Source organism: Bradyrhizobium sp. USDA 4451, from assembly GCF_054822585.1.
The window spans coordinates 1,990,092-2,102,970 of the sequence record NZ_JBTRCH010000001.1; the positions used below are offsets into that span (position 1 = coordinate 1,990,092).

At 64.7% G+C, this 112,879-nt stretch carries 95 protein-coding genes, 1 tRNA gene, 5 pseudogenes and 1 riboswitch (2 of these 102 only partly in view); of the genes and pseudogenes, 66 read left to right on the plus strand and 35 right to left on the minus strand.

What is annotated here, in order from left to right; genetic code table 11:
* Positions 1 to 460: pseudogene (locus tag ACVMB0_RS09170) on the plus strand (threonine ammonia-lyase); it begins 765 nt to the left of the window's first position.
* Between the two features lie 91 nt (positions 461 to 551).
* On the opposite strand, the gene ACVMB0_RS09175 reads toward ACVMB0_RS09170, so the two are convergent.
* The 3 genes from ACVMB0_RS09175 to ACVMB0_RS09185 are packed head-to-tail and all read right to left on the minus strand — an operon-like array spanning position 552 to position 2,083.
* Complete coding sequence (locus tag ACVMB0_RS09175; RefSeq protein WP_461345998.1) at positions 552 to 1,067, minus strand: DUF1697 domain-containing protein; 516 nt, start codon at positions 1,065 to 1,067, stop codon at positions 552 to 554.
* A gap of 7 nt (positions 1,068 to 1,074) precedes the next feature.
* Positions 1,075 to 1,716 carry a glutathione S-transferase family protein gene (locus ACVMB0_RS09180; RefSeq protein WP_461345999.1) on the minus strand — a complete coding sequence of 214 codons (642 nt, stop codon included), beginning with the start codon at positions 1,714 to 1,716 and terminating at the stop codon, positions 1,075 to 1,077.
* A gap of 22 nt (positions 1,717 to 1,738) precedes the next feature.
* Positions 1,739 to 2,083, minus strand: a complete 345-nt coding sequence (locus tag ACVMB0_RS09185; RefSeq protein ID WP_461346000.1) for a hypothetical protein — start codon at positions 2,081 to 2,083, stop codon at positions 1,739 to 1,741.
* Positions 2,084 to 2,325: 242 nt separating this feature from the next.
* On the opposite strand from ACVMB0_RS09185, the gene ACVMB0_RS09190 reads away from it, so the two are divergent.
* On the plus strand, positions 2,326 to 3,093 hold the full coding sequence (locus tag ACVMB0_RS09190) for a dienelactone hydrolase family protein (RefSeq protein WP_461346001.1): 768 nt from the start codon (positions 2,326 to 2,328) through the stop codon (positions 3,091 to 3,093).
* Between the two features lie 89 nt (positions 3,094 to 3,182).
* Here ACVMB0_RS09190 and ACVMB0_RS09195 read toward each other — a convergent pair whose 3' ends face one another.
* Together ACVMB0_RS09195 and ACVMB0_RS09200 are read right to left on the minus strand one after the other, a co-directional pair.
* The gene (locus ACVMB0_RS09195; RefSeq protein ID WP_461346002.1) at positions 3,183 to 4,295 is read right to left on the minus strand and encodes a helix-turn-helix transcriptional regulator; all 1,113 of its coding nucleotides are present in this window, start codon (positions 4,293 to 4,295) and stop codon (positions 3,183 to 3,185) included.
* Positions 4,296 to 4,722: 427 nt separating this feature from the next.
* Complete coding sequence (locus tag ACVMB0_RS09200; protein WP_456751099.1) at positions 4,723 to 5,022, minus strand: hypothetical protein; 300 nt, start codon at positions 5,020 to 5,022, stop codon at positions 4,723 to 4,725.
* Positions 5,023 to 5,311: 289 nt separating this feature from the next.
* On the opposite strand from ACVMB0_RS09200, the gene ACVMB0_RS09205 reads away from it, so the two are divergent.
* The 6 genes and pseudogenes from ACVMB0_RS09205 (at position 5,312) to ACVMB0_RS09230 (ending at position 14,447) form a co-directional block, all read left to right on the plus strand.
* Positions 5,312 to 6,496 carry a hypothetical protein gene (locus ACVMB0_RS09205; protein WP_461346003.1) on the plus strand — a complete coding sequence of 395 codons (1,185 nt, stop codon included), beginning with the start codon at positions 5,312 to 5,314 and terminating at the stop codon, positions 6,494 to 6,496.
* Between the two features lie 274 nt (positions 6,497 to 6,770).
* Positions 6,771 to 7,904, plus strand: a complete 1,134-nt coding sequence (locus ACVMB0_RS09210) for a hypothetical protein (RefSeq protein WP_461346004.1) — start codon at positions 6,771 to 6,773, stop codon at positions 7,902 to 7,904.
* A gap of 297 nt (positions 7,905 to 8,201) precedes the next feature.
* Positions 8,202 to 9,419: an efflux RND transporter periplasmic adaptor subunit gene (locus ACVMB0_RS09215; protein ID WP_456751096.1), complete on the plus strand. Its 1,218-nt coding sequence runs from the start codon at positions 8,202 to 8,204 to the stop codon at positions 9,417 to 9,419.
* The gene (locus tag ACVMB0_RS09220) at positions 9,416 to 12,562 is read left to right on the plus strand and encodes an efflux RND transporter permease subunit (protein WP_461346005.1); all 3,147 of its coding nucleotides are present in this window, start codon (positions 9,416 to 9,418) and stop codon (positions 12,560 to 12,562) included. Before ACVMB0_RS09215 ends, ACVMB0_RS09220 begins: the two co-directional genes overlap by 4 nt.
* A 79-nt stretch (positions 12,563 to 12,641) precedes the next feature.
* A pseudogene (greA, locus tag ACVMB0_RS09225) lies at positions 12,642 to 13,125 on the plus strand (transcription elongation factor GreA).
* Positions 13,126 to 13,507: 382 nt separating this feature from the next.
* Positions 13,508 to 14,447, plus strand: a protein-coding gene (locus ACVMB0_RS09230) for an IS630 family transposase (protein WP_461345637.1) whose coding sequence is annotated in 2 segments (ribosomal slippage) — positions 13,508 to 13,843 and positions 13,845 to 14,447 — 939 coding nt in all. Because the reading frame shifts where the segments join, the coding sequence is not laid out codon by codon here.
* A gap of 45 nt (positions 14,448 to 14,492) precedes the next feature.
* Here the strand turns inward: ACVMB0_RS09230 and ACVMB0_RS09235 are convergent.
* Both ACVMB0_RS09235 and ACVMB0_RS09240 read right to left on the minus strand, forming a co-directional pair.
* Complete coding sequence (locus tag ACVMB0_RS09235) at positions 14,493 to 15,896, minus strand: 5'-methylthioadenosine/S-adenosylhomocysteine nucleosidase family protein (protein WP_461346006.1); 1,404 nt, start codon at positions 15,894 to 15,896, stop codon at positions 14,493 to 14,495.
* 135 nt (positions 15,897 to 16,031) lie between these two features.
* The gene (locus tag ACVMB0_RS09240; protein ID WP_461346007.1) at positions 16,032 to 16,670 is read right to left on the minus strand and encodes a GntR family transcriptional regulator; all 639 of its coding nucleotides are present in this window, start codon (positions 16,668 to 16,670) and stop codon (positions 16,032 to 16,034) included.
* Positions 16,671 to 16,794: 124 nt separating this feature from the next.
* Between ACVMB0_RS09240 and bioB the strand changes: the two genes are divergently transcribed.
* The 4 genes from bioB (at position 16,795) to ACVMB0_RS09260 (ending at position 20,896) form a co-directional block, all read left to right on the plus strand.
* Positions 16,795 to 17,790: a biotin synthase BioB gene (bioB, locus tag ACVMB0_RS09245; RefSeq protein WP_461346008.1), complete on the plus strand. Its 996-nt coding sequence runs from the start codon at positions 16,795 to 16,797 to the stop codon at positions 17,788 to 17,790.
* A 63-nt stretch (positions 17,791 to 17,853) separates the two neighbouring features.
* On the plus strand, positions 17,854 to 19,008 hold the full coding sequence (locus ACVMB0_RS09250; RefSeq protein ID WP_461346009.1) for an 8-amino-7-oxononanoate synthase: 1,155 nt from the start codon (positions 17,854 to 17,856) through the stop codon (positions 19,006 to 19,008).
* Positions 19,005 to 19,637, plus strand: a complete 633-nt coding sequence (bioD, locus tag ACVMB0_RS09255; RefSeq protein ID WP_461346010.1) for a dethiobiotin synthase — start codon at positions 19,005 to 19,007, stop codon at positions 19,635 to 19,637. The genes ACVMB0_RS09250 and bioD overlap by 4 nt, the downstream gene beginning before the upstream one ends.
* Entirely contained in the window at positions 19,634 to 20,896 is a 1,263-nt protein-coding gene (locus tag ACVMB0_RS09260; protein ID WP_461346011.1) for an adenosylmethionine--8-amino-7-oxononanoate transaminase, read from the plus strand. Before bioD ends, ACVMB0_RS09260 begins: the two co-directional genes overlap by 4 nt.
* A gap of 117 nt (positions 20,897 to 21,013) precedes the next feature.
* On the opposite strand, the gene ACVMB0_RS09265 is transcribed toward ACVMB0_RS09260, so the two are convergent.
* Positions 21,014 to 22,306, minus strand: coding sequence for a YXWGXW repeat-containing protein (locus ACVMB0_RS09265; RefSeq protein ID WP_461346012.1), 1,293 nt, complete (start codon positions 22,304 to 22,306; stop codon positions 21,014 to 21,016).
* Between the two features lie 449 nt (positions 22,307 to 22,755).
* On the opposite strand from ACVMB0_RS09265, the gene ACVMB0_RS09270 reads away from it, so the two are divergent.
* From ACVMB0_RS09270 to ACVMB0_RS09315, 10 genes are all read left to right on the plus strand, one after another.
* Positions 22,756 to 24,204, plus strand: a complete 1,449-nt coding sequence (locus ACVMB0_RS09270) for a sensor histidine kinase (RefSeq protein ID WP_461346013.1) — start codon at positions 22,756 to 22,758, stop codon at positions 24,202 to 24,204.
* Positions 24,189 to 25,517 (plus strand): sigma-54-dependent transcriptional regulator, encoded by a 1,329-nt coding sequence (locus tag ACVMB0_RS09275; RefSeq protein ID WP_461346014.1) that lies wholly within the window; start codon positions 24,189 to 24,191, stop codon positions 25,515 to 25,517. Before ACVMB0_RS09270 ends, ACVMB0_RS09275 begins: the two co-directional genes overlap by 16 nt.
* Before the next feature lie 157 nt (positions 25,518 to 25,674).
* Positions 25,675 to 26,382 carry a hypothetical protein gene (locus ACVMB0_RS09280; protein WP_461349624.1) on the plus strand — a complete coding sequence of 236 codons (708 nt, stop codon included), beginning with the start codon at positions 25,675 to 25,677 and terminating at the stop codon, positions 26,380 to 26,382.
* A gap of 49 nt (positions 26,383 to 26,431) precedes the next feature.
* A complete protein-coding gene (locus tag ACVMB0_RS09285) occupies positions 26,432 to 27,052 on the plus strand; it encodes a hypothetical protein (protein WP_461346015.1) in 621 nt (206 codons plus the stop codon).
* A 53-nt stretch (positions 27,053 to 27,105) separates the two neighbouring features.
* Positions 27,106 to 28,392 (plus strand): MFS transporter, encoded by a 1,287-nt coding sequence (locus ACVMB0_RS09290; RefSeq protein WP_461346016.1) that lies wholly within the window; start codon positions 27,106 to 27,108, stop codon positions 28,390 to 28,392.
* Positions 28,393 to 28,429: 37 nt separating this feature from the next.
* Positions 28,430 to 29,677, plus strand: coding sequence for an arsenic transporter (locus ACVMB0_RS09295; protein WP_461346017.1), 1,248 nt, complete (start codon positions 28,430 to 28,432; stop codon positions 29,675 to 29,677).
* Between the two features lie 372 nt (positions 29,678 to 30,049).
* A riboswitch (SAM-I-IV-variant riboswitch) is annotated at positions 30,050 to 30,159 on the plus strand.
* A 45-nt stretch (positions 30,160 to 30,204) separates the two neighbouring features.
* Positions 30,205 to 30,675, plus strand: coding sequence for a GNAT family N-acetyltransferase (locus ACVMB0_RS09300; protein WP_461346018.1), 471 nt, complete (start codon positions 30,205 to 30,207; stop codon positions 30,673 to 30,675).
* A 203-nt stretch (positions 30,676 to 30,878) separates the two neighbouring features.
* A complete protein-coding gene (locus ACVMB0_RS09305; protein ID WP_461346019.1) occupies positions 30,879 to 31,436 on the plus strand; it encodes an RBBP9/YdeN family alpha/beta hydrolase in 558 nt (185 codons plus the stop codon).
* 485 nt (positions 31,437 to 31,921) lie between these two features.
* Positions 31,922 to 32,233 carry a hypothetical protein gene (locus ACVMB0_RS09310; RefSeq protein ID WP_461346020.1) on the plus strand — a complete coding sequence of 104 codons (312 nt, stop codon included), beginning with the start codon at positions 31,922 to 31,924 and terminating at the stop codon, positions 32,231 to 32,233.
* Positions 32,234 to 32,246: 13 nt separating this feature from the next.
* Entirely contained in the window at positions 32,247 to 33,761 is a 1,515-nt protein-coding gene (locus ACVMB0_RS09315) for a recombinase family protein (RefSeq protein WP_461346021.1), read from the plus strand.
* Here ACVMB0_RS09315 and ACVMB0_RS09320 read toward each other — a convergent pair.
* A tRNA-Arg gene (locus ACVMB0_RS09320) sits at positions 33,732 to 33,808 on the minus strand. The two genes, ACVMB0_RS09315 and ACVMB0_RS09320, sit on opposite strands and share 30 nt — an antisense overlap.
* A 129-nt stretch (positions 33,809 to 33,937) precedes the next feature.
* Here ACVMB0_RS09320 and ACVMB0_RS09325 point away from each other — a divergent pair.
* The 3 genes from ACVMB0_RS09325 (at position 33,938) to ACVMB0_RS09335 (ending at position 36,562) form a co-directional block, all read left to right on the plus strand.
* Positions 33,938 to 35,017, plus strand: a complete 1,080-nt coding sequence (locus ACVMB0_RS09325) for an LLM class flavin-dependent oxidoreductase (protein ID WP_461346022.1) — start codon at positions 33,938 to 33,940, stop codon at positions 35,015 to 35,017.
* A gap of 93 nt (positions 35,018 to 35,110) precedes the next feature.
* Positions 35,111 to 36,094 carry an alpha/beta hydrolase gene (locus ACVMB0_RS09330; RefSeq protein ID WP_461346023.1) on the plus strand — a complete coding sequence of 328 codons (984 nt, stop codon included), beginning with the start codon at positions 35,111 to 35,113 and terminating at the stop codon, positions 36,092 to 36,094.
* Between the two features lie 210 nt (positions 36,095 to 36,304).
* Entirely contained in the window at positions 36,305 to 36,562 is a 258-nt protein-coding gene (locus tag ACVMB0_RS09335; RefSeq protein ID WP_456751081.1) for a GCG_CRPN prefix-to-repeats domain-containing protein, read from the plus strand.
* Between the two features lie 15 nt (positions 36,563 to 36,577).
* Here the strand turns inward: ACVMB0_RS09335 and ACVMB0_RS09340 are convergent, their stop codons facing one another.
* Complete coding sequence (locus tag ACVMB0_RS09340) at positions 36,578 to 36,982, minus strand: YccF domain-containing protein (protein ID WP_461346024.1); 405 nt, start codon at positions 36,980 to 36,982, stop codon at positions 36,578 to 36,580.
* 119 nt (positions 36,983 to 37,101) lie between these two features.
* On the opposite strand from ACVMB0_RS09340, the gene ACVMB0_RS09345 reads away from it, so the two are divergent.
* A complete protein-coding gene (locus ACVMB0_RS09345) occupies positions 37,102 to 37,752 on the plus strand; it encodes a carboxymuconolactone decarboxylase family protein (RefSeq protein WP_461346025.1) in 651 nt (216 codons plus the stop codon).
* Positions 37,753 to 37,906: 154 nt separating this feature from the next.
* On the opposite strand, the gene ACVMB0_RS09350 is transcribed toward ACVMB0_RS09345, so the two are convergent.
* A complete protein-coding gene (locus tag ACVMB0_RS09350; protein WP_456751078.1) occupies positions 37,907 to 39,679 on the minus strand; it encodes a putative bifunctional diguanylate cyclase/phosphodiesterase in 1,773 nt (590 codons plus the stop codon).
* A gap of 203 nt (positions 39,680 to 39,882) precedes the next feature.
* Positions 39,883 to 40,845: a sensor histidine kinase gene (locus ACVMB0_RS09355; protein ID WP_461346026.1), complete on the minus strand. Its 963-nt coding sequence runs from the start codon at positions 40,843 to 40,845 to the stop codon at positions 39,883 to 39,885.
* 178 nt (positions 40,846 to 41,023) lie between these two features.
* On the opposite strand from ACVMB0_RS09355, the gene ACVMB0_RS09360 reads away from it, so the two are divergent.
* Complete coding sequence (locus ACVMB0_RS09360) at positions 41,024 to 41,866, plus strand: SDR family NAD(P)-dependent oxidoreductase (RefSeq protein ID WP_461346027.1); 843 nt, start codon at positions 41,024 to 41,026, stop codon at positions 41,864 to 41,866.
* On the opposite strand, the gene ACVMB0_RS09365 is transcribed toward ACVMB0_RS09360, so the two are convergent.
* Entirely contained in the window at positions 41,851 to 42,426 is a 576-nt protein-coding gene (locus ACVMB0_RS09365; RefSeq protein WP_461346028.1) for a hypothetical protein, read from the minus strand. The two genes, ACVMB0_RS09360 and ACVMB0_RS09365, sit on opposite strands and share 16 nt — an antisense overlap.
* A gap of 64 nt (positions 42,427 to 42,490) precedes the next feature.
* Here ACVMB0_RS09365 and ACVMB0_RS09370 point away from each other — a divergent pair, with 64 nt between their 5' ends.
* Positions 42,491 to 42,910, plus strand: a complete 420-nt coding sequence (locus ACVMB0_RS09370; RefSeq protein ID WP_461346029.1) for an adenylate/guanylate cyclase domain-containing protein — start codon at positions 42,491 to 42,493, stop codon at positions 42,908 to 42,910.
* An 806-nt stretch (positions 42,911 to 43,716) separates the two neighbouring features.
* Positions 43,717 to 44,703 (plus strand): annotated as a pseudogene (locus tag ACVMB0_RS09375) (IS30 family transposase); the annotation flags it as partial.
* 80 nt (positions 44,704 to 44,783) lie between these two features.
* Here ACVMB0_RS09375 and ACVMB0_RS09380 read toward each other — a convergent pair.
* Positions 44,784 to 46,025 (minus strand): LLM class flavin-dependent oxidoreductase, encoded by a 1,242-nt coding sequence (locus tag ACVMB0_RS09380; protein WP_461346030.1) that lies wholly within the window; start codon positions 46,023 to 46,025, stop codon positions 44,784 to 44,786.
* 289 nt (positions 46,026 to 46,314) lie between these two features.
* On the opposite strand from ACVMB0_RS09380, the gene ACVMB0_RS09385 reads away from it, so the two are divergent.
* Both ACVMB0_RS09385 and ACVMB0_RS09390 read left to right on the plus strand, forming a co-directional pair.
* Complete coding sequence (locus tag ACVMB0_RS09385; protein ID WP_461346031.1) at positions 46,315 to 47,721, plus strand: MFS transporter; 1,407 nt, start codon at positions 46,315 to 46,317, stop codon at positions 47,719 to 47,721.
* Between the two features lie 209 nt (positions 47,722 to 47,930).
* Positions 47,931 to 49,100 (plus strand): extracellular catalytic domain type 1 short-chain-length polyhydroxyalkanoate depolymerase, encoded by a 1,170-nt coding sequence (locus ACVMB0_RS09390; RefSeq protein WP_461346032.1) that lies wholly within the window; start codon positions 47,931 to 47,933, stop codon positions 49,098 to 49,100.
* 15 nt (positions 49,101 to 49,115) lie between these two features.
* Here the strand turns inward: ACVMB0_RS09390 and ACVMB0_RS09395 are convergent, their stop codons facing one another.
* Entirely contained in the window at positions 49,116 to 49,784 is a 669-nt protein-coding gene (locus ACVMB0_RS09395) for an MBL fold metallo-hydrolase (protein WP_461346033.1), read from the minus strand.
* Between the two features lie 168 nt (positions 49,785 to 49,952).
* Here ACVMB0_RS09395 and ACVMB0_RS09400 point away from each other — a divergent pair, with 168 nt between their 5' ends.
* Both ACVMB0_RS09400 and ACVMB0_RS09405 read left to right on the plus strand, forming a co-directional pair.
* Positions 49,953 to 50,765, plus strand: a complete 813-nt coding sequence (locus tag ACVMB0_RS09400; protein WP_456751070.1) for an RMD1 family protein — start codon at positions 49,953 to 49,955, stop codon at positions 50,763 to 50,765.
* 109 nt (positions 50,766 to 50,874) lie between these two features.
* The gene (locus tag ACVMB0_RS09405; RefSeq protein WP_461346034.1) at positions 50,875 to 52,482 is read left to right on the plus strand and encodes an alpha-amylase family glycosyl hydrolase; all 1,608 of its coding nucleotides are present in this window, start codon (positions 50,875 to 50,877) and stop codon (positions 52,480 to 52,482) included.
* Here the strand turns inward: ACVMB0_RS09405 and ACVMB0_RS09410 are convergent.
* Positions 52,479 to 54,170 carry an alpha-amylase family protein gene (locus ACVMB0_RS09410; protein ID WP_461346035.1) on the minus strand — a complete coding sequence of 564 codons (1,692 nt, stop codon included), beginning with the start codon at positions 54,168 to 54,170 and terminating at the stop codon, positions 52,479 to 52,481. The genes ACVMB0_RS09405 and ACVMB0_RS09410 overlap by 4 nt on opposite strands.
* A 306-nt stretch (positions 54,171 to 54,476) precedes the next feature.
* On the opposite strand from ACVMB0_RS09410, the gene ACVMB0_RS09415 reads away from it, so the two are divergent.
* The gene (locus ACVMB0_RS09415) at positions 54,477 to 54,959 is read left to right on the plus strand and encodes an MmcB family DNA repair protein (protein ID WP_461346036.1); all 483 of its coding nucleotides are present in this window, start codon (positions 54,477 to 54,479) and stop codon (positions 54,957 to 54,959) included.
* Positions 54,960 to 55,235: 276 nt separating this feature from the next.
* Here ACVMB0_RS09415 and ACVMB0_RS09420 read toward each other — a convergent pair whose 3' ends face one another.
* Complete coding sequence (locus ACVMB0_RS09420; RefSeq protein ID WP_021077587.1) at positions 55,236 to 55,790, minus strand: ActR/PrrA/RegA family redox response regulator transcription factor; 555 nt, start codon at positions 55,788 to 55,790, stop codon at positions 55,236 to 55,238.
* A 119-nt stretch (positions 55,791 to 55,909) separates the two neighbouring features.
* Complete coding sequence (locus ACVMB0_RS09425) at positions 55,910 to 57,229, minus strand: ActS/PrrB/RegB family redox-sensitive histidine kinase (RefSeq protein WP_461346037.1); 1,320 nt, start codon at positions 57,227 to 57,229, stop codon at positions 55,910 to 55,912.
* A 105-nt stretch (positions 57,230 to 57,334) separates the two neighbouring features.
* Between ACVMB0_RS09425 and ACVMB0_RS09430 the strand changes: the two genes are divergently transcribed.
* From ACVMB0_RS09430 to ACVMB0_RS09445, 4 genes and pseudogenes are all read left to right on the plus strand, one after another.
* Positions 57,335 to 58,141: an ABC transporter ATP-binding protein gene (locus ACVMB0_RS09430; RefSeq protein WP_461346038.1), complete on the plus strand. Its 807-nt coding sequence runs from the start codon at positions 57,335 to 57,337 to the stop codon at positions 58,139 to 58,141.
* Positions 58,138 to 58,963 (plus strand): annotated as a pseudogene (locus ACVMB0_RS09435) (ABC transporter permease). Before ACVMB0_RS09430 ends, ACVMB0_RS09435 begins: the two are co-directional and overlap by 4 nt.
* A 128-nt stretch (positions 58,964 to 59,091) precedes the next feature.
* Positions 59,092 to 60,420 carry a polyhydroxyalkanoate depolymerase gene (locus tag ACVMB0_RS09440; protein ID WP_456751062.1) on the plus strand — a complete coding sequence of 443 codons (1,329 nt, stop codon included), beginning with the start codon at positions 59,092 to 59,094 and terminating at the stop codon, positions 60,418 to 60,420.
* Between the two features lie 198 nt (positions 60,421 to 60,618).
* Positions 60,619 to 61,458, plus strand: coding sequence for a M48 family metallopeptidase (locus tag ACVMB0_RS09445; protein WP_461346039.1), 840 nt, complete (start codon positions 60,619 to 60,621; stop codon positions 61,456 to 61,458).
* A gap of 186 nt (positions 61,459 to 61,644) precedes the next feature.
* Here ACVMB0_RS09445 and ACVMB0_RS09450 read toward each other — a convergent pair whose 3' ends face one another.
* A complete protein-coding gene (locus ACVMB0_RS09450; RefSeq protein ID WP_461346040.1) occupies positions 61,645 to 63,903 on the minus strand; it encodes a transglycosylase domain-containing protein in 2,259 nt (752 codons plus the stop codon).
* A 139-nt stretch (positions 63,904 to 64,042) separates the two neighbouring features.
* Here ACVMB0_RS09450 and ACVMB0_RS09455 point away from each other — a divergent pair, with 139 nt between their 5' ends.
* Positions 64,043 to 64,468 carry a DUF1330 domain-containing protein gene (locus ACVMB0_RS09455; protein ID WP_456751059.1) on the plus strand — a complete coding sequence of 142 codons (426 nt, stop codon included), beginning with the start codon at positions 64,043 to 64,045 and terminating at the stop codon, positions 64,466 to 64,468.
* A gap of 203 nt (positions 64,469 to 64,671) precedes the next feature.
* Here ACVMB0_RS09455 and ACVMB0_RS09460 read toward each other — a convergent pair whose 3' ends face one another.
* Positions 64,672 to 65,898 carry an ABC transporter substrate-binding protein gene (locus ACVMB0_RS09460; RefSeq protein ID WP_456751058.1) on the minus strand — a complete coding sequence of 409 codons (1,227 nt, stop codon included), beginning with the start codon at positions 65,896 to 65,898 and terminating at the stop codon, positions 64,672 to 64,674.
* 410 nt (positions 65,899 to 66,308) lie between these two features.
* Positions 66,309 to 67,529 (minus strand): ABC transporter substrate-binding protein, encoded by a 1,221-nt coding sequence (locus ACVMB0_RS09465; protein WP_461346041.1) that lies wholly within the window; start codon positions 67,527 to 67,529, stop codon positions 66,309 to 66,311.
* 200 nt (positions 67,530 to 67,729) lie between these two features.
* Here ACVMB0_RS09465 and ACVMB0_RS09470 point away from each other — a divergent pair, with 200 nt between their 5' ends.
* Positions 67,730 to 68,254, plus strand: a complete 525-nt coding sequence (locus tag ACVMB0_RS09470) for a methylated-DNA--[protein]-cysteine S-methyltransferase (protein ID WP_456751056.1) — start codon at positions 67,730 to 67,732, stop codon at positions 68,252 to 68,254.
* Between the two features lie 170 nt (positions 68,255 to 68,424).
* On the opposite strand, the gene ACVMB0_RS09475 is transcribed toward ACVMB0_RS09470, so the two are convergent.
* The 5 genes from ACVMB0_RS09475 to ACVMB0_RS09495 all read right to left on the minus strand — a co-directional run bounded on the left by ACVMB0_RS09475 (position 68,425) and on the right by ACVMB0_RS09495 (position 71,854).
* Positions 68,425 to 68,619 carry a hypothetical protein gene (locus tag ACVMB0_RS09475; protein WP_456751055.1) on the minus strand — a complete coding sequence of 65 codons (195 nt, stop codon included), beginning with the start codon at positions 68,617 to 68,619 and terminating at the stop codon, positions 68,425 to 68,427.
* Positions 68,616 to 68,792: a hypothetical protein gene (locus ACVMB0_RS09480; protein WP_456751054.1), complete on the minus strand. Its 177-nt coding sequence runs from the start codon at positions 68,790 to 68,792 to the stop codon at positions 68,616 to 68,618. Before ACVMB0_RS09480 ends, ACVMB0_RS09475 begins: the two co-directional genes overlap by 4 nt.
* A gap of 168 nt (positions 68,793 to 68,960) precedes the next feature.
* Positions 68,961 to 69,350, minus strand: a complete 390-nt coding sequence (locus ACVMB0_RS09485; RefSeq protein ID WP_456751053.1) for a response regulator transcription factor — start codon at positions 69,348 to 69,350, stop codon at positions 68,961 to 68,963.
* A gap of 90 nt (positions 69,351 to 69,440) precedes the next feature.
* Entirely contained in the window at positions 69,441 to 70,109 is a 669-nt protein-coding gene (locus ACVMB0_RS09490; protein WP_456751052.1) for a response regulator transcription factor, read from the minus strand.
* The gene (locus ACVMB0_RS09495; protein WP_461346042.1) at positions 70,103 to 71,854 is read right to left on the minus strand and encodes a PAS domain-containing sensor histidine kinase; all 1,752 of its coding nucleotides are present in this window, start codon (positions 71,852 to 71,854) and stop codon (positions 70,103 to 70,105) included. Before ACVMB0_RS09495 ends, ACVMB0_RS09490 begins: the two co-directional genes overlap by 7 nt.
* Positions 71,855 to 72,268: 414 nt before the next feature.
* Here ACVMB0_RS09495 and ACVMB0_RS09500 point away from each other — a divergent pair, with 414 nt between their 5' ends.
* The 3 genes from ACVMB0_RS09500 to ACVMB0_RS09510 all read left to right on the plus strand — a co-directional run bounded on the left by ACVMB0_RS09500 (position 72,269) and on the right by ACVMB0_RS09510 (position 76,188).
* Complete coding sequence (locus ACVMB0_RS09500; RefSeq protein ID WP_461346043.1) at positions 72,269 to 72,526, plus strand: hypothetical protein; 258 nt, start codon at positions 72,269 to 72,271, stop codon at positions 72,524 to 72,526.
* A 360-nt stretch (positions 72,527 to 72,886) separates the two neighbouring features.
* Positions 72,887 to 74,245, plus strand: a complete 1,359-nt coding sequence (locus ACVMB0_RS09505) for an HlyD family secretion protein (RefSeq protein ID WP_461346044.1) — start codon at positions 72,887 to 72,889, stop codon at positions 74,243 to 74,245.
* Positions 74,242 to 76,188 (plus strand): glycosyltransferase, encoded by a 1,947-nt coding sequence (locus ACVMB0_RS09510; RefSeq protein ID WP_461346045.1) that lies wholly within the window; start codon positions 74,242 to 74,244, stop codon positions 76,186 to 76,188. The genes ACVMB0_RS09505 and ACVMB0_RS09510 overlap by 4 nt, the downstream gene beginning before the upstream one ends.
* 137 nt (positions 76,189 to 76,325) lie before the next feature.
* Here ACVMB0_RS09510 and ACVMB0_RS09515 read toward each other — a convergent pair whose 3' ends face one another.
* On the minus strand, positions 76,326 to 79,118 hold the full coding sequence (locus ACVMB0_RS09515) for a [protein-PII] uridylyltransferase (RefSeq protein WP_461346046.1): 2,793 nt from the start codon (positions 79,116 to 79,118) through the stop codon (positions 76,326 to 76,328).
* Between the two features lie 198 nt (positions 79,119 to 79,316).
* Here ACVMB0_RS09515 and ACVMB0_RS09520 point away from each other — a divergent pair, with 198 nt between their 5' ends.
* From ACVMB0_RS09520 to ACVMB0_RS09540, 5 genes are all read left to right on the plus strand, one after another.
* Positions 79,317 to 80,291 carry an aliphatic sulfonate ABC transporter substrate-binding protein gene (locus tag ACVMB0_RS09520; RefSeq protein ID WP_461346047.1) on the plus strand — a complete coding sequence of 325 codons (975 nt, stop codon included), beginning with the start codon at positions 79,317 to 79,319 and terminating at the stop codon, positions 80,289 to 80,291.
* 207 nt (positions 80,292 to 80,498) lie between these two features.
* Positions 80,499 to 81,335, plus strand: coding sequence for an ABC transporter permease (locus ACVMB0_RS09525; protein ID WP_461349625.1), 837 nt, complete (start codon positions 80,499 to 80,501; stop codon positions 81,333 to 81,335).
* Positions 81,335 to 82,120 carry an ABC transporter ATP-binding protein gene (locus ACVMB0_RS09530; protein WP_461346048.1) on the plus strand — a complete coding sequence of 262 codons (786 nt, stop codon included), beginning with the start codon at positions 81,335 to 81,337 and terminating at the stop codon, positions 82,118 to 82,120. Before ACVMB0_RS09525 ends, ACVMB0_RS09530 begins: the two co-directional genes overlap by 1 nt.
* Positions 82,121 to 82,271: 151 nt before the next feature.
* On the plus strand, positions 82,272 to 82,781 hold the full coding sequence (locus ACVMB0_RS09535; protein WP_461346049.1) for an OsmC family protein: 510 nt from the start codon (positions 82,272 to 82,274) through the stop codon (positions 82,779 to 82,781).
* 149 nt (positions 82,782 to 82,930) lie between these two features.
* The gene (locus ACVMB0_RS09540; RefSeq protein WP_461346050.1) at positions 82,931 to 83,737 is read left to right on the plus strand and encodes a hypothetical protein; all 807 of its coding nucleotides are present in this window, start codon (positions 82,931 to 82,933) and stop codon (positions 83,735 to 83,737) included.
* Between the two features lie 194 nt (positions 83,738 to 83,931).
* Here the strand turns inward: ACVMB0_RS09540 and mutS are convergent.
* Positions 83,932 to 86,662: pseudogene (gene mutS, locus ACVMB0_RS09545) on the minus strand (DNA mismatch repair protein MutS).
* A 292-nt stretch (positions 86,663 to 86,954) separates the two neighbouring features.
* Here mutS and pcaF point away from each other — a divergent pair.
* The 7 genes from pcaF (at position 86,955) to ACVMB0_RS09580 (ending at position 92,588) form a co-directional block, all read left to right on the plus strand.
* Positions 86,955 to 88,163, plus strand: coding sequence for a 3-oxoadipyl-CoA thiolase (gene pcaF / locus ACVMB0_RS09550; RefSeq protein WP_461346051.1), 1,209 nt, complete (start codon positions 86,955 to 86,957; stop codon positions 88,161 to 88,163).
* A gap of 105 nt (positions 88,164 to 88,268) precedes the next feature.
* On the plus strand, positions 88,269 to 88,970 hold the full coding sequence (pcaH, locus tag ACVMB0_RS09555) for a protocatechuate 3,4-dioxygenase subunit beta (protein WP_461346052.1): 702 nt from the start codon (positions 88,269 to 88,271) through the stop codon (positions 88,968 to 88,970).
* Positions 88,971 to 89,570: a protocatechuate 3,4-dioxygenase subunit alpha gene (gene pcaG / locus ACVMB0_RS09560; protein WP_461346053.1), complete on the plus strand. Its 600-nt coding sequence runs from the start codon at positions 88,971 to 88,973 to the stop codon at positions 89,568 to 89,570.
* 159 nt (positions 89,571 to 89,729) lie between these two features.
* A complete protein-coding gene (locus ACVMB0_RS09565) occupies positions 89,730 to 90,053 on the plus strand; it encodes an ArsR/SmtB family transcription factor (RefSeq protein WP_461346054.1) in 324 nt (107 codons plus the stop codon).
* A gap of 11 nt (positions 90,054 to 90,064) precedes the next feature.
* Positions 90,065 to 90,529, plus strand: coding sequence for an SRPBCC domain-containing protein (locus tag ACVMB0_RS09570; protein WP_461346055.1), 465 nt, complete (start codon positions 90,065 to 90,067; stop codon positions 90,527 to 90,529).
* 21 nt (positions 90,530 to 90,550) lie between these two features.
* Positions 90,551 to 91,402, plus strand: a complete 852-nt coding sequence (locus ACVMB0_RS09575) for a shikimate dehydrogenase (protein ID WP_461346056.1) — start codon at positions 90,551 to 90,553, stop codon at positions 91,400 to 91,402.
* A 16-nt stretch (positions 91,403 to 91,418) separates the two neighbouring features.
* On the plus strand, positions 91,419 to 92,588 hold the full coding sequence (locus tag ACVMB0_RS09580) for a Gfo/Idh/MocA family protein (RefSeq protein WP_461346057.1): 1,170 nt from the start codon (positions 91,419 to 91,421) through the stop codon (positions 92,586 to 92,588).
* A gap of 190 nt (positions 92,589 to 92,778) precedes the next feature.
* Here ACVMB0_RS09580 and ACVMB0_RS09585 read toward each other — a convergent pair whose 3' ends face one another.
* The 4 genes from ACVMB0_RS09585 to ACVMB0_RS09600 form a co-directional block, all read right to left on the minus strand.
* Entirely contained in the window at positions 92,779 to 94,089 is a 1,311-nt protein-coding gene (locus ACVMB0_RS09585; protein WP_461346058.1) for an ABC transporter substrate-binding protein, read from the minus strand.
* Between the two features lie 291 nt (positions 94,090 to 94,380).
* Entirely contained in the window at positions 94,381 to 95,937 is a 1,557-nt protein-coding gene (locus tag ACVMB0_RS09590) for an MDR family MFS transporter (RefSeq protein ID WP_456751035.1), read from the minus strand.
* Positions 95,938 to 95,944: 7 nt separating this feature from the next.
* Entirely contained in the window at positions 95,945 to 97,120 is a 1,176-nt protein-coding gene (locus ACVMB0_RS09595; protein WP_456751034.1) for an HlyD family secretion protein, read from the minus strand.
* Entirely contained in the window at positions 97,113 to 97,592 is a 480-nt protein-coding gene (locus tag ACVMB0_RS09600) for a MarR family winged helix-turn-helix transcriptional regulator (protein ID WP_456751033.1), read from the minus strand. The genes ACVMB0_RS09595 and ACVMB0_RS09600 overlap by 8 nt, the downstream gene beginning before the upstream one ends.
* Positions 97,593 to 97,754: 162 nt before the next feature.
* Here ACVMB0_RS09600 and ACVMB0_RS09605 point away from each other — a divergent pair, with 162 nt between their 5' ends.
* Together ACVMB0_RS09605 and ACVMB0_RS09610 are read left to right on the plus strand one after the other, a co-directional pair.
* Complete coding sequence (locus ACVMB0_RS09605) at positions 97,755 to 98,240, plus strand: Fur family transcriptional regulator (RefSeq protein ID WP_212021650.1); 486 nt, start codon at positions 97,755 to 97,757, stop codon at positions 98,238 to 98,240.
* 235 nt (positions 98,241 to 98,475) lie between these two features.
* Complete coding sequence (locus ACVMB0_RS09610; RefSeq protein WP_461349626.1) at positions 98,476 to 99,351, plus strand: DMT family transporter; 876 nt, start codon at positions 98,476 to 98,478, stop codon at positions 99,349 to 99,351.
* Positions 99,352 to 99,517: 166 nt separating this feature from the next.
* Here the strand turns inward: ACVMB0_RS09610 and ACVMB0_RS09615 are convergent, their stop codons facing one another.
* A complete protein-coding gene (locus ACVMB0_RS09615; RefSeq protein WP_461346059.1) occupies positions 99,518 to 100,393 on the minus strand; it encodes a sulfurtransferase in 876 nt (291 codons plus the stop codon).
* 258 nt (positions 100,394 to 100,651) lie between these two features.
* Here ACVMB0_RS09615 and ispG point away from each other — a divergent pair, with 258 nt between their 5' ends.
* The 7 genes from ispG to ACVMB0_RS09650 all read left to right on the plus strand — a co-directional run bounded on the left by ispG (position 100,652) and on the right by ACVMB0_RS09650 (position 109,900).
* Positions 100,652 to 101,941, plus strand: a complete 1,290-nt coding sequence (gene ispG, locus ACVMB0_RS09620; RefSeq protein ID WP_461346060.1) for a flavodoxin-dependent (E)-4-hydroxy-3-methylbut-2-enyl-diphosphate synthase — start codon at positions 100,652 to 100,654, stop codon at positions 101,939 to 101,941.
* A gap of 135 nt (positions 101,942 to 102,076) precedes the next feature.
* Entirely contained in the window at positions 102,077 to 102,970 is an 894-nt protein-coding gene (locus ACVMB0_RS09625) for a TauD/TfdA dioxygenase family protein (protein WP_456751030.1), read from the plus strand.
* A gap of 135 nt (positions 102,971 to 103,105) precedes the next feature.
* On the plus strand, positions 103,106 to 106,012 hold the full coding sequence (locus ACVMB0_RS09630) for a hypothetical protein (RefSeq protein WP_461346061.1): 2,907 nt from the start codon (positions 103,106 to 103,108) through the stop codon (positions 106,010 to 106,012).
* Between the two features lie 58 nt (positions 106,013 to 106,070).
* Positions 106,071 to 107,117, plus strand: coding sequence for a TAXI family TRAP transporter solute-binding subunit (locus ACVMB0_RS09635; protein WP_461346062.1), 1,047 nt, complete (start codon positions 106,071 to 106,073; stop codon positions 107,115 to 107,117).
* On the plus strand, positions 107,114 to 107,746 hold the full coding sequence (locus ACVMB0_RS09640) for a hypothetical protein (protein WP_461346063.1): 633 nt from the start codon (positions 107,114 to 107,116) through the stop codon (positions 107,744 to 107,746). Before ACVMB0_RS09635 ends, ACVMB0_RS09640 begins: the two co-directional genes overlap by 4 nt.
* A 54-nt stretch (positions 107,747 to 107,800) precedes the next feature.
* Positions 107,801 to 108,400 carry a DsrE family protein gene (locus tag ACVMB0_RS09645; protein WP_461346064.1) on the plus strand — a complete coding sequence of 200 codons (600 nt, stop codon included), beginning with the start codon at positions 107,801 to 107,803 and terminating at the stop codon, positions 108,398 to 108,400.
* A gap of 159 nt (positions 108,401 to 108,559) precedes the next feature.
* Positions 108,560 to 109,900 carry a Rieske 2Fe-2S domain-containing protein gene (locus ACVMB0_RS09650; RefSeq protein ID WP_461346065.1) on the plus strand — a complete coding sequence of 447 codons (1,341 nt, stop codon included), beginning with the start codon at positions 108,560 to 108,562 and terminating at the stop codon, positions 109,898 to 109,900.
* A 74-nt stretch (positions 109,901 to 109,974) separates the two neighbouring features.
* Here the strand turns inward: ACVMB0_RS09650 and ACVMB0_RS09655 are convergent, their stop codons facing one another.
* Together ACVMB0_RS09655 and ACVMB0_RS09660 are read right to left on the minus strand one after the other, a co-directional pair.
* Positions 109,975 to 111,582 carry a Na+/H+ antiporter gene (locus tag ACVMB0_RS09655; RefSeq protein WP_461346066.1) on the minus strand — a complete coding sequence of 536 codons (1,608 nt, stop codon included), beginning with the start codon at positions 111,580 to 111,582 and terminating at the stop codon, positions 109,975 to 109,977.
* Positions 111,583 to 111,691: 109 nt separating this feature from the next.
* Complete coding sequence (locus tag ACVMB0_RS09660) at positions 111,692 to 112,066, minus strand: nuclear transport factor 2 family protein (protein WP_016847513.1); 375 nt, start codon at positions 112,064 to 112,066, stop codon at positions 111,692 to 111,694.
* A 99-nt stretch (positions 112,067 to 112,165) separates the two neighbouring features.
* Here ACVMB0_RS09660 and ACVMB0_RS09665 point away from each other — a divergent pair, with 99 nt between their 5' ends.
* Both ACVMB0_RS09665 and ACVMB0_RS09670 read left to right on the plus strand, forming a co-directional pair.
* Positions 112,166 to 112,612, plus strand: a complete 447-nt coding sequence (locus ACVMB0_RS09665) for a GFA family protein (protein ID WP_461346067.1) — start codon at positions 112,166 to 112,168, stop codon at positions 112,610 to 112,612.
* A 245-nt stretch (positions 112,613 to 112,857) separates the two neighbouring features.
* Positions 112,858 to 112,879, plus strand: partial view of a caspase family protein gene (locus ACVMB0_RS09670; protein WP_461346068.1) — the beginning only. The gene runs 1,871 nt beyond the window's last position; only the first 22 of its 1,893 coding nucleotides appear in the window; its start codon is at positions 112,858 to 112,860; its stop codon lies off the right edge, out of view.

Genomic DNA, 112,879 nt, shown 5'->3' on the forward strand with positions numbered 1-112,879 from the left:
CGATATCGTGCTGGTCAGCGAGGACCAGATCGAGCGCGCGGTCGCGACCCTGATCTCGATCGAGAAGACGGTGGTCGAGGGCGCCGGCGCTGCCGGCCTTGCCGCAGTGCTCGCGGCGCCCGAGCGGTTTGCCGGCCGCAATGTCGGCCTCGTGCTGACCGGCGGCAATATCGACACCAGACTGATCGCCTCGGTGCTGACCCGCGAGCTCGCGCGCGAGGGACGGCTGACCCAACTGGCGCTCGATATCGTCGACCGGCCCGGACAGCTCGCGGCGGTGTCGATCCTGCTCGCGGATGCCGGCGCCAACATCATCGAGGTGTCGCACCAGCGCACCTTCTCGGACCTGCCGGCGAAGGCGACGCTGCTCGAGCTCGTGATCGAGACCCGCGACCGCGCCCATCTGGAGGACGTGCTGACGAGACTCAATGCCGAAGGATTCGCGGTGCGGGAAACGTAGCAGCGTAATCCGCCCTTGAACCGTCATCCTGAGGAGCCGCGCGCAAGGGCGCGCTCCTCAGGATGACGGGTCTTAGGTTTTCCGACTGGGCTTACTCTTCGTCCGTCGCCAGCTCGGCGAGCTTCGCGATCGTGTTGATATTGCGCGCGGTGCCGCGGGCGGCGGCGGGGATCTTCAGCTTCGAACGGCCCATGCCGCTGCCATAGGCGACATAGATCTCGCGCTTGCCGAGCCGGATCTGCTCGTCCTGCTGGCCCTTGACGTCCTTCAGCGCATCCTTGGGCGGCGGCTCGTCGAGGAAGATCGCGACCGTGAAGTTCGGCGGCGCCTTCGGAAACGGATTGGCCTTCAGCACCGCGGCGATCTCGTCGGCGCTCCGCACCGCGACGCCGACCGGCTTGCCGGCATAGGCCTGCAACCGCTGCTCCAGCGCGGCCTTGACCTTGGCCGCGCCGAGCTTCGAGGAGAACACCACATTGCCGCTGGCGATATAGGTCTGCACGTCGTCGAATCCCGCGTCGACGCACATCGCCTTCAGCTCGGTCATCGGCAGCTTGCCGGTGCCGCCGACATTGACCGCGCGCAGCAGAGCGACGTAACGCGGCATCACGACCTCACGTCAGCAGCAGTGCCATCCCCGGATCGCCCTTCTGCATCGCGCGCTGATAGGCCGGGCGCGCCGCGATGCGGCCGAGATAGGCCCTGATGCTCGGGCAGCGGCCAAGGTCGTAAGGCAGGAAATAGCGCATCGTCGTCAGCGAGAAGCCAATCATGATGTCGGCGGTCGTGAACGTGTCGCCAGCAAGATATTGGACGTCGCGCAGCCGCGCCTCGATCAGGTCGAACGAGAGGTCGACCCGCGCCTTGGTCGCCACCAGCATGGGATTGTCGGCCGCGAGGTTGAGCCGGTGCAGGATCATGCTGCGGCCCATCTGCGCCTGCAGCGTGCCGTTGGCGAAGTGAAACCAGTACAGGAACTGGGCGAAATCAGGATGATCCGGCTGCAGCGTCAGCCGTCCATCGCCGTATCTGGCGACGATGTATTCGACGACCGCGCCGGATTCGGCCAGCACCAGCTCGCCGTCGGTGATGACGGGCGCGGCACCGGCCGGGTGCAGCGCCTTGTAGTCGGCCGGCGCCAGCATCGTGACGGGATCGCGCGTGGTGCACTTCAGCTCGTAGGGGATCGCAAGCTCCTCGCACAGCCAGACGATCCGCTCCGATTGCGATTTGCCGAGATGGTGAACGGTGAGCATGCGGGGCTGCCTCTCAGGCGTCCTATTTCTTCTTCGCCGGCTTCTTCTCGGATTGCTTGTCGGGCTTCTGCTCGGATTTCTTCTGGGGGTCCTTTGCCGGCGGCGGCTCTTCCATCGCCTTCTTCATGGCGCGGGCATAGGCGTCGGCGGCATTCTCCGCCGAATTCTGCAACCGCTTGGCGGTCGCGGTGGCGTTCAGGATGGTGCTCTTGGCGAGGTGGCGGAAGCGCGCCTTGGTGTCCTTGTCCGTGGCCTTGGCGGCGCGCGCGACCCAGACGGCCTGGCGCTTCCTGGCGGCCGCCATCACGGCCTTGGTCTGCGCTCTTGCGGTTTGCCGGATGACGGCGTCGAGGTCGGCTTCGGCCATTCAGATACACTCATTATGACGGGACATGCGCCGGCTGGCGCAGGGAGGGGAGCTATCACTAGCGCAACCCGTGCGATTTGAACATGCGATCCTTTTGCGATCGCCCCGAGAGCCGGCATTGTCGGTCGGGCCCCCGTCGCTGGGTGGACCGGCGGATGCTTGCGCGATCTATCGGGCATGCGCTTCAGCATGATATAGCAGCGCGGACCGGCCGCCGGCCGCGCGATCCAATCGAGGTTTCGATGCCAGCCATCAGCCGACGGAGCCTGCTTGGCAGCCTTGCGCTGCTGGCGGCATCGCCCGCGCTTGCGGCGGCGGCGGCCGAGACGCTCAGCGTCGATGCCAGCGAAGGCCGCATCACGCTCAATCGCTACGCCGCCGGGCGCTCCGGCAAGCGGCCGGCCGTGTTGGTCCTGCACGGCTTGCGTGGTTTCGATCTCAGGCCGCAGGCCTATCAGCGCTATGCCAATGCGCTGACCGCAGACGGCATCGACGCCTACTTCGTGCGTTACTACACGCCGGCCGACGAGCAGGCGCTTGCGACGATGCATACGAGCGAGAGCCGCGCGCCCTATGAAGCCGGGCGGTTCGACGCCTGGGCCGGGCGCGTCTCGTCCGTGCTGACCTCGGTGCTGGCAAGTGCGGACAGTTCCGGGCGGATCGGGCTGCTCGGCTTCTCGCTCGGCGGCTACGTTGCCGCGACCGCGGCGGCCCGCGACGCGCGGGTGTCGGCGCTGGCCGTGCTGTATGGCGGCATGCCCGACCAGATCGCGCCGGAGGTCAGGCACCTGCCGCCGCTGCTCGAGCTGCATGGCGAGGCCGACCGCAACGTGCCGCTCTCTAGCGGTGAGAAGCTCGTCAGGCTCGGCAAGTCGGTCGGCGCCGCGGCGGAGATCGTCAAATATCCGGGCAAGGCGCACGGGTTCGATTTCGCGGACGATGATCCAATGACCGCCGACGCGGTCAGCCGAGTTGCCGGATTCCTCAAGGCTCGTCTGAACGCAGCCTGAGCGCCGCGCTATGTTTGAGCATGATCTCGGCGCAAACGTTCCGCGTTTGTCGCGAGGGAAAACCGCTTCGCAGTTTTCCGGATCATGCCTTATTCCGCGGACGAACCCGGCGGCACCTTCGTGCCGGCCAGCAGGCCGGCAAGCTCCACCTGGCGGCCGAGCCCGGTCTTCGCCAGCACGGCCTTGAGCTGGTTGCGCACCGTTTCGCGGGAGATGCCGAAGGCGATGGCGATTGCGTCAACGGTGCGGCCCTCGCCGATGCCGCGCGCGACGCGGGCTTCCGCCGGCGTCAGGTCGAACAGGCCTTGCAGCACTTCCGCATTCGGCACTTCGGCCGGCACCACCGGCGTCACGATCACGATCGCCAGCGCGCGGTCGAACAGGTCGCGCGCGGTGCCGTGGATCGGGACCAGATGCACGATCAACGGCGGACGATCGTCCTGCGCTGCGATCGGCACCGAGCGGACCTCCGTGCTGATCAGCCCTTGCTCGAGTGCGGCCAGCGCCTGGGCGAACAGCACGTCGGCGGTGGCCGTCGCCAGCGTCAGCCGCTCGGCGCGATCCTGCATCACGTCGGGCACCAGGCGGTCGAACAGCGTGTTGGCGGCCATCAGGCGGCCGCCACGCCGCAGCACCGCTGCGGGCAGGCCGAGCATCGCCAGCGATTCGGTTGCCGCCCTCGCGCGCTCCATTCCGAGCCGCGCCGACAGCAGCGCCGCACGCGCCAGATGCGGGCGCAGCGCATCGAGCTGCTCGATGGCTTCCCGCTCGATCGGCCCATGCTGATATTCGCGCTCGACGCTGTAGATCAGCACGTCGCCGCTCGGCACTGGGATCGCGGTGCCGGCGCCCCATCCGAGCCCGCGCGGGCGGAAGAACTCGCGGATCTGGTAGTCCTGCTGCACCTCTTCGGGCGTCGCGAACACGTCGACGTCGCGCAGGAAGCCGGCATGGTTGGCCGCGAGCAGGCGCGGCAGCCGCCCGTTGCGCTCGTGCCAGCCGCCCTCGACATAGGCCACGGTGTCGTCGTGCATGTCGGGCGATGCGACCCAGCGGACGTCGTGCGGGGCCGCCGTCAGCAGCACGATACCGCGCGCTTTCGCGATCCCGCCGACCTGGTGCAGCACGTTCGGCCACAGTTCGGGAACGACCGCGGCCTCATAGGCCAGTTCGATCAGATGCTCGTGCAGGTCGTTCGCCATCGGTCATTCCAAAAAACATTGCCCAACAGATAACCCCATCGACCTCGGAAATATTGCGTAGAGCAATTCAACCCGAGCCACGAGTCCGGACTATTCCGGGGCACTCATGATGAATGATGGACGTTCGTTGGTCCTCCCGGGCATCCGGCGTGTCGCGACATGGCGCCGGTCGAGCCGAAATGTCGCGGAGAGGAATTTGGCGGAGGGGCGCGCTGACGCCATGGCCTGCCTTGCAGGGCAATCACGACCTGTCGTGGGATGTCTGGAACGTCGGCGTCCGACGATCGTCGTGACGCGATCCGGAGTCGTGGAAGGGCGAGGCTGCCTGGATGATGGGTGAGTGAGTGGATCGTGTGGCGAGGTGGATGCAAGCGGTCTCGCCCGAAGTTGTCGGGAGGGCACCTCGGTGCCCTCCCGACAAGTGCACTTAGTTGCAGCCGCAGCCGTGCGAACGACCGCCGCCGAGGATGCCGGACAGGATGTTGGTGTTCTTGAGGCTGATCGGCAGGATGGCCGAGACGTTGGTCTTGTTGCCATTCAGGACGTTGACGCCGCCGCCGAGCACGTTGACGTTGTTGAGCGCGTTGACGTTGAGCGCGGAGACCGCGGTCGTGATCGGAGCGATCACGGAACCGATCAGGGCGCCGCCACCACCACGGGGGCCACCGGCGAAGGCCGGCGAGGCGACGAGCGAGGCGAGAGCGACGGCGACGATATACTTCTTCATGACTTCCTCCGTTGTTATCGAGCCCAAGACCATTGGCTTGGTCGCCGCCACTATCCACGTCTCGAATTCATCCACAACTTGAAGTGGTTTTTTACTCTAATACTTAGCGTTAACCATGTTATCAGAATCCTTGATGCCCTCATTGATGCTGATGATGCTATCAAATCGCGCGCGATGCGCATCAGGTCGAAAGGCCAAAATCAACCAGAAATTGCGGATTTAACGGCCGATTAACCATGATTTCCGACCCTGTATGTGGAGGGTCGCGTGCATGATTCGGCGTGCGTTGTTGGCGGCAGTTGTTGTTGCTTCGCAGCTTGGCGTCTCCGCAGGTCTGGCGCAGACCGCTCCGGCGGAGACGGTGTCCGTGAACGCCGGCTCGATCGGCCTGCGCACGGGCTATGATTCCAACCCGACCGACACCCTGGGTGCGCGCGGCAGCATGTTCGCGACGCAGACGATCAACTACGATTACCTGCGCGGCTCGCTTCAGGACGGCATCGTCGGACTCAACGTCAAGTTTGCCGACACGCAATACGACCCCGGCGTCGCAGCCCCCAGCACCACTGCGATCATCACCGCCGCCGGCGCCATCGAGCTTGCACCGAAGCTCGCGTTGCGCACCACGTTGACGACGACGGTCGACGACAATTGGGCGCGCCGCTCGCATGGCGTGCAGCTGCGCAACCGTCTCGAATACGACACCACGGATTTCAGGCTGTTCGCCAATGTCGACACCGGCATCAACGCGCTCAACGAGCGAAACATCTTCACGCTGGGCGATTTCCTGCCGCAGGACGAGAACTTCGTGACGCGCACCTTCATGCCCGGCTTCGCCTACAAGCTCGGGACCGGCGAGATCGGCACCTCGGTGGTGCTGTCGCGGGTCGCCTATCTCGCGACCGATATTTTCGGGCTCGATCGCAGCCACAACATCGTGCAGCCGAACGCCTTCTTCACGGTGAAGAGCAGCGGCGTCGAGGTGGAAGGATCGGTGTCGCCGTATTTCGCCAGATACGACACCACCGATTTCGACGACGTCAAGCAGCTGCTCTACACCGCCAAGGCCAAGTATCAGACGGGTGCGTGGACATTCGGGGTCGGATCGTCGCGAACGATCTCGGATACCACGCTCTCGTTCGCCTCGCTCGACGTCGGGCAGGCGAGCGAAGCCTCGCTCAGCTACAAGTTCGATGACAAGAACGCGGTCAGCCTCTTGGCGCGCTATCGCCGCGACGACTATCTCAACACCGATCTGTGGAGCACGACGTTCCTCACCGGGCTCGATTTCGCGCATGATTTCGGTGACGGATATATCGGCACGGCCGGAGCCTCGGTCCGGCAGGTGCGGCGGCCCGACGAGGTTCAGCCCTGGGCACTGAACGTGCAGATCGGCTTCCAGAAGAAACTCGATTTCGGCGATCCGCCGAAGGCCGCCGATGCCAAGGTCACCGAGATCAAGCCCAAAACTTGATCATTGAGACCCGATGATTGGAACCTGACGCCGACCTGACGATCATCGCCGCGTGTGGCGAAATTGAATCGGCGCGACGATCAGACACATTTCCGAAGCGTCCCGAAACGTATTCGGCATCGGTGGCCGCTGCACTGGTTCTGCCAGAGTCACTCGTTTGCAACGCTGCTTGCGATCCTTCGATCATGGACATCCTTTAATTTGTATCCGCGCAATTCGCGGCGACAGTGACCTCCGTCAGTCAGCCGAGCCAGCGTGGGCTCGAGAGGAACCGATGATCAGCCGCAGGGCGCTGTCCGGATTTTTGATGACGCTGGTTGGACCCGCATCGGTCGCCGGCAACACGCTGGCGCTGAGTCACTGCCAGGGGTCGTGCGCGAACGTCGATCTGCCGGCGCTTGGCTACGATACGTTCTGCCGCTCGTTCTTCGATATCGCGGCAAGCGGAAAGCTGCGCGCGGTCGCGACCGGGTCGGAAATTCGCCGCGAGATGCGGTCGCTGCTCCGGGGACGGCGGCTTTACCGCCCGTCCGGCGACGAGATCCGGATTCTCTGGCGCGGCACGGCGGACCGATTCTCGGTGGTGAAGGTCGAGTTCGATCTGGAATGCGGCGTGCCGGTGCGCGGTTGTCTCGGGATACCCGACGGCGCGTTCAGGGGACTGATCCTGCTCGGTCACGGCATGGCAAGCACGCCGGAGCGCTGCTTCGACGATGCCGACCAGGACTACATGAACGCGATCGGCAAGCAGCTGTGCCAGGACGGCTATGTCGTCTGGTGTCCCTACATCGTCCAGATCGGAAATCAGGAAAGCCAGAACAACATCGCCGCGATGCTGGCGTCCCACGGCGTCTCCGCGCACAACGTGTCGTGCGCATCGATCGACGCCGGCGAAACCGTCTGCCGCAAGCTGACCGGGGCCTCCGGTCTGAATGTCGGCGTCTATGGAGTGTCCTCGGGCGCCTTTCTCGCGCTGCATCTCGAAGCCGCGACGGGGCGGATGCGGCCGACCGTGGTCTCCGGCTATATGCGCGACGAGAAGAAGTTTCTGATGTCGTCCACGATCAGCAAGAATCTCGGCATCGAACTGGCGGCCTATATTCATTTCGCCAACAGCCGCGCCAAATACGCCGGGACAGAGCTGGCGTACCTGCTCTGTCCGTGTCCGCTGTTCGTCGAGATCGGCAGCCGCGACGGCGCCAACGCGATCGAACTCGGACGTGAGGAGAAGTTCGCGGAAATGCAATCGGTTTACGCGTTGTCGGGCCACCCGCATTCGATCGACATGGCCATCTTCGACGGCGTGCACGAGGCCAGCGGCCAGCGCGCGCGGCCATGGCTGTCCGAGCATCTGGCGTCGCCCGCCTATCAAGCGACGTCGCGCTTGAAGAATGCCATCGCGTTGTGAGCGGCCCGGGCCGCTGCCCCTTTTGCCTGCATCACATTGACGGGAGCCGTCGACATCCGCGGCCGCGCCAAGCCAGCGGTGCGGATGCGATTGCGCGGGCATTGCAGGGCCGCGCCGCTTCCCGGAGATAGCGCTCCTCGCTGACGCCTGGTCCCCGTGCAATCACGTTACAGGATTGTCGGATTAGGTGCGTTATGATCTCCTGACCATCCCGGTCTTGGGGAACCCGACGTCATATCCGTCTCGTAGAGCCTGTTGGTAGCCGAGGGGTTGGACAGCATGAGTGGTGCGGAACGAATGCTCGGTGGATTGGCAGGACTTCTGGTATCGGCGGGACTGGCGGTGATCGGGATCCAGGCGGCGCATGCCCAGGCGGGGCCCCCCGGGCCTCCTGCGGTCGGCGTGTTCGAGGCGGTGAAGCGGCCGATCACCGAAACCAATGAGTTTCTCGGACGCATCGAAGCGCCCAACCGCGTCAACGTGGTGGCGCGCGTCACCGCGTTCCTGGAGAAGCGGAACTTCGTCGAGGGCGCCGAGGTCAAGGCCGGCGACCTGTTGTATCAACTCGAGCGCGGCCCGTTCGAGGCCGACCTGGCATCGAAGAAGGCGCAGGTCGCCCAGCTGCAGGCCACGCTGGTCAACGCCAAGTTGACCACCGATCGCGCCAAGGCCCTGATGGGTGGGCCGGCCGGGCAGCAATCGAACGTCGATGCGGCGGTCGCCAACCAGCAGAGCCTCGAGGCGCAGGTGCAGGCGGCGCAGGCGCAGGTCGACCTGTCCCAGATCAATCTCGACTACACCGAGATCCACTCGCCGATCGACGGCAGGATCGGACGCACCTCGGTTACCGAAGGCAATGTCGTGACGCCGAGCTCGGGAACCCTGACGACCATCGTCAGCCAGGACCCGATGTATGTCACATTCCCCGTGTCGGTGCGCGAGGCGCTCGATCTGCGCGACCGCTATGCGACGCGCGGCGGCTTCAAGGCGGTCGTGATCCGGCTGCGCCTGCCGGACGGCCGGCTCTACGAGAAGACCGGTGAATTGAATTTCGTCAACAACACGATCGCGCAGAATACCGACACCATCTCCTTGCGCGGCACCATCCCGAACCCGTCGACCTACACCTCGGTTGCAGCCGGCGGCGCGGTCCGCGAGCTCACCGACAATGAGTTCGTGACCGTGCTGCTGGAAGGCGTGCAGCCGGTCGAGGTGCTGGCGATCCCGCGTTCGGCGGTGCTGTCGGACCAGCAGGGTGAATATGTCTACGTCGTCGGCGCGGACAACAAGGCGGAGCAAAAACGGATCCAGCTTGGGCAATCGACCTCGACGATTGCGGCGGTGACGAGCGGCATCGCGCTCGGCGACAAGGTGATCGTCGAGGGATTGCAGAAGGTCAGGCCGGGCGAGGTGGTCGCGCCCGGACCGGCCAGCGCGCTGATCCAGTCGAGCATGAAGGTGTCGGCCGATAGCGGCGCCGGCAGCACGCCGAAGTCGACGGGCAATAACCCATGATCTCCGCCATCTTCGTCGATCGTCCGCGGCTTGCGATCGTCATCGCGTTCGTGATCACGATCGCCGGTGCGCTGGCGCTGATGCAAATCCCGGTCGCCCAGTTCCCGGACATCGTGCCGCCGCAGGTCACGGTCTCGGCCGTGTTCCCCGGCGCGTCCGCCGAAGTGGTCGAATCCAGCGTCGCCCAGCCGCTGGAAGCGCAGGTCGTCGGCGTCGACAAGATGCTCTACATGAAGTCGACCAGCGGCAATGACGGCAGCTATACGCTGACGGTCTCGTTCGCGCTCGGTACCGATCCCGATATCAACACCGTCAACGTCAACAACCGGGTGCAGAGCGCGCTCGCGCAATTGCCGACCGAGGTGCAGGCGCAGGGCCTGACCGTGCAGAAGAAATCCTCGGCCGTGCTGCAGTTCATCGTGCTGTACAGCAAGAGCGCCGAACAGGATCCGCTGTTCATCACCAACTACGCCATCATCAACGTGCTGGACGCGATCTCGCGCACGCCCGGCGTCGGGCAGGCGTCGCTGTTCGCCAAGCTGAATTATTCGATGCGGATCTGGTTCGACACCCAGCGCCTGACCAGCCTCAACCTGGCGCCGTCGGACGTGATCGCTGCGATCCGGGCCCAGAGCGTGCAGGCGCCGGTCGGCCGCATCGGCGCGCGTCCGATCAGCAATGACCAGCAGTTCCAGTTCAACGTCCAGACCCAGGGCCGCCTGACCACATCCAAGCAGTTCGGCGACATCGTGCTGCGGGCCAATCCCGACGGCTCGGTGCTGCGGATCAGGGACGTCGCAACCGTCGAGATCGGCGCGCAGAACTCGGACTCGGAATCGCGGATCGACGGCAATCCCGGCGTGCCGATGGGCATCTATCTGGCGCCCGGCGCCAATGCCGTGACGACGGCCAAGGCCGTGCAGGCGACGCTTGCCCGGCTGTCGGAGCGGTTTCCGCCGGGGCTGACCTATCTCGTGCAGTACGACTCCACGACCTTCGTCTCCGATACGATCAAGGAGGTGATGAAGACCCTCGGCGAGGCTTTCGTGCTCGTCGTGATCGTGGTGTTCCTGTTCCTCGGCAATCTGCGCGCCACGGTGATCCCTGCGGTCGCGGTGCCGGTCAGTCTGATCGGCGCTTTCGCGGTGCTGCTCGCGATGGGCTATTCCGCCAACACGGTCTCGCTGCTGGCGATGGTGCTGGCGATCGGTATCGTGGTCGACGACGCCATCGTCGTCGTCGAGAACGTCGAACGCGTCATGGAGGAGGAGCCGGAGCTTTCGCCGGCCGATGCCACCAAGAAGGCGATGGCGCAGATCACCGCGCCGATCATCGCGATCTCGCTGGTGCTGCTGTCGGTGTTCGTGCCGATCGCGTTCATTCCCGGCATTTCCGGCACGCTGTTCCGCCAGTTCGCCGTGACGATCAGCGCGGCGATGGTGATCTCGGCGCTCAATGCGCTGACCTTGTCGCCGGCGCTATGCGCCGTGTTCCTGCGCCATGGCGGGCCGCGCCGCGGCATCATGGGACGGGTGCTCGGCGGCATCGACTGGGTGCGCGACCGCTATGCCGGCGTGGTGCAGCGGCTGCTCCGCCTGGCGGTGCTGTCGCTGGTCGCGGTGCTGGTGTTCGCCGGCGCGGTGTTCGGCGTATCGAAGATCACGCCGACCGGCTTCCTGCCCGAAGAAGACCAGGGCGCCTTCTTCATCGCGGTGCAATTGCCCGACGGCGCCTCGGTGGCGCGCACCAGCGAGGTCACCAAGCAGGTCGAGGCGCTGTTGAAGAAGAACCCGGCGGTCGATCACGTGCTGTCGATCATCGGCTTCTCGCTGCTCGACGGCGCCAGCGAGCCGAACTCCGCCTTCATGGTGGCGCGCATGAAAGCGTTCGCCGACCGCAAGGCGGTCACCGACTCGGTGCAGGCCGCGATCGGGCAGACCTTCGTCGGGGGATCGCAGATCCGGCAGGCCTCGGTGCTGCCGTTCAACCTGCCGCCGATCATCGGGCTCTCGACCTCGGGCGGTTTCGAATATCAGCTCGAGGCGCTCGAAGGCCAGGATCCGGCTTCGCTCAGCAGCGTGATGGGCGGGCTGATCGGCGCTGCGAACCGCAATCCAAATCTGGCCCGCGTGTTCTCGACCTTCACCGCGACCAACCCGTCGGTCTATCTCGACATCGACCGCGCCAAGGCGCAGGCGCTCGGCCTCAACATGGCCGACGTCTTCACCGCGCTGCAGGCTACGCTCGGCGGCATCTACGTCAATAACTTCAACCTGTTCGGCCGCACCTGGCAGGTCAACGTGCAGGGCGATGCGGCCGACCGCCGCGACATCCCCGACATCTGGCAGATCTATGTGCGCAACACCGGCGGCGAGATGGTGCCGATCCGCTCGATCGCGTCCTTGCGCATCGTGACCGGCCCGCAGGTGATCACGCGCTACAACAATTATCGCTCGGTCACGGTGAACGGCAGCCCGGCGGCGGGCGTGTCGTCGGGCACTGCGATCGCGACGATGGCCGACCTCTCCAAATCGACGCTGCCTTCGGGCTATTCCTACGAATGGACCGGCACCGCCTATCAGGAGCAGGCGGCGTCGGGACAGACCGGCATCATCCTCGCGCTCGCGGTGCTGTTTGCCTATCTGTTCCTGGTGGCGCTGTATGAAAGCTGGACGATCCCGATTCCGGTGCTGCTGTCGGTCACGGTCGGCGTGTTCGGCTCGTATCTTGCGATCAAGCTCGCGGGGCTGAACCTCGACCTCTACGGCCAGATCGGCCTCGTGGTGCTGATCGCGCTCGCCGCCAAGAACGGCATCCTGATCGTCGAGTTCGCCAAGGAGCAGCGCGAGGCCGGCAAGCCACTTGCGGAGGCCGCGACGATGGGCGCGCAAATGCGCTTCCGCGCCGTCATGATGACCTCGATTGCCTTCATCCTCGGCCTGGTTCCGCTGGTGGTCGCGACCGGTGCCGCGGAAATCAGCCGCCGTGCGGTCGGCACCGCGGTGTTCGGCGGCATGCTCGCCGCCAGCTCGATCGGCATCTTCCTGGTGCCGATGCTGTTCGTCACCTTCCAGGGCTGGCGCGAGAGCGTGAAGAACCGCTTCGGTCGGCGAGGCAAGGCGGAACAGCCGGCGTCGCATTAGACCCGGCCTAATCCCATCGCGCATTAGCGGGTCGCGTGCGGCGGCGCTATACTGCTCGCCCCATCGATGGAGTTCCGGATTGAGCGTTGCGTTCACCAAGGAAGAAAGTGCCGAGACCGCGTCGGAGACGCTGTTGCCGGACCGCCCCATATCGCCGCATCCCAATCTGGTGACGGAAGCAGGACGGAAGGCGCTGGAGCTTCAGCTCCAGCAGGCGCGCGAGGCCTACGAGGGCCGCGCAGCAGCTGGACGACGTCAACGAGCGGCGCCGGCAGTCGGCAGTCCCGCTGCGCGACGCGCGCTATCTCACGGAACGGCTCCGCACCGCGCAGGTCGTCGCCGATCCTGTCTCGACCGAAACCGTTGCCTTCGGCAGCACCGTGACCTTCAGCCGCGCCGACGGGCGCGTGCAGACCTATCGCATCGTCGGCGAGGATGAGGCCGATCCGAAGGCCGGCTCGATCTCCTATGTCTCGCCCGTGGCGCGGTCGCTGATGGGCAAAGGCGTGGGCGACGTCGTGGGCGCGCGCGAGCAGGAGTTGGAGATCGTCGCGATCGCTTAGTTGCCTCGTGCGCCGCGAAACCAATTTTGTCCCAATCCGTCTTCTCAAATTGTGATCTACGTCAATTGTGGTATCCCAAGACTGCCGTATATTCTTTCTTGCCCGTTCGTTCTTCCTGGCTTGGCGTTTGTTTCGGTTCTGCCAAGCTTCAGCAGGTAAGCCATGACCAGCGGCGTTTTTCCAATACTACTTGATCACGACTTTCGTGTTCGTGCCGCTCGTTCTTTGTGAGAAGCCGGTTCGTGTTTGTTCTGTGTTGGGGTACCTCGAGAAATGTTGGATAGGCACCTAGAGCGGGATGGGGTTAGGTTGAATCGATTTGGGATTCCCAAATCAGTGTGTTTCTGATTCACCATGCTGGCTGGATAGGAGGCCAGCATGGATGGGGAAGCCGTATTCTCTGGATCTCCGCAAGCGTGTTGTTTCCGCGATCGAGGGCGGGATGTCGCGCAATCGGGCCGCCAAGCAGTTTGGGGTAGCGATCAGCACGGCGATCGGTTGGATGAAGCGGGTCGATGAGACCGGCAGCGTCGAGCCTGGCCAGATCGGCGGCTACAAGCCGAAGGCAATTTCGGGCGAGCACGCGGTCTGGCTGTCACAACGGATCAAGGACGGCGATTTTACGATACGCGGTCTCGTTGCCGAGCTTGCCGACCGTGGCCTGAAGGTCGACTACCACTCGGTGTGGGACTTCGTGCATGCCGAGAAGCTCAGCTTCAAAAAAAAGCGTGGCGGCTGGCGAACGCGATCGTCCCGAGGTGGCGCGGCGGCGAGCCCAGTGGGCAAAGTATCAAGGTCGCGTCGAAGCTGAACGGCTGGTCTTCATCGACGAGACCTGGACCAGGACCGATATGGCGCCCTTGCGCGGATGGGCGCCGCGCGGGAGCAGACTTCACGCCAAGGTTCCCCACGGCCGCTGGAAGACCATGACCTTTCTGGCAGCCCTGCGCCATGACCGGATCGATGCGCCATGGTTCATCGAGGGGCCGATCGATGGCGTGAGCTTCCGCACCTATGTCGAGAAGGTCCTCCTGCCGACCCTTCAGCCCGGTGACATCGTCGTGTTGGATAACCTCGGCAGCCACAGGAGCAAAGCGGTTCGCCAGCTTATCCGTTCGGTCGGCGCCAAACTCTTCTTCCTGCCAAAATACTCGCCCGACCTGAACCCGATCGAACAAGTCTTTGCCAAGCTTAAGCACTTGGTCCGTAAAGCTGCCGCGCGAACCGCCGACGCCGTCTGTGCCGCAATCGGCCATGCACTCGATGCCTTCACCTCACAGGAGTGCGCCAACTACCTCAAAAATTCAGGCTATCGAACTTAATCTCATCGCGCTTTAGATCAAGTGTACCGAAACCACGGAGTAAGCCTAGATATCTTGGCCAGAAGAGGCGGACTCGCAGCAGGAGAGTGTCTGGCTATAATTGAAGGTCGCGAATGCACGATCACGAAGGTCGTCGAATTCGAAGCCGGCTAATACCTTGAAATCTGATTTGGGACGAGCGATGGCGCTGCCGTCGATTACTATCGGGATTGGTTGTTTGCCTCCCAGTTCTGCGGTGAGTAGATCGTTCGCCAAAACCCACGGCAGACTGTTATCAGGATAATTGCGATTGAGCCTCAATAAGGCAAAAGTTCTCGTTTGGAGGGCTTCGCGTATTTCGACCGGGTCTGGGCGCGATGAAAGCGACAAGCCAAGCTCGACTTGCCGCATCCTGGGAGTGGGCAAGCGATAGCCACGCTGTTGAAGTTTGAAGTCGGGAGACAGTTCCCGCAGCTGCTCATCAATGTGATGACCAATCTCGGTCAGAGCAGTCACAAGGTCTCGCTCGTTGCTTTGGGTCTTTGAAGTCTCAGCGTGGAGCGGAGTCAATTGAGAGTGTGAAGCTCTTGCGCGATCGATAATGCGAAGGAAGTTTTGATTCGAGAATTGCAGCTGCAGGAAAGTCGCCGCATTCATGGCTGCCAGCTTCCTAACCCTACCTCCGGTGGCTTCCTCTAGGCGCGATTTTCCTGCATTGGCATGATCAGAAATGCCACGGATTGTAACAGCGGGTACAGCGCGGCGGCGGCATTCTTCAAAGACGCCGCCGGATTCGGTTTCGACCGCAAGCACCTTGCGATCGATGTTTCGGAGCTTCTGGTTATATATTTCACTCTTGCTCACGGCGGCGCATACGACAAGGCCGTCGGCCGATGCGGGATAGTTTGCATTTTCCAGAGCCGGGAGGCTAGACAGGTCGAGTTGCTTAGCGGCGTCTCGCTGCTTCTCCTGCCAAGCCTTATAGGCTGGCTGCAGCTCAGGAAGGATTCGAGAGAAATTCAGAGCGGCGACAATTTCGCGAGGCGTATGAAAGTACGTAAGTGATAGCGCGATATCGAGCTGGCCTGCATCGTTATCTACGGCCCTTGCGTTGTCTAAAACGTCTGCAACGCTGCTACTATAGCAAACGTCGCCAAGCCGCAGATCGGTGGTCAAGCTGCCGGCTATGCCAATACATACAACAAGCCCCGCATCGAACTCGGCTAGCGTTTCTGAGACAGCTCTTGCCGCGTGCGTGCGTCCCATACCTTCTTGCTGTACGACCAAAACTCTTAGGTCTGGATGGCCAACACCTAATTCGTGACGGAATGTGCTAGGGGTCGATCGATTTACGGTTGGAGAGAATACTTCCATTAAAGTAAGTAGCTCTTCCTCCAGCGGGACGACGATGACGATGTCGAACCATTCCTTCACAGCGGTCGGTAGAATAGCAGTGTTGCCGTTTGACATATCGCCTTCTGATAATCAAAATTTGCCAATGAATTGTGCGGTTGTAAGATATGATGACATATAGCTATTTCTTCACAACCGCAACGAGTGGACGATAGAAGAAAGTAGAAGGACGCATAGCGATCGTCCTCCCAATCACGCCGCCGGCAGTGCAAGCCGCTCGATGGTCTGAATATGCCGGGCGAGCAGGCCGCAGGCCTGCTCGATGTTGCGCGCGCGCAGCGTCTGCAGGATCACGCGATGATCCTGGCTCGGCCGCGGCCGCCAGCCGGCGTTGCGCGCCATCGCGAACACCAGTCGCGAATTCGCCAGCTGCAGGCCGTCGAGGCTGGCGAGCAGCCGCGGCATCGCGCACGGCGCCACCAGCGCGTGGTGGAAGGCGCGATTGGCCATCTCGAAATCCTGCACCGTTTCGGCGTTGTCGCCTTCGATCATGGCGACCTCGATCCGCGCCAAATGGGCCGAGGTGAATTTCGGCGCAGCGTTGCGCAGCGCCACCACCTCGAGCGCAGCCCGCATCTCGGCGATCTCCTTCACCGACTTGGTGTCGAGCGGTGCGACCCGCACGCCGCGGCGCGGCACCGCAACGACGAGGTGCTGCGCCTCCAATTGCCTGAACGCCTCGCGCACCGGGACATGACTGGAATGGAATTCCCGCGCGATGTGATCCTGCCGCAGCGGGGCATCCGGCGGCAACGCGCCGCTGATGATGCCCTCAGCGAGCACCTCGGCAATGCGCCCGGCGGTCGTCGTGTTCTCACCTTCATCTATCATAGATTATCTATCATAAAAACGAGTGCACTGCCGCACAGCCTCGGCTAGCATCATTATAAGAGCCATGATCATAGATAATATATCTGATTATCTATGATCGATCGCAAACGAGAAGGCAAGCCCGATGGTTGATGTCGTTGAGATCGAACGGACCGAGCGCCGCAACAGCGCACCGCCCCGCAAGGTTTGGGAGCGGACGGAGGCCGAGGCACTCTACAATCTGCCGTTCGCGGACTTGATGTTCCAGGCGCAGGGCATCCACCGCGCCAACTTCAATCCGAACCACGTCGAAACCGCGAGCCTGCTCAGCATCAAGACCGGCGGCTGCCCGGAAGACTGCGGCTACTGCTCCCAGAGCGCGCATTACGACACCGGCCTGAAGGCCACCCGCCTGATGCCGCGGGACGAAGTGGTCGCCGTCGCGCAGCGCGCCAAGGATGCCGGCGCAACCCGCTTCTGCATGGCGGCGGCATGGCGCAGTCCGAAGGACCGCGACCTCGACCAGGTCTGCGACATGGTCAGCGCGGTGAAGGGCCTGGGGATGGAGACCTGCGTCACGCTCGGCATGCTGACGCCCAAGCAGGCCGAACGTCTCTCCGACGCCGGGCTCGATTTCTACAACCATAATGTCGACACCTCGCCCGAGTTCTACGACAAGATCATCACCACCCGCACGCTGCAAGATCGCATCGATACGCTGGCGCATGTCCGCGACGCCGGCATCAAGGTGTGCTGCGGCGGCATCATCGGCATGGGCGAGATGGTCGAGGATCGGCTCGGCATGCTGGTGCTGCTCGCCAATCTCCCCAGCGCTCCGGAAAGCGTGCCGATCAACCTGTGGAACGAGGTCAAGGGCGTGCCGGTCAACGACACCGCCGAGCGTCCCGATCCGATCGCGCTGGCGCGGCTGGTCGCAACGGCGCGGATCCTGATGCCGACCAGCGTGGTGCGCTTATCGGCCGGGCGGCAATACATGACCGATGAATTGCAGGCGCTGTGCTTCCTCGCCGGCGCGAACTCGATCTTCATCGGCAACGTGCTGTTGACCACCAAGAACCCGCAGCGCGATCGCGACGCCGATCTGCTGGATCGGCTCGGCATCACCTCCCGTCTCGCCTGAGCTAAACCTTCGGCACGCGCGCGGCGCCCGCCGCGCGACCAACGACAAACCTGTGAGAGAAGCATGAGCGCAATCCATGCGGCCGCGGCCGCTGATTACGCCGCGGCCTTGCACGCCCTGAGCAAGGACGATCGGCTGCGCGGCCTCACGCCGCGCGCGGGCATCGATTTCGTCTCGAACGACTATCTGGCGTTCGCCAACGCGCCGCGCATCAAGCAAGCGGTTGCGGCTGCGCTCGCGGCCGGCACGCCGATCGGTGCCGGCGGGTCGCGGCTGCTGCGCGGCAATTGCGCGGAGCACGAGCGGCTGGAGTCTGAGGCCGCCGAGTTCTTCCACGCCGAGACCGCGCTGTTGTTCGGCGGCGGCTATGTCGCCAATTTCGCGGTGCTGACCACGCTGCCGCAGCGCGGCGACCTGCTGGTGCTGGATGCGCTGGTGCACGCCAGCATCCATGAAGGCGCGCGAGCCGGTCGGGCCGAGTTCCGGTTCAGCGCGCATAATGATCCGCAGGCGATCGAGGATGCCATTCGCGGCTGGCGCGCTGAGGGCGGCAAGGGCCGGGTCTGGATCGTGGTCGAAAGCGTCTACAGCATGGACGGCGACGTCGCGCCGCTCGACGACCTCGTCGCGATCGCCGACCGGCACGACGCGTTCCTGATGGTCGACGAGGCGCATGGCACCGGCGTCTATGGCGAGCACGGGCGCGGGCTGACGGCCTCCTATGAAGGCCGCGAAAACCTCGTGATCGTGCACACCTGCGGCAAGGCGCTGGGTGCTGCGGGTGCGCTGGTCACGGCCTCCACGGTGCTGCGCGACTTCATGGTCAATCGCTGCCGCCCGTTCATCTTCGCCACGGCGCCGTCGCCGCTTGTGGCCGTTGCGGTGCGTGAGGCCCTGCTGATGCTGCGAGAGGAACCCGAGCATCAGCAGCGCCTCGCCAAACTGGTCGCGTTCACGCATCACGAACTCGATCGACGCGGCTGGCGCAGTCCGTCGCGATCGCAGATCGTGCCCTATACCGTCGGCGACAATGCGCGCGCGATGCAGCTTGCATCCAGCTTGCAGGAGCGCGGCTTCGACGTCAGGGGCATCCGGCCCCCGACCGTGCCGGCCGGCACCGCGCGGCTGCGCATCGCGCTGACCCTCAATGTCAGCGAGGACGACGTGCGGGCGCTGCTCGATGCGCTGGTCGAGGAGACCAAGGGCTGGTCGCGATGAGCGGCCGGATCGTGGTGACCGGCACCGATACCGGGATCGGCAAGACGGTGTTCTCCGCCGGCCTCGCCGGCTTCCTCGGCGCGAGCTACTGGAAGCCGGTTCAGTCGGGCCTCGATGAGGAGACCGATGCACAACGGGTGGCGCGGCTTGCGGGACTCCCGGCCGATCGCATCGTGCCGGAACGCTACCGCCTGCGAACGCCGGCCTCGCCGCATCAGTCCGCCGCGATCGACGGCGTACGCATCGATCCTGAGGCGCTCGCCGTGCCGGCAACCTCTGACCGGCCGCTGGTGATCGAAGGCGCCGGCGGGCTCATGGTGCCGCTCAACGACGACATGCTCTATATCGACATCTTCGAGCGATGGCGGCTTCCGGTCGTGCTCTGCGCCCGCACCGCGCTCGGCACCATCAATCACTCGCTGCTGTCGGTCGAGGCGCTGCGCAATCGCAAGATCGACATTCTCGGCATCGCGTTCATCGGCGAGAGCAATCCCGAAAGCGAGCGCGCCATCTGCCAGATCGGGCAGGTGCGCCGGCTGGGCCGGTTGCCATGGCTGTCCTCACTCGCAGCAGACACGTTGCAGGCGGCGTTCAAGGCGTCGTTCCGGCGCGGAGATTTCGAGGCATGACGTCGCCCAGGAGGTCTCCGATCTGGCATCCGTTCACCCAGCACGCGCTGCACGGCGAGATGACGAGGATCGTGCGCGGGGAGGGCGCCTATCTCTACACCGCGGACGACCGCCGCATCATCGACGCCATCGCATCCTGGTGGGTCTTGACCCATGGCCATTGCCATCCGCATATCGTGCGCGCGATCCAGCAGCAGGCGGAGCAGCTCAACCAGATCATCTTCGCCGGCCACACCCATGATCCGGCCGAAGTCGTTGCCGCGCAGCTATTGAAGCTGGCACCTCGCGGCCTCGACTACGTGTTCTTCTCCGATAGCGGATCGACCAGCGTCGAAGTGGCGCTGAAGATGGCGCTCGGCTACTGGCACAATATCGGCGTGCCGCGCACGCGGATCATCGTGATGCAGCACTCCTACCATGGCGACACCGTCGGCACGATGTCGGTCGGCGCGCGCGGGGTGTTCAACAGGGCCTACGCGCCGCTATTGTTCGACGTCGCGACGATTCCGTTTCCCGCCACAGGCCACGAGCAGGCGACGCTCGATGCGCTCGATGCGGCGTGCAAGGAGCCGGCCGCGGCGGCGTTCATCGTCGAGCCGCTGATCCTGGGCGCGGGCGGGATGCTGATGTATCCGCCTTGGGTGCTGAAGGAGATGAAGCGCGTCTGCGAAGCCCATGGCGTGCTGTTCATCGCCGACGAGGTGATGACCGGCTGGGGCCGCACCGGCACCTTGTTCGCGTGCGAGCAGGCCGAAATCGCGCCCGATATCGCGTGCTATTCAAAGGGCCTCACCGGCGGGTCGCTGCCGCTCGCGGTGACGCTGTGCCGCGCCGAGATCTACGACGCGCATTATTCCAGCGACCGTTCGCGCACCTTCTTCCATTCCAGTTCCTACACGGCGAACCCGGTCGCCTGCGCCGCCGCAAGGGCCAACCTCGAGCTCTGGCACCATGGTGCCGGCGAGCGCGTTGCTTCCGTCGCCGCGATGCAGGAGCGCCTGATCGCGCCGTTCCACACGGATGCGCGTTTCGAAAACGTCCGTCGCACCGGAACCATCACCGCGCTCGATCTGAAGGCCGGCGACGCCGGCTATCTCGCCGGCATCGGATCGAAACTGCAGGCCTTCTTCGCACGTCGCGACCTGCTGCTGCGACCGCTCGGCAACACGATCTACGTCATGCCGCCCTATTGCGTCACCGAGGCCGACCTCGGTGAGATTTATTCCGCGATCGCGGATGCAGCCGACGAACTGGCCTGACGGTACACCCTGCGCGCCGCAAATTCCGTGACTGACGATTTGCATCGCGTGCCGTTTTGCACGCGATGGCACTCATGTGAAATCGGCGTACTCTTGCGGGCACGCCGATCAGCCGGGTCAGGCGTGCTTGTGTGGCGCTGGCCTCGCGGCGGGATGTTGCGGCCGTGGCGCGGGATGGGGGCGCGGTGCCGGTCGTGACACATGCGGCGCGGGCCGGGGCGGCGGCGCACGGTGCACGGCCGCCTGCGCGACGTGGGGCGCCGGCGGATGCGCGGCCGGACGTGGCGCAGGTCGAGCAGGGGCATGCTGTGCGGCTTGCGGCCTCGGCGCATGCACGGCTCGCGCTGCGGCGACATGCGGCGCCGGCGCGGGATGTTCGCCTGCGGCGGGCGCAGCATGAGCTGTCGGCAGGGCGTGTTCCGACGGCTGTGCGTGCGCAGCAGGCAAAGCGTTCCCCGCGGGCAAGGCGTGTCCTGTTGGCGCTGCGTGCTGTGGCGGCAGGGCGTTTCCAGTGGGCAGCGCGTGCCCCGTCGTTTGAGCGTGCTCAGTCGGCGCGGGGTGCGTCGCCGGCAACGCGTTGCCGCTCGGCAGGGTATGCCCGGGCGGCACGGCATTCCCCGTCGGCACCGCGTGCTCGGCCGTCGGTTGCGCATGCCGGGGCGGCGGCGCCGCGATCGGCTTGCCCGGGCGCGCGGCGATCACGCCGGCGCCGCTGAACTGCGCGGCGTGTGCAGTCGCGGCAACCGCCGGATGACCATGGTTGTTGGCGAGCGTCAGCGCCGGATTCTTCATCGCCGCTTCCGCATGCCGGGTCTGCTCGGCGGTCGGCGCCACGTGGTGCTCGTTGGCGGCCGCGGCCTGCTGCGGCGTCGGCCGCACCGTGGTGCCGCCGGCGCCGCCATTGTAGCTGACGTTGGTCGTGTTGTTGATGACAGTCTTGTTGTAGACGTTGGTGACCGAGACGTTCGAGATGTTGTTGACGGACCTGTTGTAGAAGAAGCTGCCGCCGCGCCAGTAGCCGCCTTCATAGCCGACGCCGGTGTAGCCGAAGCCGTAGGAGATGCCGCCGTAGAAGCCGACGGTCGCGCCCCAATATCCGGCGTGGAAAGCGTAGACGCCGTCGTTCCAGCCCCAGTAGCCGGGCGTCCACAGCAGGTCGGGCGCGGGCGGAAGCACCCATGTGCCGGGCACCCAGTAATAGCCGGTATCGTCGTCCCAGGCCCAATAGCCCGGAGTCCAGATGTAGCCGACCGCGGGCATCGGCGGCTGCACATAGACCGGCAGCGGCGGCGGCGCCGCATCCACGGTGATGCCGATGCCGATGGCGAGCTGCGCGTGCGCAGCGTTGGGCGGTGAGAGGCAGCAGAGGCTGAGAGCAAGAGCGAAAGGCAGTCCGGCGATGCGACGCATGGCACATACTCCAATCTTATTCCCCCAGCGTTGGAGTCGAATAGTGGCGGCGACATGAACCCGTTGTGAATGTTTGTGCTGACACCGTGGTTTCGAGATCGCGCGACGATGGAATCGTTAACGGCAGCAGACGACAGTCAGCTTGATGTCAGGATGGAACGCGAGGTTGTCTGCGTACGCCAGATGAAGGCACGCGCGGTGGGCCAACCGGCGCGTTCTGTGCCGGACGAACGCCAGCGCTTCGGGCATATGGGAGTGCCTCGCCATTCAACTCGTGCGCGCCGATCGCGCGGAGCTTAGAGATCGCGGGTCGTGGGAGGCGATGGTCCGCGCGCGGTCCCGAAACCTCAGCATCGCAACAAGCGGCGATTTTTGCAGAATCGGCCCAATAGCGCTGTCTTCAGATTCGTATAAGCTCACAAGCTATTTCACTCGCGTGAGAAGTTTCGATGCGGTCTCTCTGGTCGCGGCTGCTAGCACTCTGGATCATGCTGGTCTTGTCAGGAGCTGCGACCGGGTACCTCCTGTTCGAGTCCTTTCAGCAGACCGCGAACGCACGCGTTGCCCGGTCTGAGGAGCTGGTAGCACGCGCCTGCCGGGATATTGCCGACCGCTACCAATTCTTCGTCTCCGGTTGGACGGGCGGGCCCGTTGACGCCCGGCTGAAGCAGGAGCTCAACGCGCTGGTTCAGGTCGCACTTTCCGGTGCCACCGGCGTCGAGGGAGGCGTCTGGCAGGCCGATGCGGGTTCGCTCGCCTACGCCTTCCCTTCCTATGAAGGTACGGGTCCGAAGACCGATCTTCCTGCCGCGGAACTGGGCACGATCCGCGAAGTCAATGGCGAAGCCCTGCGTTCGGGGCGGCCGGCAGGTTTGCGGCAGCCGGCGCGCTCGCAGGTACTGCTGGTGCACGCCTGCCCGTTGCGCGGACCGCTGCAGGGCACGACGGCCTGGACGATGACGCGCGCCTTCACCGCGGAAGGTCCGGCATACACCCAATTGCTGACTGGATTGGTTGTGCTTGCAGTCACCATCTTCGGCTCCGCGATATGGCTCGCGCGCGTGCTGTTCTCATGGTCGCGCAAGATCGCGGTCCTGGAGAAAGCGCTGGGGAAAAATGAAGACATCAATCTTCCAAGGCTTCCCCCTACCGGCGAGCCGGAGCTCGACCGGCTGGTCGATGCGCTAAACCAGACCGGCGAACGGCTCGCGCAGGAGCAGCGCCGCGCGAGTACAGCCGAGCGCCTTGCCGCCGTCGGGCGGCTGTCGGCGGGGCTCGCGCACGAGATACGCAACCCCATCGCTGCGATGCGGCTCAAGGCGGAAAACGCGCTTGCCGCCGGCGATGACGCCCGCAAGAAGACTGCGCTGGAAGCGATTCTGAAGCAGGTTGCACGGCTGGACACGCTGCTCCGCAATCTCTTGCAGATGACCCAGGCCGGCGAACCCAAGCCGATGGATGTCGAGCTTGCGTCGTTCCTGCACAGCACGATCGAGCCCCACCAGGAATTGGCGGCGGCCAACGGCTTGTCGTTGGAAACAGGAACGACGGCGCCGAACGATCCGTTGCCGCGCTTTGACCCTTCCCAGATGCAGCGCGCGCTCGACAATCTGATTCTCAATGCCATTCAGAACACGCCTGCCGGCGGGCGCATCATTGTGGACGCCCTGCGGGAACAGGATAAGCTGTTGCTATCCGTGACCGACAGCGGAGCGGGCGTGAGCGAGGAGATGCGTGACCGGCTCTTCGAGCCCTTTGCAACCGCGCGCTCCGAGGGAACCGGACTCGGGCTTGCCATCGTGCGGGAAATCGCGCGTGCTCACGGCGGAGAAGCTCGCCTCGCGCATACCGCGCGCGGTGCGCGGTTCGAGATCGAGGTGCCATGGCAAACGTCCTGATTATCGATGATGACCCGGATTTGCGTGAAGGTCTTGCGGAGGCGCTGAGCGATCTCGGCCACACACCGCAAACGGCCTCATCGGGGCGCGAAGGTCTCGCCGCGCTGTCCGAGACGGTGGACGCGGTGCTGCTCGATCTCAAGATGCCGGGTATGGATGGCATCGAGGTGCTGCGGCGCATCAGGTCGCAGGAAAGCCCGCCTGCCGTGGTGGTGTTGACCGCGTTTGCCAGCGCGGAAAATACCATCGAAGCGATGAGGCTCGGCGCCTTCGACCACCTTACCAAGCCGATCGGGCGCGACGAACTGAAAATCCTCATGGGACGTTTGCCGTCTCGGCAGCGGCCCATCGCCATGACAAGCAAAGGCAGCCTCGATACCCTGATCGGATCGAGCGAGGCCATGCGGCGCGTGCAGAAGGCGATCGGGCTTGCCGCCGACAGCCAATCGACGGTTCTTATCCAGGGCGAGACCGGGACTGGCAAGGAGCTGGTGGCGCGCGCGCTGCACATGCATGGCCAGCACAAAGACGGCCCGTTCATCGCGGTCAATTGCGCGGCGATCCCGCCGGACCTGCTTGAGAGCGAGCTCTTCGGACATGTGAAGGGGTCATTCACAGGCGCGACGAGCGACCGCATCGGCGCCTTCCGCGACGCTGACAATGGCACTTTGTTTCTCGACGAGATCGGTGACATGCCGCTTGCGATGCAGGCCAAGATCCTGCGGGTATTGCAGGAGCGGGTGATCACGCCGGTTGGCGGCAAACCGGTCCAGACCACGGCGCGGGTCGTCACCGCAACCCACCGCGACCTGCCAAGGCTCGTGGCGGCCGGCGGGTTTCGGGAAGACCTCTACTATCGTCTCAATGTCGTTCCCATTGCGGTACCGCCGCTGCGCGAGCGGCCGTCCGATATCGTGCCCCTTGCCGAGCATTTCCTTGCGCTTGCGGTCAGTTCCGGACAGCCGCTGAAACAGCTCGACAGCGGCGCGATCGATAAGCTCGCGCGTTACGGCTGGCCCGGCAATGTCAGGCAATTGCGCAACGTTATCGAACGGGCTTGCCTTCTCACCAGAGGCCATACCATCGCCGCGGACGATATCGACATCAGCGCCGCGGAGCATCACCCAGCTCACACGGCGCTTCCGGAGGGCGATCTGCCGGCGGCGGTGGCGCAGCTTGAAGAAGCGATGATCCGCAAGGCGCTGGACGCCTGCGGCGGCAACCGCACCGAAGCCGCGCGGCGCCTCAACATCAACCGCCAGCTTCTCTACACCAAGATGCAGCGTTACGGCCTGACCGGCGGAGATGCGTAAGAAAATCTGACGCCCGCCGTCAGAAAAGCCGACGACTGACCAGCCGAACACTCCCAAAAACTCTTCACAAACAAGCACTTCAGCTTTGGCACGCCCATTGCTGAACCTTTCGCACTGGCGACCCGCTCGCCATTTCTGAAGGAGCTTGATCATGAAGATGACAACGACGCGAATACGAGCGCTTGCGTGCGCGTTCCTCGCGGCGACAGCCATCGGAGCCGGCACGAGAGCCCATTCGCAAGCCGCCGGCGCCGTCTGGGATTCGTCGCAACTGCCGGAGTCGCGCGGCCGGGTGAAGCACTACACGTTGACGCCCCGCGGCGACGTTGACGGGCTGATCCTTGCCGACGGCACGGAAGTGAAGCTGCCGCCGCACCTCTCCGCCCAGATCGTCTATACGATCAGGCCGGGCGACGAGGTTTCGATCCGCGGTCTTCGTGCGCGAGCCATTCCGCTCGTCGATGCGACTTCAGTCAGCAATGTCGCAACCGGCAGAACTGTCACCGACGAGGGGCCGACGCGCGGCCCCGACAACGGCGGCGCGCAGCAGGCGTTCAGCGGCCGGATCGCCGCGGCGCTGCACGGCAAGCGCGGCGAGGTGAATGGCGCCATGCTCGACGACGGCACCCAGCTTCGCATGCCCCCGCCTGAAGCCGAGCGCTTTGCCGACTGGTTGCAACCTGGGCAGATGGTTTCCGTGCGCGGAGAAACGCTGGACACCGCGCTCGGCAGAGTGGTGGACGTGCAAGCGATCGGCGCCTCGCCCGGTCAGATGACCGAACTCGACGGTCCACGTCCGCTGCGTGGTCGCAAGGGTGGCCCCGACCGTTTCGGGCCGCCACCTCCACCGCCGCCGCGCGGCTGACGCCAGCCGCATATTTCCGAAGCAACACACAACAGAGGAGAACAACACCATGCACTGGATTGATCCCGATTGCCTGCCCGAAGTGAAAGGCACCGTCGAACGCTTCCTGCTGAACCAGCACGGCGAGATCGACGGCTTCGTCATGAATGGCGATGGGCCGGCGCCGGTCCTCGTTCATACGCCGCCGCACATGGAGACCGGACTCACCCGCCACGTAAAGGCCGGCGACGCGGTCGGCGTCCGCGGCGTCCGTCCGCGCAAGAGCCACCTCATCGCGGCGGTCGCGGTCACGGCGGCGGATGGGGCGCATATCGTAGACCAAGGACCGGACCACGATCGCAAACATCCGAAGCTCGAAAGGAGGAAGATGTCGGCCGAGGGAACCGTGCGGCTGTCGTTGTTCGGCCCGAAGGGCGAACTCCGCGGGGCGCTGCTCGCCGACGGCACGGTGATCCGAATCGGGCCCAAGGAGGCTGAACAGCTTGCCGGTCTTCTTGCACCGAACGCGATGGTCGCGGTGAGAGGAGACGGTGTCGAAACCAGACACGGTCGCGTCGTCGATGCCAAGGAGATCGGCACCAGCAGCCGTGATCTCCGCGCGATCAAGGCTGCAAAGCCGAAGCCCAAGCACGAAGAAAAGCCCAAACACGATCGTTCCGCACACGCCTGAGGTCGATCGCCAAGAGGAAATTGGCGGAATAACGTCGTGGGTCGAGGCCGGATATGTCCACTGATTCAAGATCGAGACAACGCGCCAACCGCGCTCTCGACGCCGCCAATTTTTTCCTCGCCGATGTGCGCGACGGGCTCGGGCCCTATCTCGCCATCTATCTGCTGACCGTACAAAAATGGGATGAAGCCAGCATTGGCGTCGTGATGTCGATCGCCGGCTTTGCCGGCATCGTTGCGCAGACGCCGGCTGGCGCGCTGGTCGATGCGACAAGGGCAAAGCGCCTGGTGACGGTCATCGCTGCGCTGATCGTCACCTGTGCCTCGCTGGCTTTGCCTCTTTGCGCAGGCTTCTGGCCGGTTGTTCTGTCGCAAAGCATCGCGCATGCGGCCGGTGTGATCCTTCCCCCGATGCTGGCGGCCGTTTCCCTTGGCGTCGCGGGCCATCGAGCCTTTGCGGCCCGCATCGGCCGCAACGAAGGCTTCAACCACGCCGGCAATGCCGCGGCCGCCACGATTGCAGGCGGCACGGCTTATTTTTTCGGTCCGCAGACCGTGTTCTACGTGCTTGGCGGCATGACTGTCGCAAGCCTCATCAGCGTGTTGGCGATCCCCGAAGAGGCGATCGATCATGACCTGGCGCGCGGACTGCACGAACATGCCGGGAATCCGGACGGCGATCGCGAGCGGCCGTCAGGGCTTGGCATTCTCCTGACGTGCCGCCCGCTTCTGGTCTTTGCGGTTTGCGTAACGCTGTTTCACCTCTCCAATGCGGCGATGCTGCCGCTGGTCGGACAAAAACTCGCGCTGCAGGACAAGAATCTCGGCACCAGCATGATGGCTGCGTGCATCCTCGCGGCCCAAATCGTCATGGTGCCGATGGCGATGCTCGTTGGGGCGCGGGCCGATCGCTGGGGCCACAAACGCTTCTTCCTTGCCGCGCTCCTGATCCTGCCCCTTCGCGGGGCGCTCTATACGCTGTCCGACAACGAGGCCTGGCTCGTCGGCGTGCAACTTCTCGATGGAGTCGGCGCGGGCATCCTTGGCGCGATCTTTCCAGTGATCGTCGCCGACCTCATGCGCAGCACCGGGCGCTTCAACGTCGCGCAAGGCGCAATCATCACGGCGCAAAGCATTGGCGCGGCACTCTCGACGACGCTCGCAGGTCTTGTCGTTGTGAAGGCAGGCTATAGCGCAGCCTTTCTTGCGCTCGGCGCGATCGCGGCGATCGGCTTTGGGGTTTGCTGGTTCGCACTGCCCGAGACCCGCACGCATTCCGGTACGAATGCCGGCCGGATGGAGCATGCCGAGCCGGCAGCCTCCGGTATCGCTGCGAGGTGATCTTGAGTGTTCTTTTGGAGGTGGCGGAATGGTGCCCATGTACGAATCGCTCCTGACCTGGGGTATCATTGCTCCGGCAACGGCTGGCGTCATCATCAGGCCATTTCGTCTGCCTGAAGCGATCTGGGCGATCGCGGGTGCCGCCGCGCTGGTGACTTGCAACGTCCTGACTGCAAGCGAAGCGCTGCACGGTGTTGCCAAAGGCCTTGATGTCTATCTGTTCCTGATCGGCATGATGCTTGCTGCTGAACTTGCGCGGAACGAAGGGCTGTTCGACTATCTGGCCGCAATGGCGGTCGAGCATGCGCGCGGTTCGCCACAGCGTCTGCTTCTTCTGACCTATGCCGTCGGCATCGTTGTTACCGCGCTGCTCTCCAATGATGCCACTGCCATCGTATTGACGCCGGCCGTCTGCGCCGCGACCCGTGCCGCCGGAGCGAAGCCGCTGCCCTATCTGTTCGCCTGCGCCTTCATCGCCAATGCCGCGAGCTTTGTGCTGCCGATCTCAAATCCGGCCAATCTCGTGATGTTCGGCGAGCGTATGCCGCATCTGTCCGAATGGTTGCGCCAGTTCGCGCTGCCATCGGTTGTCGCGATTGTCGTGACCTTTGTCGTGCTCCGAATTACCCTGCGCCGCGCGCTCGCCGAAGAGAGCATCGAGCGCGCCGTGCAGCATCCCAAGCTCGGCCGCGGCGGCAGGCTCACCGCAGCCGGGATCGCCGCGCTCGGCATCGTCCTGTTGACGGCATCGGCGCTCGACATGTCGTTGGGGTTGCCGACGTTCATTTGCGGCATTGTCACGGCTGCGGCGGTGCTGGTTCTCAGCCGGCAGTCGCCGTGGCCGGTGACAAGAGGCATTTCGTGGAGCGTGTTGCCCTTGGTCGCGGGGTTATTCGTGATGGTGGAAGCGCTGGTGAAAACCGGCGCGATCGGCCAACTCAGCGGGCTCCTTCAGGCCGCGATCGAGAGATCGCCGACCCAGGCTGCCTGGGGCACCGGAATCGCTGCCGCGGTGGCCGACAACATCGTCAACAACCTTCCCGTTGGCTTGGTCGCGAGTTCGGTCGCGGCCAGCGGCCAGCTCCCTGCGCCGGTCCTCGGCGCGATGCTGATCGGCGTTGATCTCGGGCCCAATCTATCGGTGACCGGCTCCCTCGCAACAATCCTGTGGCTGGTGGCGCTGCGGCGCGAAAAGATCGACGTCACCGCGTGGCGCTTCCTGAAAATCGGTTTGCTGGTGACGCCACCCGCGTTGCTGGCGGCGCTCGCAGCCGCGATCCGGTGACGATCTTGTCCAGATCGCTTGCTCGCTCGACGAGAAAGACCTGGAGCTTTCATCTCGCGCGATGGCACCGCGCCGCAAGCGTAGAGGAACTGGCGCGCCACGGCCGATGAAGATGGGCACTACTGCTTCGCCGTGGTGCTATGATGCTGCGGCCCACCACACGACCCAATAGCCAAATCCACGATGGTCTGCGATCTTGCGCTACGTACCATGGGCGGCCGCCTTCACGATTTCGCAGGGTGGTCCGATTACCCTTCGATCGCGGCCCTCTCGATCAATCCCTGGCTCGACGCGATGGGCCAGGAGCGGCCACGCGTTGTTTCTCAAACTGGGGGCGTGCTTGCCAAGCTCGATATTGCCCGCTATCGTCAACTCCAACATCAAGAGTTGGGCCGACGCCCAGCGCCAACCTGCTCCCCGAGCAAGGTGGCTTTCTTCCTTCGGAAGAAGATGTGGCCGGTCCGGCAACTAAACGGGACAAGCCACCACGGCGTCATGCGCTCCTCTCTTCGAAGAAGGGGACGAGAATGACTGTCGATCGAATCGAAATTGAGCTGGCCGATGCAAGGTCCTCGGACCTGATTAACCTCGTAACCGCGCTGGACGATTTCTTAAACAAGGTCTGCGGGGTGGAAAGGAATCACGGTTCTCCAATTGATCGGCTAGCGCACGACGACACGCAAATGTTTATCGCGCGGATTGCCGGACAAGCCGTTGGCTGTGCAGGGCTGCAGGTGTTCGAGGATGGTACCGGGGAGGTGAAGCGCATGTATGTCGTCACCGAGGTTCGGACAACTGGAATAGGCAGCAGGCTCCTGACGCGCGTTGTGGAAGCGGCCTTGACCGCCAAGCTGTCGGTTCTGCGGCTGGAAACCACGGAATTTCTTCCCGACGCGCAGAGGCTCTATCGGGCGAAGGGGTTCGTACCTTGTCCAGCGTATGGCCCTTACGTTTCCAACCCGATCAATTTGTACTTCGAGAAATGGCTGACGAAATGATGGCCGAGGGCGATGTGTCGACAATAGTTGATCAAGTCTACCCTCGCGTGACTTGGCACTGTCTGATAGCCGCTCAGGCCAGTCGATGCCCAACATGGATTGGCTTAACTAGGACTGGAGTTGCCGCGTAACTTAGGATTTACGCGACAACCAAAACCTATCGAATAGGTCTGCTAAAGTGCTACCAGGGATTTCGTTTATCAATGCATGACTTTCGGATTCTCTTGATTCCCGGTGGAGGAAATTCCGGTCCCGACCACTGGCAAACGAAGTGGGAGTCTGAGCACGACTCTATGGAGAGGGTCGTTCAAGCGGACTGGACGGGCGGCACACGAGAGCAATGGGTGGCGACGCTCGATCGCTACGTGCAGTCTTCTAAACGGCCCACTATGCTTGTCGCGCATTCGTTGGGAAATATTGTCGTGTGTCACTGGGCCTTGGCTCACGCCGGAAATGTGATTGGCGCACTATTAGTTGCGCCAGCCGATGTCGAAGCCGATTGGCCGTCGGAAGAAAGCTTATACCAGAAATTTCGACCGATTCCGATGCAACGGTTGCCGTTTGCCTCGATATTAGTTCAGAGTACGAATGATCCGTACCTGACGATGGACCGCGCGCACGCGCTGGCGTCAGCTTGGGGCTCGCGGTTGCACGTGGCCGGCCCGCTCGGGCATATCGGTTCCGCCAGTCACCTTGGACACTGGCCGGATGGCTTGCAGCTCTTGCATGATATCGCACCATTTCAGCCGCGTACGTTCTGAGAATCTGCTCTCTCGCAAATCAAGCGACATCAGGATGCTGTTTGGGTCAGGCAAATAGTCCCCGAAGGTCGCACACTCGACGAACGGTACTCGTGCCACGTCGCCGCCGACTAAGACGGCAAGATAAAAGCGACGGTGTCGCTCTGTGCCGTTGGGGGTCGTAAGCCTTTGCCTGCACATTGTTTTGGATGGCACCGCAGCGGCACCGTTTGAAGTGGCCTGGTGCCGCTTGAACCGAGAAATCATTCAAAATCAACGTTCCGAGCGCCATCGTTCGCAGCGTAGCGTCTTGTTGCGCGTGCTCGGCGGGATGTCTGGCCATGATCGCATGGAAGGCCGCTGCCGGACCAACGGTGCGCCGTCAAGGCTCGCGCTTTGCGCGACCGGCTCCGCCGGCTCGCGGCCTTGACTGCGCTCCGTTGGTCCGGCTTTTGCTGCCATGCGATCATGGCTTGCTCTGCGCGATTGCGCTCAGGCGGCAGACGATGCGCGAGGTCGGAGCACCGCAGCGTGATGTGGCGCGCACTTCGGCTGTTCAGTGGATCGGCCAAGCTTGCCACAATGGTGCCATGGCTCGCTCTCAAGAATCGCAGCGGCGCGTGTCGACCAACGCGCAATGCGACGATCTCTATCACTATGCCGTGGCACCCGCGCGTCGGCGACGAGCGAAGCGCGCTTCGGTGACATGGACGGTGACGGATGACTGGCCGGAAGACGTGCCGGTTGCTGAAGCCGAGATCGCCGTCTTTGAGGCTTGGTTCGGCGACCTGTTCGACGAGCTGTTTGGAGACGGCTGAGGGGGAAATCACCATGGCAGCGACGGTTCGGGCGGCTCTCTACCTGCGGGTCTCGACAGGACGGCAAGCCGACAGCGATCTCTCCATCCCGGATCAGCGTCGCCAGGCGAAGGGCTATTGCGCCTCCCGCTGCTGGGAGATCGTCGCCGACTATGTCGAGCCGGGCGCGTCCGCGACCGACGATCGGCGGCCGGAGTTCCAGCGCATGATCGACGCCGCGGCGGTCAAGCCGCTAGCGTTCGACGTGATCCTGGTCCACAGCTTCAGCCGCTTCTTCCGTGACCAATTCCAGCTTGAGTTCTATGTCCGCCGGCTCGCCAAGAACGGCGTGCGGCTGGTGTCGATCACCCAGGAACTCGGCGACGATCCGATGAGCAACATGATCCGCCAGATCATGGCGCTGTTCGACGAATACCAGTCCGAGGAGAACGCCAAGCATACGCTGCGGGCGATGAAGGAGAACGCGCGGCAAGGCTTCTGGAATGGCGCGCTGCCGCCGATCGGCTACCGCGTCGTGGAAGCCGCAGAGCAGCGCGGCCATCGCACCAAGAAGACACTGGAGATTGATCCCATCCAGGCCGAGACGGTGCGGCTGATCTATCGCCTGGCGCGGGAGGGAAACGGCTCCTCCGGGTCGATGGGCGTCAAATCGATCGCCAAGCATCTGAACGAATCCGGCATCCGAACGCGCGATGGCGGACGCTGGGGCATCGATGCCGTGCACAAGGTGCTGACGCGAACGACGTATGTCGGCCGCCACTGCTTCAACGCCAAATTTTGGAAAACCCGCGAGCGCAAACCAGAAGGCGAGGTGGTCGAGATGGCCGTGCCACCGATCATTGACGCAGCCGAGTTCGAGGCCGTGCAGACGCTGCTCAAGACGCGCTGCCCGGCACTGACCGCGCCGCGCGTCGTCAGCGGCCCGACCCTCCTTACCGGCATCTGCTTTTGCGCTGCCTGCGGCGGCGCGATGACGCTGAGGACCGGGAAGAGCGGAAGATACAGGTACTACACTTGCTGCACCAAGGCCCGGCAGGGCGAGACCGGTTGCAAGGGCCGTACCGTTCCGATGGAGAAGCTCGACAGCGCGGTGGCCGAGCACATCGAGCAACGCCTCTTACAGCCCAAACGTCTCGACGCTATCGAGAACGGGATCGCTCACGTCTCCGATCCGCTGCTCAAGGAGCGCGTGACCGAGCTGAAGTCCGTCCGCGATCAGGCCCGCGCTGACGCACAGCGGGCTGAGGGTGCGCTTGATCGGGCGGGGCCGAGCATCACACCCCAGGCGCTCAAAACCTTCGCCAGCCAGGCCCGCAGGCGGATGCGAACGGAATCGGGCGGCTACCGCCGCGACCACCTCCGAGCGCTGGCTCAGCGCATCGAGGTGGACGCGAAAGAAGTTCGCATCATGGGGTCGAAAAGCGTGCTCCTGCGCACACTGGTCGCTGCGTCCGGCGCAAAATCTACTGCGTTTGGAGTGCCCAGTTTTGTACCGAAGTGGCGCACCCGACACGATTCGAACGTGTGACCTTTGCCTTCGGAGGGCAACGCTCTATCCAGCTGAGCTACGGGTGCGTGCAGGGGTTCATTTAGCTGATTGGCTCCCGGTCGGCAACGGCGTTGTCCGGCCGGTCAAGGGCTGTAAACTGCCTGCGTTCATATGACAGGCCGGATAAAATGGCCGTCTTTCGAGGGAGTTTGCCCATGCGTCCGCTGGAATTCGGCTGGTACCTGCCCACGCATGGCGACACCACGGCCTATGGGCTGATGGAGGCGCAAATCGCCGGTTCGCCGGAACTCTGTGCGCGGGTGGTCAAGGCGGCCGAGGATGCCTCCTTCGAGTATCTCCTGATCCCGGTCGGCTCGGTGTGCTGGGAGGCCTGGATCGCGGGTGCCTTCATGGCGGCGCGCTCGGAGCGGATCAAGCCGCTGATCGCGGCGCGGCCCGGCTACATCAACCCGGTGCTGATGGCCAAGATGATCTCGACCTTCGACCAGATGTCGGGCGGCCGGATCTGCATCAATTTGATCGCCGGGCAGAACGAGAGCGAGGTCGAGGCCGAAGGCGTGCGCTACGCCAAGGAGGCGCGCTACGCCCTGATGGAGGAGGAGGTCTCGATCCTGAAGGCGCTGTGGACGACGCGCGGGCCGGTGCAGTTCGAAGGCAGGTTTCACACGATCTCGGGCGCGCATATCCGCCCGCGTCCGTTGCAGCAGCCGTTTCCGAAATTCTATCTCGGCGGCGGCTCGCGGCAGGCCTGGGAGGTCTCGGCCAAGCATTCCGACGTCCATCTGTTCTGGGGCGATCTGCCCGAGCGCATCGCCGACAATATCGCCGAGATCCGGCGGATGGCGCGGGCGCATGACCGCGAGGATGCGATCGGCTTCGGCATGCGGCTGCAGGTGATCTGCCGCGAGAACGAGGCCGATGCCTGGGCGGCCGCCGACCGACTGGTGCGTCACGCCACCGAGCGGCAGAAGCAGGAGATGAAGACGCTCTACAATCGCTCGCAGGCCAATCAGCGCGTGCAGCAGCTCGCGCGCGACTATGGCGACCTGCTGATGCCGCATCTGTGGACCGGGATCACCAAGGTGCGGCCCGGCGCGGGGATCGCAGTGGTCGGCAATCCCGAACAATGCGCCGCGACCTTGCAGCAGTTCATCGACGCCGGCTGCCACTCCTTCTGCCTGTCCGGCTATCTGCATGACGAGGAGGCCGAGCGGTTCGGCCGCCTGATCCGCCCGATCCTTGCCGCCAACAATCGCGGGCGGCTCGCTGCGTGAAGCACGATCCGGAAGCTTTCCGAAAATTCACGGGTGAATCGACGATCGGCCCGGCATGATCCGGCCGGGATTGCGGCACAACGGAGTTGAACCATGCATCATCGGGGCTGGCTTGCGGCATTGGCGCTGCTCATCGTGACGGCGGCGCACGCGCCGGTCGCGTCCGCCACGCCGGCACAGACCGAGCGCGACATGAAGCCGGTCAAGGAGATCGCGAGCGGGCGCATCGCCGTCGGCAGTGCGACGTTTCCGCTCTATCTCTCGACCGACTGGTCCAGTCCGCTGCCCGACGTCACCCGCGCGGTGCTGGTGCTGCACGGCGTGCTGCGCAATGCCGACGATTATTTCCGCGCGGCGCTGAGCGCGCAGGCGGCGGCCGGCGATGTCGACAAGCACACGCTGATGATCGCGCCGCAATTCCTGATCGCGCCCGACGTCGAGGCGTTCAAGCTTCCGGCGGAGACGCTGCGCTGGAGCCTCTATGGCTGGCAGGGCGGCGAGCCCGCGATCGCGCCTGGCCCGGTGAGCTCGTTCGAGGCGCTCGATGCGATCCTCGCCAGGCTCGGCGACCGCAAGCTGTTTCCGAACCTGAAGCAGGTCGTGGTGTTCGGCCATTCCGGCGGCGGCCAGGTGGTGCAGCGCTATGTGGTCGCCAATCCGTCCTCCTATGCGTATTTCACCAAGGAGCGGCCGGAGCCCGCGATCGCGGCGACATGCGAAGGCTATAACAGCTGGAAGTTCGGCATGGACGATCGGCCGCCCTATCTCGCCGCGCCGACACCGGCCGCACTGGAACAGGCCTATGTCGCGCGCCGCGTGATCTATCTCTTGGGCACGCTCGACACCAACCCCGATCATCCCGCGCTCGACAAATCCTGCATGGCGGAGGCCGAGGGGCCGTACCGCTACGCGCGCGGCCACTCCTATGTCGCCGCGATGGCCGCCCGCGACGGCGGCACGCCGAACCACAGCGTGTGGGACGTGCCTGGCGTCGGCCACGAGGGCGGCAAGATGCTCAACTCGCCCTGCGGCCTGACCGCGGTGTTCGACATCCCCGGCTGCGAGGCCGCGCGCTAGGGCATGATCCGGAAAAGCGGACACCGGTTTCCGGGAAGGTCATGCTCGAACAATGGCATGCGATCATGCTGCGATCCCATGGGATCGCATCATGATTGCATCGCGCGCACACCACAATGTGTGCGCCGATTCGATGGCAAGCCGCATTGAGATCGCCTAGGCTGTTGGCGCGAATGAAGCATCACGACTGACAGATTGATGGAGAACGTCATGAGAGGATGTTTGCTCGCGGTTCTGACGGCAGCTGCGTTGCTCGGCTCGATTCCCGCCAACGCGGCGGATGGCTGTGGCGTCGGTTGCCACGCCACCGTGAACGGCGCCTGCGTGATTGACGGCTGGGGCACCGGCGCTCGCGTGTGGAACGAATGCCCCGCCACCTCGCGCCCGCGTCCGCCCTGCGGCGGCCATGGGTTCGTCTGGAGGCGCGACTACAAGGCCTGTTCGCAGGCGACGAAGGACTGGCTGTAACCTTCAGGCCTGTTGCTATGCCGGCACGATCACCTTGCCGATCGGCCACAGCGCGATGCCGGCAAGCTTGAGATGCGCCCAGGCGAAGGGAATGCCGATGATGGTCACCGCGAGCAGGATCGCGGTGATCAGATGGCCGATCGCGAGCCACCAGCCGGCCAGGATGAACCAGATCAGGTTGCCGATCACGCCGAGCGGTCCGGTTCCGATGTCGGACATCCCGGTGATCTCATCGCGGCGCACCGCGCGCGAGCCGAACGGCAGCAGCGTGTAGACCGCGATGTTGAAGGCGGCGCGCGCCCAGGGCAGCCCGATGATGGTGACCGCCATGATGACAGCGGCGATCAGCCAGCCGAACGCCATCCACGCGCCGCCGATCAGGATCCAGAGGACGTTCAGGAGGATGGACACAGGCTGCATGGCTGACACCTTCGCGTAACACCGCCCTCAATATAGGCCGGCGCGCGGCGCCGCGGTAGGGTGCGGACCGGGCGCGTCGCGCCTCAAAGGGGAGAACGACAATGAGAAAAAGAATTGGGATGAGGATTTTTGGGGCCAGGATCCTTTCGGCCGGCAGTTTGGTGCTGCTGGCATTTTCGGTGCAGGCCGCGCGCGCCGAGGATGCCATGCGCTTCGCGCCGCTCAAGGCCGAGGAGCTGTCGCCGCCGCAAAAGGCCTGGGCCGACATGATCAGCGCGCCGCCGCGCAACGCCAAATTCACCGCGCCGCCGTACCGCGCCTATATCCGCAATCCCGATCTGGCGCCGAAGCTGTCGAACCTGTCGGAGTATCTGCGCTGGAACACCTCGCTGCCGGCGCGGCTCAGCGAGATGGCGATCCTGATCACCGCGCGGCACTGGACCGCGCAATATGAATGGTCCGCGCATTATCCGCTGGCGATCAAGGGCGGGCTCGATCCGAAGATCGCGGACGCCATCGCCAAGGGCACGCGGCCGGACGGCATGAAGGACGACGAGGCCGCGCTGTACGATCTCGGCAGCGCGCTTTATCGCGACCGGAAGGTCACGGACGCCGTCTACAAGGCCGCGCTGGAGAAGTTCGGCGAGCGCGGCATCATGGATATCATCGGCATCATGGGCTACTACGACCTGGTCTCGATGACGCTGATCACGATGCAGGCCGGCGCCGCCAACAACGGCGTCGCGCCGTTGCCGGTGCTGGAGAAATAGGCCGACTTTTCCCTCTCCCCGTTTTTACGGGGAGCGGGTTGGACCGCCGGCTCCTTTGCATGGGGTTGTTTTCGAGGTTTTGGCAGTGCGTCCCTGCGGAGGCAGGCGATCTGCGATAGCCCTGCCGCAAGCGGGCCGGAGTGAGGCGGATTGCCTACCGCCTGAACCCGCTGGCGCGCGAATAGCTCTGGCGGCTCTCCTGGGCCGGGCGTGCCGCCATGCTGGCGCGGGACTCGCTCGTGACCGGCGTCGCCGGCCTCAGATCCTCGAGGAAGATCGGCTTGGCGAAGTAATAGCCCTGCGCATAGCGGATCTTGGTCGCGGCCTGCAGATAGGTGAGCTCCTCGTAGGACTCGATGCCCTCGGCGATCACGGTCATGCCGAGCGCCTCGCTCAGCGATTCGATCGCACGCAGGATGCCCTGGCTGCGCGGCCGCTGATGGATGTCGGTGATGAAGGAGCGGTCGATCTTGATCTCGTCCGCCGTGATGTCGGCGAGCGCCGACAGCGACGAGTAGCCGATGCCGAAATCGTCGATCGAGATTCCGACGCCGATGCCGCGCAGGATCGGCAGGATCTGGTCCTGGAAATGCGACCGGGTCACGAACGCGTCCTCGGTGACCTCGATCATGAAGCGCTTCGGGAAGCCGGTCTCCTCGATCGCGCGCGCGAAGCGGCGCATGAATTCGAGATTGCCGGCCTGCTTGGCCGCGACATTGATGCTGATCGTCGCGGTCGGCCCGAACGTGTCGTTGATCAGGTCGATCGACTTGACGATCTCCGCCAGCACCAGGAACGTCAGCTCGTCGATCAGCCCGAGCTCGACGGCGAGGTTGATGAAGGTGCCCGGCGCCTGGATTACGCCCTCGTCGTCGCGCAGCCGCACCAGCGCCTCGATGCCCTTGATCTCCTGGGTGCGGATGTCGACCTTGGCCTGGAACGCGCAGCAGAAGCGCTTCTCCAGGATCGCCAGCCGCAGCGACTGCTCGATCTTCATCCGCGCCAGCGCCTCGCGCTCCATGCTGTTGTCGAAGAACGCGGTCGAGCCCTTGCCGTTATTCTTGACGCGGTACATCGCGATGTCGGCGTTCTGGCGCAGCGCCTCGTAGCTCCTGCCATGCACAGGGTAGAGGCTGACGCCGATCGAGGTCGAGGCGAAGATCTCGGATTCCTCGATGAAGAACGGCGCCTTCAGCCGCTCCTGCATCACATGGATGAATTCGGCGACTTCGTCATTGCTGCTGATCGGGTTCAGCAGCAGCAGGAACTCGTCGCCGGAAATCCGCGACAGGATATCGGTGTCGCGCAGCGCGTGGCCGAGCCGCTTCGACAGCTCGACCAGCAGCGCATCGCCGATCGCGTGGCCGTAATAGTCGTTGATGTGCTTGAAATTGTCGACGTCGAGGAAGGCGAGCGCGAAATGGCTCTGTGCATCGTCGCGGATCAGGCCGTTGACCCGATGCTCGATCACCCGGCGGGTCGGCAGGCTGGTCAGCTCGTCGTAATAGGCCGAGCGGAACAGCTGGTCCTCGAACGCCTTCTGCTCGCTGATGTCGGTCGATGCCGAGATCAGGAGGTTGCGGCCGGCGATCTGGACCGGCCGGTGCGCGGTGAGGAACACGTATTTGGAGGCGCCGCAGGACAGCACTTCCTCGAGCACCACCGGCCGGCCGCTGCGCAGCAGGTCGAGATTGGCGGCGTGGCGTTCGTCGACAGGCGGCGGCTGGGTCGCGCTGGCGGCCAGCTGCAACTGGCTCGCGGCGGCCTCGTTCACCAGGATGAACTGGCCGTGCTCGTCCTGGACGGTCACGCCCGCCGGCAGCAGCTGGAGAAGATCGCGAAGGATGCGCAATTCATTGCTGGAAATGTCGTCTTCGCCGGTCGCTGCCGCGCCCGCCTGAAAATCGTTTCTGGTGAGACTATGCATGGGCCGACCTTGGCAAAGTCCGTTGTAGTTTTGGTTAAGCGGACCTGCGAAATGCCGTGACAGAATGAGACCCGGGCGGCTTTCGCAAGCCGTCGCGGCAATCGTCATTAACAGAGTATCAATGCCGGCTGCGGCCGCCGGTGAAAGCGATTGCGCGCTGCGCGGTTGCATCAATCATGCGCGTGTGCCGGAAAGTCGACTTATCAACAGCTCGGCAGCTTGCACTGCATGGTGCAGTGAAGACCGGTCTTCAGGTAACTGATCTCGGTCTTGCCGTCGAACGGCCGCAGCGCCGACTTCAGCAGCTTGGTGCCGAAGCCGGCTTCGCCGACGGCCTCGAGCACCGGTCCCTCGGTCTCGTCCCAGATCACGTTGAGACGGCCATCGTCCACCGTCCATGACACCTGCAGGAACCCGCGCGGCGAGGAGAAGGCGCCGTACTTTCCTGCGTTGGTTGCGAGCTCATGGAAGATCAGCGCCAGCGAGACCGCGAGCTTGGCGGGCAGGAACAATTGCTCGCCGTTCAGATTGAACCGCACATGGCCGTAAGGTCCGAGCTCCGAGCGCAGCAAATCCTTGATATCGCAGCCATAGCCGTCGACCCGCGCGATCAGGTCGTCGGTCGCCGAGAGCGCGCGGATGCGATGGTCGATGCGCTGCCAGACATCGGGTCGGTCCTGCAGCGCCTGATGCAGCACGGCGTGGATGGTCGAGGACTTGTTCTTCAGCCGGTGCTGCAATTCATCGACCACGACCTTGCGGTACTGCTCCTCCTCGAGCAGCCGCCGCGACACCTCGCGCTGCTGCGCGACCAGGGAACGGTAGTGCTCGACGCCCCAGATCGCGATGCCGCACACCACCCAGAAGATCATCAGCAGCGCAAAGCGCGCCGGATCGGCGGTCGAGCCGCTGAAATTGAGCACCACCCCGAGCAGACCGCTGGCGAGCGCGGTTGCGATCCCGACCCGGAAACCGCCGAATGCGGTCGCAAAGAACACCGCCGGGAAATAGGGCGTGAAGAACACGTCGGGCCTGATCTGGGCGAGCCCGAAGCGCGCGGCCGTGGCCAAAACCAGACAAAGCGCTGCGAAGACGATCGCAAGCAGCAGCGAGGGCTGGGAATCGCCCCGCCAACCCGCCCTGAAATCGTCGATCCACTTCGCCATCGCTCGTTCCAGTTCACGTGAACAGGCGAACTAAAATAAGGCCGCTGCGACCGAAAAACCGCAGTTGTGGCGTTCTGGCCACAGGCGGACCTCGCCGAGTTAACCGCGCCCGCGCTTGCGTTGATGGAAGCAGCTGGGGAATATCCGCAACACCAAAGGTTAAGTTGGGGGACCCGGCATGGGACGGCTGGACGGCAAGGTCGCGGTGATCACGGGGGCGACCAGCGGCATCGGGTTGCGCACGGCGGAGGTGTTTGTCGCCGAGGGCGCAAGGATCGTGATTGCCGGGCGCCGCGCGGCGGAAGGCGAGGCGCTGGCCAAACAGCTCGGCGGCAATTGCGTGTTTCGGCAGACCGACGTCACGGTCGAAGAGCAGATGCAGGCGCTGATCGCGCTTGCGGTGGAGAAGTTCGGCTGCATCGACTGCCTGTTCAACAATGCCGGCGGCCCGGCGCAGACCGGCGGCATCGAAGGGCTCGATGTCGAGCGGTTCGACGCGGCGATGGCGACCCTGGTGCGCAGCGTCATGCTCGGCATGAAGCATGCCGCGCCTTACATGCGCAAACAGGGGTCCGGCAGCATCATCAACAATGGCAGCATCGCCGGTCGGCTCGCCGGCTTCTCCTCGTCGATGGTGTATGGCGCGGCGAAGGCCGCCGTCATTCACTTCACCAAATGCGTGGCGATGGAGCTCGGCGAGTCCGGCATCCGCGTCAACTCGATCTCGCCCGGTGCGATCGCGACCGGCATTTTCGGCAAGGCGCTCGGGTTGTCGACGGAAGCAGCCGAGAAGACCCCGGCGGTGATGCGCGAGGTCTACAAGGCGGCGCAGCCGATCCCCCGCGCAGGGCTGCCCGACGACATCGCGCATGCTGCGGTGTTTCTGGCGAGCGACGAATCGAGCTTTATCAACGGCCACGATCTCGTCGTCGACGGCGCCATCACCGGCGGCCGCAACTGGAGCCAGCAGCAGGCCGGCTATGTCGCGCTGCGCAAGGCGTTCGATCAGGGGGCAGGGTAGACACTCGCGCCGGAACGGAAGGCATGAACGCCAGGCTGGAGCGGAAGCTGCGCACGCTCGGCGCCGTCATCGTCGCGGGCGTCGTCGCGAGTATCGCCATCAATCTCGCGCAAGGCCGTCATTCGACGGGAGCATTCGTCGCGGGGTTTGCCTACGCGTTCGTGTCCTGCGTGGTGCTCGGCGGGATCGAATTGTTTGTCTTCCAGGGCCGGCTGTCGGAACGACTCAACCGGCTGTCCTTTGCCGCCCTTCTGGCGGTGCGCAGCGCGGCCTACGCCATCGTCATCATTGCCATCCAGCTGCTCCAGGTCGGCGAGCGCGTCGCCGGCTTGCCGCATCAAACCTCGATCCGGGATTTCGGGGTCAGCATCGCCTATTCCGCCGCGATCTCGCTGGTGCTGAACTTCGGCTTCAGCATCGCGACGCTGATCGGCCCGCGCGTCTTCATGAATTTCGTCACCGGCCGCTATCACGCACCGGTCGAGGAGAACCGTTTCGTGCTGTTCGTCGACATCGCGGGATCGACCGGACTGGGCCGAGCGGCTCGGCGGTGTCGGCATTCACCGCTTTCTCGACCGCACGTTTCGCCTGCTCACGGAATCGGTCGTCGATTATCGCGGCGAGGTGCTGAATTATGTCGGCGACGAGATCATCGTGACCTGGCCGGAGCAGCTTGGCGCGGTCGATTGCCGGCCGCTGCGCTGCTTCGTGGCGATGCGCGACGCGCTGCAAAAGGCGGCGCCGCAGTTCGAGCGCGAATTCGGCGCGGTGCCGCAGATCCGTGGCAGCCTGCATTTCGGCCCCGTGATCGTCGGCGAGATCGGCGACGTCAAGCCGGCCATCGTGTTCAACGGCGACGTCATGAACACCGCAGCGCGGCTGGAGGAACTGAGCCGCAAGGTCGATGGCGGCTTCCTCGCCTCACGCGCAGCGATGGCCCGCTTCGCCGCGCCGCCACCATTTCCGTTGAGCGATCTCGGCCGGCTGCCGATCCGCGGCCGCGTCGACGGCATCGACGTCGTCGGGATCGGGGCGGTGGCGTAGTTCATTTCTCGAACCCAGTTGCGCACACTGCGACAAATTAACCCGACGGGCAAATTTGCGCTTCCGTCGTCGGGCAAATCAGATGTTCAATTCCGCCCGTCTCGCCCGACACGAGGGGCGCTTCGCGGTCGTCACGAACGCGGGTCGAGATGCGGTGGACGCTGCGCGTGGCCTGACGAGAGCACGCAAGGCGGACGGCGAAATCGTGCAGGCCTGACGCCCTAGCGGTAGGTGTCTCTTCCGATTGCGCAATGCGCGTTGCGAAGACGGTGACAACAAAGCCAAGTCTCGCCGGGGAGAGCACGTATAAGCCGTAGCCCATCGCGCAGGGAAAGCCGGATTGCTCCGGTTACACCTGTGGTCCGACCCCCGTGCTTTCTACCTATTGCACGGGGCCCATGGGTGCGATCGGCACCCGGCTTTCCCTGCGCCCTCTGTGAAGTGAGAGGGCGAAACGAGATGCAAAGCTCGGGCAATTCATGTCGCGAGAATACAAAACTGCGTCCCCCCTACAACTGTCATCGCCCGGCCTCGACCGGGCGATCCAGTACGCCGCGGCCTCTCGGCTCAAGCACCGCCGTCTCTGGAATACTGGATCACCCGCTTCGCGGGTGATGACAGCGAGAGTGCGGCAATTGAATCGAACCCCATCCTCATCGTCGTCCCGGCGAAGGCCGGGACCCAACCACAAATGGCTATTGTTGAACCACGCCGGAACAACGAGTCCCATCCACAACATCCGCCGCGGCGTATGGGTCCCCTGAGTTCACAAACGAAGTGCAACACTTCCTTGAGGAGGTGTTGCGATGGGGCGGAGTTACGAGCAGCTATCCCTGGACGAGCGATGCGAGATTGCCCGGCTTTCAGCCAATGGCAGCTCGGTGCGGCAAATCGCGGCAGCTCTGGATCGCTCGCCATCAACGATCTCTCGGGAGCTGAACCGCAATTCTGGCGCCCAGGTCGGCTACAAACCCAGCTATGCCCAGCAACAGATGCGAGCGCGGCGCTGGACGGGCGTACGCCTCGAACGGGAGCCCGGCCTGCGCCGCGCGGTCTTGGAGCGCCTTGGTCGGGGCTGGTCGCCCGAGCAGGTCGCGGGCCGGCTGGCCCGCGAACACGGCCGCAAGGTGATCTCCCACGAGACCATCTACCGCTTCATATACGCCCAGATCCGGCGCACCTCGGACTTCAGCTGGCGGCGTTATCTGCCACGCGGCAAGAGCAAACGCGGCTACCGCGGCAAGAAGGGCGGCAGTCCCGCAAGCTTCATAGAAGGCCGTGTTTCCTTGAACAAACGGCCTATCGAGGCCGCCGATCGCAATGCCCCCGGTCATTGGGAAGCCGACCTGATGATGTTCTCCAAATACGGTCAGGCGATCCTGACCGTGCACGAGCGCACCTCGCGCCTGCTGCTCGGCATCCGCATCGCCAGCAAGCTCGCGCGCGGTATCGCCCGTCATCTCGTCCGCTTGTTTGCTGCCTTGCCGGAAGGCCTGTGCCAGACCGTTACCTTCGACAATGGGACCGAGTTCGCCTGTCACCTGGAGCTGCACCGCCTCGCGATCGAGACCTTCTTCTGCGATCCGCACGCGCCCTGGCAGAAGGGCGGCATCGAGAATGCGATCGGTCGGATGCGCCGCTTCATTCCACGCAAAACCGATCTCGCGACCTTCCCGACGCGCCGCCTCCGCCAGTCGATCAACGCCTACAACAACACCCCGCGCAAATGCCTTGACTTCCAAACCCCTCTCGAGGCCTTCTCTCAAGTGTTGCACTTCGAGTGTGAATCCACCTCCCGGCCTTCGCCGGGACGACAGCGGTGGATGCGGCGCGATCTTGCGATCCGTCTACCCTTCCAAGGGCACTCCTGCGCTCACGCCTTCTGCTTCGCCGCTTCCTTGGCGAGATCCGGCGCGTTCACGGCCGGGATCGCGACGCGGCCCGCGCCGGTATGCTGGAGGGCGGCGGCCGCCTTGTCGTTCTGCATGATCTTGGCCATCACGGCCTGGCCGGCGCGCTCGAACACGGCGCGGTTGTCGACCAGGAACTGGCGCGACTTGCGCAGGCCGTCGATATAGCCGTTGATCTCGGGCACCACATAGCGCGCGACCATGTCCCAGCTGCGGCGGGTGTTTTCCGGATTGGCCCAGTCATGCGCGAAGCCGATGATCGCGCCGACGCCGCCGGAGACCTCGACCAGGTTCTTGATCATCTTGATCAGATCGTCGGGCGTGCCGATGGTCGACGCCGCGCCTTCGACGAAGGCGGTCTTGTCGACGGCTTCATCCGCCGAGGAAAACGCGGTGAGGCCGGGCCGCATCAAGGTGCCGACGTTATATTCGTTGTGCCAGCGCAGCAGCCCGGCGCCGGCCTCGCGCCGCGCCTGCTCGCGGGTCTCGGCGATGTGCCAGGACAGCAGCACGCGCCAGTTGGCGCGGCTCACCGTGGTGCCGGCCTTCGCGGCGGCGTCCTCGGCGAACTGCCATTGCTGCGGCAGCGCCATCAGGCCCTGGGTCGACATCGAGCCGAGCGAGATGATGCCGATGCCGTATTTGCCGGCCAGCGTCATGCCCGAGGGCGAGATCTGCGAAGCCACCACGAACGGCATGTCCTCCTGCAGCGGCAGGATCTGCAACGCGGCATCGTGCATCTCGAACCAGTCGGTCTTGGCGGTGACGCGCTCGCCGTTGAACAGGCGTCGGATCACCGCGATCGCCTCGTCCTGGCGGTCGCGCTGGGTCATCGGGTCGATGCCGAGCGTATGGGCGTCGGAGGCGAGCGCACCCGGGCCGGAGCCGAAGATGGCGCGGCCGCCGGTCATGTGGTCGAGCTGCACCATGCGCTGCGCGACATTGAAGGGGTGGTGATAAGGCAGCGAGATCACGCCGGTGCCGAGCTTGATGCGCTTGGTGCGCTCGCCGGCGGCGGCCAGGAACATCTCCGGCGAGGCGATGGTCTCCCAGCCCGAGGAATGGTGCTCGCCGCACCAGAATTCGTCATAGCCGAGGTTGTCGAGCTGCTCGACGAAATCGAGGTCGCGGCGGAATTGCAGCATCGGATGCTCGCCGATCGGATGATGCGGGGCGAGGAAGGCTCCGAACTTGAGGCGCGCCATAGGTCGTTCTCTCCGGATTGTCGTTGTTGGGGGCTTTGTCTCAACCTACGGGGTGCCCCTCGGCAAGGCAATGCTCCGAGGCCGCGGCGGTCGCATGGTTGTTGCGCAAATCGGCGGCGATTGCCGCCCTCCGGAATGTTTCCCAGCGCATCAACGCAAGTCGCGCGGGCAGGTGGGGGGATGGCCATGGATGACGCGCCCGTGAAGCAACGCTTACGTCCGAGGTAATCGAGCCGATGACCGGAATCTGCTGATGTTGGCCATAACGTCATTTCGGGCAGGACAGGGCATGCACCAGATCGTTTCGACGCGCGCGGAGACCTCCCGGCGCTGGTGGGTGCTGGCGATCGTGGTGTCGGCGCAATTCATGTTCGGCGTCGATGCCTTCATCGTCAATGTCGCGATCCCGACCATGGCGGCCGAGCTGCACGCCACGCCGGCGCAGATCGAGGCCGTGATCGCGATCTACCTGATCGCCTACGCCACGCTGGTGGTGACCGGCGGCCGGCTCGGCGACATCCACGGCACCAGGACCGTGTTCATCGCCGGTGTCGCCGGCTTCTCGGTGACCTCGCTGTGGTGCGGTCTGGCGCAGTCCGGACCGGAGCTGATCATCGCGCGGCTGGCGCAGGGCGCGACCGCGGCGCTGATGGTGCCGCAGGTGCTGGCAACGCTGCATCTGTTGTTCTCCGATGCGGCGCGGGCGCGCGCGTTCGGCATTTACGGCATCGTGCTGGGGCTCGCCGGCGTGACCGGATTCGCGCTCGGCGGCGCGCTGGTGACGCTCGATCTCCTAGGCCTCGGCTGGCGCGCGGTGTTCTTCGTCAACGTGCCGTTCGGCGTCGTCATCATCGCAGCCGCGCTGAAGATCATGCCGACGGTGCCGCGTCGCGCCGGCACGCGGCTCGATCTTCCCGGCGCGATCGTGCTGTTCGTGGGCTTGCTGTGCCTGATCGGTCCGCTGCTGTTCGGTCACGATGTGCAATGGGCGCCGTTTGTGTGGCTGGTGATGGCCGCGGGCGTTGCTGTGATTGCAGGCTTCGTGCGGCTCGAGCGCAGCGTCGCGCGCCGCGGCGGCATGCCGCTGATCGACCTGTCGTTGTTGGCGGACGCGGCCTTCATGCGCGGCCTGGTCGCGGTGTTCTTCTTCTTCTTCGCCAATCTGTCCTTCTATCTGGTCATGACGATGTTCATGCAAAAGGGCTTGCAGATCCCGCCGCTCGAGGCCGGGCTGGTGTTCGTGCCGCTGGCGCTGACCTTCGTGATCGCCTCGCGCCACAGCGGCATCCGCGCCAAGCATCGCGGCACGCTGGTGCTGGTCGAGGGCTGCGCCTTGCAGATCGCAGGACTCGCGGTGCTGGTTGCAACGGTTCAAACGGTCGCGGCACCATCGGCGCTGCTGCTCGCGCTGGTGCTTGTGATCTTCGGCTACGGCCAGGGCCTGGTGATGGCGCCGCTGTCGAGCGCGGTGCTGTCGAGCGTGAAGCCGGCCAGCGCCGGCGCCGGCTCCGGCATGTACGGCACCACGACGCAGATCGGCAACGCAGCCGGCGTTGCCGCGATCGGCGCGGTGTTCTTCGCCGTCGAGAGCGCGACATCGGCACGTCTGGCGCTGTTTGCAGCATGCGCATTGTTTGTGCTGTCGATCATTATTTCGGCCGCATTTCTGTCATGGATGCGCCGCGCCAGCGCATGAATCCGGTGACGCGCTGCGCGATCTTTCCAAAAGTTCATGCTCAAACAAGGTGCTACGGCAACTATTTCGGCCGATCCTCGCCGCGATCACGCGTTAACGCCGATTCTCACAATTCCGCAGGGAAAGACAGCACACGGCCTTTTCATTTTGCAGTGCAACAATTATCTGCTCGGGTGACACAGAACAATAAATCACCTCAGGAGCTGCTGTTGTCCCTGGTCAACAACGTCGAATTCTTGCGTCATCTGCCGAAGATGAACGCGTTCAGCGGCCTCGGCGCACTTGCGCCGGCCGTGCCGACGCCGCTCGTCGAGACGACCGAATTCGGCGTCAACCCCGGCGATCTGAAGATGTACTCGTTCGTGCCCGCGCAGCTTGCGCGGTCACCGGCACTCGTCGTGGTGCTGCACGGCTGCGGCCAGACCGCCGCGTCCTACGATCTCGGCACCGGCTGGTCGATGCTCGCGGCGCATTACGGCTTTGCGTTGCTGATGCCCGAGCAGCAGGCGATCAACAACGGCAACACCTGCTTCAACTGGTTCAATCCGCAGGACATCGCGCGCGATCAGGGCGAGGCCGCCTCGATCAGGCAGATGATCGCGCACATGGTCGGCGCGCATGCGATCGATCCGAAGCGTGTCTATGTGACGGGACTGTCCGCCGGCGGCGCGATGGCGTCCGTTATGCTCGCGACCTATCCGGACGTGTTCGCGGGCGGCGCCATCATTGCCGGCCTGCCGTTCGGCGTTGCCAGCGATCTGCGCGAGGCGCTGCATGCGATGATGCATGCGAGTTCGCTGTCCGCGCCGGAACTCGGCGGCCTCGTTCGCAACGCGTCGACGCATAGCGGCGCCTGGCCGAAGATCTCGGTGTGGCACGGCAGCGCCGACCGCACCGTGCATCCCGGCAATGCCGATGCGATCGTGCGGCAATGGCTCGACGTGCACGGCCTGCCGCTCACCGCGATGTCGAAGTCGGATATCGACGGCCATCCGCGCGAGGTCTGGTGGAACGCCGACGGCGAGACGCTGGTCGAGTCCTACTCGATCACCGACATGGCGCATGGCACGCCGCTCGGGTTGGCCGACAATGATGAGCGGTACGGCGTGGAGGGCGCGTTCCTGATCGAGGCCGGCATCTCCTCGTCCTATCACATCGCGACCTTCTTCGGCCTGACCGATCAGGTCCGTCAGTCGCACATCGCACCGACCGGTGTGCCGCGCGAGCGCGCGGACACGATCTCGATGACCATCCCAGTGCCCGTGGCCGAGCCCGCATCCGGCCGCAAGAGCGACCGGCCGCGCAAGCGGCGCAGCAAAGGTGTCGACGTCAGCGCCGTCATTACGCGGGCGCTGACCGCCGCGGGCCTGATGAAGTAACGGCTGATGAAGTAGCTACATCTCGCCGGTCAGGAACGGGTTCGTCATCCGCTCCTGGCCGATGCTCGATCCGGCGCCATGGCCGCAGATGAAGCCGACATCGTCGCCGAGCGGCAACAGCTTCTGCTTGATCGACTGGATCAGCGTCGCATGACTGCCGCCGGGCAGGTCGGTGCGCCCGACCGAGCCGGCGAACAGGACGTCGCCGACATGCGCGAAGCGCAGCTCCTTGTTGAAGAACACCACGCTGCCCGGCGAATGGCCGGGGCAGTGCAGGATGTCGAAGGTGAGGTCGCCGATCGAGACCTGATCGCCCTCGTCGAGCCAGCGGTCGGGGCCGAAATTGCGCATCCCGGTCATGCCGAAGCGCTCGCCGCTCGAGACCACGTTGTCGAGCAGATATTTGTCGGCGATGTGCGGGCCCTCGATCTTGACCTGCAGCGCGTCGCGCAATTCGGCGGCACCGCCGACATGGTCGATATGGCCGTGCGTCAGCCAGATCTTCTCGACGGTGACGCCGGTCTGCTTGATCGCGGCCTGGATCTTGGCGACGTCGCCGCCGGGGTCGATCACCACCGCCTTCTTGGTCGGCTCATGCCAGATGATGGTGCAGTTCTGCTCGAACAGCGTCACCGGCACGATGATCGCGCCGGCCTTCGGTTTGGTCTCGGTTGTCTCGGTCATGGAGGCACCATAGGCTTCCCGGCAATGCCGTCAACACGCACGGGACATACGCCTGCCCCGGCGTGTGATCCCAAATCGGACCGTGATAAGGTCCAACAGAACAATTCATGAGCAGGCCGGTCCGCGGTCGCTCGCAACACGCGTCAAGCCCTCGCAGTCCGGAACTTCATGACCCAGGCTCCCAACTCACCGCTCGGCGGACCCCGGACCACCGCCCGTGCCTTCTTCGTCGCGGACCGCATCAACACGTCCGGCCTCGAGCGTGGCGACGTGCTGGCCACGACGCCGCTGGCGTTTCGCGTCAATGACAATGGTGTGGCGATCCTGTTCCGCTACGGCGTGGTGGTCCTGATCGGCCTCAACGCGCTCGAGGAGGATGAATTCCTGCGCAGCCTGCAGTCGCGCATGACCGGCCTGTTCGCGCGGCGCGAGGAGGAGATCGCGATCATCGAGGTCGCCGCGGAGAAGGAGGACCAGATTCCGCCGGGCGGTCCGATCTATCTGCAAAGCCTGTCGCCGGAGCGGCTGATCCTGGTCGGCGAGGCGCTGGCCAAGAGCGCGGTGCTGGCGCGGCATGAACGCGAGGTGCGGGCGGTGTTCGACACCACCGAGCCGCTCGCGCGCGAACTCGCCAAGGGCGGCCGGGTGCATGGCGGCCGCGTTGCGATCCTCAAGCACATCGGCAACGCGCTGTTGGTGCGGCACCGCGTGGCCGGACCTGTCGAGGTGTCGGAGAAGCCCGACATCCTCTGGGACAAGCCGCAGCTCGAGCGGCTCTATTCCCGGCTCGAGGACGAGTATGAGTTGAAGGAGCGTGCGGAATCGCTCAACCGCAAGCTCGGCGTCGTCGCCGAGACCGCGCAGGTCTTGACCGACATCATCGACACCGGCCGCTCGCTGCGGCTGGAGCTGATCATCGTCTTCCTGATCCTGTTCGAGGTCTTGATCACCATCTACCAGCTGGCGATGGCCCGCCACTAAAGCGCCTTGCATCCGGGCTACGGCGCCATCTTTCCGTCCCGAATTGTGCGTCATCCCTGAACCTGCGGACACCCCTGGGGACACGGGGCGACGAGCGAGGGGGAATGGGATGGACCAGGACAACAGGGACTGGTGGCGGCGCGGCATTTTCTATCAGGTCTATCCGCGTTCGTTCCAGGATAGCGACGGCGACGGTGTCGGCGATCTCAGGGGGATCATCGCGCGGCTGCCTTATTTGACGCGGCTTGGCGTCGACGCGGTCTGGCTGTCGCCGATCTTCACTTCGCCGATGGCCGATTTCGGCTACGACATCTCCAATTACACCGGCATCGATCCGCTGTTCGGGACGATGGAGGATTTCGACGAGCTGGTCGCGGCCGCGCACGATGCCGGCCTGAAGCTGATCCTCGATCTGGTGCCGAACCACACCTCCGATCAGCATCCCTGGTTCATCGAGGCGAAGAGCTCGCGCGACAATCCGAAACGCGACTGGTACATCTGGCGCGACCCGGCGCCGGATGGCGGTCCGCCCAACAATTGGCTGTCGGAGTTCGGCGGCAGCGCGTGGGCCTATGACGAGGCTTCAGGCCAGTATTACTATCACGCCTTCCTCGCGCAGCAGCCCGATCTCAACTGGCGCAATCGCGAGGTCAGGGACGCGATATACGAGGTGATGCGCGTCTGGCTGCGCAAGGGCGTCGACGGATTTCGTGTCGACGTGATCTGGCACCTGATCAAGGACGCCGAATTCCGCGACAACCCGCCGAACCCGCATTACCGCGAAGGCCGGCCGCCGCACGAGAAGGTGCTGACGCAATATTCGACCGACCAGCTCGAGGTGCACGCCGTCATCACCGAGATGCGCGGCGTCACCGAGGAGTTCGACAACCGCGTGCTGATCGGCGAGATCTATCTGCCGCTGCACCGGCTGGTCGCCTATTACGGCAACGATCTGCGCGGCGCGCAGATGCCGTTCAACTTCGCGCTGCTGTCGACCTTGTGGAGCGCGCGTGCAGTCGAGCAGATCATCGCCGACTACGAAAAGGCGCTGCCGCCGGGCGCGTGGCCGAACTGGGTGCTCGGCAATCACGACCGGCCGCGGGTAGCGAGCCGGGTGGGACCCGCGCAGGCGCCGGTCGCCGCGATGCTGCTGCTGACGTTGCGCGGCACGCCGACGCTCTATTACGGCGACGAGATCGGCATGCACCAGGTTGCGATCGCCCCTGACGAGGTGCGCGATCCCTTCGAGAACAACGTGCCTGGTATCGGCGTCGGCCGCGACGGCTGCCGCACGCCGATGCAATGGAGCGCGGAGCGTTATGCCGGCTTCTCGACCGCAAGGCCGTGGCTGCCGCTGGCGCAGGACTTTGCCAGCGACAACGTCGCAAGCCTCGAGGCGGAGCCGGCGTCGATCCTCAACCTCTACAAGGCGCTGATCGCGTTGCGGCGAAAGCTGCCGCAGCTCGTCCGTGGCAATTATGAGCCGGTCACCGCGCATGGCGATGTGCTGCTCTATCGGCGGCGCAGCGCCGAGGGCGTCGCGGTGATTGCGCTGAATTTCGGTGCGGCTCCCGCGTCGGTCTCCTCCAGCGCGATCGGCTTCAGCAACGAGGTTCTGCTGTCGACCTTGATGGACCGGCAGGGCGAGAAGGTCGAAGGCGTGCTCGAGCTGCGCGCCAATGAAGGCGTGATCTTAGGGCCGCATCAGGACGATTAGCGGGATGTGCGGGGCGTCTTGGTGTCGATATCGCTGCGCTTGAGCAGGTAGTCGAGCCCACCGACCCGATACCACCGATAGCCGTAGGCCTCGATCAGGAGCGTGTGGCGGCCGCCATCGTCGGCGCGGTTGTGATCCTCGGTCAGGAGGTTGACGAGGAGGTTGCCGGCGTCGTCGGGCAACCCGACATTGAACGATATCTCGAGTGGCTTCTCCGCGAAATTGTGCACGAACAGCACCGAGTTGTTGCGCCAGTCGTAACGAATGATCAGGATGGCAGGGTTTCGGCTTGCGATGACCTTGAAGTCGCCCCAGCCGACCTCGGGGACTTCCTTGCGCATGCGGATGATGCGCTCGGTCCAGTTCAGCATCGAATTGGGATCGCGCCGCTGCTTGGCGGCATTGACGTGCTCATAGCCATAGGGGCCGTCGTCGATCACGGGCACGCATGGCCGGTCGCTTTCGGTGAAGCCGCCGTGCGGCTCGGTCGACCACTGCATCGGCGTGCGCGCGCAGGTGCGTTCGGGCAAATCGAGATTGTCACCCATGCCGAGCTCATCGCCGTAGCGGATGACGGGCGTGCCGGGAAGCGTGCACATCACGCTGTAGGCGAGCTCCAGACGCCGTCGGTCGCCGCCCAGCATCGGCGCAAGGCGCCGCCTTATGCCCCGGTCGTAGAGCTGCATGCCCTTGTCCGGACCGAATGCTTTGAACACCGTCTCGCGCTGCGCCTTGGTGAGCCGGCCGAGGTCAAGTTCGTCGTGATTGCGCAGGAACAAGCCCCATTGCGCGGTGGCGGGCCGCGGCTTGGTTGCCGTCAGGGCGTTCGCCAATGGCTTCGTGTCCGCGGATGCGAGCGCGTAGAACAAATGCTGGTTGACGTGGAAGTTGAACATCATGTGCATTCGGTCGCCGTCGCGCCCGAAATACTCCATGTCGGTCTCGGGCAGCACGTTGGCTTCGGCGAGGATGATCGCGTTGCCCTGGCGCCATTGCAGGAATTCGCGAAATGCTCGCAGCATGTCGTATTGCTCGACCGGCTTGCGCACCGAGGCGCCCTTGGTCGCGATCACGAACGGCACCGCGTCCATGCGGAAACCGGAGACGCCGAGCTGGGTCCAGAATCCCATGATCTTGAGGATCTCGGCCTGGACGTGCGGGTTCGACGTGTTGAGATCCGGCTGGAAATCGTAGAAGCGGTGGAAGTACCAGGCCCCTGCCTGCTTGTCGCGCGTCCAGGTCGATTTCTGGACGCCGGGAAACACCATGCCCGTGTTGGCGTTGGCGGGCTTCTTGTCCGACCAGACGTACCAGTCGCGGAAGGGTGAATCCTTCGCGCTGCGCGCCGATCGAAACCAGGCGTGCTGGTCCGAAGTGTGATTGACGACGAGGTCGATGATCACGCGGATGCCGCGTTGCCGGCAGCCATGGGTGAACTCGACGAAATCGCCGAGCGTCCCGTAGCGCGGATCGACGCCGTAATAGTCCGAAATGTCGTAGCCATCGTCGCGGCAAGGCGACGGCTGAAACGGCATCAGCCAGATCGTGGTGATGCCGAGCCCGTGCAGATAGTCCAGTCGCCGCAGCAGGCCGCTGAAATCGCCGATCCCGTCGCCGTTGGCGTCCATATAGGTGCCGACGGACAAACAATAGATCACGCCATTCTTGTACCAGAGGTCGTCGATCACCAGGCCATCCTCTCCGGCGGCAGCCGGAGATAAGCGGCGAGGCAGCGGTGAGTTCCTGCGGAGGGTGTCGTCCCGTCAACCGCCGGACGACACTTTCCGCCAGAGTCCGACCGCTTGATCTGCGCCTTCAACGTATCCTCGACCACGCGGTCGAACGATAACGCCCTCGGCGCGCTCTCGCGGTGCTCGGCGATGTTGTCACGCTTGGCGACCAGCGCGGCGAGCTTCGCGTTCAGCGCCTTGCGCTGCGCGATCTGCTTTCACTTTCCGGGATCATTCTCTGATGGAATCGGCTAATCTGCCTGGATGGAGTCACCCGCCCGCCAGATCGCGCTTGTGCCTGCGCCCGACCGACGCCAGTCGGAGACCGCGCTTGCGGTCGCGCGCGGCACCGCGCGACTTCTGAGATCGCTGGGATTTTCCTGCATCAGCGAATTGCCGCTGCCGTCCGGCCGCCGTGCCGACCTGGTCGCGCTGAACGAGCGCGGCGAGATCTGGATCGTCGAGATCAAGTCGTCGGTCGAGGATTTGCGTGCCGACCAGAAATGGCAGGACTACCGGATGCATTGCGACCGGCTGTTCTTCGCCTTCACGCAGGATCTGCCGTGCGAGATCTTCCCGGTCGACACCGGGCTGATCATCGCCGACGCCTATGGCGCGCACCTGCATTGCGAGGCGCCGGAGCATCGCCTGCCGGCGGCAACCCGCAAGGCGATGACGGTGCGCTTCGCGATGGCCGCGGCGCAGCGGATCAATCGCCTGATCGATCCGCAGGGACATGAGTTTTAGAAGCAGTGATCCGTCATCCTGAGGAGCCGCGAAGCGGCGTCTCGAAGGATGCACGGGCACCAGCCGGGCCGTCGACCCTTCGAGACGCGCGCAAGGGCGCGCTCCTCAGGGTGACGGAGAGACGTAGGAGGGATAGAGCGAAGCGAAACCCATCGCTTGTTGTCGAGGCACGAAGACGATGGGTATCGCTGCGCTCCACCCATCCTACGCAGTACCCCACAAACGCAAATGGCCGGGCAAGGCCCGGCTATCGCGAAACCAAAATGAACCCGTCGCCTAGCGCGGCGCGCGCTTGGCGAGGATGCGCTGCAAGGTGCGGCGGTGCATGTTGAGACGGCGCGCGGTCTCCGAGACGTTGCGGTTGCACATCTCGTAGATGCGCTGGATGTGCTCCCAGCGCACGCGGTCCGCCGACATCGGATTGGCCGGCAGCTCGGACTTCTCGGTGCCGGTCGCAAGCAGGGCAGCGACGACGTCGTCGGCATCGGCGGGCTTCGAGAGATAGTCGACGGCGCCCATCTTCACCGCGGTGACGGCGGTGGCAATGTTGCCGTAGCCGGTCAGCACGATCGCGCGCGCCTCGGGGCGCTTGCGCTTCAACGCCGACACGACGTCGAGACCGTTGCCGTCGCCGAGCCGGAGGTCGACGACCGCGAACGCGGGAGCGGCGCGGCCGATCTCGGCAATGCCGTCGGACACCGTATCGCATGACTTCACCGAGAAGCCGCGCGTCTCCATCGCGCGCGACAGGCGTTCCAGGAACGGCTTGTCGTCCTCGACGATGAGGAGCGATTTGTCAGCATGGTCATTCAGTTCAGCGATTGCGTTCACGATCCATTTTTCCCTGTGATAGACCCGCTGAATATGGGGTTGCACTGGGGCGCTGCCAAGGCAGCCGAAAGTCGCGGTGGCTGCATCCGGTATGCCAGAGGCGCGATTGAGAACCGTTCTTAAGATGACGCCTCTGTGTCTCCCGCCGATTCCTCGAAGCGCTCGCGCGGCCACACGATCTGCACCACGGCGCCGTGATCGGGAAAGGTGCGATTGGTAAACGATACCTTGGCTCCGGTGCGTTCCAGCAGCGTCCGCGCGATGAAAACGCCCAAGCCCAAGCCGCCACGGGCATTTTGGGCCTCATCTGCGCCCCGACGGCGCGACAAATAGGGCTCGCCGATTCGCTTCAGCATGTCGGGCGCGATGCCCGGGCCGTCGTCGGAGACGACGATCTCGATGGTTTCGGCGTTCCACCACGCGTTCACCTCGACGGTCTGGTGGGCGAAATCGACCGCATTTTCGAGAATGTTTCCGACGCCATAGAGGATCGCCGGATTGCGTGCCGCGACCGGCTCGCGCGTTGCTGCGACAGCAAGCCGCACCTTGATGTTGATGCCGAAATCGCGATGCGGCGCCACCGCCTCCTCGATCAAAGTCGACAGCTTCATGGTGTCGAATGGCGCGCCGCTCGATGACAATTGCGCAATCTTGCCCAGGATGTCGCGACAGCGCTGCGCCTGCTCGCGCACCGTCTTCAGGTCGCCGGTGATCGCCGGGTCGTGCACCGTCTTCTCGAGCTCGCGCGAGATCAGGAAGATCGTCGATAAGGGCGTGCCGAGTTCGTGCGCGGCGGCGGCGGCGAGGCCGTCGAGCTGCGTCAGATGCTGCTCGCGCGTCAGCACCAGCTCGGTCGCGGCAAGCGCGTCGGAGAGCTGGCGCGCCTCCTCGGTCACCTGGAATGCATAAAGGCTGGTGACGCCGATCGCGAGCAGGATCGAGAGCCAGACGCCGATCAGATAGATCGGCGGCAGCACCAGCGGATCGTCGTTATCCCAGGGCAGCGGCAGATGATAGAAGAACAGTGCCGAAGCGCAGGCGACCGCAAGGCAGCCGAGCGCCATGGTCAGCCGGATCGGCAGCACCGTGGCCGAGATCAGGACCGGCGCCAGGAACAGGAACGAGAACGGGTTCTGCAAACCGCCGGTGAAGTACAGCAGGCCGCCGAGCTCGACGATGTTGATCGCGAGCAGGGCTGCGGCATAGGCCGGCTCCAGCCGCTGCATCGGGTTGAACGCGACCTGCAGCGCCAGATTGAGCAGCGCCGAGAATGTCACGATGGTGACGCAGGGGACGATCGGAACGTCGAACTCCAGTCCCTGCGCCACGATGAAGATCGCGACCAGCTGGCCGAGCGCGGCGAGCCAGCGCAGCCGCAGGATCGTATCCAGGCGGACATAGCGGCGGGGTTGGCGGAAATCGGAAGCGACGTCGGTCATGCCTGGACTTTAGCTGTGCCGCGGGCGGCGCACAAATTCGCGACTTAGCGCAAGGACGTGTGCGAAGCCTTGCGCTTATTGTCGCAATGGCTCAATGACGGCCATATGCAACAGAGCGGGACAGGCCCGGCGCAAACGCCCGCGACCGATCAGGACGGATCGGCCGCGATCGACGTTGCGCACCTCGTCAAGGTCTACAAGACCACCCGCGCGGTCGACGATATCTCGTTCCGCATCGCGCGCGGCAGCATCACCGGCCTGCTCGGCGGCAACGGCGCCGGCAAGACCACGACCATCGCAATGATCATGGGGCTGGTGCTGCCGACCTCGGGCAGCGTCGCGGTGCTCGGCGCCAAGATCCCCGAGCAGCGATATGACGTGCTCGGCCGGATGAATTTCGAGAGCCCCTATGTCGACATGCCGATGCGGCTCACGGTGCGGCAGAACCTGACCATTTTCGGCCGGCTCTATGCCGTGAAGCATCTGCGCGAGCGGATCGACCAGCTCGCCGCGGATCTCGATCTCAAGGAATTTTTGGACCGCGCCAACGGCAAGCTCTCCGCCGGGCAGAAGACCCGCGTCGCGCTGGCCAAGGCGCTGATCAACGCGCCGGACCTGCTGCTGCTCGACGAGCCGACCGCATCGCTCGATCCTGACACGGCCGACTGGGTGCGTGAGCATCTCGAGACCTATCGCAAGACCCATAACGCGACCATCCTGCTGGCATCGCACAACATGCTGGAGGTCGAGCGGCTGTGCGACCGCGTCATCATCATGAAGCGGGGCAAGATCGAGGACGACGACAGCCCGGAGCGGATCATGGCGCGCTACAACCGCGACACGCTGGAGGAGGTGTTTCTCGACGTGGCCCGCGGCCGTCTGCGCGAGGGCGCTCCAGAGCGCACACCATGAGCGAGATCGTCAGCCATCCGCCGCGCGGCATTTCCCTGCATCGCATCAACGCGATGGTGCTGCGCTATTGGTATCTCCTGATGTCGTCATGGCCGCGGCTCTTGGAGCTGATCTACTGGCCGGCCTTGCAGATCATCACCTGGGGCTTCCTGCAGAACTACATCTCGCAGACATCCGGCTTCTTCGCCAAGGCCGGCGGCACGCTGATCGGCGCCGTCATCCTGTGGGATATCCTGTTTCGCGGCCAGCTCGGCTTCTCGATCTCGTTCCTGGAAGAAATGTGGGCGCGCAATCTCGGCAACCTGATGATGAGCCCGCTGAAGCCGATCGAATTCCTGCTCTCGCTGATGATCATGAGCCTGATCCGGCTCGCGATCGGCGTGATCCCGATGACGCTGCTGGCGCTGGTCTTCTTCGGCTTCAACTTCTACGCCATCGGGCTGCCGCTGATCGCGTTCTTCTGCAATCTGATCTTCACCAGCTGGTCGGTCGGCGTGTTCGCCTCCGGCCTCGTGCTGCGCAACGGGTTGGGCGCGGAAAGCATCGTCTGGACGCTGATGTTCGCGGTGATGCCGCTCGCCTGCATCTACTATCCGGTCGAGGTGCTGCCGGCCCTGGCTGCAAGTGGTCGCCTGGGCGCTGCCGCCGACCTATGTGTTCGAGGGAATGCGCTCGCTGTTGATCGACCACGTCTTCCGCGCCGACCTGATGGTTTGGGCGCTCGTCATCAACGCCATCCTGTTCGCTGCCTCTTTTGCGGTCTTCCTTGCCCTTTTGCAGAGCGCCAAGCGCCACGGCTCACTGCTGTCAGGTGGTGAATAAATGTCACTTTCTCGTGGATTTCCGGTGTTTTAGCCCGATATCGGCCCCACATGGGTCTCGCGGCGCATTGACGCATTGTTGCGCATTGGTCAGTATGCTGCGGCGCAAACAGGGGTCTGAGAACTACAATGCCCATCGGTGAATTTGGCGGTGCCCCGCCACTCGTGGCGGAAGGCAGCCCGGCACTCACGACGCCGCTGTACTGGATGTATGAGATGGCGCACGCGTCGCTCAACCCCGCGCGTGCCGTGACCGACGCCACCAAGATCCTGTTTCAGAACCCGCTCAATCCGTGGTCGCATACCGAGTTCGGCAAATCGATCGCTGCCGGCTGCGAGCTGTTCGAGCGCACCACGCGCCGCTACGGCAAGCCGGACTGGAACCTGCCGACCACCGAGGTCAACGGCGTCCGCACACCGGTCGAGGTCCGTTCGATCTGGGAAAAGCCGTTCTGCCGCCTGTTGCATTTCGATCGCAAGCTGACGCGTCCGCTGCGCGCGCCGCAACCGCGCGTGCTGATCGTGGCGCCGATGTCGGGCCACTATGCGACGCTGCTGCGCGGCACGGTCGAGGCATTCCTGCCGACGCATGAGGTCTACATCACCGACTGGGCCGATGCGCGCATGGTGCCGCTCGCGGAAGGGCGGTTCGATCTCGACGACTATGTCGATTATCTGATCGAGATGCTGCATGCGCTCGGCGGCAACATGCACGTGATTGCCGTGTGCCAGCCGTCGGTGCCGGTTGTTGCGGCCGTCTCGGTGATGGAAGCCAACAACGATCCCTTTGTACCGCTGTCGATGACGCTGATGGGCGGTCCGATCGACACCCGCCGCAATCCGACCGCGGTCAACAACCTCGCGGAAGAGCGCGGCATCGAATGGTTCCGCAACAATGTCATCACCAAGGTGCCGTTCCCGCATCCGGGCGTGATGCGCGACGTCTATCCGGGCTTCCTGCAGCTCAACGGCTTCATCAGCATGAACCTGGATCGGCACATGGACGCGCACAAGGCGCTGTTCGCCAATCTGGTGAAGGGCGACGGCGACCTCGTCGACAAGCACCGCGAATTCTATGACGAATACCTCGCGGTGATGGATCTCACCGCCGAGTATTATCTGCAGACCGTCGACCTCGTCTTCGTCAAGCACGCGCTGCCGAAGGGCGAGATGACCCATCGCGGCAAGCCGGTCGATCCGTCGAAGATCCGCCGCGTCGCGCTGATGACGGTGGAAGGCGAGAAGGACGACATCTCCGGCCTCGGTCAGACCGAGGCGACGCACGCGCTCTGCACCGCGATTCCGAACCATCGCCGGGTGCACTATGTGCAGAAGGGCGTCGGCCATTACGGGGTGTTCAACGGCTCGCGGTTCCGCTCCGAAATCGTGCCGCGGATCTCCGATTTCATGGTTTCGGCGGCCAATACGCGGCTTTCTCTGGTCGCTGCGGCCGAATAGGTATCGCCCCGGCCGTGATTTTCGCGGTCGCGCAAGTTGCTGATTTAACTAAAAGATTCTCAAATCGGGTTGCGGGCAAGGGATGAATTTCGTTTCATCTCATGGGCCTTTTTAGATATTCGGATTCATCAGAAAAAATCCGGTTCCAGCCCCAGCCGGTAGAGGTCAGTCAATGGCCGACCCCTGTATATTGGGCAAATGATTTGTTTTTGCGCCGAGCGCTTTCCCTGGCGGCGGATATGGCAAAGTCCGGGCGAACTCCTGCTCCCCGGACTTTCAGACATGGCTACTCGCGCGCTCCTCTATCGGCGGCCTGCCGAACCCGCGACCGTATTGGTCAGACACGGCTCCCAGTTTTTCACCGTCAGGTTGCGCCGGCACAGGCGTGCCCGCCGCTATACGCTCAGAATCCATCCGACCGATCGCGAAGCGATCCTGACGATGCCGCCGCGCGGCACGATCGTCGAAGCCAAGGAGTTCGCCAACATCCACGGCGGCTGGATCGCCGCCCGTCTTGGCCGTTTGCCGAAGGCCGCGCCGTTCCAGCCCGGCACCGTGGTGCCGTTGCGCGGCGTGCCGCATCGGCTGGTGCATCGCTCCGGCGAGCGCGGCACGGTGTGGACCGAGACCCGCGACAGCGGCGAGAAGATCCTGTGCGTCGCCGGCGGCGTCGAGCACATGGATCGCCGGGTGCATGACTTCCTCAAGCGTGAGGCGCGCAAGGATCTGCAGAAGGCGGCGGCGCTGCATGCCGCGGAACTCGGCGTGCGGGTGCGGCGGATCTCCATCCGCGATCAGTCCAGCCGTTGGGGCTCGTGCACCTCGGCGGGCTCGCTGTCGTTCTCGTGGCGGCTGATCCTGGCGCCGCCCTTCGTGCTCGATTACCTCGCCGCGCATGAGGTCGCGCATCTCGTCGAGATGAATCACTCGGCGCGGTTCTGGCGGGTGGTCGACAAGGTCTGCGCCTCGGTCACGCGCGCCAAGACCTGGCTCGACACCCACGGCAACGACCTGCACCGCTACGGAATCCAGGAGTAGGCGAGATTCTCGTCGCTCTACCCATCTGACGCACAGCGTCTCCGCCACTCCTGCTGTCATCGCCCGCGAAAGCGGGCGATCCAGTATTCCAGAGGCATTCGTGTTCAACCGATAAGCCGCGGCGTACTGGATTCCCCGCATGCGCGGGGGATGACAGTTGGATTCGCGGTGCGACCTTCCTAACGCCTATCGAAACAACCGATCCGCGAGCCAGCCATCCAGCCCCGCTGCCGCTTCCGGCCGCGCGTTCGGGTTGGGTGGCGGTGCGGAGGCGCGGGCCGGCATCGGCGAAGGTTGGCGATAGTAACCGCCGGATGGCACCGGCGCCGGCGGCGGGCCCTGCATCGGCGGTTGGATCTGCAGCGGCGCTGATGGCGCTGATGGCGCGGCGACCTGCGACGAGATCTGCATCAGGTTCGCCGGTCCCCAACTGCCCTGGGAGTTCGGGATCACAGCCACCGGCACGCCCTGATGCGCTGATTTCATGAAGCGGGTCCACACCTCCACCGGCAGGCCGCCGCCGGTCGCCTTCTTGGTCGGCGAATTGTCGTCATTGCCGAGCCACACGCCGGTGACGAGCTTGGCGGTGTAGCCGATGAACCAGGCGTCGCGATAATCCTGGCTGGTGCCGGTCTTGCCGGCGGCGGTCCAGCCCGGAATCTCGGCCTTGCGCGCGGTGCCCGAGATCAGCGTCTCGCGCATCATGGCGTTCATCATCGCGTCATAGCGCGGCTCGATCACCTGGTTGGGCGGGTCGGTCGGTCGGTCGTAGAGCAGTTTGCCCGTACTGGTCTTGATCCTGGTCACCACATGCGGCGACACCGCGTAGCCGCCATTGGCGAACGGCGCATAGGCGCCGACCAGTTCGAGCACGGACACTTCCGAGGTGCCGAGCGCGATCGAGACGTTGGGCTCGAGCTTGGATGAGATGCCGAGCCGATGCGCGGTGCGCACCACATTCTTGGGCCCGACCTCGACGCCGAGCCGCACCGCGACCGTGTTCAGCGACATCGCCAGCGCCTGGGTCAAGGTCACCGAGCCGAAATATTCGTGGGTGTAGTTCTCCGGCTTCCAGCCCTTGATGTCGAGCGGCGCGTCGGTGCGGATGGTGTCGGGCGTCAGCCCGGCCTCGACCGCGGTGAGATAGACGAATGGCTTGAACGACGAGCCCGGCTGCCGCTTCGCGGTGACCGCGCGATTGTACTGGCTCTCGGAATAGTTCCTTCCGCCGACCATGGCCCGTACCGCGCCGTCGGGCGTCATCGCCACCAGCGCGCCCTGGCTGACGTTGAACTTGACGCTCTTGGCGGCGAGCTCGTCGATCACGGCGGCTTCCGCGACGCCCTGCAGCTTCGGATCGATCGTGGTCTGCACGATGATGTCCTGGTCGATCTGGCCGACCAGGTCGTCGAGCACTTCGCCGATCCAGTCGGCGACATAGTTCACGGTGCCGGCGCCGGCCGGCTTCACCGCGATCGAGGGCTGGCCGATCGAGGCCTTTGCCTGGGCCTCGGTGATGAATTTGGCGTCGGCCATCGCCGCGAGCACGACCTGGGCGCGCTGCTCGGCGCCTTCCGGGTTGCGGTTCGGCGCCAGCCGCGACGGCGATTTGACCAGGCCCGCGAGCATCGCCGCTTCCGGCAAGGTCACGTTCTTCGCCGACTTGCCGAAATAGCGCTGCGCGGCGGCCTCGACGCCGTAGGCGCCGGAGCCGAAATAGACGCGGTTGAGGTAGAGTTCGAGGATCTCGTCCTTGGAGTGCTTGCGCTCCAGCCACAGCGCAAGCTCGGCCTCCTGCAATTTGCGCTGCATGGTGCGTTCCTGGGTCAGGAACAGGTTCTTGGCGAGCTGCTGCGTCAAGGTCGAGCCGCCCTGCGAGACGCCGCGATGCAGCAGGTTGGTTGCGGCTGCGCGCAAAATGCCGACCGGGTCGACGCCGAAATGCGAATAGAAGCGGCGGTCCTCGATTGCGATGAAGGCCTTCGGCAGATAGGGCGGCAGATCCTTCAACGCGATATTGGCGCCGGCCATCTCGCCGCGCTGCGCCAGCACCGAGCCGTCGATGCCGACGATCTGGATCGTCGGCGGGCGCTTGGGAATTTCCAGCGACTGGATCGGCGGCAGATGCGCGCCGACCCACACCACGACACCGATCACCGCAATGCCGGCCCACAGGCCGAGCACCGCGGTCCAATAGAACAGCCGGCCGATACCGAAGCCGCGCGACTTGCTGCGTCGTTTGGTGCCGCTGCGCGACGGGCGCGGTCTCTCGCTACCGGATTCGTTGCCCTTGTCGGCGCTCTTGGATTTCGATTTGGCAGGTTTGCCGTCGTCACCGCCGCCGGGAATGCGGTCGGAAGGCGACAGCCTGAGATCGGCAAGCGCGGCCGGAAGCCCGAACAGCGGCTCCTTGCGTCCACCGCCTTTTTTACGTCCCCACGCCATCCGCAACGCTCACACCGCACCGGGCCGCACGCTAGCGTTCCCGGTTTAAGGCGCGGTTACGCAAAGCTTAACGGGGGATTAGGAGGTGGGGCAGCGCGTGCTACATTGAGGTGGAACAAAGGAAAAAGGGGAGCACCGCATGGGCCATATCGATCCGACCAAGGACGTGTTTGCGCAATTCCGGGACAACAACCGGCCGGGCCCGATCCACATGCTCAACCTGGTGCGCTTGCGCGAATGGGCCGCCTATCCCGACGGCCGCAAGGCGACCGGCGCGGAAGCCTATGCGGCCTACGGCCGCGACAGCGGGCCGGTGTTTGAACGGCTCGGCGGTCGCATCGTCTGGCAGGGTCGCTTCGAGCTGATGCTGATCGGCCCGCAGGAGGAGCGCTGGGATCACTGCTTCATCGCGGAATATCCAAGCGTCGCCGCCTTCGTCGAGATGATCCGCGATCCCGTCTATCGCGAGGCGGTGAAGCACCGCCAGGCCGGCGTCGAGGATTCGCGGCTGATCCGGCATGCGGTGCTGCCGGTCGGGAAGAATTTCGGCGAGATACCGGAGTAGCCGCGCGAGCTGCACGCACTCGTTGTCCCCGTCATCCTGAGGTGCGAGCGCAGCGAGCCTCGAAGGATGAATCGGCCACAGCCGGGCCGTCGGCCCTTCGAGACGCCGCTTCACGGCTCCTCAGGGTGACGGTGATAGGGTGGTCCGCAAAGACAATCGGCGGCCGAAAGGCCGCCGATTGCAGTTCAAACCTGCGCGAACCGCTAGCCCGCCGGGCCGGCGTCCTCAAGGATCGGGCCGAACAGCTCCCAGCGCTCGCCGTTGAAGCGCATCATCTGCAGCTGCTTGTTGACGCGATAGTCGTTCGGCGTGGTGTTGCCCTTGATGCCGGGCAGTGCCATGTCGAGGTCGACGTTCTTCAGGTTGGTCGCCTGCTTCAGCACGTTTTCGCGCGTCAGCTCGTCGCCGCACTGCTTCAGCACATGCACCATCAGCTGCGCGGTCGAGTAGCCATAGGTGTTGAAGTTCGAGTTCTTGTCGCCGTCGGGATAGTACTTGGCCATGAAGTCGAAATAGCGCTTCATGCCCGGATCGTCCTTCCACTGCGGATCGGCCGGATCCTTGCCGTAGTTGGTCGAGATCAGGCCCTTGGAGGCCTCCAGGCCCGCGGGCTGCAACACCGCGCCCACCGAAGTGGCGTTGATGTCGACGATGTGGATCGGATGCCAGCCGAGCTCGGCGATCTTCTTGATCGCCTGCGCGGCCTGCTTCGGCGTCGAGGCCGAGAAGAACAGGTCGGCGCCGGCATCCTTGATCTTGATCACCTGGGAATCGATGGTCGGGTCGGAGACCTCATAGGAGGCTTCGGCCACGATCATCTTGGCCGCCTTGTCGCCGAGGCCGGCCTTGATGCCGTTCAGGTAGTCCTTGCCGAGGTCGTCGTTCTGATAGAGCACGCCGATCTTGGCGTTCGGATGCTCCTTCAGGATATACTGGCCGTAGATGCGGCCTTCGACGAAGTAGTTCGGGTTGAAGCCGAGCGTCCAGGGGAAGTTCTTCGGGTCGGTGAACTTCGAGGCGCCGGTCGCGGCGAACAGCTGCGGCACCTTCTTGGCGTTGAGATATTTCTGCACCGCGGCGTTCGACGGCGTGCCGACGATCTGGAAGGTGAGCAGCACCTCGTCGCTCTCGACCAGCTTGCGCACCTGCTCGACGGCTTTCGGCGGCGAATAGGCGTCGTCATACTGGATCAGATTGATCTTGCGGCCGTTGATGCCGCCCTGATCGTTGATCATCTTGAAATAGGCCGCCTGGGTCTTGCCGATCGAGGCATAGGCGGAGGCCGGTCCGGAGAACGGCACGGTCTGGCCGATCTTGATCTCGGTATCGCTCGCGCCGGGATCGTATTTCTTCTGCGCGGAGGCCGCCGTTGCCGACAGCGCGATTGCGAGCGCCGTTGCCGTGACCAGATGGAAAATCCCGTTCCTCATAATGCTGTTCCCTCACGTGACTGATGTTGGCCGATGATCTTGTCCGCGGGTTCAAGATCCCGCGGCCGCCATCGCTTGCGCCGGATACTGGAGGAACCGTTGCTGCGACGCAAGACGAGCAGTGCCGAAAAGGTGAACGATTTCAGTCAACCAAAGTAGGGGGCGCTGCGAAAGGAAGGGCGCGGGGGGAGTGATGTGCGCATCGCGAAAGGGAGTTAGTTCGTCGAACCTACCGATTGAAACGCATTATCTCCGTCATCCTGAGGAGCGCCACCGGGTCCGCGCAAAGCGCGGCCCGATGACAGGCTCCGCGCGTCTCGAAGGATGAACGGCCCCAGCTGGGCCGTCGTGCTTCGAGACGGCCGCTGCGCGGCCTCCTCAGCATGACGGATCTCAAAACGGCAAACGACCTAACCCGCCGGCCCCGTATCCTCGATGATCGGGCCGAACAGCTCCCAGCGTTCGCCGTTGAACTTCATCATCTGCATCTGCTTGTTGATGCGATAGTCGTTGGGTCCGGTCGTGATCGACATGCCGGGCAGCGCGAGCGACGGCACGAACTTCTTCAGGCTGGTCACCTGCTTCATCAGGTTCTCGCGGGTGAGGTCGTCGCCGCACTGCTTGAGCACCTGGACCAGCAGCTCGGCCGTCGAATAGCCATAGGTGTTGACGGTGTTGAGCTTGTCGCCCTCCGGATAATACTTGTCCATGAAGGCGAAATAGGCCTTCACGCCGGGATCGTCCTTCCACTGCGGATCGGCGGGGTCCTTGCCGTAATTGGTCGAGATGATGCCCTTGGAGATGTCGAGGCCGGCCGGCTTCAGCGTCGCCGACACCGGGCTCGCATTGATGTCGAGGATGTGCACCGGGTGCCAATCCAGATCCGCGATCTTGCGGATCGCCTGCGCCGCGAATTTCGGCGTCGAGGCATCATAGACGAGGTCGACGCCGGCGGCCTTCAGCTTGACGATCTGGGAATCGACGGTCGGGTCGGTCAACTCGTAGGAGACCTCGGCGACGATCATGCTGGCGGCCTTGTCGCCAAGTCCGCTCTTCAGGCCGGCGATGTAATCGCGGCCGAGATCGTCGTTCTGGTAGAAGATGCCGATCTTGGCGTTGGGGTGATTGGCCAGGATGTATTTGGCGTAGATGCGGCCCTCGGACTGGTAGTTCGGGTTGAACGCGATCGTCCACGGCGCGTTCTGCGGATCGGAGAAGCGCGAGGCGCCGGTGGAGGCGAGCAGTTGCGGCACCTTCTTGGCATTCAGGTATTTCTGCACGGCGGCATTTGACGGCGTGCCGATGATCTGGAACGTGAACAGCACCTCGTCGCCCTCGACGAGCTTGCGCACCTGCTCCACCGCTTTCGGCGGCGAGTAGGCGTCGTCATACTGGATCAGGTTCAGCTTGCGGCCGTTGATGCCGCCGGAATCGTTGATCATCTTGAGATAGGCCGCCTGGGTCTTGCCGATGCCGGCATAGGCGGATGCCGGGCCCGAGAACGGCACGGTCTGGCCGATCTTGATCTCGGTGTCAGTGGCGCCGATGTCGTATTTCTTCTGCGCGGTGGCTGACGTAACCGACAACGCGATGGCAAGCGCTGTCGCAGCGAGCAATTGCACGCTCCTCATGTCCGTGACCTCCCATGTTGCCGATGATCTTGTCCGCAAGCGATGGGCCGGCGGATGTCACCGTTGCCGGAGATGATGGAGGAAGGGCAGGGGCATTGCAAGACGAGGCACCCTGCGCGCGATGTCGCGGAATTCGGGTGGACGCCGCCGGTCGGGGAATGAAAGTATCGCCGAGCGTGACCGATTTCCGCGAGATCACAATGGCCGACCGCAAGACTGCCCAGACCTTCAATCTCGACCGCCTGAAGACGCCGATCGGCACCGCGCTGCTGGTGACCGATGACGACGGCGTGCTGCGCGCGCTCGACTGGGACGACTATGAAGGGCGCATGCTCGAACTGCTGCGGCTGCATTATGGCACGGTCACGCTGCGGGACGATCGCGCGCCGGCTGCGATGCGCAAGGCGCTCGGCGACTATTTCAAGGGCGATCTCGACCGCCTGACCGATGTTGCATGGCGCGTCGCCGGCACGCCGTTCCAGCAGAAGGTCTGGCACGCGCTGCCGACCATTCCGCCCGGCACGACGATGAGCTACGGCGCGCTGGCTTTGAGGCTGAAAGCGCCGAATGCGATGCGCGCGGTCGGCCACGCCAACGGCTCCAACCCGATCAGCGTCGTCGTGCCCTGCCATCGCCTGATCGGCGCCAACGGCTCGCTGGTGAAATATGGCGGCGGGCTGGAACGCAAGCGCTGGCTGCTGCGCCACGAGGGTGTGGAGATATAGCGGCCCGCTCTGCCAGGCCGCGAGACAATCAATCGAGGTCTTCGCGGGGCATATTGCGCAGATCACGCACGATGTAGAGGAAGACGATCAGTGAGGGCACCCAGGCAAGGATCGCGCCGACCAGCATCGCATCGACCGTCGTCATCGGGACTCTCCTTGCGCGCTATCGGTCAGGCCGGCTTTCTGGACGGGCTGTCGTTGGTCCTGGCCAGGGGATAGAGCCACTTCCAATAGGCCTTGTTGCGCTCCAGTTGCCGCTTGTAGACGTCGCGACATTGCGTCGAGCAGAACTGCTCGAAGTGCCAGCTATGCCGGATCAGCCCGAAGGGACGCCTGCATCCGGGATTCCCGCAACGGGGTGTCATGATACGGCCTCCGCCTCCAGCTGCGCATTCGCCCGCCAAAGCCAGCGAATGAAGTTCTCCTGACCTTTGTAAAGACAGAGCCGTCCGCAGTAGCGCTCGCCCGCCGGATTGCGCAGGCAGATGATCTTGGGCTGTTCGCTGTCACACTGGGCGCAGCGCGGTTCCGCACGCATGGCGACCTCCCTCCCGAGGAATTGCCACTTGCCAATCGAAATGTCTGATGCTGTCCATGCCGCCGATCATCCCGATGGGCGACGGCGCGAAACCTCGCGCCATCATCGTCTGTCCGCAACCTGTCCAGATGTTTCGCGGCATTATCCCTGCGTATACGCCATGCGAACTCATTCGCTCGTCGCTGTGCCGGGCTGCGCGAGCGCGGCATCGAGGCATCTGATCAGGGCATCGCCGTCAAAGGGCTTGATCAGGAAGCAGATCGCGCCCGCCTCCATGGCCCGGGCCCGGTCGGCCTCGACGGAGAACGCCGTGATGAAGATGAACGGAAAGCGCCGTCCACCGGCAATCAGATGGGCTTGCAGGTCGAGCCCGCTCATCGCCGGCATCCTGACGTCGGTGATCACGCAGGATGTGTCGCTGAGGTGGGGCGAGTGCAGGAATTCCTCGGCCGACGCGTAGGTCTCGACCGCGTAGCCCAGCGATCTGACGAGATTGTCGGTCGCGGTGCGGACCGACAGATCGTCGTCGATGATTGATATCACTGGCGGATTGGACAAAAGGGTCTTCCTGGGGACGGGCGGAGGGCCTGCGGTCTGTGCACTGATACGGGGCACAGTGCGTCGCCGACCGGGGCCGGAGAATCATACTTAGGTTTGTGCGCTGCCGGATGCCGGCCCGATTCCGAGCGTCTGTGCCATCCTGACCAGATCGGGCAACGACTTCGCGGCCATTTTCCGCATGATATGCCCGCGGTGGATCTTGACCGTAATCTCGGCCACGCCGATTTCGGCGGCGACCTGCTTGTTCATGAGGCCTGCGGTCACGAGGCTCATGATCTGACGCTCACGCGGCGTCAGGGCCGCGAAGGCTGCGCGTAAGTTGGCGAGAACCCTCGCGTCATCGCGCCGGCTCTTGTCGCGCTTGATCGCCGTCGTGACGGCATCCAGCATGTCCTGATCGCGGAATGGCTTGGTCAGGAAATCGACGGCCCCCGCCTTCATGGCCCTGACCGTCATCGGGATATCGCCGTGACCGGTCATGAAGATGATCGGAATATGAATGTCGGCCTTGGCCAGCTCCGCCTGAAAGTCGAGCCCGCTCAGCCGGGGCAGCCTGATGTCCAGGATCAGGCAGCTCGGGACATCCGGGAGCTTGTGCTGCAGAAATTCATGCGCCGACCCGAACACGGCGGTCCGCAGGCCGACCGACCGGAACAGATTGTTCAGTGCGTCCCGCACCGAGGCATCGTCGTCGACGACGAACACGATCGGATCCTCGGCGTTTGTGGGCGGCGATGCGGCGCGTCCAGTCACCATGCGTGATCCTCTTGACGCAGCGGCAGGGTAAACTGGAATGTCGCGCCGCGGTTGCTGTTCCCGGTCGCCGACAGCCGGCCACGGTGAGCTTCGACGATCGAGCGGCAGATCGACAATCCCATCCCCATGCCGCTGGCCTTGGTGCTGTAGAAGGCGTCGAACAGCCGCTCGACGTTTTCTGCCGCGATCCCGACCCCACAGTCGGTGACCGCAACCACGATCTGCCCGGCATCGTCCTGGCGCGTCCGGATCACGAGTTGCCGCGGCCGGTCCGTGACCGGCTGCATCGCCTCGATGCCATTCATGACCAGGTTGAGGATGACTTGTTGTAACTGGATGCGGTCGGCGACCACAGGCGGAAGCGCGGGAGCGAGCTCGAGCTGCAAGGATACGTGTTGGCTTTGCAACTGATGTTGCACGAGGCCGATCACCTCGTTGATGGCTTCATTGATGTCGAGCGGCGCCTTCTGGTCGGCGGTCTTGTTCACCAGCGCGCGGACGCGCTGGATGACCTCGCCCGCCCGGTTGCCATCGCTGATGATCGACCTGACCGCGCCGCGCGCTTCGTTCAGATCGGGAGCCGCACGGTTGAGCCAGCGCAGGCATGCGGCGGCGTTGGCGACCACCGCGGCAAGCGGCTGGTTCACCTCATGGGCGATCGATGCCGCGAGCTCACCGAGCGCAGTCACCCGCGTGACGTGCGCGAGGTTGGTCTGCGCGTCATGCAGCTCGGCCTCGGCGCGCTTGCGGGCGGTCACGTCGGTGACGGCGCCGACAAACTCGGTGTCGCCCGCGAGATTGGTCACCGCATGCGCCCTGGCGTGGACATGTTTGATCGTCCCATTCGGCATCAGCAGCCGGTAGCCATGCTCGAAGTCGTTGCCGTCGAGCGAGGCGCGGTCGATGGTCCGTTGCACGCGGCTGCGATCATCCGGATGGACGCGTTGCAGCACCGTGGCGTGCTTGATCGAAGGAACCCGGTCGAATTCGAAGATCCTGAACGTCTCGTCCGACCAGATGATCTCGCCGCTGGCGACGTGCCAGCCGAAGCTGCCGGTGTGGCTCAACCGCTGGGCTTCGGTCAGATACATCTCGCTCTGCTGCAGCGCATTCTCGGCCTGTTTGCGCTCGGTGATGTCCTCGCATGCGATCAGGACGATCAACTGACCGTCGAGCCGTCGCACGGCCTTGGCGTTCTCACGCACCCAAAGCCTTGAAGCGTCCTTGCGGACCTTGCGGATTTCCCAGCTGTGGGGCTGGCCGATCTTGTCGAGGCACGCCGCGACGTTGCGCAGGACGATATCGCGGTCTTCGGCGGCAAACACCCGCAGCACGGATTGCCCGAGCAATTCGTCGACGGTGTAGCCGAGTTGCGCCGCGCCGAACGTGTTGACCGACAGCACGAGGCCCGTCGCGTCGACCATGAAGTACATGACCGGGTTGTGCTCGAACACCTCCTTCCACTGTGCTTCGCTGTTGCGCAGCGCTTCCATCGCGCGCTGTTCGCCGCTGGCCTGGCCGCGCAACATGGCTTCCATTCGCCGGTGGGTGCGGGCGGCCACCCGCATCACGAGCAGCGCCGCGGCAAGCGAGGCGACGAGCAGTGCCAGCGCAATCAGATGGGCGGAAGCCGTGGGCTGCGGAGCAAGCAACAGCCCCACGCAGGTGGCGGCCAGGGCCAGCACCATGCCGCCGAGCAGCCATTGCTCGGCCGACCAGGACTTCATGGTGGGGATGCGCATCATTGGCAGCACCAGCACTTGGCAAGGTACTTGGCACAGGACTGGCTATGGCACTTTGCCATCACACTTGGCCATCACAGGCCGCGCTGCGTCGCCAGGTGACCGCCATCATCAGCGGCGACAACGTCGCCCCAACGGCCGCACATTAGCAGCTTTCTCGACGCCCGGCCCGGATCATGCGGGCCTTTTTGACGTTCCGCTGGTGGGGCATGCGGTCGCCCGGACAGCGAATTCGCCCGTGACGCCCAGGCCGGGGTTGCGGATAAACCTAAGTATGTCGTCCCCATCCGAATGTAACGGCCGGACCAACCTCCGTTCAATGGCCTGTTTCCTCCCGGTGACTACGCTTATTGGGTAACTCGATGACGGTAGAGGTCTCCGGGCTTCGGCAATCGCCAATCAGGGACGGAGGTTGAAATGCCCAACAGGCGCCTGCATTTGATCCTCTGTTCCGAAGATGCCGGGCACGAGGCAAAGCGCGAGAGGCTCGACCGCAGCTTCCAGCCGACCGTGATCGATGGCGGCAAGCAAGCCGCGAGCGCGCCGGCCGACCATTCCTGGATCGATCTGCTCGACGTCTTCGATCTGGGCGTCGTGATCTGTCAGGCGAGCTACCTGGCCCTGCTGGGCGCGAGCCTGGCAGCAATGCACGCGCAAGCCGATCCAGGATCGTAGGCACGCCAGGAGTTAGCCCCGGCAGGCTGCCGGACCGGAGCGATGGCTGCTCACGCCAGGGTCGCGCAGACGGGTCCGACAACAGCCTTCCGAGAGAGCCCGGAATCCAGTCCCCTCTAGCCCTGATGGATTCCGGGCTCAGTTTTTCGGACGCGTCTCGAATGACGGGCGACCAGGTCGACGACGTCGCGCCGCCATCAGGCCTCTGCCCCGCGCAGAATTGCAGCAATTTTTCCGAAAGATGCCCGGTTCGCCTTAGCCGGTTTTGAAGCACCTGATTATTGGATCTGTCCGGCAACGGCATCGCTCCCAAGAGCTGTGCGTTGGTTCGCGCACTCCGCAGATCAGGGGCCGGATATCATGAATCAGGCACAGCAGCAGAAGCCGTTTGCCGACGGCAGTGTTTCCGTCACCAAGGATGATGCCGAGGGCGCGCGCGGATTGCAGCGCGACTTGCAGGACCGCTTGCAGCCGGCGCATGACGAGCCGGTCAGCGAGGGCGTGCCGCAGCCCGACGCGCCCGCGGGCTCGGGCCGGATGGTCCGCCGCCTGCTCAAGGTCGGGACTGGCCTTGCCATTGTCGCGGTCTTCGGCTGGCTGCCGCTGAAAGCCGTGTTGCAGACCTCGAGCGTCGAGGCCGTGGTCAACGCCAGGATCGTAACCTTGCGCTCGCCGATCGACGGCACCGTGAGCGCGAAGCCGCAGCAGAGCGCGACGCAGCTCAGTGTGGTCCACGAGGGCGACGCGATCCTCCATGTCGTCAACGCGCGCGGCGATCGGGTGCGGCTCGACGATCTCCGGCGGCAGATGTCCCGCCTCGAGAATGAGCGGCCGAGCCTGGCTGCCAAGCTTGCCGCCGCCGAGACGGCGCAACAGGACCTCGCCCGCCAGGCCGGCCAGTTCCGCGACGGCCGCATCCTCCAGCTCCAGGCCCGCATCGCCGAAATCCAGACCGCGATCGAGGCCGCGGCGGCGCGGCGGGAAGAGGCGACGGCGGCGGTCGAACGCGCCTCGTCGCTGATCAAATCGGGCAGCGTCTCGACGGTGGAAATGGCCCGGCTGACGCGCGAGCAGTCGATCGCCCAGCAGACCGAGATCGGCGCGCAGCGGCGGCTCGACGCCGCCAAGGTCGAGCTCACGGCGGCGAAGAACGGCACCTATCTCGGCGACAGCTACAATGACCGGCCGAGTTCCGTGCAACGCGAAGAGGAGATGCGCCAGCGCGTCAGCGATCTGCGCGCCGACCTGGCGCATTCCGATGCGGAGATCGACTGGCTGACCCACGAGATTGCCTCGGAGCAGCTGCATTACATCAACCGGGCCGAGGCCGACATCAAGGCGCCGGTCGCCGGACGCATCTGGGAGATGATGACGTCGCCCGGCGAAGATGTCAGGGCCGGGCAGCCTCTGCTCAAGCTGCTCGATTGCAGCGGCGCCGTCGTCACCGCCAACGTCACCGAAGGCGTCTACAACCGTCTCAAGCTCGGCGAGCAGGCGAGCTTCGAGCCGAACGACGGCAGTGCCGCGATCAAGGGCGAGATCGTCAACCTCACCGGCGCGTCCGGCGCGCCGGCGAACCTCGCGATCAATCCGGATGCGCTGAACAAGGAACCCTACCGGGTGACGGTCTCGATGCCGGAGATCGATACCACCGGCAAGGACTGCGCGGTCGGCCGCACCGGGCGGGTGGTGTTCAACACGGACGCGGCAAAGCCATGATGGCGGCATTCGCGCCCGGGCTGGTCGCCTTCGGCGCCTGTCTTGCGCTCCTGCCTTTGCTCAACCGCGAGCAGACGCTGGCGCGCATCATGATGACCGGCATGTCGTTCATCCTGCTGCTGCATTATTTCATCTGGCGGGTGACCCAGACCTTGCCGCCGCCGGGTCTCACCGCGGACGCCGTGGTCGGCTATCCCTTCGTGGTGGCCGAGGCGGCCTCGATGCTCGCGGTGTGCCTGTCGCTGTTGTTCCTCAGCCGCACCATCGACCGTTCGCCCGAAGTCAACGCCATCCTGCGGCGATCCGGGGCGTCGGCCGACGCGCCGCTCGTCGATGTCTTCATCTGCACCTACAATGAGGAGAAGGCGATCCTGGAGCGCACCATCATCGGTGCGACCGGGTTGAACTATCCGAATTATCGCGTCTGGGTGCTCGACGACGGGCGCAGGCTGTGGCTGCGCCGACTCGCCCAGGAACTCGGCTGCGACTATCTGACCCGTCCGGACAACCGCCACGCCAAGGCCGGCAACATCAATCATGCGCTCCAGCATGTATCGGGGCTGGCCGAGCGGCCCGAGTTCATCTCGATCCTCGATGCGGATTTCGTCCCCATGCCGGATTTCCTGACCCGGGCGATCAGCCTGATGCAGGATGGCAGTGTCGGCGTCGTGCAGACGCCGCAGCACTTCATCAATCCGGATCCGATCCAGACCAATCTTGCCGCAACCGACGTGTGGCCCGACGAGCAGCGTTTCTTCTTCGACATTCTGATGCCGGCCAAGGATGCCTGGGGCACCGCGTTCTGCTGCGGCACGTCGTCTCTGATCCGCTTCTCCGGCCTGATGCAGATCGGCGGCTTCCCGACCGATTCGGTGACGGAGGATTACCTCGTCACGCTGCGCCTGAAGGAGAAAGGCCTGCGCACGGTCTATCTCAACGAGCGCCTGACCATCGGCCTCGCGCCGGAGGGGTTGAAGGAATACATCACCCAGCGCGGGCGCTGGTGCCTCGGCTTCATGCAGATCTTCCGGGGGCGCAGCGGGCCGTTCTCGCGGCAATCGAAACTCGCATTCATGGACCGGCTGTCGCTGGTCGATGCCTTCATGAGTTGGGCGGCGGTCTATGGCACCAAGGTGTTCGGCCTGGTCGTGCCCTGGCTCTATTTGCTGTTCGGGATCAAGGCGGTGCACGCCGACCTGTTCGAGCTGTTGAAATACTTCATGCCGTTCTATGTCTGGCACGCCTTCACGATGGCCTGGATCTCGCGCGGCCGCTCGCTCGCGATCATGACCGACGTATCACAATACATCGCCGCACCCGCGGTGCTGAAGGCGGTGGTGACCGGACTTGCCAAGCCGCAGGGCCACAAATTCAAGGTGACGGCCAAGGGTGGCGACCGCAACCGCCGCTTCATCGAATGGCCGCTGCTGCGACTTTATGGCACTGCCTTGCTGATCACGCTGTTCGCGATCGCCTACGCCTTCATCCTGCATCTGCGCGGCGAGAACATCGCCTATGGCGGGCTGGCGCTGGGCTGGAGCCTGTATAATTGCGTGGTGCTCGCGATCGTCTGCTTCATCTGCATCGAGCAGCCTCGGCGCAGGAAGGCCGAGCGGTTCGAGCGCGACGAGCCGATCCTGATTCAGCAAGGCGCGGAATCGCGGCTGGTGCGGATGGCCGACATCTCGATCTCAGGCGCGCGCTTCATCGATCCCGCGCCGCCGGCCATCGGTGTCTCGATCAAGTGCAATGTCTACGGCCAGAGCGTCACCGCGCTGGTGGTCCGCCGCACAAGCGACGGTTTCGGCGTCCGCTTCGAGGAGGCGGTTGCGACGCGGATCAATGTGGTGCGCGCGTTCTATGCCGGCGAATATGTCCGCGCCTTCCGCAGCGTGCGCGCCGCACCGGTCGGCAAGGCGCTGCTGATGCGGTTGTTCGGTTAGGCCACCGCCCCAACCGCCGTCATTCCGGGGCGCGCGCAGCGCGAGCCCGGAATCCATTTCACCACGATAGCCGCGGCCCGATGGATTCCGGGCTCTCGCTTCGCGAGCCCCGGAATGACGACGACTGGAAAAAGTCCCTACGCCGCCGGCTTCGCGGCCTGGTCCTCGCTCGACAGCAGATGCAGCAGCGCGCTCTTGATCGCGGCCTGCCGCGTTGGGGCGGTGATCTGGGCGCCGAGCAGATCGGTGACATAGAACACGTCGCGGGCGCGTTCGCCGAAGGTCGCGACATGGGCGGAGGCGATGTTGAGGTTGAGCTTCGAGATCGCGGTGGTGAGCTGGTAGAGCAGGCCGGGCCGGTCGAGGCCGGAAACCTCGATCACGGTGTAGCGGTCGGACCACTGGTTGTTGATGGTCACCTCGGGCTCGACGATGAACGGCCGCGCCTTGCTGCGCACCGCGCGCTTGGCCACCGCCTCGGGCAGCCTGAGCTTGCCCTCCAGCACCTGCTCGATCATCTCGCCGATTCGGGTTGCGCGGCGGCCCTCATCCTCGTCGCGGTCGTATTCGCGCGAGATCGAGATGGTGTCGAGCGCGCGGCCGTCGGTCGTGGTGTAGATCTGCGCGTCGACGATGTTGGCGCCGGCCGAGGCACAGGCGCCCGCGATGATCGACAGCAGCCAGGGATGGTCGGTCGCCAGGATCGTCAGCTCGGTGACCGCGCGGACCTCGTCGAAGCCGACATTGATCGCAAGCTTGTGGCCGGCCTGTTCGCTTGATCGGATGAAACGCGCCTGGCGAATCTTGCGTTGCAGCTCGACCTTGAGCCAGTAGGCCGGATAGTGCCGGCCGATATAGGTGTTGAGCTCGGCCTCCGGCCATTCGGTAAAGGCGCGGCGGAATTCGGCCTGCGCCACCGCGATGCGCTGGGCGCGGTTCACCTCCGAGAAGCCGCCGGTCAAGACCGGCTCGGTCTCGTAATACAGCGTGCGCAGCAGCTGCGCCTTCCAGCCGTTCCAGACGCCGGGGCCGACGCCGCGGATGTCGGCGGTGGTCAGGATCGTCAAGAGCTTCATCTGCTCGACCGACTGCACCACGGCGGCGAAATTCTCGATGGTCTTGCGGTCCGACAGATCGCGCGATTGCGCCACCGTCGACATCGTCAGATGCTCCTCGATCAACCAGGCCACCAGCTCGGTGTCGGCAGCGGAGAAGCCGAGCCGCGGGCACAGCCGCCGCGCCACCTTGGCGCCGGCGATCGAGTGATCCTCCGGCCGGCCCTTGGCGATGTCGTGCAGCAGGGTTGCTATATAGATCACCGGGCGGTGCTCGGGGCGGATCTTGCGGAACAGGTCGCTGGCGACCGTGAACTCCTCATTGCCGCCGCGCTCGATGTCCTGCAGAAAGCCGATGCAGCGGATCAGATGCTCGTCCACCGTATAGTGGTGGTACATGTTGAACTGCATCATCGACACGATCTTGCCGAACGCGCGGATGAAATGGCCGAGCACGCCGGTCTCGTTCATCCGCCGCAACACGGTCTCGGCGTCGTTGGAGGTCAGGATCTCCATGAACAGCCGGTTGGCCTCGTCGTTCTCGCGCAGCTGGGTGTTGATCAGCTTCAGCGAGCGCGTCACAGTGCGCATCGCGTCGGGATGGAAGGCGAGGTTGTTCTGCTGCGCGAGGCGGAAGATCCGGATCAGGTTGACCGGATCGTGCTTGAACACGTCGGGCGCCGCGAGGTTGATGCGGTTGTTGTCGACGATGAAGTCGTCGCTGCCGTTGACCCGCCGCCGCTTGGTGCCGGGCCGCAGCCGCGCCACCATCCGGCTCAGCACCGGCGCCGGCTTGTTGTGCTCCTCCTCGAGCCTGGCGCACAGGATCGCGGTCAGGTCGCCGACGTCTTTCGCGATCAGGAAGTAGTGCTTCATGAAGCGCTCGACGTCCTGCATGCCGGGATGCGAGGTGTAGCCGAGGCGCACCGCGATCTCGCGCTGCATGTCGAACGACAGCCGCTCCTCTGGCCGTCCGGCGAAGAAGTGCAGATTGCAGCGCACCGACCACAGGAAGTCGGCGCAGCGGCGGAAGGTGCGGTATTCCTGCGCGTCGAACACGCCGCGTTCCAGGAGCTCGTCGGTCTCGCGCACGCGGTAGACGTATTTGGCGATCCAGAACAGCGTGTGCAGGTCGCGCAGGCCGCCCTTGCCGTCCTTGACGTTGGGCTCGACGAGATAGCGCGACTGGCCGGCGCGGCGATGCCGCTCCTCGCGTTCGGCGAGTTTTGCGGTGACGAATTCCGCCGCCGTGCCGTGCACCACTTCCTTGTCGAAGCGCTCGACCAGTTCGTCATAGAGCGGCTGGTCGCCGGTCAGGAAGCGGGTTTCCAGGATCGCGGTGCGGATCGTCATGTCGCCGCGCGCCTGGCGGATCGATTCATCGACCGAGCGGGTGGCGTGGCCGACCTTCAGCCCCATGTCCCACAGGCAATAAAGGATGGCTTCGGCGACCTGCTCGCCCCAGGCGGTCTGCTTGTAGGGCAGGATGAACAAGAGATCGATGTCGGATTCCGGCGCCATCAGCCCGCGGCCATAGCCGCCGGTCGCGACCACGGCCATGCGTTCGGCGCCCGAGGGGATCGGCGAGTGGTAGAGATGCCGGGTCGCCGCCGCGTAAAGGATGCGGATGATCTCGTCCTGCACGAAGCAGAGCCGTTCGGCGCAGCGCCGGCCGTGACGATCTTTCAGCAGCAGCTCCTGCGCCTTGGCGCGCGCCGCGATCAGTTCGGCCTTGAGCAGCTGCGCCATCGCGGCGCGGAACTGGTCCTCGCGGCCGGCATGCTGCTCGGCCAGTGCATTGACCGAAGCGGTGATCCGCGCGGTCTCGAAACGATCATCCGCTTCAGGGCGGGCTTCGGCTACGACACTGTCCATACGTTCATCCGATATCGGACGGAGCTGTTGCTGTCACGGACCAAAGTATAATGACAGCAGCTCCATGCTCTCGTGGCGCCGCTACGAGCAAGTTCGTTCTCGCGCCATCGCGTAAAGGGTAGAGATTTTCTCGTTGACCGCAAGGATAACTCATTGAAATAAAAGATTGTTTCTTAATCCGATCGAAGGGATCGACGAATGCACAAAATTTCCCGGCGCGGCTTCGCTGCGCTGCTCGCGGTCTCGACCTTGTTGCCCGGCGCGGCATTCGCCGCCGACGCGCTGAAGGAGATCCGGATCGACTGGGCGACCTACAATCCGGTGTCGATGGTCCTGAAGCAGAAGGGCCTGCTGGAGAAGGAGTTCGCCAAGGACGGCATCAGCATCGTCTGGGTGCAGTCGGCCGGCTCCAACAAGGCGCTCGAATTCCTCAACGCCGGTTCGATCGATCTCGGCTCGACCGCGGGCTCGGCCGCCTTGGTGGCCCGGATCAACGGCAATCCGATCAAGTCGATCTATGTCTATTCGCGCCCGGAATGGACCGCGCTGGTCACCACCAAGGACTCCAAGATCGCCTCCGTCGCCGACCTCAAGGGCAAGCGCGTCGCGGTGACGCGCGGCACCGATCCGCACATCTTCCTGGTCCGCGCGCTGCTCGGCGCCGGTCTGACCGAAAAGGACATCACGCCGGTGCTGTTGCAGCACGCCGACGGCAAGACCGCGCTGATCCGCGGCGATGTCGACGCCTGGGCCGGCCTCGACCCGATGATGGCGCAGGCCGAGGTCGAGGACGGTGCCAAGCTGTTCTACCGCAAGCCCGACGCCAACACCTGGGGCATCCTCAATGTCCGCGAGGAGTTTTTGAAAGCGCATCCGGATATCGTTCGCCGCGTGCTCGCGACGTATGAGGAGGCGCGGAAATACTCGCTGGCGAACTATGACGAGCTGAAGAAGACCTTCATCGCGGTGACGAAACTGCCGGACGCCGTGGTCGACAAGCAGCTCAAGGAGCGCACCGAGCTGACCCATAGCCGGATCGGCGCGCCGCAACGGGAATCGATCCTCGCCGCCGGCCTCGCCTTGCAGCAGGCGGGCGTGATCGATGCCAAGACCGACGTGAAGGCCGCGCTGGATGCGCTGATCGACGACCAGATCCCGCTGCCGACGAATTAACTGCCGCTGCACCCTCTCCCCTTGTGGGAGAGGGTGGCTTCGCGAAGCGAAGCCGGGTGAGGGGTCTGTCTCCGCGGATAGAGACCCCTCATCCGTCGCGGACTGCGTCCGTGCCACCTTCTCCCCCAAGGGGAGAAGGGAAGAGGGCCGCGGTCCACTCCGCGCCCACCTTGCAATCCCCCGCGAAGAGTCGTTCTTGCTATGGCCATGACCGTTGACCTGCCCGCGCTGGAACAGACGGCCGCGCCGCGTGCGGCGTTGGCGCGATGGTCGCGCCTTGCGCGCCCGGCGCTGGGACTCGCGGTGCCGGTCGTGCTCGCGCTCGGCTGGGAACTGGTCGTTGCGCTCGGCTATTCGAACGGCCGCCTGGTGCCGCCGCCGTCCAAGGTGTTCGAGACCATTATCGCGCTCGCCAAAAGCGGCGAGCTGACGCGGCATATCCTGGCAACGCTATGGCGGGTCGGCGCGGGCTTCGCGCTCGGCGTCATCGCCGGCACCATCATGGGCGCAATCTCCGGCTACTGGGCTTTCGCCCGCCGGCTGCTTGATCCGACGGTGCAGGCGCTTCGTGCGATCCCCTCGATTGCCTGGGTGCCGCTGTTCATCCTGTGGCTCGGCATTTTCGAGACCTCGAAGGTCGCGCTGATCGCGGTCGGCGTGTTCTTTCCGGTCTATCTCGGCGTGATGGGCGCGATCCTGTCGGTCGATCGCAAGGTGGTCGAGGTCGGCCGCGTGTTCCGCCTGTCCGGCTTTGCGATGATCCGCCGCATCCTGCTGCCCGCCGTGCTGCCGGCCTATGTGGTGTCGCTGCGGGTCGGGCTTGGCTTGGGGTGGATGTTCGTGGTCGCGGCCGAGTTCATGGGCGCCTCCGAAGGGCTCGGCTATCTCCTGATCGACGGCCAGCAGCTCGGCAAGCCGGCGCAGATCCTTGCCGCGATCGTGATCTTCGCGATCCTCGGCAAGCTCACCGACTGGCTGATCGAAATCGCCGCCGCGCCGCTGCTGCGCTGGCAGGATGCGTTCGGCGCGCGGGGAGGGACCTGATGCTGGCGCTGAAAGACGTCGGCAAGACCTATCCGAACGGCGTCCATGCGCTGGAGCGCTTCTCGGCCGAGATTGCGCCCGGCGAGATCATCGCGATCATCGGCGGCTCCGGTTGCGGCAAGTCGACGCTGCTGCGCGCCATCGCGGGCCTCGATCGCGCCACGACCGGCAGCGTGACGCTCGACAATGCCGTCATCACCTCGCCGCATGCCAAGATCGGCATCATCTTCCAGGAACCGCGGCTGCTGCCCTGGCTCAGCGTCGCCGACAATATCGGCTTCGGCCTCGCCGACCTCCCCGCCGAAATCAGGCGCGAGCGGGTCGCATCCGCATTGGCCCGCGTCGGCCTTGCCGACAAGGCGTCGGCCTGGCCGCGTGAACTCTCCGGCGGCCAGGCGCAGCGGGTGGCGATCGCCCGCGCCTTGGTGCCGCAGCCCGAAGTGCTGCTGCTCGACGAGCCGTTCTCGGCGCTCGATGCCTTCACCCGGCGCGATCTGCAGGATCATCTGCTCGATCTCTGGGCCGACACGCGGCCGACCCTGATCCTGGTCACCCATGACGTCGATGAGGCCGTGGTGCTGGCCGATCGCGTCTTGGTGATGCGGCCGCGGCCGGGGCGGCTGTTCGAGCAGATCACCATCAATCTGGCGCGGCCGCGCGACCGCAAATCGGAGCTGTTCGACAGCTTCAAGCGCCGGGTGCTGACCGCGCTCGACCGCTCGCTGGACCGCTCGGTGCGTGACGTCACGGACAAATCCAGCGCCGGCGAGGCGATGTGGTGGTGACATCGGCGCTCCAAGGCCTTACATCGGCATAGAGCCTGATCCGGAAAAGTGCGAAGCGGTTTTCCGAAAAAGATCATGCTAAAACAAGAAACTAAAGCGCGATGACGATTCAACGCATCGCGCTTTGGGAAGAACAGCCGGGAGCAGACCCATGGACTCCGCCGAACTCCGCGCAATGCAGGCTCCGATCAAGGAGCGCTACAAGACCGACCCCCAGGCCGCCGTGATCACGCTGAAGGCCAAGGGCTCGATCGACAATGAGAGCATCTCCTGCAAGGTCGAGACCGGCCGCGCGCTCGCGGTCGCCGGCCTGCATCCCGCCACCGGCGGCTCCGGGCTCGAGCTCTGCTCCGGCGACATGCTGCTGGAGGCGCTGGTCGCCTGCGCCGGCGTCACGCTGAAATCGGTCGCGACCGCCGTCGAGGTACCGCTGAAAGTCGGCAATGTCTTCGCCGAAGGCGATCTCGATTTCCGCGGCACGCTCGGCGTTGACAAGGAGGCTCCGGTCGGCTTCCGCGAGATCCGCCTGCGCTTCGACGTCGGCACCGACGCGCCGCAGGACAAGCTCGATCTCTTGCTGAAACTCACCGAGCGCTATTGCGTGGTCTATCAGACCATCAAGAACGGGCCGAAGGTGTCGGTGACGATGGTGAGGGTGTAGCGGCTTTCACCGGCGTCGTCCCGGCGAAAGTCGGGACCCGTACGCCGTGTCCCATCGTTGAAATTCTGCTGTTCGACGGCTTTCGTTCCCCACTAGCGGTCGTGGTTATGGGTCCCGGGTCGCGCTTCGCTCGCCCGGGACGACGGAAAATGTCCCCCGAACTCCAGTTCATCCTGCTCCTCGTGCTGCGCATGGCGGTTGCGGCCGCGTTCGTGGTCAGCGCGTCCATCATCACGGAGCGGTCGGGGCCGGTGATCGGCGCGCTGATCGCAACCCTGCCGATCTCGGCCGGGCCCTCCTACACCTTCCTCGCGTTCGACCATGACGCCACCTTCATCGCCGAGGGCGCTCTGTCGAGCCTGCCGGTCAACGCAGCGACGATCTTCATGGGCCTCACCTATGCGGTACTGGCGCAGCGCTTCAGCATGTGGATCAGCGCGGGCGCCGCAATCGCGTTGTGGCTCGTGCTCGGCACCATCATCCGCCAGTTCGCCTGGACACTGGCCGGCGGGCTGATCCTCAATGCCATCGCCTTTGCGATCTGCATTCCGCTGCTCAAGCCGTATCGGCATGTCGCGAAAATGCCGCTGATCGCGCGGCGCTGGTACGACATTCCCTTGCGCGCCGCGCTGGTCGCGAGCCTGGTCGGCACCGTGGTCACCGCATCGACCTGGGTCGGTCCGCGCGTCACCGGCGTGATCGCGCTGTTTCCGATCGTGTTCTCCTCGATGATGCTGATCCTGCATCCGCGCATCGGCGGCCCCGCCACCGCCGCCGTGCTCGCCAACAGCGCTTGGGGCCTGCTCGGCTTCGGCCTCGGCATCGCGGTGCTGCACGTCGCGGTCGCGCAATTCGGCTCGCCGATTGGGCTCAGCTGCGCGCTCGCCACCTGCGTCGTGTGGAATCTGGTGCTGTGGCAGCTTGGGCGGAGGAAGCGGCTGGCGCACAAAGCCTGACGTCCGTCATTGCGAGGAGCGTAGCGACGAAGCAATCCATGGTTCCGCGTCCGTGGAGCGATGGATTGCTTCGCTTCGCTCGCAATGACAGTGGAGAGTTTTGTAGCCCGGATGGAGCGCAACGCAATCCGGGGCGGTCGTGCAAATGGCGACAGCGGTCCCGGATTTCGCCTCGCTGCATCCGGGCCACAGCTCTACTGCTTCGGCAGTTTCGCCCGCAGCGCGTAGAGCGCATCCAGCGCCTCGCGCGGCGACATCTCGTCGGGGTGCAGAGCCTTTACTGCTTCCAGCAGCAAATCGGCCGCGCTCGGCGGCTTGTCTTCGGCGGCGGCGCGGGAGGGGACGGCGAACAGCGGCAAATCGTCGGCGAGGGCGCGGGCGGTTTGGCCGCGGTCCTGGGCTTCGAGCTTCGCCAGCACCGATTTGGCGCGGGTGATCACCGCGGGCGGCAGGCCGGCAAGCTTGGCGACCTGGATGCCGTAGGAACGGTCGGCGGAGCCCGGCAGCACCTCATGCAGAAACACGACGTCGCCCTGCCACTCCTTGACCCGCACCGTGGCGTTGAACATCCGCGGCAGCTTCGCCGAGAGCGCGGTCAATTCATGATAGTGGGTGGCAAACAGCGTGCGGCAGCGGTTGCTCTCGTGCAGATGCTCGATCGCGGGCCCAGGCGATCGACAGGCCGTCGAAGGTCGCGGTGCCGCGGCCGATCTCGTCGAGGATGACCAGCGACCGCTCGCTCGCCTGGTTCAGGATCACGGCGGTCTCGACCATCTCGACCATGAAGGTCGAGCGTCCCCGCGCCAGGTCGTCGGCGGCGCCGACGCGCGAGAACAGCCGGTCGACGATGCCGAGCCGCGCCCGCGACGCCGGGACGTAAGAGCCGATCTGCGCCAAAAGCGCGATCAGCGCGTTCTGGCGCAGGAAGGTCGATTTACCGGCCATGTTCGGACCGGTGATCAGCCAGAGCTGGCCGGATTTCTGGCCCGGCGCCGGCGACAGGTCGCAGGCATTGGCGATGAACGGCTGGCCGTCGCGCTTCAGCGCCTGCTCGACCACTGGATGCCGTCCGCCCTCGATCGCGAAGCCGAGCGAGCCATCGACATCGGGCCGCACATAATTGTCGTCGATCGCAAGCTTCGCCAGCGAGGTCGCGACGTCGAGCATCGCAAAGGCATGCGCGGCGTTACGCAGATCATCGCTGGCGGCGAGCGCCATCGCGCTCAAGCGTTCGAAGATCTCGAGCTCGAGATTGAGCGCGCGCTCGCCGGCATTGGCGATCTTGGCCTCGGTCTCGCCGAGCTCTGCCGTCGTGAAGCGGACCTGTCCGGCCAGCGTCTGGCGGTGGATGAAGGTTGCATTCAGCGGCGGCGCGAACAGCTTGTCGCCGTGCTGCGCGGTGACCTCGACGAAGTAGCCGAGCACGTTGTTGTGCCGGATCTTCAGCGTCTTGATGCCGGTGTCGTCGGCATAGCGCGCCTGCATCGCGGCGACGACGAGGCGCGAGGCGTCGCGCAGATTGCGGCTCTCGTCGAGCGCGGCCTCATAGCCTTCGCGAACGAAGCCGCCGTCGCGCTTGATCAGCGGCAATTGCTCGGACAGCGCGCGGGAGAATTCCCGCGCCAGATCGCGCGACGGGCGCTGCAAGGCCGCCATCACGGCCGATACCTCGGCCGGCGGATCGGAGAGCTGCGCCAGCAGCTCCAGCGCCTGATCGGCAGCCAGGATGCCGTCGCGCAGGCTCGCGAGATCGCGCGGCCCGCCGCGCCCGACCGAGAGCCGCGCCAGCGCGCGCGACATGTCGGGTGCGGCGCGCAGCACGGTTCGGACGTCCTCGCGCGCCGCGGAATCCGCGACGAATGCGGAGACGGCATCGAGCCGCCGCGCGATCACGGCAACGTCGGTGAGCGGCGCGGCGAGGCGCTGCGCCAAGAGGCGCGAGCCCGCCGCGGTGACGGTGCAATCGATCGCATCGAGCAGCGAGCCGCGGCGTTCACCGGCCAGCGTGCGCGTCAGTTCGAGATTGGCGCGGGTCGCCGGATCGATCGCCATCGTGGTGCCGGCCGCCTCGCGCGCCGGCGGCGACAGCGGCGGACGTTTGCCAACCTGGGTGCGGTCGATATAGGTGACTGCGGCGGCTGCGGCAGTGGCCTCGAGCCGCGACATCGCAGAGAGACCATCCATGGTCGCGACCGCAAAATAGTCGCACAGCCGCCGCTCGGCGGTGGCGCTGTCGAACACGTCGCGGGTCAGCGGCGTCACCGACGGCAGCTCGCGCAAGATCGGCGCCAGCTCATTGTCGCTATACAGCGCGTCGGTGACGATCGCCTCGTTCGGATTGATCCGCGCCAGCGTCGCCGCAAGCTCCGATGTCGCGCACTCCGTCACCATGAATTCGGAGGTCGAGATGTCGATCCAGGCAAGCCCGAGCCGGTCCGCGCCGGCCGAGCCGCGGGCGCGCGCGATCGCGATCAAATAATTGTTGGTGCGGGCGTCGAGCAGCGTGTCTTCGGTCAGGGTGCCCGGCGTCACCAGCCGCACCACGCCGCGGCGGACCACGCTCTTGTTGCCGCGGGCCTTGGCCTCGGCGGGATTTTCGGTCTGCTCGCACACCGCGACGCGATGGCCGGCGCCGATCAGCCGATGCAGGTAATCCTCGGAGCGTTCGACCGGCACACCGCACATCGGGATGTCCATGCCCTGATGCTTGCCGCGCTTGGTCAAGACGATGCCGAGCGTCTTCGAGGCGATCTCGGCATCCTCGAAGAACAGCTCGTAGAAATCGCCCATCCGGTAGAACAGCAGCAGGCCGGGGTGGGCGGCCTTGATCTCGAGATACTGCTCCATCATCGGCGTGACGCGCGACGGCGCCTCGGCGGCAGGAGCGGCCTCGGGCGGAACAGGGATGGGCTGTTGGATGGTCATCAGAGCGTTTTCGAGAGAAGTGGGCACCGGTTCGCGTGAAGAAAACGCGTCCAAACAAGAATCTGGAGCCCTAGGCTCCAGACGGCGGAAACTACAGAATTTCGCTGCGCGGTCCTATCCGTGACAAGGGGGTTTTCCACCCTCTCCACGGCCCGAGATATGACAAGTCATCACGGCAATGCGCTGATGCCACGCGGCGGCGTCAATTGACCTGCCGCGGGCACGCTCCTAAAACTGCCCTCAAGTTCCAGCCGATCCAGCGCCTAAGTCGCGGCATTCAGGGAGAGATTCAATGCGTGATGTGTTTATTTGCGATGCCGTCCGGACCCCGATCGGCCGTTTCGGGGGTTCGCTTGCCAAGGTGCGCGCCGACGATCTCGCCGCCGCCCCGATCAAGGCGCTGATGGCCAAGCACCCGACGATCAACTGGAACGAGGTCGACGAGGTCTATTTCGGTTGCGCCAACCAGGCCGGCGAGGACAACCGCAACGTCGCGCGCATGGCGCTGCTGCTCGCCGGCATGCCGGAGTCGGTTCCCGGCCAGACCCTGAACCGGCTCTGCGCGTCGGGCCTCGATGCGGTCGGCGCCGCAGGCCGCGCCATCCGCGCCGGCGAGATCGACTTCGCGATCGCAGGCGGCGTCGAATCGATGACGCGCGCGCCGTTCGTGATGGGCAAGGCGGCCGAAGCCTTCTCGCGCTCGTCGGAGATCTACGACACCACGATCGGCTGGCGCTTCATCAATCCCCTGATGAAGGCGCAGTACGGCGTCGATGCGATGCCGGAGACCGGCGAGAACGTCGCCGAGGAATTCCAGGTCTCGCGCGCCGATCAGGATGCGATGGCGATCCGCTCGCAGCAGCGCGCGGGTGCTGCGATCGCGTCGGGCTATTTCGCCGAGGAGATCATCCCGGTTCAGGTGCCCGGCGGCAAGGCCGGCCCCATCACCGTCGACAAGGATGAGCATCCGCGTCCCGAAACCACGCTCGAAGGACTGGCAAAACTGAAGCCGATCGTGCGCAACCCGGGCACGGTGACCGCGGGCAACGCGTCGGGTGTTAATGACGGCGCCGCCGCGATGATCCTCGCGTCCGAAGCCGCGGTGAAGAAGCACGGCCTGACCCCGCGCGCAAAGATCCTCGGCCTCGCCTCGGCCGCGGTGCCGCCGCGCATCATGGGCATCGGGCCGGTGCCGGCGACCAGGAAGCTGGTCGAGCGTCTCGGCATCAAGGTGTCGGACTTCGACCTGATCGAGCTCAACGAGGCCTTCGCCTCGCAGGGCATCGCCTGCCTGCGCCAGCTCGGCGTCAAGGAAGATGCCGATTTCGTCAATCCGCATGGCGGCGCGATCGCGCTCGGCCATCCGCTCGGCATGAGCGGCGCGCGGCTGGTGCTGACCGCCGTGCACGGCATGGAGAAGCGGGGCGGGAAGCTTGCCTTGGCAACTATGTGCGTCGGAGTCGGCCAGGGCGTTGCGGTCGCGATCGAAAAAATGAATTGATCCAATGGCTTGGAGGGGTTGAAAACAACCCTTCCCCAATTTGGTTATGCATTATAATGATCTGATGTGAGCCCGCCGGGCGCGTGGGCCGCGGAGGAATTCGCCATGACCTTGTTGTATCCGCTGCAATCGCTCGCAGCCCATCCGGCGCGGCTGTCGCCGGATTATCGCTCGACTGTGAAGCGTTCGCCCTTGAGGCCGCTGATCCCGATGCGGCACACGCTCTCGGAGCTGACCGGTCCGGTCTATGGCCATGAGACCGTGCGCGCGCACGATAACGATCTCACCATCCAGGCCAAGGGCGAGCCGCTCGGCGAGCGCATCATCGTGCATGGTCATGTGCTCGACGAGGACGGCCGCGGCGTGCCGAACACGCTGGTCGAGCTGTGGCAGGCCAATGCCTGCGGCCGCTATATCCACGTGGTCGACCAGCATCCGGCGCCGCTCGATCCGAACTTCACCGGCGCCGGCCGCACGCAATCCGATGCATCCGGCTATTACAAGTTCATCACCATCAAGCCCGGCGCCTATCCCTGGGGCAATCACCACAATGCGTGGCGGCCCGCGCATATCCACTTCTCTGTGTTCGGCCATTCCTTCATTTCGCGTCTCGTGACCCAAATGTATTTCCCCGGCGATCCCTTGTTCCCGTTCGATCCGATCTTCAACTCGGTGACCGACGCAAAGGCGCGGGCGCGGATGATCTCGTCGTTCGATCTCGAGAACACCCAGCCGGAATGGGCGCTGTGCTACCGTTTCGATATCGTGCTGCGCGGGCGCAACGCCACGCCGATGGAGACCAAGTAAGTGTCGAACCCGCGTCCTGATGGAATCACGCCCTCGCAGACCGTCGGCCCCTATTTCAAATACGGTCTGACGCCGAACGGCGAATATGAATGGAACGACGCCTTCACCAACAACCTCCTGACGCCGGACGTCTCGGGCGAGCGCATCCGCGTCGAGGGCAAGGTCTATGACGGCGACGGCGCCGTGATCCCGGATTGCATGCTGGAGATCTGGCAGGCAGACAGCCAAGGCCGCTTTTCCGATCCGCAGGACACGCGCGCACTGCCGAACTCAAGCTTCAAGGGTTTCGGCCGCGTCGGCACTGACAAGAGCGGCGCTTACGCGTTCGAGACCATCAAGCCCGGTGTGGTGCCGGATGCCGACGGCAAGCCGCAGGCCCCGCACATCCTGCTCGCGGTATTCGCGCGCGGCATGCTGCTGCATCTCTACACGCGGATCTATTTCGACGACGAGGCCGGCAACGCCACCGATTCCGTGCTGGCGCTGGTGCCGGCCGATCGCCGCGCGACGCTGATTGCGAAGAAGGCCGGTGCGGGCAACGTCTACACATTCGACGTCCACCTGCAGGGCGATAACGAGACGGTGTTCTTCGACGTCTAGCTCGGCCGGCGGTCTGCCGCTGTGCGCCGTGAGCGGCGCGCAAATCCCGCATTGAAAAGACGGCCCATCCGCTGCGCGCCTTCGCCGCAGCGGATTTCGCTTGACCGTGCGCATCTGGTTATATAATAAATTGGTTATATAACAGATGCGAGATAAAGCATGGTCAACCTCGACGCCGCCTTTTCCGCGCTCGCCGACCCGACCCGCCGGGCGATCCTGGCGCGTCTCGCGTTGGGCGAAGCCACCGTGATGGAGCTGGTCGAGCCGTTCGAGCTGACCCAGCCCGCGATCTCCCGGCATCTCAAGGTGCTCGAAGGGGCGGGCCTGATCGCGCGGCGGATCGAAGGCACCAAGCGGCCATGCCGGCTTGCGCCCACGGCGGTCGCCGAGATCGATCAATGGCTCGGCATGCTGCGCCGCGCGCTGGAAACCAATTACGACCGGCTGGACGGAGTGCTGGCCGCCATGAAGCCTGAAAAGTGAAGGGTATACCCATGAGCAAGTTGACGCTGCAGACCGAAGGCGACCGTTATGTCGTCGTGACCAGGCGCTTCGTCGCGCCGCCCGAGGCGGTGTATCGCGCGCATACCGAGCCGGAGCTGTTGCAGAAGTGGCTGCTCGGTCCCGATGGCTGGACCATGCCGGTCTGCATCAGCGAGCTCAGGCCCGGCGGCAGGATCCGCTACGAATGGACCGACGGCAAAGGCGGCGGCTTTCATCTGACCGGCGAATATGTCGCGCTCGAACCGTTCAGCCGCATCGTGCATGTCGAGCGCATGCATCTGCCGGATCCGACGCCGGACAATCATGTCGAGACGCGATTTGCGCCCGACGGTGCGGGCACCCTGATGACCATGCGGATGACGCTGCCGGATGCCGCGACGCGTGCGGCGATGCTCGCGACCGGGATGGAGCATGGCATGGAAGACAGCTATGCTCGGCTCGACCGCATGAGCTGAGCACTGCCGACGTGAGGGACAATGCGCGACCGTTTCCTGACCGGCCTGATCGGGTATCCGATCGCGCATTCGGCGGCGCGTGCGATGCACGAGCAAGCGGCCGCCGCGCTCGGCGTCCGCTGTCACTACCAGCTGATCGAGGTGAAGGGCGCCGGGCGTGACGATCTGCGTGCGATGCTCGAGGGCGTCAGGCGGCTCGGCTTTGCCGGCGTCAACGTCACCTTTCCCTACAAGGAGGCGGTGGTCGATCTCGTCGATGAGCTCGCGCCGGATGCGCGTGCGATTGGCGCGGTCAACAGCATCGTTGTCAGTGGTGCGCGTCTCGTCGGCCACAACACCGACGCGACCGGATTTGCGCGTGCGATCGAACCGCTGCTCGCGACCGCGCCGCGCGGCCCGATCGCGCTGATCGGGGCCGGCGGCGTCGGCAAGGCGATCGCTTTCGCCCTCGCGGGGCTCGGCGTTCCCGAGTTGCGCATTGTCGATGCCGATGCCGCCAAGGCCGCGCAACTCGCGGGCCAGTTGGCCGATCGTCATGCGGTGCACGCCGTCAGCGTCGAGGCCGCGGTGCAAAGTGCCGCCGGTCTCGTCAATGCAACGCCGGTCGGCATGCTGCCGAGCCGCGGCACGCCGGTGCCGGATGCGCTGCTGCATCCGTCAATGTGGGTCGCCGACGCCATCTACACGCCGCTCTGGACGCCGCTGCTGACCGCCGCAAAGGCCAAAGGCGCCAGTGTTCTGACCGGCCGCGACCTCGCGATCAACGCATCGGCCGATGCGTTCAAGCTGTTCACGGGACTGGAGCCACCGCATGATGCGATGGCAAATGCGTTCGACGCCGTGATGGCCGCGCGCTACGCTGCGCCGGCCTGAAGGGCGGAGACACATAATGACAAAAATCAGGATCGGTCTGGCCGGCTGCGGCTTCGTGTCGGAGCTGCATATGGTCGCGTATCGGCGGGTTTATGGCGTCGATGTCGAGGTGAGGGCGGTCGCGGCGCGCGGCGATCATGTCAATGAGTTCGCCCGCAAGCATGAAATCCCGAACGCCTATCGCAGCTTCGCCGAGCTGGTCGCCGACCGCGAGCTCGACGTGATCGACATCTGCACGCCGCCGAACCTGCACGCCGCGATGATCGTCGAGGCCATGCAGGCCGGCAAGCACGTGATCTGCGAAAAGCCGTTCAGCGGCTATTTCGGGCAGCCGGGCGACAAGGCGCCGATCGGCAGGCATGTCTCGAAAGCGCTGATGTATCAGCGTGTGATGGAGGAGATGGAGGCAACGCGCGCCGCGATCGAAAAGACCGGCAGGCTGTTCATGTATGCCGAGGACTGGATCTATGCGCCCGCGGTGACCAAGACCGCGGAGATCGTCCGCGCGACCGGCGACAAGATCCTGTTCATGAAGGGCGAGGAGAGCCATTCCGGCTCGCATGCGGCGCACGCCGCGCAATGGGCGATGACCGGCGGCGGCTCGCTGATCCGGATGGGCTGCCATCCGTTGTCGGCCGTGCTCTATCTCAAGCAGGTCGAGGCCCGCGCGCGCGGCGAGACCATCAAGGTTGCGAGCGTCACCTGCGACGTCGGCAATGTCACGGCCAGTCTGAAGCCGGAGCAGCGCGCCTATATCAAGGCCAACCCGGTCGACGTCGAGGACTGGGGCACGCTGACCGTCACCTTCTCCGACGGCACCAAGGCCACGGTGTTCTCCGGCGACATGATCATGGGCGGCGTGCGCAACCTGATCGAGACCTATACGAGCGGTGGCTCGCTGTTCGCCAACATCACGCCGAACACGCATCTGACGAGCTACCAGACCTCAGAAGAGAAGCTCGCCAGCGTCTACATCACCGAGAAGGTCGACCGCAAAACCGGCTGGCAATATGTCTGCCTCGAGGAAGAATGGACCCGCGGCTATCTGCAGGAGATCCAGGATTTCATGGAATGCGTTGCGACCGGGCGGCAGCCGCTCGCCGATCTTGCGCTGGCGTATGAGACGACGAAGGTGAACTACGCCGGCTATTGGGCCGCAGATGAGGGGCGGCGGGTCGTGCTGTAGGATGGCGGGCAATAGCGAGATTACTCTCTCGCGCGTGCCACGCTCGCGCCGTCATCCTGAGGAGCGCGGAACGCGCGTCTCGAAGGATGTACGGCCCGGCCGGTGGCCGTCGATCCTTCGAGACGCCCGCGAGTGCGGGCTCCTCAGGATGACGGGGATGGTTGCCAACCAGCCGCGACAAGAATCAACCCTAAGCCCCGTATACCGAACCCTTCGGCAACGGGAACACCGGATCTTGCGTCCGGATATTGGTCGGCCACACCACGGTGATGCGCTCGCCGGCGTTCTGCATCACCACGGGGGTCGAGCGCTCGTTCTGGCCCGACATCGGCGTACCCGGCGGATAGAATTTCACGCCATAGCCCTGGATGGTGCCGCCCGGCGGGATGTCGACGTCGAGCGCGGCCTTGCGGATCGCTTCGGGATCGAAGCCGCCATATTTCTCCTTGGCGACCGGCAGCACGTTGTTGAGCAGGACCCAGGTCTGGTTGAAGCCCATCGAGCAGTGCGGCGGCACCTCGGTGGCGCTGGTCTTCTCGCGGTAGCGCGCGACCATCACCTTGGTGAGATCGCCGACCCCCGGCGCCAGCTTGGCCGGATCGAGCAGCTGCGCCGGCACCGGGTCGATGTTGCAGAAATTGTCGATGTCGGCGCCGAAGGTGGTGCGCAGCTTGTCGAGCTGGCTGTAGCCGGCGCCGGCGCCGAACAGCATCTTGAACCTCAGCCCGCTCTCGCGCGCCTGGCGCAGGAACAGCGTGATGTCGGGATTGTAGCCGGCATGTGAGATGATGTCGGCTTTGGCGCGCTTCAGCTTGGTCACCAGCACCGAGAGGTCGGGCGCGGAGGCCGAATAGCCTTCCTTGAGCACGACCTGCAACCCGGCCTCCTTGGCGAAGGTTTCGTCGGCGGCGGCGACGCCGACGCCGTAGGGGCCGTCCTCATGGATCAGCGCGACCTTGACGTCCTTCGGCTCCATGCCGAGCTTGGCCTTGGCGTGCTCGGCGAGGAAGCCGCCAAAGGCCTGGCCGTACTGGTCGGAATGGATCTGGGCGCGGAACACGTATTGCAGGTTCTTGTCCTTGAACACGGCGGTCGAGACCGCGGTCGTGATCCACAGGATGCGCTTCTGCTGCTCGACCTTGGCGGCGAGCGGCACCGCGTGCGAGCTCGCGAACACGCCGTTGAGGATGTCGACCTTCTCCTGGTCGATCAGCCGATTGGCCTCGTTGATCGCGACGTCAGGCTTGCTCTGGGAATCCACGTTGACCGGCGCGATCTTGTATTTGCCGCCGACGCCGCCCTTCTCGTTGACGAGATCGATCGCGATCTGGGTACCGATCGAGGAGGCGACCGAGCCGCCGGCGGCGAACGGGCCGGTCAGATCGTAGATCACGCCGATCCGGACCGTCTCGGCCTGCGCCTGCGCGCGTGTCCAATCGAAGCTGAAAGCAGCGGCGGCAGCCGCTGAAGTCTTCAGCAGCGTCCTGCGTGAAGTCGGCATCGCGTCCTCCCCTGAAACCGTCGATTGTGTGACGGGTGTTTCTTGCTTTTCGCGGAGTATTGGGAGGAGAGGTCGGAATGTCAACGCGATTGGGGCTGCGGTGCCTTGCGCTTTGGTCGAGGTCAGCCACATCAACACTGTCGTCGCCCGGCTTGACCGGGCGACCCAGTATTCCAGAGACAGCAGTGCTTGAGCCGATAAGCCGCGGCGTACTGGATCGCCCGGTCAAGCCGGGCGATGACACCGATAAAGCGGTTAGGCGCGCGCCATCGGGCACAGAGACGTTGAAACCTACTCCATCACCGCGGCGTGATCCGACGGCGCCGATTGCGTGCGCAGCGTGGCCTTGGTCGAGCCGATCATCAGCGCGAGCGGGATCGACACCAGGATGAAGATCATCACCAGCTGGTAGTCGTGCGAGAACGCGATGATCTGCGACTGCGCCGCCACCATCCGGTCGGCCATCGCGCGGCCGGCATCGGTGTTGAGGTTGATCATCCCGGACACGTCGGGCATCTGCAGCGCGTGGTTGAACGGATTGATCTGCTCCGACAGCTTGGCGTAGATCCGCCGCGAGCCCTCGGTGAGCTGCGCGATCACGATCGAGATGCCGACCGAGCTCGCGACGTTGCGCAGCAGCGTCAGCATCGAGGTGCCGTCGGTGCGCAGCTGGCCCGGCAGCGTCAGGAACGCGACCGTCGACAGCGGCACGAACACCAGGCCGAAGCCAAAGCCCTGGATCACGCTGACGACGATGATTTCGGTCGCCTGCGTCATGTCGGTCCAGCCGGTCATCTGGAACAGCGATGCTGCGGTCAGTCCCAGCCCGGAGATGATCAGCGTGCGCGCCTCGATATAGCGCATCAGGCGGCCGACCAGCATCATCGCAACGAACGTGCCGAAGCCGCGGCTCGCCAGCAGCAAGCCGGCGGTGATGATCGGATAGCCGACCACGTTCTGCAAGTAAGGCGAGGACAGCGCCATGGTCGAATACAGCACGAGGCCCATCACAGTCATGAACACGCAGCCGCCGAGGAAGTTCTTGTCCTTGAACAGCGCGAACTGGATGAACGGCCGGCTGGTGGTCAGCGAATGGGCGAAGAAATAGTAGAAGCCGATCGCCGAGACGATGAACTCGATCATGATCTCGTTGGATTCCAGCCAGCCAAGCTGCTCGCCACGATCGAGCGCGAGCTGCAGCGAGCCGATCGCGATCGCGAGTGCGCCGAAGCCGAACCAGTCGAAGCGCAGATTGAGGTCCTGCTTGGTCTCGTCCATGAACACCGCAAGGCCTACCACGGTGATCGCGCCGAACGGCAAATTGACGAAGAACACCCAATGCCAGGAATAGGTCTCGGTCAGCCACGCGCCCAATGACGGCCCCATGATCGGGCCCATCATCACGCCCATGCCCCAGATCGACATTGCCTTCGCCCGCTCATGCAATGCGTAGGAGTCGAGCATCACCGCCTGCGACAGCGGCACCAGGGCGGCGCCGAACACGCCCTGCAACAGGCGGAACAGGACCATCTGGTTGATGTCCTGCGCCAGGCCGCACAGCACGGATGCAATGGTGAAGCCGGCCGAGCAGATGATGAAGATGCGCTTGCGGCCATAGCGGTTGGCGATCCAGCCCACCGGCGCGGTCATGATCGCAGCGGCGACGATGTAGGAGGTCAAGACCCAGTTGATCTGGTCCTGCGAGGCCGACAGCGAGCCCTGCATATAGGGCAGCGCGACGTTGGCGATCGTGGTGTCGAGCGCCTGCATGATCGTCGCGGTCATTGCGCAGATCGTCACCATGTTCCGGCGCATGCCGGGCACGGCGGATGGTGACGGTGCATTCATTCGCGTCTTAGTCCTGGTGATCCGGGTGCGCCGAGGCCGAGCCCAGCCCGAGCAGGCCGGCCAGCGAGCGGCGGTGGTTGGTGTCGATCGTGGCGTAGACGCTCATGCCGGCCTTCAGCTTCTTCACGAACGGATCGTTCTCGTCGAAATAGATCCGCACCGGCACGCGCTGCACCACCTTGACGAAATTGCCGGTGGCGTTCTGCGGCGGCAGGATCGCGAACTGCGCGCCAGTGCCGGGCGACAGCGAGCCGATCTTGCCCTTGAACTGATGGTTCGGGAACGCGTCCACATCGAGCTCGACCGGCTGGCCGACTGCGACATAGGTGAAGTCGCTTTCCTTCGGATTGGCGTCGACCCAGGGATGGTCGACGTCGATTACCGAGAACACTGGTGCGCCGGCGGTGACGAAGCGGCCGAGCTGGATCTGGTCGACCTGGGTCGCGACGCCGTCCATCGGCGCGCGCAGCACGGTGTGATCGAGGTTGCGCTGGGCGTCGTCGAGCTTGGCCTTGGCCTGGGCATACGGGGGGAACTGCTCGATCGGCAGGTCGACATCACCGAGCAGCTGCGTCTTGTCCTTCGAAATCTGCTGCTTGATGTATTGCGCCAGGCTCTCGGCGGTCACCTGCGCGTTGGCGGCGTTGTCGAGGTCGAGCTGCGAGCCGAAATTCTGCTTGGCAAGCGTCGACTTGCGCTCGACGTCGCGCTTCTTCAGTTCGACGCTCTGCTGGGCGAAGTCCAGCATCCTGGTGTTGATCTTGATGTTGTCGACCAGCGTGTCATAGGTGGTTTTGGTCTGGTCGAGCGCGGCCTTGGCCTGCGCGACCGCGAGGCGGAACGGCACCGGATCGATCTCGAACAGCTCGTCGCCCTTCTTGACGTGCTGGCCTTCCTTGACGACGATCTTGTCGATCTTGCCGGAGATTTCCGGGGTGATCAGCACCTTCTGCGCGCCGACATAGGCGTCGTCGGTGCCGACATAGCGGCCGCCATTGAGATAGAACACGATGCCGCCGATCGCGGCTACGGTCGGCAGCACGACGAGCAGCAGCATGCGGCGATAGCGCCGCAGGCCGGCCATCAGGCGGCGGCGCGGCGCGCGGCTGGCTTTTCCTGCCGGCGCGGGCTCGCCCGGATTGCTCTTCTGCTCGGGAGCCAGCTTGAGGACGGGTTCAGCCATAGCGCTGTTCCTTTCGGGAGGGCTCGCCGGCTGGGCTTTGGATGGCATCGCGAACGTTTTCCTTGATCGATTCCAGTTGAGTGAGCAGGCGATGCGCGTCGGCCGGGCTGATGCCCTCGAGCGCGGTCGCGGTGATTTCGGAACGGAGGCCGGCGAGCTTGCCGAGCAGCGGGCGGGCGGCCTTCTTCAGATAGAGGCGGTTGACGCGGCGGTCGGTCTCGTCGCTGCGGCGTTCGATCCAGCCATTGTCGCAGAGCTTGTCGATCAGCCGCGTCAATGTGATCGGCTGCATCTCGAGCAGCTCGGCGAGCTCGGTCTGCTTCAATCCCTCCTGGCGTTCCACCTTGGACAGGACGGCCCATTGCGCGCGGGTGATGCCGTAGCGCGCGGCCTCCTTGTCGGCATAGACGCGGATCAGGCGGAACAATTCGCCCAGCGTAAACATGAACTCCGTGTCCACGGAACCGCGCATCGATCCTACCTCCATAAGCTTGGCATATAATAAGCTTGCTTATGATTTCTGCACGTCGGGTTAACGGAGGGCTGCTCCGCATTGCGGGCATGGCTGCATGGCGGCGGGGTATTGGGTGGGCCGGGCTATGGGATCGGGCGCGAAAATGCTACATATCGGGCAATGAGCCTGGCCAAGCCGACATTTCCCGCCCCCGACCACGATCATGGCCGTTGCGCCGCCGACGCGATGGCGCATGCCGAGCAGGTGTGTGCGCGCCGCGGCCAGAAATTCACCCCGATCCGGCGTCAGGTGCTGCAGGCGCTGCTGTCGAGCCATCGTCCGCTCGGCGCCTATGAGGTGATCGACGAGCTGGCCAAGACGATGCCGCGGCCGGCACCGATTACCGTCTATCGCGCGCTCGACTTCCTGATGGAGAACGGCCTCGTCCACCGCATCGAGAGCCGCAACGCCTTCCTCGCCTGCGCCCACGACCATGACGAGGCCTCGATGGTGGCGTTCCTGATCTGCGACCATTGCGGCTCGGTCGGCGAGATTCCCGCCGCCCCCGTCGCGCAAAGCCTGACCGCGGCGGCACGGGCCTCGGGGTTCATCCCGAAGCTCTCCGTGGTCGAGATCGCCGGCACCTGCGCGCATTGCCAGAAATGATTGTCTTCCCCCGTCATTGCGAGGAGCGAAGCGACGAAGCAATCCATGCTTCGGCAAGTGGCGAAATGGATTGCTTCGCTCCGCTCGCAATGACGGTTCCAGCGACGCGCGAATACTGACAACAACGCGGCAGCAAGCCGGCCCGCGAGGAAACATGTCGACCCAAGCGATCACAGCCCACGTCACGAGGCCCGTCAGCATCGGCCACGGGCTGCCGCCCGGCGCCATCGCGGTGATGCTGATGCTGTGCGTGAGCTGGGGTTTCAACCAGCTCGCGGTCAAGCTGGCGCTGCCCGACGTGCCGCCGATGCTGCAGGCGATGATCCGGTCCGCCGGCGCGCTGCCGGTGATGCTGATTGTCGGTCATCTGCGCGGTGTGAAGTTCTTCGAACGCGACGGCACGCTGGTCCCCGGCATCATCGCAGGCCTGATGTTCGGCTGCGAGTTCGTGCTGATCTTCACCGGCCTCGTCTTCACCTCGGCCTCGCGCGCGTCGGTGTTCCTCTACACCGCGCCGTTCTTCGTCGCGCTCGGCTCGCACCAGTTCCTCGGCGAGCGCCTCTCCACCGTGCAATGGAGCGGCCTTGCGCTGAGCTTTGCCGGCGTCGCGCTCGCGATCGGCGTGCCGCAACCCAATGTCGACGCCAAGGTACTGCTCGGCGATCTCATGGTGGTCGGCGGCGGCGCGCTGTGGGCGGCGACCACGCTGGTTGCCAAGGGCACGCGCCTGCGCAACGCCGCGCCGGAAAAGGCGCTCGGCTACCAGGTCGCGATCTCGATCCCGATCCTCGGCTTCGCCGCCTGGATCGCCGGCGAGCGCATCGCGCATGTGCCGAGCGCGCTGTCGCTCTCGCTGCTCGCCTATCAGGCGGTCTGGGTGGTGGGCTGCACTTTCGTGATCTGGTTTGCGATGGTGAAGACCTATTCGGCCAGCAAGCTGTCGGCCTTCACCTTCATCACGCCGCTGTTCGGCGTCGTCGCGGCGTATTTCATCATGCACGACACGCTGACGCCGGTGTTCGGCGTCGCCGCGCTGCTCGTGATCGCCGGGCTCTATCTCGTCAACAAGCCCGACCCGAAGGTGACGCCGGACCCGAACGTGCCGGCGTGACCACCCGTCATTCCGGGGCTCGCGAAGCGAGAGCCCGGAATCCATTGGACCGCATAACGCGCGGACGAATGGATTCCGGGCTCGTGCTTCGCACGCCCCGGAATGACGGATGGAGCGATGTGCGCTTCGCCAGGACGACGAAGGAGGAGGCATGGCGCCCCGTCCACTACCCCCTCTCGATCGGCAATTCCGCATCCTTCGCCCATTCGCCCATCGAGCCGTCATAGAGCGTGAGATTGTCGTAGCCGAGCCGATGCAGCTGGAACAGGTCGATGGTGGCGGAGATGCCGCCGCCGCAATAGGCGACGATGCGCTTGTCTTTCGTGATGCCTTGGGCAGCGAAGGTCGCCTCGGCTTCCTCAAGCGGCACGAACGTCTTGTCCTTCGGATCGATCAGGCTTGCCGCCGGCACGCTGACGCTGCCGGGGATGCGGCCCGGCCTGCCGTAACGGCTCGGCTCCAGCCCCTTGTAGAATTGCGGGCCGAGCGCGTTGACAATGACGGTGTCGGCTTCGGTGGTGGCGGCGAGCACGTCATGCTTGTCGACGAACATGCCCTGCTTCGGCCGCGCCGCAAACGCGGCCTGCGGATATCCGCCGGCAAGCCCGGTCTCGATGTCGCGGCCCTCGGCGGTCCATTTGTCGATGCCGCCGTCGAGCACGGCGGCGCCCTCGAAGCCGAGCGAGCGCAGCATCCACCAGAATCGCGTCGCCCACATCGCGGTGCCGATCGAATACAGCACCACGCGGCTGCCGGCCGAGATGCCGTGGCGGCCGAACGCGGCCTCGAGCTGAGCTCGCGGCGGCATCATGAAGCGCAGGTCGGTATGGGCGTCGGAGAATTCGGCCTGCAAATCGAGGAAATTCGCGCCCGGAATATGCCCGGCCTCGAAGGTCTGGCGGCCCGAGACCACGACATAGGGAATATTGCTGCCGGCGGGGGCCGGCTCCAGATAGGTGGTGCAGTCGAACAGCCGCAGATCGGGCCGGGTCAGGATCTCGGCAAGTTCCGCCGTGCTGATCAGTTCGCTATGATCGGCCATGTCACGTCCTCCCGGCATGTCTTAACGGGATGCTAAGATGCGCCGGATCACATGAAAAGCTGTCACTTTGCCCTTTGATTCACCCCAATTCGGCCCAATATAGCTGTCCATGCAGGACGCCGCTGCATGGCTTGCGTTTGGCCTCAATCGGCGCCATAAGCTGTTGAATTCACTCCGAAACATGATCGTTCGGCCCGACTTGTGCGCGGCCCATCGCCCCCTTGGTGAATGTCACCAAAACCTGATATTCGAGACGCCATGAACAAGCCCGAGATTTTGCCGCAAGACGACGTCGCCGGCCCCGCGCCGCGGCACCACACCACGCAGGTCATGGTCGGCAATGTCGCCGTCGGCGGCGGTGCGCCGATCGTCGTGCAGTCGATGACCAACACCGACACCGCCGACGTCGATGGCACCATCGCCCAGGTCGCCGCGCTCTCGCGTGCCGGCTCCGAGATGGTGCGCATCACCGTCGACCGCGAGGAAGCCGCTGCTGCCGTGCCGCACATCCGCGACGGCCTGCGCAAGCGCGGCATCACCACGCCCCTGATCGGTGACTTCCACTATATCGGCCACAAGCTGCTCGCCGAATATCCGGCCTGCGCCGAGGCGCTCGACAAGTACCGCATCAATCCCGGCAATGTCGGCTTCAAGAACAAGCGCGACGCCCAGTTCGCCGACATCATCGAGATCGCCAACAAGAACAACAAGCCGGTGCGCATCGGCGCCAATTGGGGCTCGCTCGACCAGGAGCTGCTGACCAAGCTGATGGACGAGAACACGGCCTCGCCGAATCCGCGCGATGCCCGCGCGGTGACGCGTGAAGCGATGGTGCAGTCGGCGCTGCTGTCGGCCGCCCGTGCCCAAGAGCTCGGCATGCCCAAGAACAGGATGATCCTGTCGGCGAAGGTTTCCGCCGTGCAGGACCTGATCGCGGTCTATCAGGAGCTGGCGCGCCGTTCGGATTACGCGATCCATCTCGGCCTCACCGAGGCCGGCATGGGCTCGAAGGGCATCGTGGCGTCCTCGGCCGCGCTCGGCATCCTCTTGCAGCAGGGCATCGGCGACACCATCCGCATCTCGCTGACGCCGGAGCCCGGCGGCGACCGCACGCTGGAAGTGCAGGTCGCGCAGGAATTGCTGCAGACCATGGGCTTCCGCACCTTCGTGCCGCTGGTTGCGGCCTGCCCCGGCTGCGGCCGTACCACCTCGACCACGTTCCAGGAGTTGGCGCGCTCGATCCAGGATTTCATCCGCGACGAGATGCCGGCCTGGAAGACCAAATATCCCGGCGTCGAGCAGCTCAACGTCGCGGTCATGGGCTGCATCGTCAACGGCCCTGGCGAATCCAAGCACGCCAATATCGGCATCTCGCTGCCCGGCACCGGCGAAGCACCGGCCGCGCCCGTGTTCGTCGACGGCAAGAAGTTCCGCACCCTGCGTGGCCCCGGCATCGCCGCCGACTTCAAGGCACTGGTGATCGACTACATCGACCAGAAGTACGGCAACGGCGCCAAGCTGCCGGAGACGGTGGGCGCCGCGGAATAAACCTGATGTGGCCGTAGCCCGGATGGAGCGTCAGCGAAATCCGGGACGCCGCTGCCATCCATGGGAGGCACCCGGATTGCGCTTCGCTGCATCCGGGCTACGATGGTCAAAACAAGAACCATCGGGAGAACACCCATGAGCTCGCTGTCCGGCAAGCAAGGTCCGCGCTACCGCCACCTCGCCGACCAATCCGAGCCCTATGAGACCATCGGCGTCGAGAAGCTGACGCCGATCATCGGCGCGGAAATCTCCGGCGTCGATATCGGCAAGCTGATCTCCGACGATGCGCGCTCCAACCGCCAGATGGACGAGATCCATCGCGCGCTCGCCGAAAACCTCGTCATCTTCTTCCGCGACCAGCATATCACCCCGCAACAGCATCTCGCCTTCGGCCGCAAGTTCGGCGAGCTGCATGTGCATCCGGCCGCGCCCAATGAGGGCGACCCGGCGCTGATGAAGATCTATGCCGACAAGGATAGCCCACGCGCCAATGGCGAGGGCTGGCACACCGACGTGTCCTGCGATCTCGAACCGCCGATGGGCTCGATCCTCTACATCAAGCAGTGCCCGCCGCGCGGCGGCGACACGCTGTTCGCCAACATGTACGCCGCCTATGAGGCGCTGTCGGATCGCATGAAGGCCTATCTCGACGGGCTGACCGCACTGCATGACGGCGAGCAGACTTATCGCGGGCTGTATGCCAACTACGGCGTTGCCGACAAGCGGGAATATCCCCGCGCCGAGCATCCGGTGGTGCGCACCCATCCGGTGACGGGGAAGAAATCGCTCTACGTCAATCGCGGCTTCACCCGCTTCATCGTCGGTATTCCCCGCGACGAGAGCGACGCCATGCTGGCCTATCTCTACCAGCATGCCGAGAACCCGCTGTTCCAGTGCCGCTTCCGCTGGACCGAGAACGCGATCGCATTCTGGGACAATCGCTGTGCCCAGCACCGCGCGATGTGGGATTACTGGCCGCACACCCGCTCCGGCACCCGCGTGACGGTGAAGGGTGAACGGCCGGTGTGAGGACAGCGCTCGCCTGACGCCGTCGTGCCCCGCCGTGCCGTTTCAGCGTCGTCCACAACGCTGCGCACTGAACGGGGGTAACCCTTGCGGGTCATAGTATCCGTGAGCCGGTGAGCCCTATGATGCCGCATCAGAATGGGCAATATCACCATGCGGCAGGTGATAGTGGACGCGCGCGGCCATGAGAACATCGTCGTTCGCGACGATGGCAGGAACTCAAGCTGTGAAGTGACCGGCTCGCGCGTCAAATCGGGTCCAGCGCCATCTGCTCCGAGGACGATGCGCCGGGCAGTTCCCGTATGGTTCGCAACAACTCTTGCCGCGATGTGTCTCTCGGATCCGCCGGGTTCCGGCAGCGCGCAGGCGCAGTCCAATGGCGTCGCTGCGAGTTCCCCGCAACTTGCGCAAGCAAAAGCAAAGCCCGCCGGTGACGCCGGCAAAGCCAAGGAACAGTCGCAAGCTGCCGATGCGCTCGCCCGCGAACTTGTGGCGGCACAGAAAGAGATTGAATCGCTGCAGGGCTTGCTGACCAAGGAACGCGAAAATTCTACTCGGGTCGAGAATGATCTGCGGAGCGAAGCCGACAAACTGAGAAAGTCGCTGCAGGACATGCCGCAAGGCAGCACGGCGGACTTGCAGAAAGCGCTGGGGCAGGAGCATGAGCGGGCCGTGCAGTTGGAGCAGAACCTCGCGGCGGCTCGGCGTGACGTGGAAGCGCAATCAGCCGCGGCGGCCAAGGCGAGCGACGAATTGGCCAAGCTGAGGCCGGCAACGGAAGAACTGCGCCGATCGATGCAGCGGGAGCGCGAGCGGGGCGATGTCCTGGCGCAAGATCTCTCGACTGCGCGCAACAAGGTCTACACATACGAAGCCCAGGCAACCAAAGCCAGCGCCGAAGCGGCGCGTCTGAAGGTGGCCCCGCAGGGCGGCGTGGCGGACTTGCAGAAGTCGCTGGTGCAGGAGCGGGAGCGGGCCGCGGGACTGGAGAAGGACCTTGCGGCAGCCCGTCGTGCCGTTGAAGCGCAAACCGCGCTGGCGACCAAGGCCAGTGATGAGGCGGCGCGGCTGAGGGCGACCTCGCAAAACGGCGCTGCGGACTTGCAGAAGTCGCTGGTGCAGGAGCGGGAGCGGACCGCGGGACTCGAGAAGGACCTTGCGGCAGCCCGTCGTGCCGTTGAAGCGCAAACCGCGCTGGCGACCAAGGCCAGTGATGAGGCGGCGCGGCTGAGGGCGACCTCGCAAAACGGCGCGGCTGACTTGCAGAGGTCGATGGAGAAGGAGCGCGAGCGCGCCGCGGGGCTGGAGAAGGACCTTGCGGCAGCTCGTCGTAACGTTGAAACGCAGACCGCGCTGGCGGCCAAGGCCAGCGATGAGGCGGCGCGGCTGAAGAAGGCCTCCGAAAGCGGCGCGGCGGACTTGCAGAGGTCGCTGGCGCAGGAGCGCGAGCGCGCCGCGGGGCTGGAGAAGGACCTTGCGGCAGCTCGTCGTAACGTTGAAACGCAGACCGCGCTGGCGGCCAAGGCCAGCGATGAGGCTGCGCGGCTGAAGAAGGCCTCCGAAAACGGCGCGGCGGACTTGCAGAGTTCGATGGAGAAGGAGCGTGAGCGCGCCGCGGGACTGGAGAAGGATCTTGCGGCGGCTCGTCGTAACGTTGAAACGCAGACCGCGCTGGCAGCCAAGGCGAGCGATGAGGCGGCTCGGCTGAAGAAAGCCTCCGAAAGCGGCGCAACAGACTTGCAGAAGTCGCTGGCGCAGGAGCGTGAGCGGGCTGCGGGGTTGGAGAAGGACCTTGCGGCGGCCCGTCGTGACGTTGAAACGCAAACCGCGCTGGCGGCCAAGGCCGGTGACGAGGCGACTCGGCTGAAGGGGACCTCGCAAAGCGGCGCGGCGGACTTGCAGAAGTCGCTGGCGGAGGAGCACGAGCGGGCTACGCGGTTGGAGCAGGACCTCGCGGCGGCCCGTCGTGAGGTGGAAACGCAAGCTGCGCTGGCAGCCAAGGCCGGTGACGAAGCGGATCGGCTGAAGAAGGCCTCCGAAAACGGCGCGGCAGACTTGCAGAAGTCGCTGGCGGAGGAGCACGAGCGCGCGGCGCGGTTGGAGCTGGACCTGGCGGCGGCTCGTCGTGACATGGAAGCGCAATCAGCGGCGACAGCCAAGGCGAGCGACGAACTGGCCAAGTTGAGGTTGGCAACGGACGCTGGCGCCGCGGACCAGCGCCAATCGATGCAGAAGGAGCACGAGAGGAGCGACGCTCTGGCGCAGGATCTGGCGACGGCGCGCAGCAAAATCTACGCCTACGAGGCTCAGGCGGCCAAGGCCCGCGACGAAGCCGTGCAGCACCAGCAGGCGGAGCCAAGCGATACCGCCGAGTTACGCCAATCACTCCAGCGCGAGCAGCAGCGGGCCGAACAACTGGCGCGTGATCTTGCAGCAAAGAGCCGCGAACTCGATACCCAGGCCGAGCAGGCGGCCGCAGCGAACGCGCAAGCCGCCACGGCGCAGCAGGCCGCGGAGCAATCCGTGGCCGAGCTGCGCAGTCTGCTGCAGAGCGAACGTGGCAGGGCCGAGCAGTTGGAGCGGGATCTTGCCTCGGCGCGCCGCGACGTCAGTGCGCCCGCCGCGAAAGTGCCGCCCGTCGCATCTCAAGTCGCCACCACCGGCAGCGTCGGCAAGTCCATGCAGGACGAGCCGGCGGGCGCGGCGGTGGGATCGATCGAGGACCGCGCTGCCGCGCCGCGAACGGCGGGCAATGCCGTGGTCCCGCCTGACGACGGTGCCCAGGAGGCGAGACTGATGGCGCGGGCGCGCTTGTTGCTGGAACAGGGCGATATCGGTGCTGCGCGGATCGTGCTGGAACGCGTCGCCGAGACCGGCAGCGCCCAGGCAAGCTTCGCGCTCGCGGAAACCTACGATCCGCAGACCCTGACGAGCTGGGGGACGTATGGCACGCGCGGCGATGCGGCCAAGGCACGCGACCTCTACGCGAAGGCCGAGGCGGGTGGAATCAAGGAAGCAAAGGCGCGCTTCGAAGCGCTGCGTTGATCGAACGATCGCAGCGAGAACGAACGCGCCGATGTCTGTTGTGCAAAGGAGCTGATCGATGAAAGGGTCTGTTGGATTGCGCCCGCTGTTCCTGCTTGCGGCCCTGGTGTCGTTGCTCCCGGCGCTGCAGCTGTCCCCGGCCGATGCACGGCCGCAACGTGGTCAGCCTCACAAGGCGCACCTGATCCGGGCCGAATCGCCGCAGCCGAGGCCGGAAGCCCTGGCCATGAATGCCTGGACCGTGGGCCTCGCCGGCGGCCTGCTCGAGGGCGCGCCGATCCGCCTCGCAGCGGAGATGGCCCGCGTGGTCGACGACGGCGACAATCTGCATGTTCTGCCTGTGGTGACGCGTGGGCCCGTGGAGAACCTGAACGCGCTGCTGTATCTGCGCGGCATCGACGCGGCAATCATCAATTCCGACGCACTCGAGGAATACAAGAGCCAGGTGCCGGACATCCAGCGCCGGATCACCTATGTCCTCAATCTGTTTCCGTCCGAGCTGCATATCTTCGTTCGGCCCGAGATCCAGAGTCTGGCTGACCTCGCCGGCAAGAAGGTGAACTTCAACAGCCAGGGTACCGCTGCGGCCTATTCGGGCCCGCTGATCTTCAGCCGCCTCGGCATCGATATCGAGAAGACGTTCATTCCGCACCAGATCGCGCTCGAGCAGATGCGGAAAGGCGAAATGGCGGCCGTCGTGTTCATCACCTCGAAGCCGGTCGATGCATTCGTGAAGGGCCGATTTGAACCCGGCTTCAAGTTCCTGCCGGTCCCGTATGACAGCAAGTTCGAGGACTATTATCTGCCCGCGGCGCTCGATGCCGCGGATTACCCGAACCTGATCAAGCAGGGTGATCGCGTGGCCACGATATCGGTGCCGACCGTGCTGGTTGCCTTCAATTGGCCGGCCACCAGCAACCGTTTCGAGCGCGTTGCCCGGTTCGTCGATACCCTGTTCTCCCGCATCGACAAGCTGCAGGGGCCGGGCTTCGACCCGAAGTGGAAATCGATCAACCTCGGAGCGACGGTGCCGGGTCTCGCGCGCTTCCCCGCCGCGCAGGCCTGGCTCGATCGCCAGGCGCGCACCACACGGGCATCGCAATGAGCAAACTTGCCGCCCCGCTCGTTGCTGCAATCGCCGTGATCGACGGCATTGCCCTGGCGCAAGGGGTGGAAGATCCCATGGCACAGTTTCGCGCCTGCTCCCAGCTCGGACATGACGCACGTCTGGAGTGTCTCGACAAGCTGTCGCGCGCCCCCGCGCCAGCCCGCCGCGATGCGTCGAAAGCCGACAATTGGATGGTCAGCGAGACGACGTCTCCCGTCGATTATTCACCGATCGCCACCGCGACGACATCAGCGGATGCCGGTTCGGCGGAAGCGTCGATGAAGCTGTCGATCCGGTGCCGGGGCGGCCGGACCGAACTGTCATTCGCGGGACCCGCGATCTCGGGCCGGAGCGATGGCTATGCGATTTCGTATCGCATCAATGACGGCAAGCCCGTGCAGGTCGCGGCAGCCGCGCCAGCGTCCGGCTCCGGCGTCGCGGTCGCGGGCGATGTCGCACGCCTGGTGCAATCGCTTCCCGATGGCGCGGTCCTTGTCGTCCACCTCGCATCCGGTGCCGGGGCTGCCCATGACGCAACATTCTCGCTCGCGGGATTGGACGCGATGCGCGCGCGGATGGCCACGGTCTGCAAATGGCCGCTCGCGGTCGCTAGGCCTCGCAATTGACAAGGCTCAGCAATTGAAAATGTATTCGCCGATTTTTGGAGATGGAGATACCCGATGTTCAGTTTTCAATCTGCCGTGAAATTCGTTGCGATGAGCGCCGCCGCTGTGCTGGCTTCCACGTCCTTGGCGTCGGCACAGCAAGGTGGCAAATACTGGGTGCCGAACGCGCAGACCGCAACATACCAGGCGAGCGACGTTCAGAAATCCGACAAGTCGCGAGCTACGGCCGAAAAACGCAAGCGTGCCGCATTCGCGCGCATGCACGATCCGGCGCCGCCGAAAGGCAAGGAGCATCACCTGGTCTTGCAGATCAACAGCAATGACCCTGCCGCCATGAATCTCACGCTCAACAACGCGGCGAACGTGAGCGAATATTACAAGGGCCTCGGCGAAAGGGTGAAGATCGAGGTGGTGACGTTCGGCCCGGGCCTGCACATGCTGCGCGAGGACACCTCGCCGGTGAAGGCCCGCATCGAGGAAATGGCCCTCAGTACGCCCGAGGTGTCATTCAAGGCCTGCGGCAACACCCAGGAGAAAATGCAGAAGGCCGAGAACAAGTCGATCCCGATCATCAAGCAGGCGGAAGTGGTGAAGTCCGGCGTCGTGCGGGTGATGGAACTGCAGGAGAAGGGCTGGGCCTACGTGAAGCCGTGAGCTGAAGGGCCAGCTTGCACTGAACACGCCTGAGCGGGTGCGGATCGGAAATCGGCTTCGCCGGCCGGCGCTGCCCGGCCGGGCCGGCAATCGCATTGACGCCGCGCATCAGCTCCGCCAAGCTCCGGGAAAATCAAAAACAGCCCCGGGGAGGCCGCCATGCTCCGCGCCGAAGACAACAAGTTCCTCACCGAGTCGAGTGCGGGAACGGGGATGGGCGAGTTGCTGCGCCGGTTCTGGATTCCGGTGCTGCTGTCGGAAGAGCTGCCCGAGCCGGACAGCGACCCGAAGAAGATCGTGGTGATGGGCGAGGAGCTGCTCGCCTTCCGCGACACGCGGGGCGTGGTCGGCCTCATCGACCCATACTGTCCGCATCGCGGCGCCAATCTCTGGCTCGGCCGCAACGAGGAATGCGGCATCCGCTGCGTCTATCACGGCTGGAAGTTCGACACCGACGGCCGCTGCGTCGACATGCCGACCTCCTATCCCGACCTCAACGCCAAAAACCTGATCCGGATCAAGTCCTATCCGGTGCGCGAATGGGGCGACATGATCTGGGCCTATATGGGGCCGGCCGATCAGATGCCCGAACTGCCGGCGCTGGAGATGGCGCTGCTGCCGGCCTCGCATCGCTTCGTCACCAAGAAGTGGCAGGACTGCAACTGGGTGCAGGCGGTGGAGGGCTCGATCGACACCGCGCATTTCACCTTCGCGCATCTCTCCTTCGAGAAGGAGGAGAACGAGATCCTCGACATCAAGAAGCATTTCGTCAATCCGCTGACGCGGGTCGCGACCGACCACATGCGCTGGATCGCGGAGGACCCGCGCCCGGTCATCAAGATCAATCCGCATCAGGCAGGGTTGACGGTGGCGGGCGGGCGGCTCACGGGCAGCGACAACATCTATTGGCGGATCGCCCAGTTCCTGATGCCGTTCCACAGCTACGCGCCGAGCTCGATGCCGGGCGAGAACATGTTCGGCCAGACCTTCGTGCCGGTCACCGACACCAATTGCTGGATCTACACCTATGCGTGGAATCCGGACCGGCCGCTGACCGAGGCCGAGCGCGACGGCTACGCCAACGGCAACGGCGTGATGGCCGTGGTCGACGAGAACTACGTGCCGTTGCGCAACAAGGCCAACGACTATCTGATCGACCGCAAGCTGCAGCGGACCAGGAGCTATACCGGCATCAAGGGCGTCTCCGAGCAGGACGCCGCGGTGCAGGACAGCCAGGGCCCGATCGCCGACCGCACCCGCGAGCATCTCGGCCCGACCGATCTCGGCATCCTGCACTTCCGCAAGCTGGTGATGGAGGCGGCCCGCGCGCTGCAAAACGGCGAGGCGCCGCCGCACGTTCAGCACCAGGACCGCTACACCGTGCGCTCCGGCGCCTGCGTCACCAGTAAGGCCAAGGATCTGACCGCGGTCATGATCGAACGGTTCGGCGATCCCGCAGGCTTCGTCGGCGGTCCCGGGCAGAACGCGGCTGCGGAATGATCATCGCCGTTGTCCCGGCCCCCGTGCGCAATTGCGCACTCGGCCGGGACGACGTGGGGACGGATTACCGGGCGCTACAACGGAATCCTGCGATACTCGCGGTTCGACAGGCTCGCCTCCTCCAGATCCAGATCGCGCTCGATGCGGCGCCTGGTCTCGTCGGTGATCTTGCCGTCGCGCAGCAGCATGTGGATGAACTTGCGCTCGGAGGCGATCAGCTCCCGCGTCAGCGCGGTGCCGGTGGCGGAGACGTCGTGCCTGTCGGGGTCGAGCGTATCGGGCAGCTGGTTGATGCGGATCTCGTGCCGCGAGCGCAACAGCTTGACCACCTCGTCGGACAGTTCGCGGTCGTCGGTGATCGCATCGAGCGATTTCAGCGCGGCGTTCAGCGCCTCGCGCCGCGCCGCGATCTCCTGCTCGTGCTCGGCGATGTGCTCGCTGCGGCCGTCCTTGGCGAGGCCGAGCCAGCGCACGACAGGCGGCAGGGTGAGCCCGAGCCCGACCAGCGTCACGAAGATGACGCCGAAGGCAACGAACAGGATCAGGTCGCGATAGGGGAAAGTATCGCCATTCGGCAGCGTCAGCGGCAGCGCCAGCGCCGCCGCGAGCGAGACCGCGCCGCGCACGCCGGTGAAGGCGACCACGAACACCGCCCGCCATGACGGCAGCGGATCGCGCTCGCGCATCCGCTTGCTGATCCAGCGCGGCAGATAGGTGCCGGGAAACACCCACAGGAAGCGCGCCACGATCACGATTGCCGCGACCAGCACGGTGGCGGTCAGGATGTCGTGCAGCGGGAACGCCTTCGACTTCTCGACCAGCGAGCGCATCTGGAAGCCGGTCAGGAGGAACAGCAGGCCTTCGATCAGGTAGATGATCAAATCCCAGAAGAAGATGCCTTGCAGGCGGGTCGCGGCCGAGATCAGCAGCGGTCCGTTCCAGCTCATATAGAGCCCGCAGGCGACGGTCGCGATCACGCCGCTGCCGCCGAAATGCTCGGGGATCCAGTAGGCGAGATAGGGCGTGATCAGTGACAGCGTGATCTCGACCTGCGGATCCCTGGCGCGGCGGCGGGCGCGCAGGCTGAGCCAGCCGACCGCGGTGCCGAACGCGATCTCGCCGGCGACGATCACGAAGAAGGTGCCGGTCGCCTTCGGCAGCGAGAACAGCCCGGTGGTGATGGCGGCGAGCGCGAAGCGGTAGAGGATCAGCGCGGTCGCGTCGTTGGCGAGCCCTTCGCCCTCGAGCACCACCAGGATGCGGCGGGGCAGGCCGAGCTTGCGCGCGATCGCGAGCGGCGCCACCACGTCCGGCGGCGCGACGATCGCCCCCAGCAGGAAGCCGATGCTCCAGGGCAGCCCGATCAGATAATGGGTCGCGGCCGCCACCATGAAGGCGGTGAAGATCACGCAGCCGACCGAGAGCAGGATGATCGGCCGCAGGTTGGCCTTGAACTCGCGCCAGCTCATCGCGACGCTCGCCGAATAGATCAGCGGCGGCAGCACCACCAGCAGCACGAGCTCGGGCGGCAGTTCCAGCGACGGCATGCCCGGCACGAAGGCGAGCACGATGCCGACCAGCAGCAACAGGATCGCCGGCGCGATATCGGTCCGCCGCGCCACCAGCGCGGTTCCCGCGAGCACGCCAAGCAAAGTGAGAAAAATCTGAAATTTGGCTTCCATAACGGGCTCAATTCGCCCGGAAACCAGCGTCAGTCAATGCGGTCCGGCCGGAGCCGGGCCGCGAGGGTCGTGTCACAAGGCCGTCGCGGGGATGCGGTTGGCCGCCCGGTCAGTCCCTGAGGTCGTAGCGGTAGGACTTCGAGACGATCTGCCAGCCATCGGCGAGCTTCATCGCCACCAGATAATCGGTGAAATAGCGCGGCGGCAGCTGGCAGCGCACCTTGATGAAGGCGGTGTTGTCGTCGGAGCGGTCGATGGTGACGATGAAATCCTCGCGCGGCTTGCCTTCGGCCTTGGCCGAGGTGCGCTTGCGCACCAGCGCGAGCCAATCGGGAACAGTCAGGACCTTCAGCTCGCCCTTCTCCACCCAGCGCAGATCGGCGCTCGGATGAAACGCTTCGGCGAGCTTGTCGGCATTGCTTTCGTAGAGGCCGTCGAAATAGGTTTGCACGACGCTTTCGACGCTGGATCGGTCTTGGCTCATGGGTTGGTCCTCCCGGCAGGAAATGAACGGCCGGAATGTAGCCATGAACCGCCTGATAGCGCCATGGCCGGTGGCAAAATTCCGCGTGAGGAGTACGTTGTGACCGCATCTGCAAATTCGAACGCGAATTCGAGCCATCGCATCCTGACCGGTGAATGCTTCTGCCGCGATGTGCGCTACGAGGTCGCCGACGCGTTTTCCTATGCGCTGAATTGCCACTGCTCGAATTGCCGGCGCACCACAGGATCGGCGTTCAAGCCGTTCGCAGGCATCGTCCGTGAGAAATTCGCCGTCGTGCGCGGTGCCGACGGTCTTTTGATCTACGGCGATGCGGTCACCCACGATGCGCATTGCGGGCGCTGCGGGTCGCTGCTCTATTCGCAGGTCCGCGACGGCGCCTATGTCCATGTCACGATGGGCACGCTGCGCGACGCACCGACGATCCGGCCGACCGCGCATATCTTCGTCGGCTCAAAGGCGCCGTGGTACGAGATTTCGGACGAGCTGCCGCAACATCAGGGGCATGTGACGCGAAGCGGGGAATAAACCCCTGCGGGGGCAGGTCGAGCAGCGCGAGGGCGAGCAAGTTCCGGTCACCCCGCCGATGGCGGACCCGCTGCCGGTCACTTGCGAACCGGCGGTCGCTTCCGCTGACTAACAATGAGGGCGGCACGGTCCCCGCGGGCGTGGATCGTGAGCCGCCTCACAAAGCGTAGCACTGCTTTCTGGTAGTTGGGGCTTACGTGTTAGGACATGCCGGATATTGGACGTCAGGTCCTGGAAGTGTCGCCATGAACGGGTCTGGGCTGTTGA

What these genes read in the sequence shown, in the direction of transcription:
- ACVMB0_RS09175 (WP_461345998.1), bottom strand. Translation starts at nt 1,067, where the DNA reads ATGCCGCGTTACGTCGCTCTGCTGCGCGCGGTCAATGTCGGCGGCACC.
- ACVMB0_RS09180 (WP_461345999.1), bottom strand. Translation starts at nt 1,716, where the DNA reads ATGCTCACCGTTCACCATCTCGGCAAATCGCAATCGGAGCGGATCGTC.
- ACVMB0_RS09185 (WP_461346000.1), bottom strand. Translation starts at nt 2,083, where the DNA reads ATGGCCGAAGCCGACCTCGACGCCGTCATCCGGCAAACCGCAAGAGCG.
- ACVMB0_RS09190 (WP_461346001.1), top strand. Translation starts at nt 2,326, where the DNA reads ATGCCAGCCATCAGCCGACGGAGCCTGCTTGGCAGCCTTGCGCTGCTG.
- ACVMB0_RS09195 (WP_461346002.1), bottom strand. Translation starts at nt 4,295, where the DNA reads ATGGCGAACGACCTGCACGAGCATCTGATCGAACTGGCCTATGAGGCC.
- ACVMB0_RS09200 (WP_456751099.1), bottom strand. Translation starts at nt 5,022, where the DNA reads ATGAAGAAGTATATCGTCGCCGTCGCTCTCGCCTCGCTCGTCGCCTCG.
- ACVMB0_RS09210 (WP_461346004.1), top strand. Translation starts at nt 6,771, where the DNA reads ATGATCAGCCGCAGGGCGCTGTCCGGATTTTTGATGACGCTGGTTGGA.
- ACVMB0_RS09215 (WP_456751096.1), top strand. Translation starts at nt 8,202, where the DNA reads ATGCTCGGTGGATTGGCAGGACTTCTGGTATCGGCGGGACTGGCGGTG.
- ACVMB0_RS09220 (WP_461346005.1), top strand. Translation starts at nt 9,416, where the DNA reads ATGATCTCCGCCATCTTCGTCGATCGTCCGCGGCTTGCGATCGTCATC.
- ACVMB0_RS09235 (WP_461346006.1), bottom strand. Translation starts at nt 15,896, where the DNA reads ATGTCAAACGGCAACACTGCTATTCTACCGACCGCTGTGAAGGAATGG.
- ACVMB0_RS09240 (WP_461346007.1), bottom strand. Translation starts at nt 16,670, where the DNA reads ATGATAGATGAAGGTGAGAACACGACGACCGCCGGGCGCATTGCCGAG.
- bioB (WP_461346008.1), top strand. Translation starts at nt 16,795, where the DNA reads ATGGTTGATGTCGTTGAGATCGAACGGACCGAGCGCCGCAACAGCGCA.
- ACVMB0_RS09250 (WP_461346009.1), top strand. Translation starts at nt 17,854, where the DNA reads ATGAGCGCAATCCATGCGGCCGCGGCCGCTGATTACGCCGCGGCCTTG.
- bioD (WP_461346010.1), top strand. Translation starts at nt 19,005, where the DNA reads ATGAGCGGCCGGATCGTGGTGACCGGCACCGATACCGGGATCGGCAAG.
- ACVMB0_RS09260 (WP_461346011.1), top strand. Translation starts at nt 19,634, where the DNA reads ATGACGTCGCCCAGGAGGTCTCCGATCTGGCATCCGTTCACCCAGCAC.
- ACVMB0_RS09265 (WP_461346012.1), bottom strand. Translation starts at nt 22,306, where the DNA reads ATGCGTCGCATCGCCGGACTGCCTTTCGCTCTTGCTCTCAGCCTCTGC.
- ACVMB0_RS09270 (WP_461346013.1), top strand. Translation starts at nt 22,756, where the DNA reads ATGCGGTCTCTCTGGTCGCGGCTGCTAGCACTCTGGATCATGCTGGTC.
- ACVMB0_RS09275 (WP_461346014.1), top strand. Translation starts at nt 24,189, where the DNA reads ATGGCAAACGTCCTGATTATCGATGATGACCCGGATTTGCGTGAAGGT.
- ACVMB0_RS09280 (WP_461349624.1), top strand. Translation starts at nt 25,675, where the DNA reads ATGACAACGACGCGAATACGAGCGCTTGCGTGCGCGTTCCTCGCGGCG.
- ACVMB0_RS09285 (WP_461346015.1), top strand. Translation starts at nt 26,432, where the DNA reads ATGCACTGGATTGATCCCGATTGCCTGCCCGAAGTGAAAGGCACCGTC.
- ACVMB0_RS09290 (WP_461346016.1), top strand. Translation starts at nt 27,106, where the DNA reads ATGTCCACTGATTCAAGATCGAGACAACGCGCCAACCGCGCTCTCGAC.
- ACVMB0_RS09295 (WP_461346017.1), top strand. Translation starts at nt 28,430, where the DNA reads ATGTACGAATCGCTCCTGACCTGGGGTATCATTGCTCCGGCAACGGCT.
- ACVMB0_RS09300 (WP_461346018.1), top strand. Translation starts at nt 30,205, where the DNA reads ATGACTGTCGATCGAATCGAAATTGAGCTGGCCGATGCAAGGTCCTCG.
- ACVMB0_RS09305 (WP_461346019.1), top strand. Translation starts at nt 30,879, where the DNA reads ATGCATGACTTTCGGATTCTCTTGATTCCCGGTGGAGGAAATTCCGGT.
- ACVMB0_RS09310 (WP_461346020.1), top strand. Translation starts at nt 31,922, where the DNA reads ATGCGCGAGGTCGGAGCACCGCAGCGTGATGTGGCGCGCACTTCGGCT.
- ACVMB0_RS09315 (WP_461346021.1), top strand. Translation starts at nt 32,247, where the DNA reads ATGGCAGCGACGGTTCGGGCGGCTCTCTACCTGCGGGTCTCGACAGGA.
- ACVMB0_RS09325 (WP_461346022.1), top strand. Translation starts at nt 33,938, where the DNA reads ATGCGTCCGCTGGAATTCGGCTGGTACCTGCCCACGCATGGCGACACC.
- ACVMB0_RS09330 (WP_461346023.1), top strand. Translation starts at nt 35,111, where the DNA reads ATGCATCATCGGGGCTGGCTTGCGGCATTGGCGCTGCTCATCGTGACG.
- ACVMB0_RS09335 (WP_456751081.1), top strand. Translation starts at nt 36,305, where the DNA reads ATGAGAGGATGTTTGCTCGCGGTTCTGACGGCAGCTGCGTTGCTCGGC.
- ACVMB0_RS09340 (WP_461346024.1), bottom strand. Translation starts at nt 36,982, where the DNA reads ATGCAGCCTGTGTCCATCCTCCTGAACGTCCTCTGGATCCTGATCGGC.
- ACVMB0_RS09345 (WP_461346025.1), top strand. Translation starts at nt 37,102, where the DNA reads ATGAGGATTTTTGGGGCCAGGATCCTTTCGGCCGGCAGTTTGGTGCTG.
- ACVMB0_RS09350 (WP_456751078.1), bottom strand. Translation starts at nt 39,679, where the DNA reads ATGCATAGTCTCACCAGAAACGATTTTCAGGCGGGCGCGGCAGCGACC.
- ACVMB0_RS09355 (WP_461346026.1), bottom strand. Translation starts at nt 40,845, where the DNA reads ATGGCGAAGTGGATCGACGATTTCAGGGCGGGTTGGCGGGGCGATTCC.
- ACVMB0_RS09360 (WP_461346027.1), top strand. Translation starts at nt 41,024, where the DNA reads ATGGGACGGCTGGACGGCAAGGTCGCGGTGATCACGGGGGCGACCAGC.
- ACVMB0_RS09365 (WP_461346028.1), bottom strand. Translation starts at nt 42,426, where the DNA reads ATGCCGACACCGCCGAGCCGCTCGGCCCAGTCCGGTCGATCCCGCGAT.
- ACVMB0_RS09380 (WP_461346030.1), bottom strand. Translation starts at nt 46,025, where the DNA reads ATGGCGCGCCTCAAGTTCGGAGCCTTCCTCGCCCCGCATCATCCGATC.
- ACVMB0_RS09385 (WP_461346031.1), top strand. Translation starts at nt 46,315, where the DNA reads ATGCACCAGATCGTTTCGACGCGCGCGGAGACCTCCCGGCGCTGGTGG.
- ACVMB0_RS09395 (WP_461346033.1), bottom strand. Translation starts at nt 49,784, where the DNA reads ATGACCGAGACAACCGAGACCAAACCGAAGGCCGGCGCGATCATCGTG.
- ACVMB0_RS09400 (WP_456751070.1), top strand. Translation starts at nt 49,953, where the DNA reads ATGACCCAGGCTCCCAACTCACCGCTCGGCGGACCCCGGACCACCGCC.
- ACVMB0_RS09405 (WP_461346034.1), top strand. Translation starts at nt 50,875, where the DNA reads ATGGACCAGGACAACAGGGACTGGTGGCGGCGCGGCATTTTCTATCAG.
- ACVMB0_RS09415 (WP_461346036.1), top strand. Translation starts at nt 54,477, where the DNA reads ATGGAGTCACCCGCCCGCCAGATCGCGCTTGTGCCTGCGCCCGACCGA.
- ACVMB0_RS09425 (WP_461346037.1), bottom strand. Translation starts at nt 57,229, where the DNA reads ATGACCGACGTCGCTTCCGATTTCCGCCAACCCCGCCGCTATGTCCGC.
- ACVMB0_RS09430 (WP_461346038.1), top strand. Translation starts at nt 57,335, where the DNA reads ATGCAACAGAGCGGGACAGGCCCGGCGCAAACGCCCGCGACCGATCAG.
- ACVMB0_RS09440 (WP_456751062.1), top strand. Translation starts at nt 59,092, where the DNA reads ATGCCCATCGGTGAATTTGGCGGTGCCCCGCCACTCGTGGCGGAAGGC.
- ACVMB0_RS09445 (WP_461346039.1), top strand. Translation starts at nt 60,619, where the DNA reads ATGATTTGTTTTTGCGCCGAGCGCTTTCCCTGGCGGCGGATATGGCAA.
- ACVMB0_RS09450 (WP_461346040.1), bottom strand. Translation starts at nt 63,903, where the DNA reads ATGGCGTGGGGACGTAAAAAAGGCGGTGGACGCAAGGAGCCGCTGTTC.
- ACVMB0_RS09455 (WP_456751059.1), top strand. Translation starts at nt 64,043, where the DNA reads ATGGGCCATATCGATCCGACCAAGGACGTGTTTGCGCAATTCCGGGAC.
- ACVMB0_RS09460 (WP_456751058.1), bottom strand. Translation starts at nt 65,898, where the DNA reads ATGAGGAACGGGATTTTCCATCTGGTCACGGCAACGGCGCTCGCAATC.
- ACVMB0_RS09465 (WP_461346041.1), bottom strand. Translation starts at nt 67,529, where the DNA reads ATGAGGAGCGTGCAATTGCTCGCTGCGACAGCGCTTGCCATCGCGTTG.
- ACVMB0_RS09470 (WP_456751056.1), top strand. Translation starts at nt 67,730, where the DNA reads ATGGCCGACCGCAAGACTGCCCAGACCTTCAATCTCGACCGCCTGAAG.
- ACVMB0_RS09475 (WP_456751055.1), bottom strand. Translation starts at nt 68,619, where the DNA reads ATGACACCCCGTTGCGGGAATCCCGGATGCAGGCGTCCCTTCGGGCTG.
- ACVMB0_RS09480 (WP_456751054.1), bottom strand. Translation starts at nt 68,792, where the DNA reads ATGCGTGCGGAACCGCGCTGCGCCCAGTGTGACAGCGAACAGCCCAAG.
- ACVMB0_RS09490 (WP_456751052.1), bottom strand. Translation starts at nt 70,109, where the DNA reads ATGGTGACTGGACGCGCCGCATCGCCGCCCACAAACGCCGAGGATCCG.
- ACVMB0_RS09495 (WP_461346042.1), bottom strand. Translation starts at nt 71,854, where the DNA reads ATGATGCGCATCCCCACCATGAAGTCCTGGTCGGCCGAGCAATGGCTG.
- ACVMB0_RS09500 (WP_461346043.1), top strand. Translation starts at nt 72,269, where the DNA reads ATGCCCAACAGGCGCCTGCATTTGATCCTCTGTTCCGAAGATGCCGGG.
- ACVMB0_RS09505 (WP_461346044.1), top strand. Translation starts at nt 72,887, where the DNA reads ATGAATCAGGCACAGCAGCAGAAGCCGTTTGCCGACGGCAGTGTTTCC.
- ACVMB0_RS09510 (WP_461346045.1), top strand. Translation starts at nt 74,242, where the DNA reads ATGATGGCGGCATTCGCGCCCGGGCTGGTCGCCTTCGGCGCCTGTCTT.
- ACVMB0_RS09515 (WP_461346046.1), bottom strand. Translation starts at nt 79,118, where the DNA reads ATGGACAGTGTCGTAGCCGAAGCCCGCCCTGAAGCGGATGATCGTTTC.
- ACVMB0_RS09520 (WP_461346047.1), top strand. Translation starts at nt 79,317, where the DNA reads ATGCACAAAATTTCCCGGCGCGGCTTCGCTGCGCTGCTCGCGGTCTCG.
- ACVMB0_RS09525 (WP_461349625.1), top strand. Translation starts at nt 80,499, where the DNA reads ATGACCGTTGACCTGCCCGCGCTGGAACAGACGGCCGCGCCGCGTGCG.
- ACVMB0_RS09530 (WP_461346048.1), top strand. Translation starts at nt 81,335, where the DNA reads ATGCTGGCGCTGAAAGACGTCGGCAAGACCTATCCGAACGGCGTCCAT.
- ACVMB0_RS09535 (WP_461346049.1), top strand. Translation starts at nt 82,272, where the DNA reads ATGGACTCCGCCGAACTCCGCGCAATGCAGGCTCCGATCAAGGAGCGC.
- ACVMB0_RS09540 (WP_461346050.1), top strand. Translation starts at nt 82,931, where the DNA reads ATGTCCCCCGAACTCCAGTTCATCCTGCTCCTCGTGCTGCGCATGGCG.
- pcaF (WP_461346051.1), top strand. Translation starts at nt 86,955, where the DNA reads ATGCGTGATGTGTTTATTTGCGATGCCGTCCGGACCCCGATCGGCCGT.
- pcaH (WP_461346052.1), top strand. Translation starts at nt 88,269, where the DNA reads ATGACCTTGTTGTATCCGCTGCAATCGCTCGCAGCCCATCCGGCGCGG.
- ACVMB0_RS09565 (WP_461346054.1), top strand. Translation starts at nt 89,730, where the DNA reads ATGGTCAACCTCGACGCCGCCTTTTCCGCGCTCGCCGACCCGACCCGC.
- ACVMB0_RS09570 (WP_461346055.1), top strand. Translation starts at nt 90,065, where the DNA reads ATGAGCAAGTTGACGCTGCAGACCGAAGGCGACCGTTATGTCGTCGTG.
- ACVMB0_RS09575 (WP_461346056.1), top strand. Translation starts at nt 90,551, where the DNA reads ATGCGCGACCGTTTCCTGACCGGCCTGATCGGGTATCCGATCGCGCAT.
- ACVMB0_RS09580 (WP_461346057.1), top strand. Translation starts at nt 91,419, where the DNA reads ATGACAAAAATCAGGATCGGTCTGGCCGGCTGCGGCTTCGTGTCGGAG.
- ACVMB0_RS09585 (WP_461346058.1), bottom strand. Translation starts at nt 94,089, where the DNA reads ATGCCGACTTCACGCAGGACGCTGCTGAAGACTTCAGCGGCTGCCGCC.
- ACVMB0_RS09590 (WP_456751035.1), bottom strand. Translation starts at nt 95,937, where the DNA reads ATGAATGCACCGTCACCATCCGCCGTGCCCGGCATGCGCCGGAACATG.
- ACVMB0_RS09595 (WP_456751034.1), bottom strand. Translation starts at nt 97,120, where the DNA reads ATGGCTGAACCCGTCCTCAAGCTGGCTCCCGAGCAGAAGAGCAATCCG.
- ACVMB0_RS09600 (WP_456751033.1), bottom strand. Translation starts at nt 97,592, where the DNA reads ATGCGCGGTTCCGTGGACACGGAGTTCATGTTTACGCTGGGCGAATTG.
- ACVMB0_RS09605 (WP_212021650.1), top strand. Translation starts at nt 97,755, where the DNA reads ATGAGCCTGGCCAAGCCGACATTTCCCGCCCCCGACCACGATCATGGC.
- ACVMB0_RS09610 (WP_461349626.1), top strand. Translation starts at nt 98,476, where the DNA reads ATGCTGATGCTGTGCGTGAGCTGGGGTTTCAACCAGCTCGCGGTCAAG.
- ACVMB0_RS09615 (WP_461346059.1), bottom strand. Translation starts at nt 100,393, where the DNA reads ATGGCCGATCATAGCGAACTGATCAGCACGGCGGAACTTGCCGAGATC.
- ispG (WP_461346060.1), top strand. Translation starts at nt 100,652, where the DNA reads ATGAACAAGCCCGAGATTTTGCCGCAAGACGACGTCGCCGGCCCCGCG.
- ACVMB0_RS09625 (WP_456751030.1), top strand. Translation starts at nt 102,077, where the DNA reads ATGAGCTCGCTGTCCGGCAAGCAAGGTCCGCGCTACCGCCACCTCGCC.
- ACVMB0_RS09630 (WP_461346061.1), top strand. Translation starts at nt 103,106, where the DNA reads ATGGGCAATATCACCATGCGGCAGGTGATAGTGGACGCGCGCGGCCAT.
- ACVMB0_RS09635 (WP_461346062.1), top strand. Translation starts at nt 106,071, where the DNA reads ATGAAAGGGTCTGTTGGATTGCGCCCGCTGTTCCTGCTTGCGGCCCTG.
- ACVMB0_RS09640 (WP_461346063.1), top strand. Translation starts at nt 107,114, where the DNA reads ATGAGCAAACTTGCCGCCCCGCTCGTTGCTGCAATCGCCGTGATCGAC.
- ACVMB0_RS09645 (WP_461346064.1), top strand. Translation starts at nt 107,801, where the DNA reads ATGTTCAGTTTTCAATCTGCCGTGAAATTCGTTGCGATGAGCGCCGCC.
- ACVMB0_RS09650 (WP_461346065.1), top strand. Translation starts at nt 108,560, where the DNA reads ATGCTCCGCGCCGAAGACAACAAGTTCCTCACCGAGTCGAGTGCGGGA.
- ACVMB0_RS09655 (WP_461346066.1), bottom strand. Translation starts at nt 111,582, where the DNA reads ATGGAAGCCAAATTTCAGATTTTTCTCACTTTGCTTGGCGTGCTCGCG.
- ACVMB0_RS09660 (WP_016847513.1), bottom strand. Translation starts at nt 112,066, where the DNA reads ATGAGCCAAGACCGATCCAGCGTCGAAAGCGTCGTGCAAACCTATTTC.